At 65.1% G+C, this 115,343-nt stretch carries 88 protein-coding genes and 1 pseudogene (2 of these 89 cut by a window edge); 53 read left to right on the top strand and 36 right to left on the bottom strand.

What is annotated here, in order from left to right:
• The 3 genes in view from recC to HHL14_RS15445 are tightly spaced (each overlapping or abutting the next) and all read left to right on the top strand, a layout consistent with a single transcriptional unit that may run on beyond the window.
• On the top strand, positions 1-2,518 hold the 3' portion of the coding sequence (recC, locus tag HHL14_RS15435) for an exodeoxyribonuclease V subunit gamma (protein WP_169498480.1). Its footprint begins 902 nt before the window's first position; 2,518 of the gene's 3,420 nt are visible here — the last part of the coding sequence; the start codon falls outside the window, past its left edge; the stop codon is at positions 2,516-2,518.
• Complete coding sequence (recB, locus tag HHL14_RS15440; protein ID WP_169498481.1) at positions 2,515-6,225, top strand: exodeoxyribonuclease V subunit beta; 3,711 nt, start codon at positions 2,515-2,517, stop codon at positions 6,223-6,225. Before recC ends, recB begins: the two co-directional genes overlap by 4 nt.
• Complete coding sequence (locus tag HHL14_RS15445; RefSeq protein WP_169498482.1) at positions 6,222-8,378, top strand: AAA family ATPase; 2,157 nt, start codon at positions 6,222-6,224, stop codon at positions 8,376-8,378. The genes recB and HHL14_RS15445 overlap by 4 nt, the downstream gene beginning before the upstream one ends.
• 48 nt (positions 8,379-8,426) lie before the next feature.
• Here HHL14_RS15445 and HHL14_RS15450 read toward each other — a convergent pair whose 3' ends face one another.
• A complete protein-coding gene (locus HHL14_RS15450) occupies positions 8,427-9,068 on the bottom strand; it encodes a VC0807 family protein (protein WP_169498483.1) in 642 nt (213 codons plus the stop codon).
• 243 nt (positions 9,069-9,311) lie between these two features.
• Here HHL14_RS15450 and arfB point away from each other — a divergent pair, with 243 nt between their 5' ends.
• Complete coding sequence (gene arfB / locus HHL14_RS15455) at positions 9,312-9,716, top strand: alternative ribosome rescue aminoacyl-tRNA hydrolase ArfB (RefSeq protein ID WP_169498484.1); 405 nt, start codon at positions 9,312-9,314, stop codon at positions 9,714-9,716.
• 44 nt (positions 9,717-9,760) lie between these two features.
• Here the strand turns inward: arfB and HHL14_RS15460 are convergent, their stop codons facing one another.
• Complete coding sequence (locus HHL14_RS15460) at positions 9,761-11,083, bottom strand: EAL domain-containing protein (RefSeq protein WP_230413055.1); 1,323 nt, start codon at positions 11,081-11,083, stop codon at positions 9,761-9,763.
• A 632-nt stretch (positions 11,084-11,715) separates the two neighbouring features.
• On the opposite strand from HHL14_RS15460, the gene HHL14_RS15465 reads away from it, so the two are divergent.
• The gene (locus tag HHL14_RS15465) at positions 11,716-12,006 is read left to right on the top strand and encodes a putative quinol monooxygenase (protein WP_169498485.1); all 291 of its coding nucleotides are present in this window, start codon (positions 11,716-11,718) and stop codon (positions 12,004-12,006) included.
• A gap of 296 nt (positions 12,007-12,302) precedes the next feature.
• Here the strand turns inward: HHL14_RS15465 and HHL14_RS15470 are convergent, their stop codons facing one another.
• From HHL14_RS15470 to HHL14_RS15480, 3 genes are all read right to left on the bottom strand, one after another.
• Entirely contained in the window at positions 12,303-12,560 is a 258-nt protein-coding gene (locus tag HHL14_RS15470; protein WP_008923870.1) for a hypothetical protein, read from the bottom strand.
• 323 nt (positions 12,561-12,883) lie between these two features.
• Positions 12,884-13,123, bottom strand: a complete 240-nt coding sequence (locus HHL14_RS15475; RefSeq protein WP_169498486.1) for a hypothetical protein — start codon at positions 13,121-13,123, stop codon at positions 12,884-12,886.
• 263 nt (positions 13,124-13,386) lie between these two features.
• Positions 13,387-14,106: a YdcF family protein gene (locus tag HHL14_RS15480; protein WP_230413056.1), complete on the bottom strand. Its 720-nt coding sequence runs from the start codon at positions 14,104-14,106 to the stop codon at positions 13,387-13,389.
• Between the two features lie 265 nt (positions 14,107-14,371).
• Here HHL14_RS15480 and HHL14_RS15485 point away from each other — a divergent pair, with 265 nt between their 5' ends.
• Positions 14,372-14,692: a hypothetical protein gene (locus HHL14_RS15485; RefSeq protein ID WP_169498488.1), complete on the top strand. Its 321-nt coding sequence runs from the start codon at positions 14,372-14,374 to the stop codon at positions 14,690-14,692.
• Between the two features lie 365 nt (positions 14,693-15,057).
• Here HHL14_RS15485 and HHL14_RS15490 read toward each other — a convergent pair whose 3' ends face one another.
• Positions 15,058-15,309, bottom strand: a complete 252-nt coding sequence (locus tag HHL14_RS15490) for a hypothetical protein (RefSeq protein ID WP_169498489.1) — start codon at positions 15,307-15,309, stop codon at positions 15,058-15,060.
• 351 nt (positions 15,310-15,660) lie between these two features.
• Positions 15,661-16,056: pseudogene (locus HHL14_RS15495) on the bottom strand (transposase); the annotation flags it as partial.
• Positions 16,057-16,464: 408 nt separating this feature from the next.
• On the opposite strand from HHL14_RS15495, the gene HHL14_RS15500 reads away from it, so the two are divergent.
• The 4 genes from HHL14_RS15500 to rluB all read left to right on the top strand — a co-directional run bounded on the left by HHL14_RS15500 (position 16,465) and on the right by rluB (position 22,199).
• Positions 16,465-17,367 (top strand): LysR family transcriptional regulator, encoded by a 903-nt coding sequence (locus tag HHL14_RS15500; protein ID WP_169498490.1) that lies wholly within the window; start codon positions 16,465-16,467, stop codon positions 17,365-17,367.
• A 159-nt stretch (positions 17,368-17,526) separates the two neighbouring features.
• On the top strand, positions 17,527-18,735 hold the full coding sequence (locus HHL14_RS15505) for a pyridoxal phosphate-dependent aminotransferase (RefSeq protein WP_169498491.1): 1,209 nt from the start codon (positions 17,527-17,529) through the stop codon (positions 18,733-18,735).
• A 404-nt stretch (positions 18,736-19,139) separates the two neighbouring features.
• The gene (gene scpB, locus HHL14_RS15510) at positions 19,140-20,291 is read left to right on the top strand and encodes an SMC-Scp complex subunit ScpB (RefSeq protein WP_169498492.1); all 1,152 of its coding nucleotides are present in this window, start codon (positions 19,140-19,142) and stop codon (positions 20,289-20,291) included.
• 66 nt (positions 20,292-20,357) lie between these two features.
• Positions 20,358-22,199: a 23S rRNA pseudouridine(2605) synthase RluB gene (gene rluB / locus HHL14_RS15515; protein ID WP_169498493.1), complete on the top strand. Its 1,842-nt coding sequence runs from the start codon at positions 20,358-20,360 to the stop codon at positions 22,197-22,199.
• Here the strand turns inward: rluB and HHL14_RS15520 are convergent.
• On the bottom strand, positions 22,196-22,381 hold the full coding sequence (locus tag HHL14_RS15520) for a hypothetical protein (RefSeq protein WP_169498494.1): 186 nt from the start codon (positions 22,379-22,381) through the stop codon (positions 22,196-22,198). The genes rluB and HHL14_RS15520 overlap by 4 nt on opposite strands.
• A gap of 517 nt (positions 22,382-22,898) precedes the next feature.
• Between HHL14_RS15520 and rimP the strand changes: the two genes are divergently transcribed.
• The 5 genes from rimP to truB all read left to right on the top strand — a co-directional run bounded on the left by rimP (position 22,899) and on the right by truB (position 29,471).
• Positions 22,899-23,357 (top strand): ribosome maturation factor RimP, encoded by a 459-nt coding sequence (gene rimP, locus HHL14_RS15525; protein WP_064269683.1) that lies wholly within the window; start codon positions 22,899-22,901, stop codon positions 23,355-23,357.
• Positions 23,354-24,829, top strand: coding sequence for a transcription termination factor NusA (nusA, locus tag HHL14_RS15530; RefSeq protein ID WP_169498495.1), 1,476 nt, complete (start codon positions 23,354-23,356; stop codon positions 24,827-24,829). The genes rimP and nusA overlap by 4 nt, the downstream gene beginning before the upstream one ends.
• 94 nt (positions 24,830-24,923) lie before the next feature.
• Positions 24,924-27,839, top strand: coding sequence for a translation initiation factor IF-2 (infB, locus tag HHL14_RS15535; RefSeq protein WP_169498496.1), 2,916 nt, complete (start codon positions 24,924-24,926; stop codon positions 27,837-27,839).
• A 236-nt stretch (positions 27,840-28,075) separates the two neighbouring features.
• Positions 28,076-28,441, top strand: coding sequence for a 30S ribosome-binding factor RbfA (rbfA, locus tag HHL14_RS15540; RefSeq protein WP_169498497.1), 366 nt, complete (start codon positions 28,076-28,078; stop codon positions 28,439-28,441).
• A gap of 94 nt (positions 28,442-28,535) precedes the next feature.
• On the top strand, positions 28,536-29,471 hold the full coding sequence (gene truB / locus HHL14_RS15545) for a tRNA pseudouridine(55) synthase TruB (RefSeq protein WP_169498498.1): 936 nt from the start codon (positions 28,536-28,538) through the stop codon (positions 29,469-29,471).
• 138 nt (positions 29,472-29,609) lie between these two features.
• On the opposite strand, the gene HHL14_RS15550 is transcribed toward truB, so the two are convergent.
• The 4 genes from HHL14_RS15550 to HHL14_RS15565 form a co-directional block, all read right to left on the bottom strand.
• A complete protein-coding gene (locus HHL14_RS15550) occupies positions 29,610-31,172 on the bottom strand; it encodes a DHA2 family efflux MFS transporter permease subunit (protein WP_169498499.1) in 1,563 nt (520 codons plus the stop codon).
• A gap of 32 nt (positions 31,173-31,204) precedes the next feature.
• Entirely contained in the window at positions 31,205-32,443 is a 1,239-nt protein-coding gene (locus HHL14_RS15555) for an EmrA/EmrK family multidrug efflux transporter periplasmic adaptor subunit (protein WP_169498500.1), read from the bottom strand.
• 82 nt (positions 32,444-32,525) lie between these two features.
• The gene (locus tag HHL14_RS15560; RefSeq protein ID WP_169498501.1) at positions 32,526-34,064 is read right to left on the bottom strand and encodes an efflux transporter outer membrane subunit; all 1,539 of its coding nucleotides are present in this window, start codon (positions 34,062-34,064) and stop codon (positions 32,526-32,528) included.
• Positions 34,065-34,113: 49 nt separating this feature from the next.
• A complete protein-coding gene (locus tag HHL14_RS15565; protein ID WP_169498502.1) occupies positions 34,114-34,629 on the bottom strand; it encodes a MarR family winged helix-turn-helix transcriptional regulator in 516 nt (171 codons plus the stop codon).
• Positions 34,630-34,977: 348 nt separating this feature from the next.
• On the opposite strand from HHL14_RS15565, the gene typA reads away from it, so the two are divergent.
• The 6 genes from typA (at position 34,978) to HHL14_RS15595 (ending at position 44,885) form a co-directional block, all read left to right on the top strand.
• Complete coding sequence (gene typA / locus HHL14_RS15570) at positions 34,978-36,801, top strand: translational GTPase TypA (RefSeq protein ID WP_169498503.1); 1,824 nt, start codon at positions 34,978-34,980, stop codon at positions 36,799-36,801.
• A 424-nt stretch (positions 36,802-37,225) separates the two neighbouring features.
• Entirely contained in the window at positions 37,226-40,087 is a 2,862-nt protein-coding gene (locus HHL14_RS15575) for a 2-oxoglutarate dehydrogenase E1 component (protein ID WP_169498504.1), read from the top strand.
• A gap of 142 nt (positions 40,088-40,229) precedes the next feature.
• Positions 40,230-41,495 carry a 2-oxoglutarate dehydrogenase complex dihydrolipoyllysine-residue succinyltransferase gene (odhB, locus tag HHL14_RS15580; protein ID WP_169498505.1) on the top strand — a complete coding sequence of 422 codons (1,266 nt, stop codon included), beginning with the start codon at positions 40,230-40,232 and terminating at the stop codon, positions 41,493-41,495.
• A gap of 138 nt (positions 41,496-41,633) precedes the next feature.
• Entirely contained in the window at positions 41,634-43,064 is a 1,431-nt protein-coding gene (gene lpdA, locus HHL14_RS15585) for a dihydrolipoyl dehydrogenase (protein WP_169498506.1), read from the top strand.
• An 88-nt stretch (positions 43,065-43,152) separates the two neighbouring features.
• Positions 43,153-44,250, top strand: coding sequence for a cell division protein ZapE (zapE, locus tag HHL14_RS15590; RefSeq protein ID WP_169498507.1), 1,098 nt, complete (start codon positions 43,153-43,155; stop codon positions 44,248-44,250).
• Between the two features lie 176 nt (positions 44,251-44,426).
• Entirely contained in the window at positions 44,427-44,885 is a 459-nt protein-coding gene (locus tag HHL14_RS15595) for a transposase (RefSeq protein WP_169498508.1), read from the top strand.
• Positions 44,886-45,096: 211 nt separating this feature from the next.
• On the opposite strand, the gene HHL14_RS15600 is transcribed toward HHL14_RS15595, so the two are convergent.
• From HHL14_RS15600 to HHL14_RS15615, 4 genes are all read right to left on the bottom strand, one after another.
• The gene (locus HHL14_RS15600; protein ID WP_169498509.1) at positions 45,097-45,582 is read right to left on the bottom strand and encodes a DUF2147 domain-containing protein; all 486 of its coding nucleotides are present in this window, start codon (positions 45,580-45,582) and stop codon (positions 45,097-45,099) included.
• Positions 45,583-45,790: 208 nt separating this feature from the next.
• On the bottom strand, positions 45,791-47,518 hold the full coding sequence (locus HHL14_RS15605) for a ShlB/FhaC/HecB family hemolysin secretion/activation protein (RefSeq protein ID WP_169498510.1): 1,728 nt from the start codon (positions 47,516-47,518) through the stop codon (positions 45,791-45,793).
• Between the two features lie 377 nt (positions 47,519-47,895).
• Positions 47,896-49,389, bottom strand: a complete 1,494-nt coding sequence (locus HHL14_RS15610; protein WP_169498511.1) for a collagen-like triple helix repeat-containing protein — start codon at positions 49,387-49,389, stop codon at positions 47,896-47,898.
• 255 nt (positions 49,390-49,644) lie between these two features.
• Positions 49,645-51,243 carry a collagen-like triple helix repeat-containing protein gene (locus tag HHL14_RS15615; protein WP_169498512.1) on the bottom strand — a complete coding sequence of 533 codons (1,599 nt, stop codon included), beginning with the start codon at positions 51,241-51,243 and terminating at the stop codon, positions 49,645-49,647.
• 636 nt (positions 51,244-51,879) lie between these two features.
• Between HHL14_RS15615 and HHL14_RS15620 the strand changes: the two genes are divergently transcribed.
• The 14 genes from HHL14_RS15620 to HHL14_RS15685 all read left to right on the top strand — a co-directional run bounded on the left by HHL14_RS15620 (position 51,880) and on the right by HHL14_RS15685 (position 66,176).
• The gene (locus HHL14_RS15620) at positions 51,880-52,074 is read left to right on the top strand and encodes a Flp family type IVb pilin (RefSeq protein ID WP_169498513.1); all 195 of its coding nucleotides are present in this window, start codon (positions 51,880-51,882) and stop codon (positions 52,072-52,074) included.
• 142 nt (positions 52,075-52,216) lie between these two features.
• Entirely contained in the window at positions 52,217-52,717 is a 501-nt protein-coding gene (locus tag HHL14_RS15625; RefSeq protein WP_169498514.1) for an A24 family peptidase, read from the top strand.
• A complete protein-coding gene (locus HHL14_RS15630) occupies positions 52,717-53,208 on the top strand; it encodes a TadE/TadG family type IV pilus assembly protein (protein WP_169498515.1) in 492 nt (163 codons plus the stop codon). Before HHL14_RS15625 ends, HHL14_RS15630 begins: the two co-directional genes overlap by 1 nt.
• A 172-nt stretch (positions 53,209-53,380) precedes the next feature.
• The gene (gene cpaB, locus HHL14_RS15635; protein WP_169498516.1) at positions 53,381-54,322 is read left to right on the top strand and encodes a Flp pilus assembly protein CpaB; all 942 of its coding nucleotides are present in this window, start codon (positions 53,381-53,383) and stop codon (positions 54,320-54,322) included.
• A 170-nt stretch (positions 54,323-54,492) separates the two neighbouring features.
• Positions 54,493-55,791: a type II and III secretion system protein family protein gene (locus tag HHL14_RS15640; RefSeq protein WP_230413066.1), complete on the top strand. Its 1,299-nt coding sequence runs from the start codon at positions 54,493-54,495 to the stop codon at positions 55,789-55,791.
• A 141-nt stretch (positions 55,792-55,932) separates the two neighbouring features.
• Positions 55,933-57,174, top strand: a complete 1,242-nt coding sequence (locus tag HHL14_RS15645; RefSeq protein WP_169498518.1) for a fimbrial protein — start codon at positions 55,933-55,935, stop codon at positions 57,172-57,174.
• Between the two features lie 3 nt (positions 57,175-57,177).
• Positions 57,178-58,593 (top strand): CpaF family protein, encoded by a 1,416-nt coding sequence (locus HHL14_RS15650; protein ID WP_169498519.1) that lies wholly within the window; start codon positions 57,178-57,180, stop codon positions 58,591-58,593.
• The gene (locus HHL14_RS15655) at positions 58,586-59,653 is read left to right on the top strand and encodes a type II secretion system F family protein (RefSeq protein WP_169498520.1); all 1,068 of its coding nucleotides are present in this window, start codon (positions 58,586-58,588) and stop codon (positions 59,651-59,653) included. The genes HHL14_RS15650 and HHL14_RS15655 overlap by 8 nt, the downstream gene beginning before the upstream one ends.
• A 2-nt stretch (positions 59,654-59,655) precedes the next feature.
• Complete coding sequence (locus HHL14_RS15660; RefSeq protein ID WP_169498521.1) at positions 59,656-60,669, top strand: type II secretion system F family protein; 1,014 nt, start codon at positions 59,656-59,658, stop codon at positions 60,667-60,669.
• Between the two features lie 72 nt (positions 60,670-60,741).
• Positions 60,742-61,644 (top strand): pilus assembly protein, encoded by a 903-nt coding sequence (locus HHL14_RS15665; protein ID WP_169498522.1) that lies wholly within the window; start codon positions 60,742-60,744, stop codon positions 61,642-61,644.
• 32 nt (positions 61,645-61,676) lie between these two features.
• Positions 61,677-62,150 carry a DUF3613 domain-containing protein gene (locus HHL14_RS15670; protein ID WP_169498523.1) on the top strand — a complete coding sequence of 158 codons (474 nt, stop codon included), beginning with the start codon at positions 61,677-61,679 and terminating at the stop codon, positions 62,148-62,150.
• A gap of 1 nt (position 62,151) precedes the next feature.
• Positions 62,152-63,993, top strand: a complete 1,842-nt coding sequence (locus tag HHL14_RS15675; protein ID WP_169498524.1) for a TadG family pilus assembly protein — start codon at positions 62,152-62,154, stop codon at positions 63,991-63,993.
• An 18-nt stretch (positions 63,994-64,011) separates the two neighbouring features.
• On the top strand, positions 64,012-65,403 hold the full coding sequence (locus HHL14_RS15680; RefSeq protein WP_169498525.1) for a sigma 54-interacting transcriptional regulator: 1,392 nt from the start codon (positions 64,012-64,014) through the stop codon (positions 65,401-65,403).
• Positions 65,404-65,459: 56 nt separating this feature from the next.
• Positions 65,460-66,176, top strand: a complete 717-nt coding sequence (locus tag HHL14_RS15685; protein ID WP_169498526.1) for a DUF2968 domain-containing protein — start codon at positions 65,460-65,462, stop codon at positions 66,174-66,176.
• A gap of 301 nt (positions 66,177-66,477) precedes the next feature.
• Here the strand turns inward: HHL14_RS15685 and HHL14_RS15690 are convergent, their stop codons facing one another.
• Positions 66,478-66,669, bottom strand: coding sequence for a hypothetical protein (locus tag HHL14_RS15690; RefSeq protein WP_169498527.1), 192 nt, complete (start codon positions 66,667-66,669; stop codon positions 66,478-66,480).
• A 392-nt stretch (positions 66,670-67,061) separates the two neighbouring features.
• Complete coding sequence (hfq, locus tag HHL14_RS15695; protein WP_169498528.1) at positions 67,062-67,550, bottom strand: RNA chaperone Hfq; 489 nt, start codon at positions 67,548-67,550, stop codon at positions 67,062-67,064.
• Between the two features lie 411 nt (positions 67,551-67,961).
• Between hfq and HHL14_RS15700 the strand changes: the two genes are divergently transcribed.
• The 5 genes from HHL14_RS15700 to HHL14_RS15720 all read left to right on the top strand — a co-directional run bounded on the left by HHL14_RS15700 (position 67,962) and on the right by HHL14_RS15720 (position 72,379).
• A complete protein-coding gene (locus tag HHL14_RS15700) occupies positions 67,962-68,105 on the top strand; it encodes a hypothetical protein (protein WP_169498529.1) in 144 nt (47 codons plus the stop codon).
• Between the two features lie 26 nt (positions 68,106-68,131).
• Complete coding sequence (locus tag HHL14_RS15705) at positions 68,132-68,689, top strand: sigma-70 family RNA polymerase sigma factor (RefSeq protein WP_169498530.1); 558 nt, start codon at positions 68,132-68,134, stop codon at positions 68,687-68,689.
• Positions 68,689-69,696 carry an anti-sigma factor family protein gene (locus tag HHL14_RS15710; protein ID WP_169498531.1) on the top strand — a complete coding sequence of 336 codons (1,008 nt, stop codon included), beginning with the start codon at positions 68,689-68,691 and terminating at the stop codon, positions 69,694-69,696. The genes HHL14_RS15705 and HHL14_RS15710 overlap by 1 nt, the downstream gene beginning before the upstream one ends.
• Positions 69,697-70,093: 397 nt before the next feature.
• Positions 70,094-71,671, top strand: coding sequence for an FAD-binding protein (locus tag HHL14_RS15715; protein WP_169498532.1), 1,578 nt, complete (start codon positions 70,094-70,096; stop codon positions 71,669-71,671).
• 234 nt (positions 71,672-71,905) lie between these two features.
• On the top strand, positions 71,906-72,379 hold the full coding sequence (locus HHL14_RS15720) for a hypothetical protein (RefSeq protein ID WP_407945287.1): 474 nt from the start codon (positions 71,906-71,908) through the stop codon (positions 72,377-72,379).
• A gap of 71 nt (positions 72,380-72,450) precedes the next feature.
• On the opposite strand, the gene HHL14_RS15725 is transcribed toward HHL14_RS15720, so the two are convergent.
• The 9 genes from HHL14_RS15725 to HHL14_RS15765 form a co-directional block, all read right to left on the bottom strand.
• On the bottom strand, positions 72,451-73,350 hold the full coding sequence (locus HHL14_RS15725) for a DUF1571 domain-containing protein (protein ID WP_169498631.1): 900 nt from the start codon (positions 73,348-73,350) through the stop codon (positions 72,451-72,453).
• A gap of 296 nt (positions 73,351-73,646) precedes the next feature.
• Positions 73,647-75,461 carry an AMP-binding protein gene (locus HHL14_RS15730; protein ID WP_169498534.1) on the bottom strand — a complete coding sequence of 605 codons (1,815 nt, stop codon included), beginning with the start codon at positions 75,459-75,461 and terminating at the stop codon, positions 73,647-73,649.
• Between the two features lie 118 nt (positions 75,462-75,579).
• Positions 75,580-76,881 carry an acetyl-CoA C-acetyltransferase gene (locus tag HHL14_RS15735; RefSeq protein WP_169498535.1) on the bottom strand — a complete coding sequence of 434 codons (1,302 nt, stop codon included), beginning with the start codon at positions 76,879-76,881 and terminating at the stop codon, positions 75,580-75,582.
• Between the two features lie 229 nt (positions 76,882-77,110).
• Complete coding sequence (locus HHL14_RS15740; RefSeq protein WP_169498536.1) at positions 77,111-78,046, bottom strand: MaoC/PaaZ C-terminal domain-containing protein; 936 nt, start codon at positions 78,044-78,046, stop codon at positions 77,111-77,113.
• A 48-nt stretch (positions 78,047-78,094) separates the two neighbouring features.
• Positions 78,095-79,576: a 3-oxoacyl-ACP reductase gene (locus tag HHL14_RS15745; protein WP_169498537.1), complete on the bottom strand. Its 1,482-nt coding sequence runs from the start codon at positions 79,574-79,576 to the stop codon at positions 78,095-78,097.
• Positions 79,577-79,781: 205 nt separating this feature from the next.
• The gene (locus tag HHL14_RS15750; protein ID WP_169498538.1) at positions 79,782-82,280 is read right to left on the bottom strand and encodes an acyl-CoA dehydrogenase; all 2,499 of its coding nucleotides are present in this window, start codon (positions 82,278-82,280) and stop codon (positions 79,782-79,784) included.
• Positions 82,281-82,534: 254 nt separating this feature from the next.
• On the bottom strand, positions 82,535-83,506 hold the full coding sequence (locus HHL14_RS15755) for a TetR/AcrR family transcriptional regulator (RefSeq protein WP_169498539.1): 972 nt from the start codon (positions 83,504-83,506) through the stop codon (positions 82,535-82,537).
• A 444-nt stretch (positions 83,507-83,950) separates the two neighbouring features.
• The gene (locus HHL14_RS15760) at positions 83,951-85,198 is read right to left on the bottom strand and encodes an MFS transporter (RefSeq protein WP_169498540.1); all 1,248 of its coding nucleotides are present in this window, start codon (positions 85,196-85,198) and stop codon (positions 83,951-83,953) included.
• 295 nt (positions 85,199-85,493) lie between these two features.
• Positions 85,494-86,837 (bottom strand): MFS transporter, encoded by a 1,344-nt coding sequence (locus HHL14_RS15765; protein WP_169498541.1) that lies wholly within the window; start codon positions 86,835-86,837, stop codon positions 85,494-85,496.
• A gap of 771 nt (positions 86,838-87,608) precedes the next feature.
• Between HHL14_RS15765 and HHL14_RS15770 the strand changes: the two genes are divergently transcribed.
• Complete coding sequence (locus HHL14_RS15770; RefSeq protein ID WP_169498542.1) at positions 87,609-89,057, top strand: 3-deoxy-D-arabino-heptulosonate 7-phosphate synthase; 1,449 nt, start codon at positions 87,609-87,611, stop codon at positions 89,055-89,057.
• A gap of 24 nt (positions 89,058-89,081) precedes the next feature.
• Here the strand turns inward: HHL14_RS15770 and HHL14_RS15775 are convergent, their stop codons facing one another.
• Complete coding sequence (locus HHL14_RS15775) at positions 89,082-90,503, bottom strand: aldehyde dehydrogenase family protein (RefSeq protein WP_169498543.1); 1,422 nt, start codon at positions 90,501-90,503, stop codon at positions 89,082-89,084.
• Positions 90,504-90,848: 345 nt separating this feature from the next.
• Here HHL14_RS15775 and HHL14_RS15780 point away from each other — a divergent pair, with 345 nt between their 5' ends.
• The 6 genes from HHL14_RS15780 (at position 90,849) to HHL14_RS15805 (ending at position 100,225) form a co-directional block, all read left to right on the top strand.
• The gene (locus tag HHL14_RS15780) at positions 90,849-92,177 is read left to right on the top strand and encodes an MFS transporter (RefSeq protein ID WP_169498544.1); all 1,329 of its coding nucleotides are present in this window, start codon (positions 90,849-90,851) and stop codon (positions 92,175-92,177) included.
• 100 nt (positions 92,178-92,277) lie between these two features.
• Positions 92,278-93,978, top strand: a complete 1,701-nt coding sequence (locus HHL14_RS33815) for a thiamine pyrophosphate-binding protein (protein ID WP_169498545.1) — start codon at positions 92,278-92,280, stop codon at positions 93,976-93,978.
• A 14-nt stretch (positions 93,979-93,992) separates the two neighbouring features.
• Positions 93,993-94,937, top strand: coding sequence for an HpcH/HpaI aldolase/citrate lyase family protein (locus tag HHL14_RS15790; protein ID WP_169498546.1), 945 nt, complete (start codon positions 93,993-93,995; stop codon positions 94,935-94,937).
• Positions 94,934-96,154, top strand: a complete 1,221-nt coding sequence (locus tag HHL14_RS15795) for a CaiB/BaiF CoA transferase family protein (protein WP_169498547.1) — start codon at positions 94,934-94,936, stop codon at positions 96,152-96,154. Before HHL14_RS15790 ends, HHL14_RS15795 begins: the two co-directional genes overlap by 4 nt.
• Before the next feature lie 10 nt (positions 96,155-96,164).
• Positions 96,165-99,128 (top strand): helix-turn-helix transcriptional regulator, encoded by a 2,964-nt coding sequence (locus tag HHL14_RS15800; protein WP_169498548.1) that lies wholly within the window; start codon positions 96,165-96,167, stop codon positions 99,126-99,128.
• Between the two features lie 80 nt (positions 99,129-99,208).
• A complete protein-coding gene (locus HHL14_RS15805) occupies positions 99,209-100,225 on the top strand; it encodes an alpha/beta hydrolase family protein (RefSeq protein ID WP_329601668.1) in 1,017 nt (338 codons plus the stop codon).
• Positions 100,226-100,286: 61 nt separating this feature from the next.
• Here the strand turns inward: HHL14_RS15805 and HHL14_RS15810 are convergent, their stop codons facing one another.
• From HHL14_RS15810 to leuC, 3 genes are all read right to left on the bottom strand, one after another.
• Positions 100,287-101,186 (bottom strand): LysR family transcriptional regulator, encoded by a 900-nt coding sequence (locus HHL14_RS15810; RefSeq protein WP_169498549.1) that lies wholly within the window; start codon positions 101,184-101,186, stop codon positions 100,287-100,289.
• Between the two features lie 147 nt (positions 101,187-101,333).
• A complete protein-coding gene (gene leuD, locus HHL14_RS15815; protein WP_169498550.1) occupies positions 101,334-101,981 on the bottom strand; it encodes a 3-isopropylmalate dehydratase small subunit in 648 nt (215 codons plus the stop codon).
• A 21-nt stretch (positions 101,982-102,002) separates the two neighbouring features.
• On the bottom strand, positions 102,003-103,403 hold the full coding sequence (leuC, locus tag HHL14_RS15820; protein WP_169498551.1) for a 3-isopropylmalate dehydratase large subunit: 1,401 nt from the start codon (positions 103,401-103,403) through the stop codon (positions 102,003-102,005).
• A 252-nt stretch (positions 103,404-103,655) separates the two neighbouring features.
• On the opposite strand from leuC, the gene HHL14_RS15825 reads away from it, so the two are divergent.
• Positions 103,656-104,741: a porin gene (locus HHL14_RS15825; RefSeq protein ID WP_169498552.1), complete on the top strand. Its 1,086-nt coding sequence runs from the start codon at positions 103,656-103,658 to the stop codon at positions 104,739-104,741.
• A 289-nt stretch (positions 104,742-105,030) separates the two neighbouring features.
• Here the strand turns inward: HHL14_RS15825 and amaB are convergent, their stop codons facing one another.
• The 4 genes from amaB to HHL14_RS15845 all read right to left on the bottom strand — a co-directional run bounded on the left by amaB (position 105,031) and on the right by HHL14_RS15845 (position 110,266).
• Complete coding sequence (gene amaB, locus HHL14_RS15830) at positions 105,031-106,530, bottom strand: L-piperidine-6-carboxylate dehydrogenase (RefSeq protein ID WP_169498553.1); 1,500 nt, start codon at positions 106,528-106,530, stop codon at positions 105,031-105,033.
• A 22-nt stretch (positions 106,531-106,552) separates the two neighbouring features.
• Positions 106,553-107,707, bottom strand: a complete 1,155-nt coding sequence (locus HHL14_RS15835; RefSeq protein ID WP_169498554.1) for a porin — start codon at positions 107,705-107,707, stop codon at positions 106,553-106,555.
• Between the two features lie 306 nt (positions 107,708-108,013).
• Complete coding sequence (locus tag HHL14_RS15840) at positions 108,014-109,108, bottom strand: saccharopine dehydrogenase family protein (protein WP_169498555.1); 1,095 nt, start codon at positions 109,106-109,108, stop codon at positions 108,014-108,016.
• A gap of 252 nt (positions 109,109-109,360) precedes the next feature.
• Positions 109,361-110,266: a LysR family transcriptional regulator gene (locus HHL14_RS15845; protein ID WP_169498556.1), complete on the bottom strand. Its 906-nt coding sequence runs from the start codon at positions 110,264-110,266 to the stop codon at positions 109,361-109,363.
• A 295-nt stretch (positions 110,267-110,561) separates the two neighbouring features.
• On the opposite strand from HHL14_RS15845, the gene HHL14_RS15850 reads away from it, so the two are divergent.
• Positions 110,562-111,686 (top strand): Rid family hydrolase, encoded by a 1,125-nt coding sequence (locus tag HHL14_RS15850; RefSeq protein ID WP_169498557.1) that lies wholly within the window; start codon positions 110,562-110,564, stop codon positions 111,684-111,686.
• Here the strand turns inward: HHL14_RS15850 and HHL14_RS15855 are convergent.
• A complete protein-coding gene (locus HHL14_RS15855; protein WP_169498558.1) occupies positions 111,683-111,862 on the bottom strand; it encodes a hypothetical protein in 180 nt (59 codons plus the stop codon). The genes HHL14_RS15850 and HHL14_RS15855 overlap by 4 nt on opposite strands.
• Here HHL14_RS15855 and HHL14_RS15860 point away from each other — a divergent pair.
• The 4 genes from HHL14_RS15860 to HHL14_RS15875 all read left to right on the top strand — a co-directional run.
• Positions 111,861-112,286: an Lrp/AsnC family transcriptional regulator gene (locus HHL14_RS15860; RefSeq protein ID WP_169498559.1), complete on the top strand. Its 426-nt coding sequence runs from the start codon at positions 111,861-111,863 to the stop codon at positions 112,284-112,286. The two genes, HHL14_RS15855 and HHL14_RS15860, sit on opposite strands and share 2 nt — an antisense overlap.
• 149 nt (positions 112,287-112,435) lie before the next feature.
• Positions 112,436-114,031, top strand: coding sequence for an ABC transporter substrate-binding protein (locus HHL14_RS15865; RefSeq protein WP_169498560.1), 1,596 nt, complete (start codon positions 112,436-112,438; stop codon positions 114,029-114,031).
• Between the two features lie 86 nt (positions 114,032-114,117).
• Positions 114,118-115,200 (top strand): Rid family hydrolase, encoded by a 1,083-nt coding sequence (locus tag HHL14_RS15870; RefSeq protein ID WP_169498561.1) that lies wholly within the window; start codon positions 114,118-114,120, stop codon positions 115,198-115,200.
• A gap of 22 nt (positions 115,201-115,222) precedes the next feature.
• Positions 115,223-115,343: the start of a maleate cis-trans isomerase family protein gene (locus HHL14_RS15875; protein ID WP_169498562.1), read on the top strand. The gene runs 692 nt beyond the window's last position; only the first 121 of its 813 coding nucleotides appear in the window; its start codon is at positions 115,223-115,225; the stop codon falls past the right edge of the window.

Raw genomic sequence — 115,343 nt, forward strand, 5'->3', positions numbered from 1 at the left:
GCTCGCCGAGTGGGGCCGCCAGACCCAGGCGCAACTGCATATGCTGCACGAGCTGACCGAGAGCGCGGCGTCGGCCGAAACCGGCGACTTCACCGAGAACCCCGAGCCGAGCTGGCTCGCCGCCGTGCAGAACGGCATCCTCGAACTGCGCGATGAAACCGATGCCGACGAGTTGCCGATCGAGCGCGGCATCGAAGTGCATGTGTGCCATAGCCTGTCGCGCCAGCTCGAAGTGCTGCACGACCGGCTGCTCGGCTGGTTCGACGAATTCGACGATCTGCAGCCGTCCGACGTGCTGGTGGCCGTGTCCGATCTCGCCGCGGTCGGCCCGTTGATCGACGCGGTGTTCGGCACCACGCCCGCCGGCGACACGCGCCGCATTCCGTATCGGATCACCGGTTTGCCGCCGTCGCAGGCGAATCCGGTCGCGCGTCTGCTGCTCGACTGGCTCGCGTTGCCCGAGCGCAGCGTCGGCGCGCCGGAGCTGATCGAATGGCTGCGCGTCGACGCGATCGCGGTGCGCTACGGCATCGACGCGAATTCGCTCGAAGCCGCGCAGGAATGGCTCGCGGCGGCCGGCGCGCGGCGTGGGCTCGTGCCGCTCGAACCGGTCGGCGAGCACGTGCCGGTCGCGCGTCATACGTTCGCCGATGCGCTCACGCGGCTCTATCTCGGCTACGCGATGCCGGCTGGCGGCGAGCCGGTCGACGCGTGGCTGCCGGTCGAAGGCGCGGACGGTTCGGATGCCGAATTGCTTGGCCGCCTGTCGCGTTTCGTCGACGACATCGACAGCTTCGCGGCGAATTGCGCGATCGAGCGCACGCCGGCCGAGTGGTCGCAACTGCTGCTCGAAACGCTGGGACAGTGCTTCGACGGCGGGGTCGATTTCGCCGATTCGCTCGCGGCCGTGCGCGATGCGCTCGACGCAATGAATGCCGCGATGCAGGCCGGCGCGCAGGACGTGCCGCTGCCCGCATCGGTGGTGCGCAGCGCGCTCACCGAAGCGCTCGACGATCCCGCGCGCGGCGGCGTGCCGTGGGGTAGCGTGACGTTCTCGTCGCTCACCAGCCTGCGCGGCTTGCCGTTCCGGATCGTGTGTCTGATCGGCATGGACGACGGTGTGCTGCCGTCGCTCGCGCGTGCCGACGAGTTCGATCTGATGGCCGCGTTCGGCAAGGCCGGCGACCGCCAGCGTCGCGACGACGAACGCAATCTGTTTCTCGATCTGCTGCTCGCCGCGCGCGAGCGGCTCTTTATCGCGTACACCGGCCGCAGCATTCGCGACAACGCGCCGCTGCCGCCGGCCGCGCTCGTCGATGAACTGCTCGATCATCTCGCGCAGGTGTCGGCGGGCGAGGACGCGAGTCCGGCGGAGGTCGAGTACGCGCGGCGCGAATTTATCGTCGAGCATCCGTTGCAGGCGTTCGCGTCGGACTACTTTGCGGCGCAGCCCGACCTGTTCACGTACGACGCCGATCGCGCCGAGCTGGCCACCTTGCTCGCCGAGCCCCGGCATGCGGGCGCCGCGCCGTTCTTCGATCGACCGCTGCCGCCGGAAGACGCGCGCGAGGTCGAGTTCGACGATTTCGTGCGCTTCTGGCGTCATCCGGCGCGCGCGCTGCTGCGCGACCGCCTCGGCATTGCGTTGACGGATGCGCAGGGCGAGCTGCTCGACACCGAGCCGTTCGATCTCGACTACGCGGGCCGCGACGCGCTCGCCGAGCGTCTGTTGCCGGTGCTACTCGAAGCCGACACCGACGACAACGCGCTGTTCGGCCGCGTGCGGCGCGTCGCCGAGGCGAGCCCTGAGCTGCCCGGCGGCGCGACCGGCGCGGTATGGCGCGCGCGCGAACTGAATGCGTTGCGGCAACTGGCGTTGAGCGTGCGCGACGAAGTGGCGTCGGGCGTCGAGCGTTTGCCGTTCGCGCTTGAGATCGTGCCGCGCTGGCCGGAGCCCGGCGTGAATGCGAATGCCGGAGACACGCACGTACACGCGCACGCGCTGTTTGGCGCTTACGACGCATTCCTGCGCGAAACCGCCGAAACGCCGCTGCAATTGCGCGGCACCCTGAATCTGCTGACGGGAACGGGACAGGTGATTTTTCGTTACGCCAAGGCGACCGCGCGCGACTACCTGTCCGCGTGGCTCGCGCATCTGGTCTATTGCGCGGCGCTGCCTAACGGCCCGCGCCGCACCGTGTGGCATGGCAGCGGCGAGAGCTTCGAGCTTGCGCCGGTCGCCGCGCCGCTCGACGAACTCGCGCCGCTCGCCGCGCTATTCCGCGCGGGGCGCCGGCTGCCGCTGCGGTTCTTTCCGAAGAGCGCATGGACGCGAGTCAGCGAAAGCGATTCGGCCGCGCAGGGCGTGTGGATCAACGACCGCGTGCGCGGCGAATCCGACGACCCGGCCTTGCGTATCGCGCTACGCGGTACGCCGCTCACGCTCGACGAACCGTTCGGCAGTCTCGCCGCGATCGTCTTCAAGCCGTTGATCCAGCATCTGCGGAGCGGCTCATGAGCGACGCGCTGCGCCATCACACACTGGTTGCCGAAGAGCTCGACGTATTCGCGTGTCCGCTCGACGGCGTGAACCAGATCGAAGCGTCGGCGGGCACCGGCAAGACGTGGAACATCTGCGCGTTGTACGTGCGTTTGCTGCTCGAAAAGAACCTGAACGCCGACCAGATTCTGGTCGTCACGTTCACCAAGGCCGCGACCGCCGAGTTGCACGAGCGCATTCGCGGCCGGCTCGCGGAATTGCAGCGCGCGATCAAGATGGACGACGACGGCGGTGATCCGTTTATCCGGCGTCTGTTCGAAACGACGCTGGCGCTGGAGAGCGGCATCGAGCGTGAGGACGCGTTGAAGGTGGTGAGCCGAGCGCTGCGCACCTTCGATCAGGCCGCGATCCACACGATTCACGCGTTCTGTCAGCGCGCGCTGCAGGAAGCGCCGTTCGCCGCCGCGATGCCGTTCGCGTTCGAGATGGAAGCCGACGACGCGGCTCTGCGTTTCGAACTCGCCGCCGATTTCTGGCGCGAGCAGGTCGAGCCGGTCGCGCACGCGCATCCGGCGTTCGCCGCGTGGCTCGTCGCTAAACGCGCGGGTCCGGCGTCGCTCGACGAGCAGCTCGCGCGGCGTCTGAAAAAGCCGCTCGCACAACTGCGCTGGGGCAGTGTGGATGCCGGGGGAGTCGGCACGGATCCGCAAGCCGGCTTCGATGCCGCGTGCGCGCTGTGGCAGGCCGAGCGCACCGCGATCGTCGCGTTGCTCGACGACGCGCAGGAGCGTCTGAGCAAGACCACCCACAAGCCCGACCACATCGGCGCGGCGATCGCCGCATGGAACGATTACTTCGCGCGGGGCGACTGCCATGCGCCGCCGCCGCGTGCCGCATTGAAGCTGACGGTGTCGGCGTTGAAGAAGGCGACCAAGGTCAAGTTCGAACCGCCCGCGCATCCGTTCTTCGAACATGCCGAGGCGCTCGCGGCGGCCGTCGTCGCGGCCGAGGCCGCGCAGCGCGCGCGCTGGCTCGCGCTGGTGCAGACGTGGCTCGACTACGCGCCGGCCGAACTGGTGGCGCGCAAGCGCACGCGCCGCGTCGTGTCGTTCGACGATCTGCTCGCGAATCTGTATCGCGCGCTCGCCGCGCATCCGTGGCTTGCCGATGCGTTGCGCAGCCGCTATCCGGCCGCGCTGATCGACGAGTTCCAGGATACCGATCCGCTGCAGTTCGCGATTTTCAGCCGCATCTTCGCGCCGGCGGGGCCGCTGTTTCTTGTCGGCGATCCGAAGCAGGCGATCTACAGCTTCCGCGCGGCGGATCTGCACACCTATCTGGCGGCGCGCGAGTCCGCGTCCGCGTGCTACACGCTCGCGGTCAACCAGCGCTCGACCGCGCCGATCGTCGATGCATGCAACCGGGTCTTCGAAGCGAACCCGCAGGCCTTCGTGCTCGATGGGCTCGACTATCAGCCGGTGCGCGCGGGCGAGCGGCGTCGCGCGCCGTTTGTCGAGCCCGACGCGGGCGGCGGCGATTTTCGCATCTGGAGCTTGCCGCAAGGCGAGGGCGCCCTGAGCAAACGCGACGCGCAGCGCGCCGCGAGCGAAGCGTGCGCGGCCGAAATCGTGCGGCTGTTGCGCGGCGCGCGCGAGGGTGTGGTGACGATCGGCGACAGGCCGCTCGCACCCGGCGACATCGCGGTGCTGGTGCAGACGCACAAGCAGGGTAGCCTCGTCAAACGCGTGCTCGCGGCCTGGGGTGTCGGCAGCGTGGAGCTGGCGCAGGCGTCGGTGTTCGCGACGCTCGACGCCGAGCAGATCGAGCGCGTGCTCGCCGCGATCGACACGCCCGGCGATCTGCGTCGTCTGCGCGCTGCGCTCGCGACCGACTGGCTCGGACTCGACGCCGCCGCGCTGTGGCATCTCACCCAGGTCGCCGACGCGCCGGTGCCGCTCGACGATCCGACAGAAACCGCCGACGCGATGGGCTGGGTCGAACGTTTTTCGCGTTACCGGATGCTGTGGCACGAACGCGGCTTCGCGGTGATGTGGCGCACGCTGATGCGCGAGCTGCGGGTTGCGCAGCGGCTCGTTGCCGGAGTCGACGGCGAACGGCGTCAGACCAATGTGAGCCATCTCGCCGAACTGGTGCAGGCGCGCGCGGCTACCCAACCCGGCATCGCGCCGACCTTGCGCTGGCTCGCCGCGCAGCGCGAGCAGGGCGGCGGCGAAGAGGCGCAACTGCGGCTCGAGTCGGACCGCAATCTGGTGCAGATCGTCACGGTTCACAAGTCGAAGGGCCTCGAATACGCGGTCGTGTTCTGTCCGTTTCTCGGCGACGGCGGCTTGCGCGAACCGCCATCGTCGGGCTTGCCCGATGCGCGCGAGTATCACGACGACAACGGCGACGCGGTGCTGCACTACGGCTGTGACGACGAAGAAGCCGAGCGCGCGTCGCGTTACGCGGTGCGCGAGCAGGCGGCGGAGCGCGCGCGGCTCGTCTACGTGGCGCTCACGCGCGCGGTGTATCGCTGCTATCTGGTGGCGGGCACGTATCTGTCGTCGCGTTCCACGAAGGAGTCGCGCCGCAGCGTGCTGAACTGGCTGGTGGGCGGCGCGGGCCACACGTTCGACGCGTGGCTCGCCGAGCCGCCCGACGAGACCGCGCTCGCGGCGAGCTGGCAGGCGCTGACTGGCGGCGCTGTCACGTTGCAGCCGTTGCCCGAGGTGACGCGCCGGGTGCCGCTCGAAACGCTGCAGGATCAGGGCGCGCATCTGCAGGCACGGGCGAATCGGCGGCTGTTGCGCGATCAGTGGCGCATGGCGAGTTTCAGCGGTCTGATCGCCGCGGGCGGCAAGAGCGGCGATGCTCATGCGCATGCGCCGCAGGAAGAGGTGCGGCCCGATCACGATGAAATCGCCGACGCACTCGAAGCCGTGCCGCTGCTCGCCGCGGCGCCGGCGGCAACCGCGTCCGTGTATGCCGACGACGACATCCTCGCGTTTCCGCGCGGCGCGGCGGCCGGCGACTGTCTGCACCGGATGTTCGAGCTTGCCGATTTCACCGACGCAAGCACCTGGCCCGACGCGATTCGCGGCGCGCTGCGCGAACGGCCGGCGCCGGCCGCGCCCGAACTGGCGGCGCGTCTGCCCGCGATGATGCATCGGCTGATTGCCGACGTCGTCACGACCGAACTCGTGCCGGGCATGACGCTCGCGCAGTTGAATCCGCGCAAGCGGATGAACGAACTCGAGTTTCTGTTCGCGGCGCCCGCGCTGGATTTTCCGGCGCTGCGCGAACTGCTGATCGAATATGGCTACCCTGATGTCGCGCTGGAACCCGGCGTGTTGCGCGGCTTCGTCAAAGGATTTATCGACATGATCGTCGAGCACGACGGCCGTTTCTGGATCGTCGACTGGAAATCGAATCACCTCGGCGACGGCGTGGCCGACTACGCGGCCGCGCCGCTCGAAGCGGCGATGGCGAGCCATGCGTATCACCTGCAGGCGCTGCTCTATACGGTCGCGCTGCATCGCTATCTGAAGACGCGCGTGCGCGACTATGCGTACGACACGCACATCGGCGGCTACCTGTATCTGTTCGTGCGCGGTGTGCGGCCGGACTGGCGCGATGCCGACGGTACCGCCGGCGTACACGTGCGGCGCGCGCCGTTCGAACTGGTGGCGCTGCTGGATGCGGCGATGATCGGAGGTGGCGCATGAGTATGCCCGACATCCTCGCTCAGAACGCGGCGCCCCCGCTCGGGCTCGAAGACATCGGCGTCAATCTGCCCGCGCCGGCCGACTTCAGCATCGCGCTGGCCGAAGGCTTCGCGCGCCGCATCGGCATGCTGGCGCGGCGCGGCGGCGCATCGATGGACGCGGTGAAGTGGGCCGCGCGCGGCGCATTCGCGGCGAGCCGCGCGACCGCCGAAGGTCACGTGTGCGTGCCGCTGGCGACGCTTGCGCGCCGCTTCGAGGCGCCGAGCGCCGAGGTGCGCGCGGCGCTGCTCGCGAGCGGTATGGCGAGCAGCCTGAGCCACGATGGCGAGCAACACGCGGCGGCACTGCGGCCGCTCGTGATCGATGCGCAGGGGCGGCTGTATCTCGCGCGTTATTACGACTACGAGCGGCGTCTGGCGCGCGGGCTGGTCGCGCATGCGACGGCTGAGGAGTCGGGTGCGGCGGCGGAGGTCGATCGTTATACCGATGGCGATTCCAACGGCGATTCCGACGCGTTGCGCGAGCGTCTGCTGCGCTATTTCGGACCGCCGGGAGACGACGTCGACTGGCAGCGCGTCGCGGCGGTGATGGCGCTGTCGGGGCGGCTCACGATCGTCAGCGGTGGGCCGGGCACCGGCAAGACCACCACGGTGGTCGGTGTGCTTGCCTGTCTGCTCGACGCGCACGCCGAGCTGCGCATCGCGCTCGCGGCACCGACCGGCAAGGCGGCGCAGCGCATGCAGGAGGCGTTGCTCGCGCGCGCCGGCGATTTGCCGCCCGAGTTGGCCGCGCGGTTGCCGCAGACTTCCTACACGCTGCATCGGCTGCTGGGGTCGGGGCCGGGCGGGCGTTTCCGCCATCATCGTGACAATCCGCTGCCGTACGACGTCGTCGTGATCGACGAGGCGTCGATGATCGACGTCGCGATGGCCACGCATCTGCTCGACGCGATCGCGCCGAGCACGCGTCTCGTGATGCTCGGCGACAAGGATCAGCTCGCGGCGGTCGAGGCCGGCGCGGTGTTCGCCGAACTGAGCGCGCGGCCCGCGCTGACGCCGCGTGGCTTGCGGCGCATCGCTCAGGCGTTGGATATCGACGAGGTTCGGCTGGCGCAGGCGCTGCCGCAAGCGTCGGATGATCTCGATGAAATTCAGTCCGACGAATTCTTCGTGCCGCCCGAGGCGCTGCACGGGTTCGACACGCCGCCGCTTTCGTCTGGACCGTCCGGCGATCTGTTCGATGGTGTCGACGACATCGGCGCTATCGACAACATGGCCGCCGACGCAGGCGCGCCCGAGCAATGGTCGGCGCGGCCGGCAAGCGAAGGCAATCCGCTCGCGGATTGCGTCGTCTGGCTCGAGCGTAACTACCGGTTCGGGCTCGAATCGCCGATCGGCCGTCTGTCGCTCGCGATTCGCCACGGCTTGCCGAGCGCCGCGCTCGAGGTGCTGCGGATCGATCCGGCCGAAACCTGCGCGGCCGCATTGCACGAAGACGCTCACACGGCGCTGACCGAGCGCACCGTCGCGCGACTCGCCGCCGGCTTCGCACCGTACGCCGACGCACTTGGCGCGGCGCTCGCCACCGGGACGCCCGATCCGCTGCCGTTGTTCGACGCGCTGAACCGTTTTCGCATCCTGTGCGCGACGCGGCTCGGTCCGCGCGGCGTCGATCAGGTCAACGCCGCGATGGCGGCTCAGGTGCGCCGTGCCGCCGGTGTGACACTCGCGGTCGGCGCGCAATGGTTCGCCGGCCGGCCGGTGATGGTCACGCGCAACGACTATGCGCTCGGGCTGTTCAACGGCGATATCGGGATTGCGCTGCCGGGTGCGGGTGGCGCGCTGCGGGTGTATTTCCGCAGTGGCGACGGCGGGGTGCGCGCGGTCTCGCCGGCCGCGTTGCCGCCGCACGACACCGCGTTCGCGCTGACGGTCCACAAGTCGCAGGGTTCGGAGTTCGAGCACGCGGTGCTGGTGTTGCCGGCGGCGTTCAGCCGGGTGCTGTCGCGCGAGCTCGTGTACACGGCGATTACGCGCGCGCGGGAGCGCGTCGAGGTGATCGGCGCGCGCGCGGTGTTGGCGCAGGCCGTCGCGACGCCGACCCAGCGCGATTCGGGACTAGCCGCGCGGATCGCGGAGGCGTGGCGTCGATAGGCTTGAAGTAGGTCGTTGTGAGAGTTGAAGTGTGGGGCGCAGGGGCGTTCAGCTGACGATTCCGCTCGCCTGCGCGCTTGCTTCGACGCTGCGGCGCATCGTTTTGCGATACCACAGCGTCCACAGCCCGAGGCCCGCGTAGATGCCGTAGCCGATGAACGGCGAGACGACGAGGAAACGCTCGATCGGCCACGTGAGCGCCATCCATGCGCGCAACGCGGTTTCGGCGGTGAGGCCGACGCCCCAGACGAGCGTCATCATCCGCATGGCCGACGCGAGGCCGGGGCGTTCGCGCCACAGCGCCTCGAAGTGAGCGGCGCCGCCCTCCATTTCGCGGGCGACTGTCGCGCGGGCGAGGTAGAAGATCAGCGGGCGGCGCATCGGCAGCGACAGCAGAAACGCCACGCCGACCGCACCCGACACCAGCGACTCGCGCAACAGCAGCATGCGCGGACTGCCGCCGAGCGCCATCGCCCCGATCGACAGCACGATGCCGACGATCACCATCGCGCTGAGCGCATCGACGCGGCGAAAGCGCACCAGCTCGATCGCGCTCCACACGAGCGGCGGGACCGCCGACGCGATCAGCGCGCCGGTTTCGCCAACGTGCGGCCGCGCGAGCCGGTACGCGAGCCATGGCAGCAGGAAGTTGACGACCAGTTCGAGCAGGAAACCCGGACGGATTTTCATATTAATTTACGCTGTAAGCGAAAAGCGCAGTATCGACGAATGAAGTGTGCCGACGCAAATGATTTTTCGTTATGCCGGGCGCGCGATGCTGCGAGCCGGTCACGTTTGCGGTCACGATCGCTGATGGCCGGGCCGGGCCGGGCCCGACGCGCTGCGTGGGTGTCGGCGACGCAGCCACGCGATACAACTCAGTTTGCCGTCACGACGGCTTGTACACTGACGGTTCCCTACCTCATTTCACTCATGACTTCCCGTTATCCGATCCCGCCGAACGAAATCGAATTGACCGCCGTGCGCGCGCAGGGGGCGGGCGGCCAGAACGTCAACAAGGTGTCGAGCGCGATCCATCTGCGGTTCGACGTGCGGGCATCGTCGCTGCCCGAGGTGCTGAAGATGCGTCTGCTCGCGCTGTCCGATCATCGCTTGACGCGCGACGGTGTCGTCGTTATCAAGGCGCAGGAGCATCGGACCCAGGAGATGAACCGCGCGGCGGCGCTCGCGCGGCTCGACGAATTGATCGACAGTGTCAGCGTGACGCGCAAGGCGCGCGTCGCGACCCGACCGACGCGCGCATCGAATCTGCGGCGGCTCGATGGCAAGGCGAAGCGCAGCGAGGTCAAGTCGGGCCGCGGTCGGGTAGACGAGTAGGGGGTGTTCCCGCGCGATGTGATGTCGGCGGCGCGAACCGCCCGCTACCGCTTCCCGCCGCGCCGACCGCTGCGCACTTCCGCGCTGGGCGCGGCCTCCGGCACGAAATCGACGCACAGCACGTGGGTGCCGTCGCGCTCGAACGCGATCGCCGCGGTGTAGCAATCCTGACCATCGGCGAGCGAATAGTGTGGTCCCATCATCGCGACGCGCCCCGGCGCGGCGAGCGCGTGCCGGAAATACGCGCGCCGCGACCAGTTGCTGCGCGTCTCCGCATAGAGCGGCGCGAGGCGCCGCGGCGGGGGCGGTACCGAGACCGCCGTCACGGAGGGCAGGGTCTGCTCGCCCTGGCCGTCGGTGAGAAACACGCGGCGCGCTTCGGGCAGATGCCAGATCTTTTGCGCGGCCTGTTCGAGATCGCCGCTCGTCTTGTAGGTGTCGGCGGCCGCGAGCACCGCTTCCGCGAAGCCCTCGAAGCCGAGTCGCTGATGGCTCGCGTGCGCGCGCTCGTAGTCGGCGAACTTGCTCCAGATCGACGCGACGAGCTCCGGCACCTTCGTGCAGGCGGCCTGCACGCTGCTTTTCGGCTGACCGAACCAGAAGCCCTGCACGAAATCGACGTCGGCCTGCATCAGGATCATCAGTTCCTCGTCGGTTTCGACGCCTTCGGCCAGCACCAGCGTGCCCGACTGATGCAGCATCGCGATCAGATGGCTGATCATCGATTCGTCGCCCTCGCGCTTGCCGGCGCGCTCGACAAGCGAGCGGTCAAGCTTGACGATATCGGGGCGAAAGCGCCACACGCGATCGAAGTTCGAAAAGCCGGTGCCGAAATCGTCGATCGCGATCAGGAAGTCGCGCGGCTGCGACGCCGCGAGCATGCTGGCGACCGCCGATTCGTCGTCGGCGGGCTGCTCGAGCACTTCGATCACGATGCGCTCCTGCGGCAGGCCGAAATGCGCGGACAGCTCATCGATGAACGCGCGCTGCGGCCAGCCGGTCTCGAATACCTGCGGCCGCGTGTTCAGAAACAGCCAGCCGGTGTCGATGCCTTGCTCCATGAAGTTCGCGACATGCAGGCAGCGCGCGATGCGGTCGAGTTCGCGCGCCTCAGCGGCCGAGCGCGTGCCGGAAAACAGCACCTCGGGCGAGACGGGCAGGCCGACCGGATCGAATGCGCGCAGCAGCCCCTCGCAGCCGACCACGCACTGGTGCGTAACCGACAGCACCGGCTGGAACACGCTATGCAGTGTCAGCGCGCGCCACGTCGCGGTCCAGCCGGACTCGCCGCGAACCAGATGCGGGAGCAGGCCGCTCAGACTCAATTCGCTGACGGATGGCATAGAGGCGGGCATGAGAGCGGACATGGGATTTTTGCGGCAAGCAGGTGAAGGGGCACGCAAACCCATTCGGCGCGCAGTGCTCGCTCGTTCGATGCGTCGACGGGACAACGCAGATAGGGCCCGGAAACGCGGAGAACGATGCCAGCCATGCTGGATTTCCGACGAATTGGTCAAAATGAGTCTAGCAGTTCGCGGCGCGCAACAATGTGCGGGTTGTCACAAACACCGAAGCGCGAAAATTGCCCGCGAAGCGGCTGCCCGCGGCCATCCGGCAATGCCTGTCGAATCCCTTGCCGAAGCGTTGCGCGTGCTTGCCGCGCGCAACGGCTGCCCGATGTCGCTGGCTGCTCCTCTCAAGCCGAGGGTAACAGGGCGCGCAGTGCCCGCCCGCCAAATTCCAGGCGCGGATGATGCGCGGGCGCGAACGTCGGCATAGCGGTTTGCGGAGTCGATGGGGCGAGGTCTTGACCGGCTTGGCTGTCGCGGTTTTGCCGGGCGCGCCGGGTTGGCGGCGTGGCGGCCAGAGGCGAGGTTCTTGCGCGATGGTGCTTGCCGGCTGCGTACCGGCTGCGTACCGGCTGCTTGCGGCGCGGCCCGCCGGCAGGTTCGCCGGCCGGCGGTTATGCTGCTGCTTTTCGTAAGAGGAGATGAGGCAAATGGCGGAAATCGCAGTGGTGGCAATTTCGGTGGCGAAGCCTGGTTGTGACGAGCAGTTGCGCGTGACGCTCGAAGGGATCGTCGGGCCGACGCGCAATGAAGCGGGGGTGCTGCAATATGACCTGCATCGCGATGTGCAGGAGCCGCGCCGGTTCGTGTTTGTCGAGCGTTGGGAAAGTCAGGAGGCGCTGGCCGCGCACGCGAAATCCGCGCATATCCAGGCGTACCGGAAAGCGGTGGCGGATTGGGTCGAGCACGCGGAAATTCGCGTCGTGTCGAAGATCGCCTGAGCGTGGGACTGAGATGCGCCTGGTGAGCGGCATTGAGTTGAACGGCGTGAGGGGCTGGCCGGCTGGCTGGGCAATCTGACGCGGCCTCTGGAAGAGGGCGGACGCGTTTGTTGGGCGAGCCGGCTTCAGGCACTGGGCTCCTGGGCGTTCACCACTCGCGAGGCGCCGGCAATCAGGCCGGCCATACGCCGGGTAGCGGGCACGGGGCCCACGGCGGCGCGTCGAGCGGCGGATCACGCGTCGACCCGGGCCGGCGCGGTTCTGCGCCTCGCCAGCCCGCGCGCCGCTGTCGACGTTTAATGCGTCGCTTGCGGCACGTCGAGAATCAGGATGATCGTCCAGTCCGCGTCGCCGTCATGGTGATACTGGCGTTCCGCGACGATGAACGGCTGCTGCTTGCCAGCCGGGCCGAGAAACAGCACGTCGCCTTCCATCGGCAGGCATTCGACGGGCGGCAGCGCGAGGTACGCTTCCTGACCGCCGCGCGGCATCAGTTTTTCAATCTTGCGAGATGCTGCTTCGGTCCATTCGATATCTAGCTGGATGTTGCTCATGCTGTCCTCCGCACCTGGGTGCGCACGGGTTAGGGGATGCCGGCGGGCTGCCGGGCGGTGCGCGACTTTAGCATACCGAAAGCGCGGCGCTGGCGGCCTGTCCCGGCCGATGGGCGTTTGCAGGCGGCGTGCCTGCCGCGGCGCTCATGGACGCTTGGGGTACTCATAGACGCTGGGCGCTCACGTCGGCGCGCTGCTTTACCTCGCGCTTGCCAACTTCGTTCCGCTCTCCGGCTGAATAACAAAAAAGCCGAAACCGGCAATGCCGGCTTCGGCTTTTCCACCTGCACGGCCGGGCCGTGAGGCGAGACCCTCAACTACGCTCAGGAACCCGAAGCGTCGGGGGCCTTCTTGTGATGGTGCGGAGCCATCTTGTGCTGCTTGGCCGGCATGGCAGGCGCGCTGCCCATCGACTGTTGGCGATTTTGCAAATCCTGCGCGCGCTGTTCGATGTCCGCGGCCTTAGCCGGATCGGTGCTGGTCATGATGCCGTTGTCTTGCGCATAAGCCGCGCCCGCTGCGGCACAGAGCGAAACCAGGATCGCCAGGGACACTTTCTTCATCGTTACCTCCGTAGAGTGGTGGTGGACCCGTTATTGCCTGTCCATTGGGAAAGACAATGCATTCTATCGAGCAAACTCTGCTCCAGCCGATGGCTTTGTAACTGTGATAAACATTTGTTACATCTCGTAATTATCAACCGATGCGCAATGGCTGGGCGGCCTATGCAGTGTGTCCGCAGTTCCGGTGCGTCTCAAAATAGCTCGCACGATGAGCGAGTTGGCGGAGCCGGCCGTCATCAGGTGAAGCCCCGCGCCGTGCGCATTCAGAACCAGCCGATCGCGCTATAGACGTGAAATTGCGCGATCCCGATCAGCTCATGCAGCGCGATTTCCGCTGCGACGAGGTTGTCGAAACGCGGCAGCAAGCCGAGCCGCGCGTGGCGTGCGCTCGAAATCTGCGGCTGCGGCTCGACGCCGAAGTGCTGAAAATCGAGCAGCGCGCGTGGCATCTGATACGCGGACGTGACCAGTATCAAGGCGTCGTAATGCGATTGGCCAACAATGGCTGATACGTTGCGTGCGTTTTCGTAGGTCGTGCGGCTTGTTGTCTCGAGCACGATGTCCGAGCGCGCCACCTGCTGGCGCAGCAGATAGGGTAGGTAGGTATCGGCTTCGGTGGCGCTGTGACGCTGCGGATTGCCGCCGCTCACGATCACCTGGCAGTTGGCCGCGGCGCGCTTGCAGGCCGCGTAGTTCTGCGCGCTGACCTCGATGCGCGAGAGCACGTCGCGCGGCGGCACGAGCACGTCGTTGTCGTCGTAGACCGTGCCGCCGCCGAGCAGGATGATCGCGGTGCGTGGTGCGAAAGCGGCGGGTGCGGCGCTATGCCGTTGCGGTTGCGCGAGATCGAGAAGCGGCGCGGTCAACCAGCCGGCCGAAAGCAGCCAGAAGAGCGCGATTGCGCAGATGACGAGGCGGCGGCGGGCGCGTTTCCATAGCACGATTGCTGCAAAAAAAAGCGCTAATAAAGTGAATAGAATCAATTTAAATGGGGTAACGTATGTCTTTCGGGACAAATCTACGGGCTTGCCATCGCGCCGCGGCGGTTGCATCGTCGGTTCGTAGAGAGAACGCTAGCACGACGTTCAGACGGGGGTTCCGAAAACGAGACCAGGCAGCATCTGCCGGAATTCCGCTGTCGGACAGGCGGCGAGCTTCCGGACAGAAGCGGGTGCTACGCGTTTCACCGGTGGCACGGTGAGCCGCGAGCATGGATGTGTCATAGCTGCACTTTAAGAAAGAAGTGAGATGACCACGTATTCCAACGAAGCCGTACTTGAAGCGCTGCGGCGAGCGCAATATCGTCAGGTTCCCTGGGCCAGAAGGCCCGGCGTTTTCCAATATCTTCGCGCGCTGGGTTTGATGGACACGGTTCGGCAGCGCACCGTCGCACCGGCGCCCGGTTTTCACGCTCCGGTCGACATCGCTGTGCTCACCGAGCGCGGCAGAGCCGAATTCGCACGGCTCGAACATGACGAGCGCATGCTCACGTGGACCGCGCAGCGCATGAACGATTATGTTCTCGCCGCCGAACCGCATTCCGCCGCGGCGGCCGAAGTCAGGCCTTAGCTCAGGGTTCATCGCTGTTCAGTTCCTTGTCCGCTCGGGCTTACCACCCCTTGGCGGGCTGTCTGTTCCGCCCGACGGTCGCCGCGCGCGGCTGGGGCGGTTCGCTGCTTTCCCATTCCACAAAGCGGCGGCGCGATTGCGTCGACCGTTGCCTATGGCGTTTTTGCGCCCGTTTTGCGCTTCTTTCGCGCGAAAAAAAGCCCGTATCGCGAAGATACGGGCGTACCGGAATTACTACTGCCACGCTGTGCTAATGGCGTTGAGTCTGACTGGTTCGATGCCGGGTGGTTCCCCGATTATTCACTGGCGATGCGACGATCGCGTTGCGTTTCCCGATGACGCTGCCCGCACCCGTCCCACGACCTTCAACGACGCCGCGACTCTTCGCGTGGCGTATCGGGCCGCGCCCGCACGTTGCTGGCGATATCGCCGCGCAAGTCACCGCGCGGCGCCGGTGGCGTGAAGTCGCGATTACGCGCCTCGCTTTGCTGCCACGCTTCCAGCGTAGCCTGACGATCCGGCCGCCAGTTCCATCCCTGCGGGCGCTGCTGAGCGAGTGCCGGTGCGGCCATCGATGAAATCACAATGCCGCACAACAGCAATGACATTGGTTTCATACCAAGCTCCCCCTTGAGCGCATCGGCTCAAGGCCTGTTTTGCATAACTACAAAGGTATGCCGCGTTGCGAAAGCACGCTGTAATTAATAGTAAATGGATGTTTCACCCGGAGCATTTGCGCATCTGGGATGTCTGAGGCAACGCGGAAGAAGGGTGGCGGGGATTGTGCGGAATGGGTTACGAAGCGAGTTGCCGAAGCGTGGCGTCGGCCGATTGGATAGGGCGTAGCAGGCGGCCGCTCGTCTGAGGCCGACATCCCGACCTGCGCATACACGCGCAAACAGCGCGGCGGCGGCCCGATAAAAAACCGGGCGCCCTGAGGCGCCCGGTAACAAGGCAGTTTCGCGTCAGGCCATCTTGACCGGCGCGCGCCACGATTCCGGATTGGTCCAGAACGCGCCGCGCAGACGGTCGCGGCTCGGGGGTGCCGGCGGTTTCGCCGCCGTCGCGCCAATCCGGCCGCGCAGCGAAATTTCGCGACCGCTCGTGCCAAGCCGCTTCACTATTTCAGCGAGCGTGCCATCGGCCTGCCACTCGTCGAAGCGCCGACGGCACGTCGGCGGCGACGGATAGCGGCCGGGCAGCTTGGACCAGCCTTCGCCCGTCGACAGTACCCAAAGCACAGCATTGACCACCGCGCGCGCTTCCACGCGCGGCCGACCGCGCCGTTCGCTCCGCGCCGGCTCGGCACAGAACAAAGCCTCGACCAGCGCCCACTCGTTGTCTCTCAAATCGTCGAACAGCATCATGTTTCACCTCAGCGAAGCTAACTCCGGTGCGCTGCCCCGCGCCGCGCACTCTTCAAGCACTCGATAGGCGAGTGCCCAAGGGGACGGGCTTGCCACGATTCGCTATTCAGTCAGAAATCATGGCGCCGACCCTGTGCGCCTCATAACGCACGAACTGTGCCAATTTGATTCCGATCGCCTGAAAGCCCGTGGCGGCGGGCCAACGCGGGCGCCAACCAGGGGCGTATGAGAATCCAAAAAACCCATCTCGCAAATCGGGACAATCACCAATCTTGTGCAGGGAGGCCCGACCAGCGTGCGTTCGCGCCTTTTTGCTGCATTGCAACGAATGCACCGGAAAGGGCGAAACAGCGGGGATTTGGCCTTACAATGCGCATCAAATATCGCCATTGATGAGGCCGACAAATGAATGTGACGCTGCGACAACTACGGGTTTTTATCGAGGTCGCGCGCCTGCAAAGCTTCAGCCGGGCCGGCGACGAAATCGGCCTGACGCAGTCGGCGGTCAGCCGCTGCGTGCGCGAACTCGAAAGCGAGATCGGTCTGAAGCTGATCGACCGCACGACCCGCGAGGTGCAATTGACCGACGTCGGCGGCAACCTCGTGTCGAGCGTGTCGCGCCTGTTGTCCGATCTCGACGACGCGTTGCGCGAGATCCGCGAAATCGGCGAGCAGCGCCGCGGTCGGGTGGTGGTGGCGGCCAGTCCGACGGTCGCGTGCCGGCTGATGCCGCGCGTGGTGGCGGCGTGCGTGCAGCAGTTTCCGTACGTGACGCTCGGTTTGCGCGACGACGTGCAAAGCGACGTGGTGCGCAAGGTGAAATCGGGCGAGGTCGATTTCGGCGTGATCATCGGCCCGTTTTCTGACGACGATCTGCTCAGCGAAACGCTGATGACCGACTCGTTCTGCGTCGTCTTGCGCGACGATCATCCGCTCGCCGCGCGCACGCAGGTCGCGTGGCGAGATCTCGACGGCGCGCAGATGGTGATGCTCGATTACGCGTCCGGCAGCCGGCCGATCATCGACGCGGCGTTGCAGGCGCACGGCGTGAACGCCAGCGTGGTGCAGGAACTCGGCCACTCGGCGACCGTGTTCGGGCTCGTCGAGGCGGGCGTCGGCGTCAGCGTGCTGCCGTGGCTCGCGTTGCCGCTGCCGGCGGGGGCGTCGCTGGTCGCGCGCCCGCTCGTGCCGCGCGCGGAGCGGCGCGTCGAACTGGTGCGACGGCGCGACCGCTCGCTGTCGCCGGCGGCCGAAGCGGTGTGGAATCTGATCCGGCAGTTGCCGGGGCGGGCGGAGGAGTTGAACTGAGCTGAGCCGAGCCGGGTTCAACTGGCCGATGCCGTGCCCTCAAGCCAGCCGTTTGTTTCGTCCCGCCTCGGCCGGGCGGCGCGCTACACTACCGCCTTTCCTCGCACGACCATGGCGCGTGCCTCGACCCCTCTTTTTTCCATCCATCTGGAAGCCTTGATGAGCGAATTGGATCTGCCCGTGTCCTCTACCCCGAATGCGCGCGACGCGGTGCGCGCGCTGCGTCCCTCGCAGATCCGTGAAGTGGCCAACGCCGGTTTCGGCGTCGAAGACGTGCTGCCGTTCTGGTTCGGCGAGTCCGATCGCGTGACGCCGGACTTCATCCGCGATGCCGCGAGCGCCGCGCTCGCCGCCGGCGCGACGTTTTACACCCACAACCTCGGCATCGCGCCGTTGCGCGCGGCGCTCGCCGGCTACGTCAGCGATCTGCACGGCGCGACGTCCGCCGAGCACATCGCGGTGACGAGCGCGGGCGTCAATGCGCTGATGCTGGCCGCGCAACTCGTGGTCGGCGCGGGCGACCGGGTGGTCGCGGTGACGCCGCTGTGGCCCAATCTGGTCGAGATTCCGAAGATTCTCGGCGCGCACGTCGAAACCGTCGCGCTCGGCTATGGCGAACGCGGCTGGCAACTCGACGTCGATCAATTGCTGGCCGCGCTGACGCCGGACACGAAGATGCTGATGATCAACTCGCCGAACAACCCGACCGGCTGGGTGATGAGTCGCGACGATCAGCGCACCGTGCTCGAACACTGCCGGGCTCGCGGCATCTGGATCGTCGCGGACGAAGTCTACGAACGGCTTTACTACCCGGACGACGCGAGCGGCGCGCGCACCGCGCCGTCGTTTCTCGATCTGGCGACCCGCGACGAACGCGTGATCTGCGTGAACTCGTTCTCGAAGGCGTGGTTGATGACCGGCTGGCGGCTCGGCTGGATCGTCGCGCCGACCGCGTTGATGGACGATCTGGCGAAGCTGGTCGAGTACAACACCTCGTGCGCGCCGTCGTTCGTTCAGCAGGCGGGCATCGCCGCGCTCGAGCAGGGCGAGCGGTTCACGCAGGAGCTCGTGCGCGATCTGAAGACGTCGCGGGACCATCTGGTGCGGGCGCTGTCGGCGGTGCCGGGCGTCGACGTGAAGGCGCCGTTGGGCGCGATGTATCTGTTCTTTTCGATGCCGGGCGCGGCGAGCAGCCTCGAGTTGTGCAAGGCGATGGTGCGCGAGGTGGGGCTCGGCGTGGCGCCGGGTAGCGCGTTCGGGCCGCAGGGCGAGGGCTTCGTGCGCTGGTGCTATGCGTGCGATACGGCGCGGCTCGATGCGGGCGTCGAGCGTCTGCGGCAGTTCATGGCGCGACATGGGGGCGTTTGAGGCCGCGGCGGGCGTAATTCCGTTCGCGAAGCGGGGTCGATCCGGGAGCGGGGCAAGTCCCGCCTCGGGTCGGCCGAGATAGGCGAAAATCGGACGCCGGCGGATTTTTCGTCGCAAGCCCCGCGTGTTGTCGCTCAGGCGCGCCGGTCGGCTCAGGCGGCGAAAATGCGCGAGGGATTGCGGCTTTACGCCCCGGTCGTTTTTGCGTAATATGGCGCTCAGTCACGCGGTTCCTTTCAGGAATTTCGCCGCTCCGTCCGGCTGGGTCTGGCTCGATAAGTCTGTTCGCCGCCCCCCGGTGCGTGCTCCCATCAATATGACCGATCAGAATCGGGCGAGCGCGTCTTCAGTTCCACATCGTCTGTTTGATCCGGTTCTTTGACCACAGGGTCTGACCTAGCTGCATGAATACCCAAGAGGCGAAGATCGTCCTCGAGACTGCCTTGATCTGCGCGCAGGAGCCGTTAAAGCTCGGCGAATTGCGCAAGCTCTTTGCCGATGGCGTGTCGGCAGACACCGTTCGGACCTTGCTCGAAGACCTTAAGCGGGACTGGTCTGGGCGCGGTGTGGAGTTGGTCGGGCTGGCGTCGGGCTGGCGGTTTCAAAGCAAGCCCGCGATGCGTTCGTATCTGGATCGTTTGCATCCGGAAAAACCGCCGAAATATTCGCGCGCGGTGCTCGAAACGCTCGCGATTATTGCCTACCGGCAACCGGTTACGCGGGGCGATATCGAAGAAATTCGCGGTGTCACGGTGAATACGCAGGTCGTCAAGCAGCTCGAGGATCGTGGCTGGATCGAAGTGATCGGCCATCGCGACGTGCCGGGGCGCCCGGCGCTGTACGCGACCACGCGACAGTTTCTCGATGACCTCGGCCTGACGGCGCTCGACGAATTGCCGCCGCTCGCCGATCCGTCCGCGCAACTGAACGCGGATCTGCTCGGGCAGCACGCGATCGAGTTTGCCGAGGGCGAGGCGCAGAGCGCGTCGCAGGGTGGCGGCCAGAACGCGGAAGGCGATGAGGTTGGTGAGGCCGTTGAGGTGTCGTCGTCGGATGCGCTGGAGCAGGAACAGCCGGTCGAGGCGGAGCAGGCCGCGCACGCCGTAACGGCGGCAGGCACGGCACCGGCAGAAGCGAGCGCCGACACGACCGAAGCGGCCGCTCGCGCGCTTGACGCGCAAGCCGCGTCGGCAATCGAGCCGGAAGCCGAAGCCGAGCCGCAAACGGCCGGGGAGTTGGCCGAGGACTCGGCCGGAACGACCGGCACGACGCATGCTGCCGACGCAGACGCTGCGGCGCATGAAGCACCAGAACAGAACGGACCGGCACACGCGGCGACGCAGACCAGCATCGCCGGTTCGACACAGCATCACGATCCGGTCGCCCAGACCGATCCGGCAATACCCGCGCACGACTCGGGCGTGTCTCGCCATACGGAGCACGCCGCCGAGCCGAACTCGAGCGAAGCGGCGCACGACGATCACGAAGATCGCCGCGATGTCGCGCAGGACGCAGGTTTTCTGACCGACGACGAAACCGAGTCGCGCAGCGCCTGACGTAACCGAACTATTTTTTTGCCGCGCCCGCAACGGGCGCGCGCGACCTGACATTTTGAGGTTGTTTTGACACATACCCACGACACCGATTCGTCCGAATCCGAGCGCGCCGTGCCGTCGACGCGGACCGACGAAACGCGTACCACGCAAGCGTCGGCAGGCGAGGGCGAGCGCCCGGCGCACAACGCGCAAGCCGACGGCGAAGAGCGTCCGCGCCGCGGCCTGCGTCGCGGGCCGCGCAGCCTGATCGCGCGACGCCGCGCCGGCGCGAAGACGAAGGCCGAAGGCGCGGCTGCGCAAGGCGCGCCGGTCGTCACCGAAGCGCCGCCGGACGGCGAAGTCGTCGCGCAGGTGCGGATGCCGCGCAAGGACGCGGGCGCGAAGCAGGGCGGCCGACGCAATGCGGGCAGCGCGAAGCAGGGCGCGCCGCGCGAAGGTCAGCGCGAGCGTCAGCCGCGTGAAGGGCAACGTGACGGTCAGCGCGAGGGGCAACGTGAAGGTCAGCGCGAGGGGCAACGTGAAGGTCAGCGCCAGAATCGCCGTGGCGGCGAGGCGGCAGCAAGCGCCGAAACCAATCAGGACGATCTGTTTTCGTACGTGACGTCGCCGGCGTTTGACGCCGACAACAGCACGACGGGCGGCGTGCGCGCACCGATGCTGCGCCGTGGCAAGGTCGCCGGCCCGAAGCGCGTGCTGTCGCCGGACGACGACGCGCCGAAGCTGCACAAGGTGCTCGCCGAAGCGGGCATGGGCTCGCGCCGCGACATGGAAGAGCTGATCATCGCCGGCCGCGTGTCGGTGAACGGCGAGCCGGCCCACATCGGCCAGCGCATCATGCCGACCGACCAGGTCCGCATCAACGGCAAGCCGGTCAAGCGCAAGCTGGCCAGCAAGCCGCCGCGCGTGCTGCTGTATCACAAGCCGACCGGCGAAATCGTCAGTCACGCGGATCCGGAGGGCCGTCCGTCGGTGTTCGACAAGCTGCCGCCGATGAAAACCGCCAAGTGGCTCGCGGTCGGCCGTCTCGACTTCAACACCGAAGGTCTGCTGATGCTGACCACCTCGGGCGATCTGGCGAACCGCTTCATGCATCCGCGCTACAGCGTCGAGCGTGAATACGCGGTGCGGGTGGTCGGCGAACTCGCCGAGGGGATGCGCCAGAAGCTGCTGCACGGCGTCGAGCTCGACGACGGTCCGGCTAACTTCCTGCGCATCCGTGATGGCGGTGGCGAGGGCACCAATCACTGGTATCACGTCGCGCTGGCCGAAGGGCGTAACCGCGAAGTGCGTCGCATGTTCGAGGCAGCCGGCCTGATGGTCAGCCGTCTGATCCGTACGCGTCATGGCCCGATCTCGCTGCCGAAGGGCCTCAAGCGCGGTCGTTGGGAAGAACTCGAGGACAACCAGGTGCGCGCGCTGATGGCGTCGGTTGGCCTGAAGGCGCCGAGCGAAGAGCGCGGCGGCCGGAATGCGGCGCCGGAGCGCCGGCAGCCGGATCCGATGCAGACGTCGATGGGCTTCATCAACCGCGAGCCGGTGCTGATGTCGCACAGCCGCTTCGAGCAGCAGCCGCGTGGCCAGGGTCAAGGCCAGGGCCGCCGCGGCGCGGCAGGCGGCGGATTCGGCGCGGGGGCGGGTGCCGGTGCCGGCGGGTTCGGCGGTGGTTTTGGCAATCGCGGTGCGGGTGGCCAGCGTGGCCGCGACGTCGACGGCAATCGTGCGCCGGCGCCGAATGGCAACCGTGCGCGTCCGGGCGGCAAGCGCGCCGGGGCGCCGGCTAACGGCGGCAATCGCGCGCCGGGTGGCAATCGTGGCGGTAACAATGCGAATCGCGCGGGCGGCAATGCCGGGTCGGGCGGCGCGAATCGTGGCGGCGGTGCGCCGCGCGGCCGTTCGCGCGGCCGTTAATCGATCGCCGATCGACTCTGGTCCGCCTGATTGATCGCCAGGCGGCCTGATTTGCACTGATGGACGCTCGCCGGGCGAGCGTCTTTGGATGGTCGGTGAATGACTGTCTGGCCATTGCGCCACTGGCGCAGTCTGCGGACCTCGGCCGAAAGCTTGTCAGCCAGCGCAACGATGCCGCTCATGCGGGATGGCGAATCGCCAGGCGTTTTAATCGTTTATGCGATTCGCCATTTATCGCGCTCGAGTCGCGTTTCACTGGTTTATCGAATTACGCCGATCGCATGAACGGGCTGCCGTGAAATAAGGGCCGGGCTGACGAAAGGCGTTTGATCCCTCCCTTCCGCGCTCCTTCATGACCGTATCGGTCAGCTTGCAAAAGCCCGTGATTGCCGCCACATATGCGAAAGATTCCCATGAAATCAAGCGGAAATGGGCGCTGCACGGCGTTCTGCGGATTGCGTTTGGGACGAAAAATGGCTACAATCGCGGAGTCGCTGGGCGTACGGTTTCTTTATGTGCGGCTCAGGTGCGACCACCGGCAATAAGATGATGGGCGTTTAGCCCATTTTTTTTTGCCGCTCAGTTTCGTGGTTCGGCATCTCGGGTTCGCACCAACGTGCGCCAGCTTGGCGCGCGGCCCGCATTGGTTGTTTGCAGAACAGGCGGCTGGCTCGCTGCGCGAACATCTAAGAGGGCACTGTGCAACTGACGGAACTGATTGAAACCACGGTCGTGGGACTCGGCTACGAGCTCGTCGACTTCGAGCGCACCGGGCGCGGCATGATGTGCATCTATATCGACCAGCCGGCCGGCATCGCGATCGAAGACTGCGAGAAGGTCACGCGTCAGCTCCAGCACGTTCTGACGGTCGAAAATATCGATTACGAGCGGCTCGAAGTGTCGTCGCCCGGGCTCGACCGCCCGCTGAAAAAACTGGCGGATTTTGAACGCTTCGCGGGCAGCGAAGTGGTTATCACACTGAAAAAGCCATTGGACGGACGGAAATCGTACCGGGGCATTCTGCATGCCCCGCAGGGCGAGACGATCGGTCTGGAATTTGAAGGAAAAGAAGGCGCCGCGATGCTCGATTTCACGCTCGCGGACATGGACAAGGCGCGCCTTGTTCCGAAAGTTGACTTTAGGAGCCGCAAACAATGAGTCGCGAAGTGTTGATGCTGGTGGATGCGCTGGCACGCGAGAAGAATGTCGATAAGGACGTGGTATTTGCCGCGCTCGAAGCGGCTCTCGCTTCGGCCTCCAAGAAACTCTTCGAAGAAGATGCGGATATCCGCGTCCACATCGACCGTGAAAGCGGCGAACACGAAACGTTTCGCCGCTGGAAGGTCGTGCCGGACGAAGCCGGTCTGCAGGAGCCGGATCAGGAAATCCTGCTGTTCGAGGCGCGTGAGCAGCAGCCCGAAATCCAGCTCGACGAGTACATCGAGGAACCGGTGCCGTCGATCGAATTCGGCCGCATCGGCGCGCAGGCCGCCAAGCAGGTGATCCTGCAGAAGGTGCGCGACGCCGAGCGCGAGCAGATCCTGAACGACTTCCTCGAGCGCGGCGAACACATCATGACCGGCTCGGTGAAGCGCCTCGACAAGGGCAACTTCATCGTCGAATCGGGCCGTGTCGAAGCGCTGCTGCGCCGCGACCAGCTGATTCCGAAGGAAAACCTGCGCGTGGGCGACCGCGTGCGCGCGTACATCGCGAAGGTCGATCGCACCGCGCGTGGTCCGCAGATCGAGCTGTCGCGTACGGCGCCCGAATTCCTGATGAAGCTGTTCGAGATGGAAGTGCCGGAAATCGAGCAGGGTCTGCTCGAGATCAAGGCGGCGGCTCGCGATCCGGGCGTGCGCGCGAAGATCGGTGTGGTCGCTTATGACAAGCGCATCGATCCGATCGGCACCTGCGTCGGTATCCGCGGCTCGCGCGTGCAGGCCGTGCGCAACGAGCTCGGTGGCGAAAACGTCGACATCGTGCTATGGTCGGAAGACCCTGCCCAGTTCGTAATCGGCGCGCTCGCGCCGGCAGCCGTGCAGTCGATCGTCGTCGACGAAGAAAAGCACTCGATGGACGTGGTCGTCGACGAGAACGAGCTGGCGGTCGCGATCGGCCGCAGCGGCCAGAACGTACGACTCGCCAGCGAACTCACCGGCTGGCAGATCAACATCATGACGCCGGATGAATCTGCGCAGAAGCAGAATCAGGAACGTGGCGTCCTGCGCGACCTGTTCATGGCGCGTCTCGATGTCGACGAGGAAGTCGCCGACATCCTGATCGACGAAGGCTTCACGAGTCTCGAAGAGATCGCCTACGTGCCGCTCAACGAAATGCTCGAAATCGAGGCATTCGACGAAGACACCGTTCACGAACTGCGCAACCGCTCGCGCGACGCGCTCTTGACGCTGGCGATCGCGAACGAAGAAAAGGTCGAAAATGTAGCGCTCGACCTGAAGAGCCTGGACGGCATGGACGCCGACCTGCTCGCGAAGCTGGCCGAACACCAGATCCAGACGCGCGACGAGCTCGCCGAGCTGGCTGTGGACGAACTGGTCGAAATGACTGGAGTGGGAGAGGATGCCGCTAAGGCGTTGATCATGAAAGCACGTGAACACTGGTTCCAGTGAGAAATGACCATGGCGCACTAAATTGAACGCGGCCGTTAGGCCGCATGACACGATGCTAACCGCAAGGAATCGGTCCTTGCATTAAGAGGAATGAATGGCGAGTAACAACGTAGCCCAATTTGCCGCGGAACTGAAAATGCCTGCAGGCGTGCTGCTCGAGCAGCTGCAGGCGGCGGGCGTCACAAAGGCGAGCGAAGACGACAACCTGTCCGAGGCGGACAAGGCGCGTCTGCTCGATCACTTGCGCAAGTCTCACGGCTCGACTGACGCGGACAAGCGCAAGATCACGCTGACGAAACGGCATACGTCGGAAATCAAGCAGTCCGATGCGACGGGTAAAGCTCGCACCATTCAGGTCGAGGTGCGCAAGAAGCGCACGTTCGTCCGCCGTGACGAAACCGCCGCGGAAGGCGGCGATGCATCGAATCATGTGGCCGAGAACGCGGACGCGGAAGATCTGGAACTGCAGCGTCGTGAGGAAGAAGCACGTCACGAAGCCGAACTGCTCGAAAAGCAGGCGCAGGAACTGAAGGCGCGCCAGGAACAGCTCGAACGCGAAGAAGCCGAGCGTCAGGCCCGCGAACAGGCGGCTGAAGCCGAGCGTCAGCGCGCGGAAGAAGATGCGAAGAAGCGCGCGGCGGCTGCGGCCGAAGCGGCGGCTCGCGAGAAGGCGCAGCAGGCAGCGGCGCAAGCCGCCGAACCGGCTGCGGCGAAAGACAGCGCGGACGACGAACGCGCAGCCGCGGAGCGCGCAGCGCAACGCGAAGCCGCGAAGAAGGCGGAAGACGCCGCGCGTCAGGCTGCCGAAAAGGCGCGTGCCGAGCAGGAACAGATCGCCAAGCGTCGTGCGGCGGCGGAAGCCGAAGCGCGTGCGATTCGCGAAATGATGAACACGCCGCGTAAGGCGCAGGTGAAGGCGCCGGAACCGGCACCGAAGCCTGCCGAACCGGCCAAGGCGGCGGAAGCCAAGGGCACGCTGCACAAGCCGGCGCGTCCGGCAGGCGAAGCGCCGGCACGTCCGGCCGCGAAGAAGCCGGCCGCGGCAACACCGGCAGCTACCACCTCACCGTCCGCCGGCGACAAGAAGAAGCCGGGCGCCGGCAAGGGCAGCTGGCAGGACGACGCAGCGAAGCGCCGCGGTATCAAGACGCGCGGCGACTCGAGCGGCGGCGTCGACCGTGGCTGGCGCGGCGGTCCGAAGGGGCGCGGCAAGCATCAGGAGCAGGCCACCACGTTCCAGGCGCCGACCGAACCGATCGTGCGTGAAGTGCACGTGCCGGAAACCATCACGGTTGCCGATCTCGCGCACAAGATGGCCGTGAAGGCTTCCGAAGTCATCAAGGTGATGATGAAGCTCGGCCAGATGGTCACGATCAACCAGATGCTGGACCAGGAAACGGCGATGATCATCGTCGAGGAACTGGGCCATCGCGCGGTCGCGGCGAAGCTGGACGATCCGGAAGCGATGCTGGTCGAAGGCGAAGTGAGCGACGCGGAAGCGTTGCCGCGTCCGCCGGTCGTCACCGTGATGGGTCACGTCGACCACGGCAAGACCTCGCTGCTCGACTACATTCGCCGCGCCAAGGTGGCAGCGGGCGAAGCGGGCGGCATTACGCAGCACATCGGCGCTTACCACGTCGAAACGCCGCGTGGCGTGATCACGTTCCTCGACACGCCGGGTCACGAAGCCTTTACGGCAATGCGTGCCCGCGGTGCGAAAGCGACCGACATCGTGATTCTGGTGGTCGCAGCCGACGACGGCGTGATGCCGCAGACGAAGGAAGCGATCTCCCACGCGAAGGCCGGTGGTGTGCCGCTCGTCGTCGCGATCAACAAGATCGACAAGCCGGATGCGAATCCGGAGCGTGTGAAGCAGGAGCTCGTCGCGGAAGGCGTCGTGCCGGAAGAATACGGCGGCGACTCGCCGTTCGTGCCGGTGTCGGCGAAGACCGGCGCGGGCATCGACGATCTGCTCGAAAACGTGCTGCTGCAGGCCGAAGTGCTGGAACTGAAGGCACCGGTCGAAGCGCCGGCCAAGGGCCTCGTGATCGAAGCGAAGCTCGACAAGGGTAAGGGTCCGGTCGCAACGATCCTCGTCCAGTCCGGTACGCTGAACCGCGGTGACGTCGTGCTGGCAGGCAGCGCCTACGGTCGCGTGCGAGCCATGCTCGACGAAACCGGCAAGCCGACCAAGTCGGCGGGTCCGTCGATCCCGGTCGAAATCCAGGGTCTGTCGGAAGTGCCGCAGGCAGGCGAAGAAGTCATCGTGATGCCGGACGACCGCAAGGCACGCGAAGTTGCACTGTTCCGTCAAGGCAAGTTCCGCGACGTCAAGCTCGCGAAGCAGCAGGCCGCGAAGCTCGAAAACATGCTCGAGCAGATGGGCGAAGGCGAAGTGCAGTACATGCCGCTCATCGTCAAGGCTGACGTGCAGGGTTCGCAGGAAGCGCTGGTGCAGTCGCTGCTGAAGCTCTCCACCGACGAAGTGCGCGTGCAGATCGTGCACGGCGCGGTCGGCGGCATCAGCGAGTCGGACGTCAACCTCGCGACGGCTTCGAAGGCGGTCATCATCGGCTTCAACACCCGTGCGGATGCGCAGGCTCGCAAGCTCGCGGAGTCCAACGGCGTCGATATCCGCTACTACAACATCATCTATGACGCAGTGGATGAGGTGAAGGCGGCGATGTCGGGCATGCTGGCGCCGGAGAAGCGCGAAGTCGTGACGGGCACGGTCGAAGTGCGTCAGGTCTTCAAGGTGCCGAAGGTCGGCGCGGTGGCCGGCTGTATGGTCACGGACGGCTTCGTCAAGCGCTCGTCGTCGGTGCGCGTGCTGCGCAACAACGTCGTCATCTTCACGGGCGAACTCGATTCGCTCAAGCGCTTCAAGGACGACGTGAAGGAAGTCCGTCAGGGCTTCGAGTGCGGTATGTCGATCAAGAACTTCAACGACATCGTCGAAGGCGATCAGTTCGAAGTCTTCGAAGTCACCGAAGTCGCGCGTACGCTGTAATTCACGCGACACGGGCACAGCGGGCGGAACGGGCTTGACGCCCGCTCCGCCCGTTGTTTTTGAGCCTGTCGGGTTGAGTTTGTCGCCGGGGCCGTTGTGGCGTTTGTCCTGGTCGAGGCCACTGAGTCGGCAGACCGCCGAGAGGCCGCGACAACGGTGATACCGTCCTGTCGCGGGACAACACACGGCTCGCGCGAATCATTTTTTGCATCCGTCATAGCGGAGCACACAACACCATGCCTAAGAAACGTTCTTCTCCCAATCGCAACGTGCAGATTGCCGATCAGATCCAGCGCGATCTCGCTGAATTGCTGCGCGAGGTCAAGGATCCGCGCATCGGTATCGTCACGTTTCAGAGCGTCGAGCTGACGCCGGACTACGCGCACGCGAAGATCTACTTCACGACGCTGACCGGCGACCCGCAACAGACGCTCGAAGCGCTCACGCACGCGGCCGGCCATCTGCGCAATCTGCTGTTCAAGCGTCTGCACATTCATACGGTGCCGACGCTGCATTTCCACTACGACAAGACGATCGAGCGCGCCGTCGAAATGTCGCGTCTGATCGACGAGGCAAACGCCACGCGCGCGAAAGACGACTGAGTCTCCGTCGGTCACGTCACGTCATGCCGCGCGGCGTGTTGTGCGGCGCGCGGCGCCGTTTTTCGCATTCACCGAAGTTTTTGCCTCACTCGATATGACCGCACCTCAACGCCCCCGCGTGCCGCGTCGCGCGCTCGACGGCGTGCTGCTGCTCGACAAGCCGCTCGGCCTGTCGAGTAACGACGCGCTGATTCGCGCGAAGCGTCTCTATCTGGCGAAAAAGGCGGGCCACACCGGCACGCTCGATCCGCTCGCAACCGGCCTGCTACCGCTGTGTTTCGGCGAAGCCACCAAGTTTTCGCAAGACCTGCTCGAGGCCGACAAGACCTACGAGGCCACGATGCGCCTCGGCATCCGCACGACCACCGGCGACGCGGAAGGCGAGCCGCTCGAGATTCGCACGGTCGATTGCGACGAAGCGGCGGTGCAGGCGGTCCTGCCGCGCTTCATCGGCGAAATCGTGCAGGTGCCCCCGATGTATTCGGCGCTCAAGCGCGACGGCAAGCCGCTCTATGAATACGCGCGGGCCGGCCAGACGGTCGAGCGCGAAGGGCGGCAGGTGACGATCCATGCACTCGAAATGATTGCGTGCGCGTTGCCAGACGTGACGTTTCGCGTGACCTGCAGCAAGGGCACGTATGTACGCACGCTCGCCGAGGACATCGGCGAAGCGCTCGGGTGCGGTGCGCATCTGGTCGCGTTGCGTCGCACCGGCGTGGGCGCGCTGACGCTGGAGCATTCGGTCACGCTCGACGCGCTGTCCGATGCGACCGAGACTGAGCGCGACGCATGGCTGCAACCGGTCGACGCGTTGCTGTCGACGTTCCCGCAGGTCTGTCTGAACGATGACGACACGCGCCGTTTCCTGCACGGCCAGCGCCTGAAACTGTCGACGCTCACGATCACGGCCGATGCCGCGAAAGCAGCGCGCGTCAGAGTGTATTCCGCGCAGGGGCAACTGTTGGGTGTCGCGAAGCCGGGCGAGGGTGTGCTCGCGCCGGAACGGCTGGTGGTGACGACGCAGAGTTAAGCGCAGCTGTTCTGTCGGCGCGAACGCGCGCAATAAAAAAGCGGGATCACTATTGAACGATCCCGCTTTTTTTCATGCCGTTTATCAGCGCGTGGCTGACTTGAGAGTCGACCTGAAAGCCGACCCCGAAGCAACGCTTCAATGCGCCGCGGCGGCTGCCGCACCCGCATCGCCGCCCGCGCGTTCCGGACGCGTAATCCAGATCAACGCGATCAGCGCGACGAAGATGCCGGCCGAGATAAAGAACAGATCGTTCACGCCAAGCTGGGCCGCCTGCTGCGTGACCATGTTGTTGAAGAGGCCGTAGGTCTGTTGCTGATTGAGGCCAGCCGCGCCCATCTGCTGGATCGAATGACCGAACGTCGGGTTATACGCATTCGCCTGCTCGGTCAGCTGCGCGTGATGCATGATCGTGCGGTGATCCCATGCGGTCTGGAAGATCGACGTACCGATACCGCCGCACATGATCCGCACGAAATTCGACAGACCCGATGCCGCCGGAATCCGATGCCCGGGCAAGCCCGACAGCGTGATCGACACGAGCGGAATAAAGAAGCCCGCCATGCCGATGCCCTGGATCAGCGTGGGCAGCGTCAGCGACCACGTATCGACGCCGGTCGTATAACGCGAACGCATCCAGAAACACAGCGCGAAGATCAGGAACGACAGCGTCGCGATATAGCGCGGATCGGTACGCGGCAATATCTTGCCGGTGAGCGGCGACAGCAGGATCGCGAACACACCGACCGGCGCCATCACGAGACCGGCTTCGGTCGCGGTGTAGCCGATATCGGTCTGCAGCCACAGCGGCAGCAGCACCAGATTGCCGAAGTAAAGCCCGTAGCCGATCGACAGCGCGATCGTGCCGCCGGTGAAATTGCGCCGGCTGAACAGCGACAGGTCCACCACCGGATGCTCGGCCGTCAATTCCCACACGATGAAGAACGCCAGCGCGATCACCGCGACGAGCGCGAGCACGACGATCGTCGTCGACGAGAACCAGTCGAGGTCCTTGCCCTTGTCGAGCATGACCTGCAGCGAGCCCACCCAGACGATCAGAAGACCCAGACCGACGCCGTCGATCGGCGCCTTGCGGATGACCGAGTCGCGGTTGCGGAAAATCATCCACGTCGCGATCGCTGCCACCGCGCCGACCGGAATGTTGACGTAGAAGATCCACGGCCACGAGATATTGTCGGAAATCCAGCCGCCGAGAATCGGTCCGGCCACCGGCGCGATCAGCGTGGTCATCGCCCACATCGATAACGCCATCGGCGCCTTCGCGCGTGGATAGCTCGCGAGCAGCAGCGTTTGCGACAGCGGGATCATCGGACCGGCCACCGCGCCTTGCAGCACGCGCGACGCGAGCAGGAACGGCAGATTCGGCGACAGCCCGCACATCCACGACGACAGCACGAAGAGCACGATCGACGCCATGAACAGGCGCACCTGGCCGACGCGGTCGGTGAGCCAGCCGGTCAGCGGCACCGAGATCGCGTTGGCGACTGCGAACGACGTGATCACCCACGTGCCCTGATCGGACGATACGCCGAGATCGCCGGAAATCGACGGGATCGACACGTTCGCGATCGACGTGTCGAGCACGTTCATGAACACGGCGAGCGACACCGCGATGGTGCCGATCACCAGTTGCGCGCCCTCGAGCGGCGGGTGAGGGACTTGCGCCTGAGCCTGAGCCATTAAGAAAGCCTTCTATGAATCGTCCGCGCCGCTCAGCTCTTCGCTGCCGGTTTCGCCGCGGCCGCGCCGCCTTGAGCAGCCGACTTCGGCGCACTGCCGTTTGCATTCTGGCCGGCGTTTTCCGCGATGATGCGTGCGATTTCCGCATCGGCTTCCGCGCCGTACTTGTCGAAGACGTTGGTCTGGTAAGCCGTGTTCGACGCATTGCCGAGCTGGCCGCCGGTGTCGTCCTTGATGTTGACGTCGGCCTGCATCGACAGACCGATGCGCAGCGGGTGCTTCTCGAGTTCCTGCGGATCGAGCGCGATGCGCACCGGCAGACGCTGCACCACCTTGATCCAGTTGCCGGTCGCGTTCTGCGCGGGCAGCAGCGAGAACGCCGAACCCGTGCCCGCCGAGAAGCCGACCACCTTGCCGTGGTACGGCACCGACGAACCGTACACGTCGGCCGTCAGTTCGACCGGCTGGCCGATGCGCATGTGCTTCAGCTGCACTTCCTTGAAGTTCGCGTCGACCCACACGTCATGCAGCGGCACGATCGCCATCAGCGGTGTGCCCGGCGACACGCGCTGGCCGACCTGCACCGAGCGCTTCGCGACATAACCGGTGACCGGCGCCGGCAGCGTATTGCGGGCGTGGTTCAGGTACGCGTCACGCACTTTTGCGGCAGCGGCCTGCACGTTCGGGTGATCGGAGATCGTGGTGTTCGCGGTCAGTGCGTGGTTCGCGGCGAGCTGCTGTTTGGCGGCATCGAGCGCGGCCTGGGCGGTCTTTACCGTATCGCGTGCGTGCGAGATTTCTTCCAGCGACACCGCGCCGCTTTGCGCGACGGCCTCACGGCGCTTCAGGTCGTCCTGGGCGCGCGACAGATCCGCCTGACGGGCGACGACCTGCGCTTCGTACTGGCTGTCGTCGGCGAACAGGCCGCGCACCTGGCGCACCACCTGGGCGAGATTCGCTTCCGCCTGCTGGAGCGCGACGCGCGCGTCGGCCGGATCGAGCACGACGAGCGGATCGCCGGCCTTGACGATCTGCGTGTCGTCCGCGTTCACCGCGATCACGGTGCCCGTGACCTGCGGCGTGATCTGCACGACGTTGCCGCTCACATAGGCGTCGTCGGTGTCTTCATGGAAGCGCGCGACGAGGAAATAGTACAGACCGTACGCGACCGCGGCGATCAGGATCACGATGACGAGCAACGTCATCATGCGCTTGCGTTTGCCGTTATTCGCCGCTTGCGGTGGAGTGGCGGGCTGCTGGGGGGTGCTCATTGATGTGCTCCGGGTTCTTTTGAACGTCGTCGTTTATTCGGGTATTCGTCGGTAGGCGGTTCGTTGGCGCGAGGGCGTCCGCTCAGTTCGCGGCGGTGCTCGTGGCCGCCTTCGCCGCGGTGCTCGTGCTCGCGGCTGCGGCCGATGCCGGGGCATCGGTCGGCACCACGAGACCGCTCTGGGTCGCGTCGAAACCGCCACCCAGCGCCTTGATCAGGCCGATCTGCAGATTGCGGCGGCGCATCTTCAGGCCGGTGACCGTCTGCTCGGCGGCGAGGCGGTTTTCGTCGGCGGTCAGCACCTGCAACTGCGGCGACAGACCCGCCTTGTAGCGGATCACGGCGAGCTGGTAGGCCTTGCTCGACGCCTCGAGCGCACGCTGTGCGTCGCCTTCCTGGCGGTCGATCGAGCGGATCGACGACACCTGCGTCGACACGTCCTGCAGCGCGTTGATCAACGTCTGGTTGTAGTTCGCGACGTCGAGGTCGAAGTCGGCGTAGCGGCCTTTCAACTGTGCGCGCAGCGCGCCGGCGTCGAAGAGCGGCAGGTGGATTGCCGGGCCGAACTGGATCTGGCGGCTCGACGCGGTCAGGAAGCGGCCCCAACCGAACGCGTCGAAGCCGAAGCCGGCCGCGAGGTTGACGTCCGGGAAGAATTCGGCCTTCGCTTCCTTGACGTCGTGCATCGCGGCTTCGACCTGCCAGCGCGCGGCGACGATGTCGGCGCGGCGCGACACGAGGTCGGCCGGAATGTTGTCCGGCAGCGTGACCGCGTTGCCGCCGGTGAGCACCGGCTTGTCGATCTGCAGGCCGCGGTCCGGACCCTTGCCGAGCAGCGCGCCCAGCTGGTAGCGCACCACCGTGATCTGGCCGTCGAGGTCGGTCAGGTTCGACTGGCTCGTCGCGATATTGCCGGTCGCGGTCTGCTTCTCGACGTTGGTGTCGAGGCCGGCCGTGACGCGGTCGTTCGTGATGCGGCCGATGTCCTGGCGGTTGGCGATTTCGCGCTGGGAGATCTCGCGGAACGCGTACAGCTGCGCGAGCTGGTTGTAGGTGCTCGCGACCGATGCCGCGAGCGTCACGCGTGCCTGCTGCATGTCGGCCTCGGCGGCCATTTTCTGCGACACGGCCTGGCCGAGCCGTTGACGGTTCTTGCCCCACAGGTCGAGATCCCACGACGCGCTGGCGAGCACGTTGTTTTCGCTATACCAGGAGCCGCCGTACGGAGGAGGGAACAGCGCATTCTCGGAGTACAGCTCGCGGGTCCACGAATACTTGAGATCGGCCTTCGGGAACAGCGCGGAGCGGGAGCTCTCGATATACGACGAGGCCTTCGCGAGCCGCGCCTGCGCCTGGGCGATCGACGGGCTGCCTTCGAGCGCTTCCTCGATCAGCCTGGGCAGTTGCGGATCGCCGAACTGGTTGGCCCAGTCGAGCGACGGCCACTGGCCGCCTTCGCCCGGCAGGCTCTGCGTCGACTCGTACTGCGTCGGCGCGGCGATCTGCTTGTCGCTTTTCATGCCGAAGTAGTTCGCGCACCCCGTAAGGGCGAGCGCCGTCACCGCGGCGGCGACAGCGGCCCGGCTCGGAAGCGCGGGCGCGGACAGGGAAAGGGATTTCATCGCTCGACTCTTTGAGTGGAATGTAATGATGGACGCAGCAAGTAATTTCTTACGATTTGCTGTCGAAATTGCTTGCGGCATCACGGGATAGTCCCGTTTGTTCGCCGGAATTCACGAGCACGCGGCGCAGCATGCTCTTCAGGAAGCCCACTTCCTCGGGGGTAAAGCCGTTCAGCAGGCTGTCGAGTACGCCGTTGAAAATGCCCGGCATGCGGGCCGCGATCGCGTGACCTTCCGGCGTCAGCGCGAGGCGCACGACGCGCCGGTCTTCGTTGCTGCGCACCCGGGTGAGCAGCCCGCGCTTCTCGAGCCGGTCGATCAGACGCGTGACGGCGCTGGCATCGATGCCGTACTCGCGCGCCAGTTCGGCCGCGAGCAGGCATTTGCCGCTGGCCACCATGAACAGGATGCTGCCTTGCTGGCTGGTGATGCCGAGCTCGGCCATGCTGCGTTGTGTGACGAGGTTGGACAGTGTCGATTTCACCCGCGAGATGAGATAGCCGACGCTTTCTCCGAGCTGGTACTCGCTGAGGTCCGGCGTGGGTTCGTTGGACGGCTCCGTCATGTTTCTCGTGCGAATGCAATGGTTGACTAGGCAGTAGTATAGTCGGCTGTTGATTGACACGACAAGCGTTATTACAGCTTAGGCAACGATTTTTTCGCCCTCAAGTAAGAAACGGGTACGGATTGCCGTAGGACGCAGCGGGGCGGGCGATCGGCGGCGAGCGGCCGAGCCGGGGTGGAAGGCGGTCTATCCGGGAATACCAGAAAGCATCATCTTCCCGTGCTATAATGTTGGGTTCCCAAAAGTGCGCTTTGGGCTAGTCGTGATTGGGCTTGTCGTGGTTTATCTCCCCAACCAGCATCAGCAGGCGGCAGCAAGCGGCGCACTCCAACTGTCTTCAGGTTTCCTATGACCCGCGCCCTACGCAACATCGCCATCATCGCTCACGTCGACCACGGCAAGACCACGCTCGTCGACCAGCTCCTCCGTCAGACCGCCACGTTCCGCGACAACCAGCAGGTTGCCGAACGCGTGATGGACTCGAACGACATCGAAAAGGAGCGTGGCATCACGATCCTGTCGAAGAACTGCGCGGTGGAATACGAAGGCACCCACATCAACATCGTCGATACGCCGGGACACGCGGACTTCGGCGGCGAGGTGGAGCGTGTGCTGTCGATGGTCGACTCGGTGCTGCTGCTCGTCGACGCGGTCGAAGGCCCGATGCCGCAAACGCGTTTCGTGACCAAGAAGGCGCTCGCGCTCGGTCTGAAGCCGATCGTGGTGGTCAACAAGGTCGATCGTCCGGGCGCGCGGGTGGATTGGGTGATCAACCAGACTTTCGACCTGTTCGACAAGCTCGGCGCAAGCGAAGAGCAGCTCGACTTCCCGATCGTCTACGCGTCGGGTCTGAACGGTTACGCCGGCCTCACGCCGGAAGTGCGCGACGGCGACATGCGTCCGCTGTTCGAGGCGATCCTCCAGCACGTGCCGGTCCGCCCGGCCGATCCGGAAGGTCCGCTGCAGCTGCAGATCACGTCGCTCGACTATTCGTCGTACGTCGGCCGTATCGGCATTGGCCGCATCACGCGCGGCCGCATCAAGCCGGGTATGGCCGTCGCGGTGCGTTCGGGTCCGGAAGGCGAAATCCTCAATCGCAAGATCAACCAGGTGCTGTCGTTCAAGGGTCTCGATCGCGTGCAGGTCGACTCGGCTGAAGCGGGCGACATCGTGCTGATCAACGGTATCGAAGAAGTCGGCATCGGCGTGACCATCTGCTCGCCGGAACAACCGGAAGCGCTGCCGATGATCACCGTCGACGAACCTACGCTGACCATGAACTTCCTCGTCAACTCGTCGCCGCTCGCCGGCCGCGAAGGCAAGTTCGTCACGAGCCGCCAGATTCGTGACCGCCTGACGAAGGAACTGAATCACAACGTCGCGCTGCGCGTGCGCGATACCGGCGACGAAACCACGTTCGAAGTGGCGGGCCGCGGTGAGCTGCACCTGACCATTCTGGTCGAAAACATGCGCCGCGAAGGCTACGAGCTGGCCGTGTCGCGTCCGCGCGTGGTGATGCAGGAAGTCGACGGCGTGATGCACGAGCCGTACGAAAACCTGACCGTCGACATGGAAGACACGCACCAGGGCGGCGTGATGGAAGAACTCGGCCGCCGCAAGGGCGAAATGCTCGACATGGCGTCGGACGGCCGTGGCCGTACGCGTCTCGAGTACCGTATTTCGGCGCGCGGTCTGATCGGCTTCCAGTCGGAATTCCTCACGCTCACGCGCGGCACGGGTCTGATGAGCCACACGTTCGACTCGTACCAGCCGGTCAAGGAAGGCGCGGTCGGCGAGCGTCGTAACGGCGTGCTGATCTCGCAGGACGACGGCGCGGCCGTCGCATACGCGCTGTGGAAGCTGCAGGATCGCGGCCGCATGTTCGTGACGCCGGGCGAGGCACTGTATGAAGGCATGATCATCGGCATTCACAGCCGCGACAACGATCTCGTCGTGAACCCGATCAAGGGCAAGCAGCTCACCAACGTGCGCGCGTCGGGTACCGACGAAGCGGTGCGTCTGGTGCCGCCGGTCCAGCTGTCGCTGGAATACGCGGTCGAGTTCATCGACGACGACGAACTGGTCGAAGTCACGCCGAAGTCGATCCGTCTGCGCAAGCGCTATCTGAAGGAACACGAGCGCCGCAGCGCGAGCCGTAACAAGGCAGAGTAAGCAGATCGCGAGCCTGTCTGAATAGCAGCATCGGAAGCCACCTTCGGGTGGCTTCGTCATTTCTGGCGCATCAAAAACGATGACGTTGCAGCGGGACGCGTGGACGCCGGTTTCCCCAGAGGCAATGCCGCGCGTCCGCGGTCAGTCCGCTCATCCTCCGCCCATTCCCCCATTTCCGACAGAACACTGTTGCACGCTGCGAAGAGGTGCTCGATGGCCCCTGAAACGCCCGCCCTTACGGGCATTTGCGCCTATGCTGTTCGCTATCTGGGCTATTCGTTCTGTGCTATGCTCCCGGGTGCAAAGTTTTAGGTCCTTCCAAGCAAGACTTGATTCGCGCAATCCGCTAAACGGTCAGGCCGTGTCGCGGAAGGTTCTGTAACCCGCTATTTCTCGAGAAGCTCGAAGAAAGGTGAGCGTAAAAATGATGAAGCAATTCCAGTCGAACTCTTATCTGTTCGGCGGCAATGCTCCGTACGTTGAAGAAATGTACGAAGCGTACCTCGACAATCCGGCTTCGGTGCCCGATACGTGGCGCAGCTATTTTGATGCGCTGCAAAACGTACCTGCATCGGATGGCAGCAACGCCAACGACGTGGCCCACGGCCCGATCGTCGAATCGTTTGCCCAGCGCGCCAAGGCCAATGCCTTCCTGCCGCGTGCCACGGCCGGCGGCGAGGACCTCGCTACCGCCCGCAAACAGGTCTACGTCCAGTCCCTCATCGGCGCATATCGCTTCCTCGGCTCGCAATGGGCCAATCTCGATCCTCTGAAGCGCCGCGAACGTCCCGCGATCCCCGAACTTGAACCCGCGTTCTACGACTTCACCGAAGCCGACATGGACCAGGAGTTCAGCGCAACGAATCTGTACTTCGGGTTCGAGCGCGGCACGCTGCGCGACATCGTCAAGGCACTGCGCGACACGTACTGCGGCACGATCGGCGCCGAGTACATGTACATCAGCGATCCGGAGCAGAAGCGCTGGTGGAAGGAACGCCTCGAATCGATCCGTTCGACGCCGAACTTCAGCAACGACAAGAAGAAGCACATCCTGAACCGCCTGACGGCCGCCGAAGGCCTCGAGCGTTTCCTGCACACCAAGTACGTCGGTCAGAAGCGCTTCTCGCTGGAAGGCGGCGAGAGCTTCATCGCGTCGATGGACGAAGTGGTGCGTCACGCTGGCGCCAACGGCGTCCAGGAAATCGTCATCGGCATGGCTCACCGTGGCCGTCTGAATGTGCTGGTCAACACGCTCGGCAAGATGCCGGCTGACCTGTTCGCCGAATTCGAAGGCAAGCACGTCGACGATCTGCCGGCTGGCGACGTGAAATACCACAAGGGCTTCTCGTCGGACGTCTCGACGGAAGGCGGCCCGGTTCACCTGTCGCTCGCGTTCAACCCGTCGCACCTCGAAATCGTCAACCCGGTGGTCGAAGGTTCGGCGAAGGCACGTATGGATCGCCGCGGCGACGAAGACGGCCTGCAGGTGCTGCCGGTGCAGATCCACGGCGACGCGGCTTTCGCGGGCCAGGGCGTCGTGATGGAAACGCTGAACCTCGCGCAAACGCGCGGTTACGGCACGCACGGCACGCTGCACATCGTCATCAACAACCAGATCGGCTTCACGACGTCGGACCCGCGCGATTCGCGCTCCACGTTGTACTGCTCGGACGTCGTCAAGATGATCGAAGCGCCGGTGCTGCACGTGAACGGTGACGATCCCGAAGCGGTCGTGCTGGCTACGCAAATGGCTATCGACTTCCGGATGCAGTTCCACAAGGACGTCGTCGTCGACATCGTCTGCTTCCGCAAGCTGGGTCACAACGAGCAGGACACGCCGGCGGTCACGCAGCCGCTGATGTACAAGACCATCGCCAAGCACCCGGGCACGCGCGCGCTGTACGCTGAAAAGCTGGTGCAGCAGGGCGTGATCACGGCGGAAGAAGGCGACGAATTCGTCAAGGCCTACCGCAAGGCGATGGACGAAGGTCACCACACGGTCGATCCGGTGCTCTCGAACTACAAGAGCAAGTACGCGGTCGACTGGGTTCCGTTCCTGAACCGCAAGTGGACCGACGCAGCCGACACGGCTGTGCCGCTCGCCGAACTGAAGCGCCTTGCTGAGCGCATCACGACGGTGCCGGAAAACTTCAAGGTTCACCCGCTCGTCGAGCGTGTGATCAACGACCGTCGCGCGATGGGCCGCGGCGAAGCCAAGCTCGACTGGGGCATGGGCGAACACCTCGCGTTCGCGTCGCTGGTCGCGTCGGGCTACGCGGTGCGCCTGACCGGTCAGGATTCGGGCCGCGGCACGTTCACGCACCGTCACGCGGTGCTGCACGATCAGAACCGCGAACGCTGGAACGACGGCACCTACGTGCCGCTGCAGAACATCGCCGAAGGTCAGGCGAAGTTCACGGTGATCGACTCGGTGCTGTCGGAAGAAGCGGTGCTCGGCTTCGAATACGGCTACTCGACCGCTGAACCGAACACGTTCGTCGCGTGGGAAGCGCAGTTCGGCGACTTCGTGAACGGCGCGCAAGTCGTGATCGACCAGTTCATCTCGTCGGGCGAAGTGAAGTGGGGCCGCGTGTCGGGCCTGACCATGCTGCTGCCGCACGGCTACGAAGGCCAGGGTCCGGAGCACTCGTCGGCGCGTATCGAGCGTTTCCTGCAACTGTGCGCAGACCACAACATGCAGGTCGTTCAGCCGACCACGCCGGCGCAGATCTTCCACCTGCTGCGTCGCCAGATGATCCGCCTGTTCCGCAAGCCGCTGATCGTCGCTACGCCGAAGTCGCTGCTGCGCCACAAGGAAGCGGTGTCGGATCTGTCGGAACTGGCGAAGGGTTCGTTCCAGCCGGTGCTCGGCGAAACCGACGAGTCGATCGACGCGAAGAAGGTCAAGCGCGTGATCGCCTGCTCGGGCCGCGTGTACTACGACCTCGTCGCGCATCGCCGCGAAGCGAAGGCGAACGACGTCGCGATCATCCGTATCGAACAGCTCTATCCGTTCGCGCATAAGCAGTTCGAAGCGGAAATGAAGAAGTACGACAACGCGACCGAAGTGGTGTGGGTTCAGGACGAGCCGCAGAATCAGGGCCCGTGGTTCTACATCGAGCACCATCTGAAGGAAGGCATGAAGGACGGGCAGAAGCTGGCGTACAGCGGCCGTCCGGCTTCGGCCTCGCCGGCAGTCGGCTACTACGCGAAGCACTACGAGCAGCAGAAGGCGCTGGTCGAAGGCGCTTTCGGCCGCCTCAAGAGCGCGTCGATCGCCAAGTAAGGAAAACAGACGAGCCGGGAAAGCGCCGAGCGCTTTCCCGCGCCACGCCTGAGGAGCCAATCAGGGCTCAGGCGCGGCGCGCAGGGTTCGCAGGCGGTCGCAAGGAAGCACCGTCACCCGATACGTATTCAGGATACTCATAATGGCTATTGTTGAAGTCAAGGTTCCCCAGCTCTCCGAGTCGGTCTCGGAAGCGACCATGCTGCAGTGGAAGAAGAAGCCGGGCGAAGCTGTCGCTCAGGACGAAATCCTCATCGAAATCGAGACCGACAAGGTCGTGCTCGAAGTGCCGGCACCGTCAGCAGGCGTGCTCGCGCAAGTCATCTCGAACGACGGCGACACGGTCGTCGCCGATCAGGTGATCGCGAAGATCGACACCGAAGGCAAGGCAGGCGCTGCTGCTGTCGAAGCTGAAGTGAAGCCGGCTCCGGTTGCTGCAGTTGCTGCTGCACCGGCCGCTGCTGCCGCCGCAACGGGTTCGAGCACCGCTGCTTCGCCCGCTGCCGGCAAGCTGATGGCCGAGCAGGGCCTGGGCGCTGGCGACGTCGCCGGCACGGGCCGCGATGGCCGCATCACGAAGGGCGATGTGCTCGCTGCAGGCGCTCCGGCTGCCAAGGCTGCACCGGCTCCGGCTGCCGCACCGAAGGCTGCAAAGCCGTCGCTGCCGGACGTCAAGGCACCGGCATCGGCCGACCAGTGGCTGAAGGACCGTCCGGAACAGCGCGTGCCGATGTCGCGTCTGCGTGCGCGTATCGCCGAGCGTCTGCTCGAGTCGCAGCAAACCAACGCCATCCTCACGACGTTCAACGAAGTGAACATGGCGCCGGTGATGGATCTGCGCAACAAGTACAAGGACAAGTTCGAGAAGGAACATGGCGTGAAGCTCGGCTTCATGTCGTTCTTCGTGAAGGCGGCTGTGCACGCGCTGAAGAAGTTCCCGCTCGTGAACGCGTCGATCGACGGTAACGACATTGTCTATCACGGCTACTTCGACATCGGTATCGCGGTCGGTTCGCCGCGTGGCCTGGTGGTGCCGATCCTGCGCAATGCGGATCAACTGAGCCTCGCCGACATCGAGAAGAAGATCGCCGAATTCGGCCAGAAGGCGAAGGACGGCAAGCTGTCGATCGAAGAAATGACCGGTGGTACGTTCTCGATCTCGAACGGCGGCGTGTTCGGCTCGATGCTGTCGACCCCGATCATCAACCCGCCGCAGTCCGCGATTCTCGGCGTGCACGCCACCAAGGAACGCGCTGTGGTCGAAAACGGCCAGATCGTGATTCGCCCGATGAACTACCTCGCGCTGTCGTACGACCACCGTATCATCGACGGCCGCGAAGCGGTGCTGTCGCTGGTCGCGATGAAGGACGCGCTGGAAGATCCGGCACGCCTGCTGCTCGACCTGTAAGCGCACGTTCCACCGACACCGGCCTGCGTTGTACGCGTGCCGGCGTCATCCGTAGCACGTCTTTAGCATTCCGCAGTACAGGAACGGCGCGCGCCACCCAGAGTGGCCCTGCGCCGTTCCGCCATCAAAGGGATTGTCATGTCCAAAGAATTTGACGTCGTCGTGATCGGCGCAGGCCCCGGCGGTTATATCGCCGCTATCCGCGCAGCGCAGCTCGGCAAGACCGTCGCATGTATCGAAAAGTGGAAGAACCCGGCCGGCGCGCTGAAGCTCGGCGGCACCTGCCTGAACGTCGGCTGCATTCCGTCGAAGGCGCTGCTCGCGTCGTCGGAAGAGTTTGAAAACGCATCGCATCACCTCGCCGACCACGGCATTTCGGTGGGCGACGTGACGGTCGATATCTCGAAGATGATGGCCCGCAAGGACGGCATCGTCGAGAAGATGACCAAGGGCATCGAATTCCTGTTCCGCAAGAACAAGATCACGTGGCTCAAGGGCCATGGCAAGTTCACCGGCAAGACGGACGCCGGCGTGCAGATCGAAGTGAGCGGCGAAGGCGAAACCGAAGTCGTCACGGCAAAGAACGTGATCATCGCGACGGGTTCGAAGGCGCGTCATCTGCCGGGCATGCCGGTCGACAACAAGATCGTCGCCGACAACGAAGGCGCACTGAGCTTCGAATCCGCACCGAAGAAGCTGGCCGTGATCGGCGCCGGCGTGATCGGTCTGGAACTCGGTTCGGTGTGGCGTCGCCTCGGCGCGGAAGTGACCGTGCTCGAAGCGCTGCCGGAATTCCTCGGCGCGGCTGACCAGGCGCTGTCGAAGGAAGCGGCCAAGCAGTTCAAGAAGCAGGGTCTCGACATCCACGTCGGCGTCAAGGTCGGCGAAGTGAAGACGACCGACAACAGCGTGACGATCGCCTACACGGACAAGGACGGCAACGCGCAGACGCTCGAAGCCGACCGCCTGATCGTGTCGGTCGGCCGCGTGCCGAACACCGACAACCTCGGCCTCGAAGCGATTGGCCTGAAGGCCAACGAGCGTGGCTTCATCGACGTGGACGACCACTGCGCGACGGCCGTGCCGAACGTGTACGCGATCGGCGACGTGGTGCGTGGCCCGATGCTTGCGCACAAGGCTGAAGACGAAGGCGTGCTGGTCGCGGAAGTGATCGACGGCCAGAAGCCGCACATCGACTACAACTGCATTCCGTGGGTGATCTACACCGAACCGGAAATCGCATGGGTCGGCAAGACCGAGCAGCAACTGAAGGCCGAAGGCCGCGAGATCAAGACGGGCCAGTTCCCGTTCATGGCGAACGGTCGCGCGCTCGGTATCGCGAAGGCAGACGGTTTCGTCAAGATGATCGCCGACGCGAAGACCGACGAACTGCTCGGCGTGCACATTATCTCGGCCAACGCATCGGACCTGATCGCGGAAGCCGTGGTGGCGATGGAGTTCAAGGCGGCGTCGGAGGACATCGGCCGGATCTGCCATCCGCACCCGTCGCTGTCGGAAGTCATGCGCGAAGCGGCACTCGCCGTCGACAAGCGCGCGCTGAACATGTAATCGCGCACGCCTGACTGAACGCAACCTTGGCATCACCAAAGGCGGGCGGGGTTCAATCCCTCCCGCCTTTCTTTTTTGCAGCAACACGATGAACGTCACCGAATACTACGAAAAAGAATTGCAGACGCGCGGTTATCAATCCGATCCGGCGCAACGCGCGGCGGTCGACCGGCTGCAGCGGTGCTACGAAGAGTGGGTCGAATACAAGTCGCGCCGCTCGAACGCGTTCAAGAAGCTGATCAACCATCCCGATCTGCCGCGCGGCGTCTACATGTGGGGCGGCGTGGGCCGCGGCAAGAGCTTCCTGATGGACAGCTTCTACATGATCGTGCCGGTGCAGCGTAAAACGCGTCTGCATTTCCACGAGTTCATGCGCGAAGTGCATCGCGAGCTGGAAGAGCTCAAAGGCCAGGCCGATCCGCTCGACGAACTCGCGCGCCGCATCGCGAAGCGCTATCGCCTGATCTGTTTCGACGAATTCCACGTGTCGGATATCGCCGACGCGATGATCCTGTACCGCCTGCTCGACAAGCTGTTCGAGAACGGCGTGCAGTTCGTGATGACGTCCAACTACGACCCCGACACGCTGTATCCGGACGGTCTGCATCGCGACCGCATGCTGCCCGCGATCGAGCTGATCAAACAGAAGCTCGACGTGCTCAACGTCGACGCCGGGATCGACTACCGGCAGCGCACGCTCGCGCAGGTCGAGGTCTATCACACGCCGCTGGGCGCGGCGGCCGGCAAGGCGCTGCGCGACGCGTTCGCGCGGCTGGCCGCGGTGCCCGACGAAAGCCCGCTCCTGCACATCGAGAAGCGCGAGCTGAAGGCGCTGCGCCGCGCGGACGGCGTCGTCTGGTTCGACTTCGCGACGCTGTGCGGCGGTCCGCGCTCGCAGAACGACTATCTCGAACTCGCGAGCCGTTTCCACGCGGTGATTCTGTCGGACGTGCCGCAGATGTCGGCGCGCATGGCCTCGGAAGCGCGCCGCTTCACGTGGCTGATCGACGTGTTCTACGACCACAAGGTGAAGCTGCTGATGTCGGCCGCGGTGCGGCCGGAGCAACTGTATGTCGATGGCCCGATGGCCAACGAATTTACCCGCACGGTGTCGCGTATCGTCGAGATGCAGTCGAAGGAATATCTCGATACGCCGCGCCGGATCGTCGATACGTCGTTGACCTGAATCGCATCGTAGCGAGATCCGCCGCGACGCTGTCGTGACGGGGCTCGCTCGTCCGAACGCGTTCAGGTTGCGGGCCTGACCGATCGAGCGATAAGTCGTCACGATTCAGAGTGGTCTTATATTCCGCGCACGGCTGACTGGCTATCTTTTGTTGTCGTTCTAACAAAGGAGGGTCCATGCAGCCGTACAGCGATATCACCGACGAACAATGGCAGCGCGTCGCGCCGCTGTTGCCCGAACTATGGCCGCGCGCCGAATTGCGCGGCCGGCCGCTTGCCAATACCCGCGCGGTGCTCAATGGCGTGCTGTGGGTCATGTATAGCGGCGCGACCTGGTCCTCCATGCCGCGCCGTTACCCGTCGTATCAAACCTGTCATCGTCGCTTCAGGCTCTGGTACGAAACGGGTGCGCTCAAGCGCGTGATCGAACAATTGCTTGGCCCGGCGAGTGAAGAGGTTTGCCAGATGATGGAAGTGCGGATACGCAGGCATGTCGGCGCGCATCCGAAGCGTGCCGAAGCGCCGCGTGCGCCCACGGTGGCCCGTGTTCCATCGCCTGCGTACACGCCCGCAACGCCGCCGCCGCTGCCCGCGTCGCCGTTTGCCTACGGGGCATCGTTCAATGAGCTCGCGTAGCGGGTTCAAAGGTTTAAGCGGGTTTGCGTGTCGCAAATGAAAACGGCCGCGCGATTATCGTCGCCGGCCGTCGTTCATGCTATGCGCTTTCGCTTGTCCACCAGCTTTGCCAGATACTGTCGCAAAAAAAGCACGCGCGGCAGCGCACGTATTTGCGTAGCGTGCAGCGTGCGATGCACACCGCACTACGCATACCGCACGCCATCAAACCTTACTGCTGCCGGATCCACGTTTGCGAACGGCCGAGCAGCGCAACGCCGATATACCCGCGCACCACGAGCTTGTTGCCGCCGTCTTCGAGGTGCATCTTGCATTTATAGATCTTGCCGTTTTCCGGATCCAGAATCTGCCCGTGATCCCACGCGTCGCCGTCTTTCTGCATGCTGTTGATGATGGTCATGCCGAGCATCGGCTGATCCTTGCGGGCGTCGGTGCAGGCGGTGCAGCGGCGATCCGCCTGATCGTTCGGGTTGAGCCCCTTGATGATCTTGCCGCTCAGCTCGCCGCTGCCGTCCTGACTGATCTGCACGAGTGCCTTCGGTTGGCCCGTGTGATCGTCGATCGTTTGCCACGTGCCGACCGGGCTCGTTGCCTGGGCCATCGCGGTGACGGCGCTGGCGAGCAGGGCGCCGGCGAGTGCGGCGTGGCGTGCGGTACGCAGCGCGATTGCGCGGGCGCGTTGAGTGAATTGCGTCATTGCCTTCCTCCTTGATGAGAGACGGCGCGATCGTGGTCGCGCGGCGTTATGGGCATCGCGAGCGAATGTGCGGCACTCGTCTGCGTGATGCGGAACGAGGCCAACGGCGGGCCGTTGCATCGTCAGCGCAGAATACGCGAAAGTCCGCGTGCCGTTTGATAGTGGAACTTCTAATCTGCACGCGGATTTTGATGAAGGTCGATGCCGGTCAATACAGCTGATACGAGAACGTCGCGTTGATGCGCGGACTACGCGACGCGCTTTCGACCGGCGCATCGCCGACGGCCTTCGCGACCGACAGATCGAGGCTGTAGTAGCGCGAATCCGAAATGCGGAAGCCGAACGCGATCGAAGACAGCTTCGACGGCGAGGGCGTGCCCGCATGCAGATAAACGCGCGCCATGTCGAACGACACGTACGGCGTGAGCGATTGCAGATACGTGAAGCCGAGCGCGATCGGCCGGTTGACTTCGAACATCGCGCCCCAGCCCGAATCGCCCGATGCCTCGCCGGGCTGATAGCCCTGCGCGAAACGTTGCGCGCCGAATGAAATCTGCTCGGAAGTCGGCAGCGACACCGCGCTGTACTGGCCGGTCAGCGAAATCGACGTGCCGATCTTCAGCGGCCACTCGTTGGTTTGCGAGAAGCTCGCGCCGGTCCGCACGAAGTTCAGCGACGCCGGGTTCGTGACGACCGTGCCGGGCACGTTGGTGTCGCCGGACTTCGACGCGCCGAGAATGTCGAAAGCCTTCGCGACGTTGAAGCTCGCGCGCCTGACCTGACCCGGATCGACCGCGGTGTAGTCGGCCTGCAACTGCATCACGCGGACCTGCGAACGCAGGCCGATCTGCGCGCCGGTATCCTGGTTGTGATAGCGGTCTTCGTTGTGCGATGCATAGACCGACGCAGTGCCGAACAGGCTGCGCGAATCGCTCAGGATCAGCGGATACGACAGCGAGCCGCCGATCTTGTCGTTGATCACTGTGCGCTGCACGTTGGAGGGCAGGCCGGGATTGTTGGTCGGATTGCCGCGATAGTGCGTTGCGTCGATGTTGCCGGTGAGCCCATTGGTGCCAATCGGCACGCCCGCATGCGCGGCCAGATACGTGACGTTGTCGCGGCCCTTCGGCAGCAGCGCCGAGATGCTCAGCTGTTCGCCGAGCGCGGTGAGCCCGTTGGTGGTCGCGGTCAGCAGGCCTTGCACGCCGGGCTGATTGAAATTGACGCCCGCGCTGAAATTGAACGGCTTGCGCTCGACGGCCAGCTCGAGCGTGGTCGCGCCGTCGGTGTTCTGCGGCGACGGCACGTTGGCCGTGACCTTGATGCCCGGCAGCAGACCGAGCACGTGGATGAAGCGTTCGAACGTCGTGCGCCGCAGCGGCCGGTCGGCAACAATGTGCTCGGAGATCGCGCGGATCTTCTCTTCGACGGGCCCCGGATTACCGGTGATCTTGACCGCCGACACATAGCCTTCCACGACCGTCACGCGTACCACGCCGCCTTCGAACGTTTGCGCGGGAACGAAGGCCATCGACAGCGCATAGCCGCGATCCTGATACAACTTCGTCACGCCGTTGGCCACTTCGATCAGTTGGCCGATCGTGATGTCCTTGCCGACGAGCGGCGTAAAGCGTTGCGCGACTTCGTCGAACGGAATCGACTTCACGCCCTCGACCTGCACGCGCGTGGGCGTCAGATGGCGGGCGAGCAGTTCCTGAAGTTGGGGGGCTTGCGGCGCGACCTGCACGGTCACGTTCGGACCGCGGTCGGGGGCCTTGACCTGCGGCAGCGAATCGAGCGGATTGCCGCCGACTACCGCGCCAGCGGGGCGCGACTGCGCGTGAGCCGGTATCTGCGTGGCGCCTGCCGCGAGTGCGACGAGCGCGAGGGTCCATTTACTCCATCTACTCCGTTTGCTGCCATATCCGGATGTCATCGGATTTTCCTCGTATGCGGTTCTTGTGTTGCGGCGTGCCGCCTGGCCAGGCTGGTCGCGATCGCTTATGTGAGGCTCGACGCATACTGCCACGCTTGCATATATATCGTCACGCGCGCCGTGAGCTTGAGCACGCCTAAGCATGCGTGACGGATACGATGCATTCGACTGTCTGCGCGCGATGCCTGCGTTGCCGCTGCCGCCGCGTTATTACCGCTGTTTGCTGTTATTGATTGCTGCTACTGCCACTGCTGTGTGCGTGTTGCATACGGCTGCGTCGCGAGCCTCGATCGTCCGGCCGGCGCGAACCGTTGCGCTCGGCCGGACGATCGAAACATCACCACGATGCGACGCGCGCATCGGCAAAGACTTACTACTTACTTATGGCTCAGCGGCAACAGGCTGCCGAGCAAGGTCGTCACACCGCTTGCCGCATTGCCCGAGCTGGAGCTGCCCGAAGACGACGAGCTGCTTGAACCGCTCAACGTACCCAGCGTGCCCGTCACGGTCGTCACCGTGGTGGTCAACTGACCGACCAGCGCGGTGACCGGTGCCAGCGCCGAACTGCTGCCGCCCGAGGTGCTGCTCGTGACACCGCTGGTGAGACCGCTCAACGTGCTCGTCAACGTCGACAGCGGATTCGACGTACCAGCCGTGCTGCCCGTCGCGCCGAGCACCGACGTCAGCGAGCCCAGCGAGCCCAGCGGCGTGCTGCTCAACACCGACGTCAGCGAACTCAACGGCGTGCCGTTCAGCGTGGAGGTCAACGAACCGAGTGGCGTGCCGCCCAGCGTCGTGCTGAGCGTCGCGAGCGGCGAGCCGCCGAGCAGGGTCGTCAGCGAGCCGAGCGGATCACTGCCGAGACCGAGACTCGCGAGCGAGCCTTGCAGCGGGCTCAGCGGATTGCTGTTGGCGGGCGGCCCGTTCGCGACGACCCCGTTGGTGCTGCCGACGAGGCTCGTCAGCAGACCGGGAATCGGATTCGCGCCATTCGCGCCGTTCGGATTAACAAGGCCGCCGGCATTCGTCACCGTGTTGCCGAGCGAGCTGACCAGCGTGCCGACGTCGGCGCCGAGCGCGTTATCGGTTGCCGAGCCGACCTTCGAGCCCGTCGTGCTCAACGCGCCGCCGACCTTCGCGAGCACGCCGCTCAACGGCGCGCCGAGGCCGGTCTGCGTGCCGACTTCCTGGGTGGTGAGGCCGACCGTCGTGACGATCGGCGTGATCGCGGTGCTGAGCGGCTGCGTGACCTGCTGGACCGGCGCCGAGTTGAGCACGTTGCCGAGCGTCGCGCCGCCCGCGTTCAGCGCGGTGGCGGCCGTCGACAGCGTGGTCGCGAGCGGCGTCGTGACCGGCGAGAGCGGCGCCAGATTGCCGCTGCCGAGGCCGTCGACCGCGGTGCTCACACCTTGCACGACGCCGCTCGTCGAGCTGACCACCGAGCCGAGTCCGGCCACCGTGGTGCCGACCGGATTGGCGGTCGTGCCGATCTGGCCGAGTCCGTTGGCGACCGCGTCGGCGGTCGCGTTCAGCGTGGTACTGGTGCTCGACACCGCATCGCCGAGGCCTTGGGTGACCTTCGAGCTCAGGCCGGGGATCGTCTGCGCGGAGATCGTCTTGCCGAGGTCGTTGGTGGTTTGCGCGGCGGCGGTCGCAAGGCCGTTGGTGCCTTGCGTCGCGGTAGTCGTGCCGGTCGTGGTCGTGCCCGTGTTGCTGCCGCTACCGGTGCTCGAGGTGGTCGGCGGTGCGCTGACGGTGCTGCCGCCGCAGGCGGCGAGCAGGCTCGCGACGGCAACCGCGACGAGCGGGGCGCGCAACGACGACACGGTCGCGCACGCTGTCTGAAGTGAGAAAAGACCTTGAGTGGACATCGTTGCTCCTCCGTGTTTTTGATGTGTCGTGTGCGACTACTTTCGATCTGTCGTAGGCGGTTGCGATGCGCCGGGCGACGCTGATCCGGGCGGCGAAACCATGCCGCAAACGCGAGGCGGTTCGCGCCACGTTCCGGCTTCGCTGCCTGTCTGCTACCTGTCGATTACGTGAGTGATGCGGCTCGGGCGGAATCTCACGCGAAGCGCGGCGATGTCACGTCTGCGTGAGCCCGCCGCACGTCGCGCGAAAGCCGCTTACTTCTTCGTCAGACCGCCCAGCACGCCGCTGACGAGCGACGTAACCGGCGAGAGCAGCGTGCTCGTCGTGCCCTTGGTCGAGCTCGTCGACAGCGCGCTGGTAGTGGTCGTCGACGCGGTGGTCGCCGCCGCGCTCGTGGTGGTGGCCGCGGTGGTCGTTGCGCCGCTGAGCGTGTTCGTGACGCCCGACAGCAGGCCCGTCACCGGCGCGAGCGGGCTGCTGCTGCCGCCGGTCGCGCTGCTGAGGGTCGTCGTCACGGTCGACAACAGACCGGTGACCGGAGCGAGCGGGCCGCTGGAGCCGCTGGTCGAGCCGGTGCTGCTGGTCGCGCTACCGAGGGCGCCCGTCACGCTCGACAGCAGACCGGTGACCGGGGCGAGCGGGCTGCTCGCGCCGCCGCTCGCGCTCGTCAACGTGCCCGTCACGCTCGACAGCAGGCTCGTCACCGGCGCGAGCGCGCTACCTGCGCCCGAGCTGCCGGTCAAACCCGAGAGCGTGCCGGTCAGGCTCGTCAGCGTGCCGCCGAGCGAGGTCAGCGAGCCGGTGCTGGTGCTACCCGACAGGCCGCTCGTCAGACCGCCGAGCGCGCTCGTCACCGCGCTGAGCGGGTTGCTGCTGGTGCCGGTGACGAGGCCGCCCAGCGACGCGACGACGGTGCCGGTATCGCTGACCGTCTTGCCGAGCGCGGTCGTGATCGGGTTGTTGCCGGTCGACGCGACCGCGCTGCCGGCCTTGTTCAGGCCGCCGCCGAGCGTCGCCAGCAGCGAGTTCACCGGTGCGCCGATGCCCGTGACGTTGCCGACCGTCTGGGTGGTCGACGAGACCACCGAGGTGATCGGCGTGATGGCGGTGCTGAGGGTTTGCGTGACCTGCTCGACCGGACCCGTCGACAGCACGTTGCTGAGCACGCCGCCGCCGCTCGTAACGGCCTGACCGACGGTGCTGACGACGTTGCCGAGCGGCGTCGTGACCGCCGACAGCGGTGCCAGTGCGCCACTGCCGAGGCTCTTCACGAGCGTGCCGGTATCGCTGACCGCGTTGCCGACATTGCCGACCACGCCACCCACGCTCGCGACCGTCGTGCCGACCGCGTTGCTGCCGGTGCCGAGCTGGCCGAGCCCTTGCGATACGCCGTTGCCGAGCGTCGACACCGCGGCGCCGACATCCTCGACGACTTTGCCGGTGGCCTGGGTGGTCTGCGAGCTGACGCCCGGCAGCGTTTGCGAAGCGATCACCGAGCCGACGCTCGAGACCGTGGAGCCGACATCGCTGACCACGCCGCCGCCGTTACCGGCGACCGTGCCCAGCGCATTCGCGACCGTCGAGGTGTTGCTGCCCGTACTCGTGGTGTTCCCCGTGCCCGTGTTCGACGTGCTGCCCGAATTGGTGCTGCTCGTCGAAGCGCCGGAGCCGCCCGCGCCCGTCGAACCGCTGCCGGTCGTCGACAAGGTGCCGCCGGCCGAGCCGCTGCCGCTGCTGCCGGTGCCCGTGCTGAGGCTGCCGGAGCCGCCGCACGCGCCAAGAGAAAGCATCGCGGCGACGCTGGCCGCGATCAGGGTTGCCCGAATAGTCGTGTTGGTCGTTTGAATGTTCATGTCGCCCTCGTATCGCATGAGTTGTTGGGTGTTGCTGCGGGCCTATCTCTGCACGAGCCGTGCCATTTCTCATGAGCAATTCAGGGATTTTTGCGGGCGACTCGCGCAGTGCCTTATGCAGCAAGGCTTTGCGAACGATCGGAATAGCAGGGGCGGGTGCCGGAGGCGGCGAAAAAAAACACTTCGTTATGCGTTTGAGAGGGCGGCGTAACGTAACGAGCCGGGCGCGCCGTTACGGCGCCACGCGTAACGCAGCGCTGGGCCACGTCGTGACCTGCTTGAAACGTTCTGTTGAAACGGTTAATTAGTGCGGCGAATCTAACTTATGGTTAATCCTATGTGCTGTAACGTACGGACTGCCGTTAACCTGAATAGAGGCCAAAAACATACAGAGCCTCGGATTGATGGCATCGGACAATTGCTTAAATATCTTTGTTCGGCTATAAAACCCGCAAGCATCATCAATTGATGTGGGAGGTGCGTTATCGAACAGACAGCTCTGGTACGTCCGTTTTAGTCAAGGCGGCTGCAGGGTGGAGCGACGTCGAGGCAGCAGACACGACCGGAAATGAGAGAAACACGGTTGGTCGCATCGATGGTCTTCGATCGTACAGGCAGCACGAAACAAACGAATAAATGAAGTTCCGAGGGTACAAAATGAAAAAGTTCACACAACGCTTCCTGAGAGATGAGAAGGGCGTTACGGCCATCGAATACGGGCTGATCGCAGGGTTGATCGTGCTGGTCATCGCCGCGGCGGTAGGCGGGATCGGTCAGCAACTTCTTACCGTGTTCCAGAATATCGCCGCGCAGCTTCCGGCGGCTGCATAACGAAAATCGACTGCAAGCGTTTTGTAAAGCATTCGGCGTAATTCGCGCCGAATGCTTTGTTTACGCGTTGCCGAATAGCTTATTGGCAAATGCGAATTGAATTTCTAATTCGCATGGCATTGCTTCGCCTGTCGAGTTCGAAATGAGCGTCTCTCTGGGAATGGGGTTATTTATCGCCTGGTCTGCGGTGGTTGCAATAAGCGACTGCCGCGCGAGGCGTATTTCCAATTCAATTGTCATTGCGGGTTTAGTCGCGGCATTCGGCTGCGCGTTATTCGCATGCGGCCCATTCCACATTTCGTTCACCCATGCGTTGCTCGGCGCGTTGGTCGGTCTGTTCGCGCTGCTGCCGTTTTTCGCGTTCGGCTTGATGGGCGCCGCGGACGTCAAGGTCTTCGCGGTGCTCGGCGCATGGTGCGGCGTGCATGCGTTGCTCGGACTGTGGATGGCCGCGAGTCTTGCGGCCGGCGTGCACGCGTTGTGGCTGCTGATCGTCATGCGTACGCGGCTCGGCAGTCTCGGTCGCGCGAGAGGAGGCGCCACCTTCGAACTGGCAGGGCGGGCATCGACGCCGTATGCTGCCTGTCTGACGGTCGCTGCGACGCTCAGGCTCGTGTTGCGCGTAACGGGCGGGGGGCTGTGATGAACGCAAGCAACAGGCCGTACGCACGCATGCCGCGCGCCAATCCCGCTCGCGCCCGAGCGCAGCGTGGCATCGCGGCGATGGAATTCGCGCTCGTGTTCCCGCTGTTCTTCCTGATCCTGTACGCGATCGTCACGTACAGCCTGATTCTCGTCGCCCAGCAGAACCTGACGCTCGCCGCCTCCGAAGGCGCGCGCGCGGCGTTGAACTGGCAGAGCAATTCGTCGATGAGCGATGCACTCAGCAAGCGCGCCACCGCCGCATGCAATGCAGCGAATCTGGTCGCGGTGACGCTCGTGCAGTCGATGCAATGCACGACCACCACGACGGCTTGCGGGCCGGGTAACGCGATGCAATGCATCAACGTCTCGCTGAGCTTCAACTACCGTGCGCATCCGCTCGTGCCGACCTTGCCGCTGCTCGGCCTGACCGTGCCGAACACGTTGTCCGGCAACGCCACCGTCCAGCTCAACCCGGAGAACATCCAGTGATGCACGCGCCGGCTCTTTTCATCGCGACCGAACGCGAGCGCGCCTGCGCAAGGCCCACCCGGCCCACCCGGCTCTCCCGGCTCTCCCGGCTCTCCCGGCTCTCCCGGCTCTCCCGGTCCAGCGCTTCACACCGGGTTCCATTTAACCGACGCAGTTCATTGCACGTCCTGTCATGCCGAATCTGACCAAAATTCTTGCCGGTGTTCTGATCGCGCTCGCGGTCGTGCTCGGCCTGTTCGCGTGGTCGCTGTCGCGCCGTCCGGTGCCGGTCGCTGTCGCGCCCACCGCGCAGGCGAGCTTCCCGGTGGTCGTCGCGACCCGCACGCTGCCGGGCGGCAAGCCGATCACCGTCGACGCGCTGCGCGTGCAGTCGCTGCCGATCAACCCGAACGGTGCCTTCACCGATCCGTCGCAACTGGTCGGCCGCGTGCCGAACGCGGACATCGGTCCGGAATCGCCGGTGCTGGAAGCGCAGTTGTCGTCGGGACTGGCCGAGCGTATCGAGCCGGGCGAGCGCGCGTTGTCGGTGCGCGTCGACGAAGGCAATGCGGTCGGCAATCGTCTGCGGCCGGGCAATTTCGTCGACGTGTTCTTCACGCTCAAGCGCGACGGCAACGCTGGTGTCGGCGCCGGCGCTGAGATCGACCGTACTCAGGCGCGTCTGCTGCTGTCGAAAGTGCGCGTGCTCGCCTTCGGCAGCGCGACCACCACTAACGACACCGGCGGCGATCCGAACGGTCTGGTGCGCACCGCGGTGCTCGCGGTGCCGCTCGCCGACGTCGATCGTCTGACGCTCGCCGAGAGTTCGGGCCGTCTGATCTTCGCGTTGCGCAATCCGAAGGATGCCGAAGTATTGGATCAGGGCGATCTGCCGCCTTATCCGTCGGTGCTGAAAACGTCCACGCAAGCGGGCGCTGCGCCGTTGCAGGACTCGACGCGCGCGGCGGCCGGCGTCGCGCTCGACACCTTGTCGGGCAGCGGCAACGGCGCCGTGCGGCCGGCGGCGCCGCGCGCGCCCGCACCGATGGCGCCGACGCGCGTTGCGGGCAATAGCGGTTCGAAGAGCGGTATCGAAGTGATACGGGGTGGGCGGGCCGAAACGGTCGCCTGGTAAGCGGTTTCAGGGAGCGGGCGGCCAGTCGCGTCCATAACTACATGACAAAACGGAATTTTGCTTTGAGGAAGACGGCGTGGCTTGGACTGGCGTTGCTGGCCGTATCGGCCGCGACCGATGCGGCCGGGCCGGTGCAGCAGGCCGCGGCCGCGCGCGCGTCGCGGGGCCAGATGCTGACCATCGAGCCCACGCAGACGGCTTATACGGGCACGCAGACCGTCGATCTGACGGTCGGCGCGCAGCGCCAGCTCGCGACCGGTCATGCGCTGCAGCGCGTCGCGATCGGCGATCCGAACGTTGCCGACGTGCTGATCGTGAAGGGCGACAAGCGCGGCGGCGTGCTGCTGGTCGGCAAGGCCGCGGGCACCACGAGCCTGATGGTGTGGACGCGCGATCGCGACACGCCGCTCAACTACACGGTCAACGTGACCACACCGGCGGCCGCGTCGCTGCTCGGCACCGATACGCCGGGCGTCAAGGTGCTCGGCAGCACCGCGCTCGTGTCCGGTTCATCGGCGACGATGGAATCGCACCAGCGCGCGGTGGTTGCCGCGCAGGGCGCGCTCGGCAAGGACGGCACCGTGTTCGACACATCGACGGTCGCCAATCGCGCGGTCGTGCAGGTCGACGTGAGGGTGGTCGAGTTCAGCCGCTCGGTGCTGAAGGAAGTCGGCTTCAACTTCTCGAAGCAGAACAACGGCTTCACGTTCGGCTCGTTCTCGCCGTCGTCGCTGACCTCGGCGACGGGCGGCGGCAGTTCGTCGCTCGACCTGGCGAGCACGACGCCGATCTCGTCCGCGTTCAACCTGGTGTTCAACTCGGCGTCGCGCGGACTGTTCGCGAATCTGAGCCTGCTCGAAGGCAACAACCTCGCGCGCGTACTGGCCGAACCGACGCTCGTCGCGCTGTCCGGGCAGAGCGCGAGCTTCCTCGCCGGCGGCGAAGTGCCGGTGCCGGTGCCGCAGTCGCTCGGCGAGACGTCGATCGAATACAAGCCGTACGGTATCGGCCTGACGCTGACGCCGACCGTGCTGAGCCCGCAGCGCATCGCGCTGAAGGTGGCGCCGGAGGCGAGCCAGCTCGACTTCGCGCACGCGGTCACGATCAGCAGCGTGTCGGTGCCCGCGTTCATCACGCGGCGCGCCGATACGACGGTCGAGCTCGGCGACGGCGAGAGCTTCGTGATCGGTGGGTTGATCGATCGCGAGACGGCGTCGAACGTGTCGAAGGTGCCGTTGCTCGGCGATCTGCCGGTGCTCGGCGCGTTCTTCAAGCAACTGAGCTATCAGCAGAACGAGCGCGAGCTGGTGATCATCGTGACGCCGCATCTGGTCTCGCCGCTCGCGAAGGGCGCGACCTTGCCGTCGACGCCGGGCGAGCTGTCCGAGCAGCGCGACGGGCCGGTATGGCGTTCGCTGATCGGCGGCTTCGCGGCGCCGCGCGATACCGTGCCGGGCTTTTCCAAATGAGCAGGGTCCACGCGAGTGCGGGAGGTCGCGCCGCGCTGGAACAGGGTTTGTCGAGCCGAGGTGCGCGCGATCCGCGCGCGTGCCGTGGCTGGCAGTACGACGCGGCGGCTTCACGGCCGATACCGCAAGAGGATGTCCAACATGAACGCGAGAACGCAATCGTTGACTGAACGGGCGATCACCGATCATTTCGTGTTCGCGTCGCTCGCCGACGAACACGTGAACTGGCTCGCCCAGACGCTCGTCACCGCGGGCATAGTCGAAGTGTCGACGCTCGATCCGACGCTGCTGATGCAGCGCATCGCGATGCTCAATCCGTCGCTGGTGTTCGTCGACTTTTCGTGCGGTCGCGGTGCGGCGGCGAGCGCGGCCGCGAGCGCCGTGCGCGCCGCGCATCCGGCGCTGCAGATCGTCGCGCTTGGATCGCTGGCCGAGCCCGAGAGCGCGCTTGCCGCATTGCGTGCCGGCGTGCGCGACTTCATCGACCTGTCGGGGCCGCCCGAGGACGCGCTGCGGATCACGCGTCAGGTACTCGACAATCTGGGCGAACCGGTGAGCCGGCATGGTCACGTGACGGCGCTGCTCGGCGCGCGTGTCGGTATGGGCGTGAGTACGCTAGCCGCCAATCTCGGGGTGCTGCTGCAGCGGCGCGATGTCGCCCAGGGCCGTCAGGCCGCGTTGCTCGATCTCGGCCTGCCGGCCGCGGACGGCTCGCTGCTGCTGAATACGCGCAGCGAATTCAATTTCGTCGAGGCGGTGCGCAATCTGCGCCGCTTCGATCAGACCTTCGTGCACACCGCGCTGTCGCATCACGCGAGCGGTCTCGCATTGACCACGCTGCCGCCGAATCTGGCCGACATGCGCGAGGTGTCGTACTCGTCGTCGATCGGATTGCTGAGCCGGCTGCGCGCGTTTTTCGACCAGCAGATCATCGACCTCGGCGGCTTCAGCAACAGCGAATTCATCGCACACGTCGTGCAGGCCGCCGACGAAACCTGGCTGCTGTGCGACCAGGGCGTCGCGTCGATCGTGTCGGCGGTCAGCGTGCTCGACGCGCTGCGCGAAGAGGGTGTCGATACCTCGCAGGTGCAACTGATCGTCAACAAGTTCGATGCCGACCTCGGCCTCGCCGCCGCGCAGATCGCGCAGCGCCTCGAAGTGCAGTTGCTCGCGACGCTGCCCGAACGGCGCGTCGTGCTCGGCCAGTCGGTCAACCAGGGACAGCTGCTGGTCGACGTCGCGCCGCGCGACCCGTACGTGCGCGCGCTCGAACCGCTGATCGAGCGGCTCGGCGGCGCGCAGCAGAGTGCCGGCCACGCCCGCGGCAAGTCGCCGCTCGACGCGTTGCGCCGCCTCATTCCCACTTCTCAAAAGCGGTCATAAACGATGGCAAAAGAGATCCAGTTTGCCGACGACGCGCCTTCGTTCGCGCATAGCCAGCAGTTTCAGGACATCAAGAACGCGGCGCACGAACATCTGCTCACGCGTATCGAAGAGCTCGGCTCCGAGTTCGGCCGCTGGTCGCGCAACGCGATCAACCAGTTCGTCGATCTGGAGATGGACAGCTTCGTCAGGCTGCGCCGCATTCCGATCAACGAAAGCGAAGTGCGGTTGATCGCCGAGGCGCTGACCAAGGAACTCGCGGGCTTCGGGCCGATCGAGGATCTCCTCGCCGATCCAGCCGTCGAGGATATTCTGATCAACGGCTACAACGACGTGTACGTGTCGCGCCACGGCATTCTCACGCGCATCCAGGTGCGCTTTGCCGACAACGCGCACCTGCTGCGTATCGTGCGACGCATTCTCGCGCCGATCGGCCGGCGCCTCGACGAATCGAACCCGATGGTCGACGCGCGTTTGCCGAACGGCGGCCGCGTGAACGTGGTGATCGAGCCGCTGTCGATCGACGGGCCGATCGTGTCGATCCGCAAGTTCCGCAAGGACCCGATGCGGCCCGACGATCTGCTCGCCAACGGCACCTATAACGCCGAGATCGGCGCGCTGCTCGAAGCCGCGGTCGCGGCGCGCTGCAACGTGCTGGTCGCGGGCGGCACGAGCTCGGGCAAGACCTCGCTGCTCAACGCGCTGGCGTTCCACATTCCCGACGGCGAGCGCGTGGTGACGATCGAAGATACGGCCGAGCTGTCGCTGAATCACCCGCACGTGGTGCGGCTCGAAAGCCGTCCGGGCGGTTTCGACGGCGCGGGCGTGGTGACGATTCGCGACCTGTTGCGCAATACGCTGCGGATGCGCCCGGACCGCATCATTGTCGGCGAAGTGCGCGGCGGCGAAGTGCTCGAAATGCTGCAGGCGATGAACACCGGCCACGACGGTTCGATGGGCACCGTGCACGCGAGCTCGCCGCGCGAATGTCTGTATCGGCTCGAAATGCTGGCGGGCTTCGCGGGCTTCCAGGGCACCGAGTCGAGCCTGCGCCGCCAGATCGCCAACGCGATCGACTTCATCGTGCAGATCGGCCGGCTGTCGAACGGTCGCCGCCGCATCCTGTCGGTCACCGAAGTCACGGGGCTGTCGGACAACATCATCGCGACGCAGGAGCTGTATCGCTACGAGCCGATCGTGACCGCCGAGGGCGAAGAGCTCGACAACTGGGTGTCGCTCGGCATTCATCCGCATTCGCCGAAACTCGCGCGCTTCCGCCAGACGCTGGGCGGCGGCGAGCCGAACCATGGCTTCGGCAATGCGGGCTTCGGTGGCAGTAGCGGTGGCGGCTTTGGCGGCGGGTTCGGCGGCAGCGGCAGCGGTGGCGGTGGTGGTTTCGGCGGAGGCTTCAATGTCTAGCGCGATCCTGGTCTGCGTGGCGCTCGCGCTCGTGTGCGCGGCGCTGGCGCTGCTGCTGTGGCAGCGCAGCGCGCAACGCACGGGCCAGGCCAGTGTCGAGCGCTATATCGATAGCCGCATGGCGTCGACGCTGCCGGCCGGTGCGGCGGCGGGCGTTGCGGGTGGGCTGGGCGGCATGACAGGCGGCGCGCAGGCCGCGCAACGTAATGCGGCAGCAGCGGCAGCAGCGGCGGCGCGCGCATCGGCGGCGACCCTGGTCGCGCCGCAGGCGCCCGGCGCGAACGCGGACTGGCGCGCGCATGGGCAGTACCTGTACGCGCGTGCGCGCTTCATGCTGCAGTACGCGCTGACGCGCGCCGGTATCGCCGACGCGAAGGGTCCGCTCACGCTCTGCGCGCTGCTGGTGCTCGCGCTGTGCGCGTGGGCCGGTCTCGCGGGCGGCCTGCTGGCGGTCTGCGCGACGCTGCTCGCGAGCGCGGTGTTCTTCTATTTCCTGCTGACGACGCGCGCGAACAAGCGCCGTCAGCAGATCGTGCGGCAACTGCCGCTCTTTCTCGACGGCATCGTGCGGCTCATCACGCTCGGCAACAGCGTGCCCGCCGCGTTTCAGGCCGCGTTGCAGGGCACCGACGCGCCGCTGCGCGAATGCCTCGACTACGTATCGCGGATGCTGCGCACCGGCGTCGAAATCGATCGCGCGCTGTCGCAGGTCGCGGTGATCTACGGCGTGCGTGAACTCGAACTGGTCGGCGCGGTGCTGCGGCTGTCGGTCAAATACGGCGGCCGCGCGGACGTGATGCTCGACCGCATGGCGTCGTTCATGCGCGACCTCGAACAGGCCGAGCGCGAACTCGTCGCGATGTCGGCGGAAACGCGGCTGTCGTCGTGGGTGCTGGGCATGCTGCCGGTCGGCATCGGCGGTTTCCTGATCCTTTCCAATCCGAAGTATTTCGCGTCGATGTGGTACGACCCGACCGGGCGCCAGCTCGTTTACCTCGCGTTCGGCCTGCAACTGGTCGGCGCGTATCTGCTGTACCGCCTCGCACGGCTGGGAGACTGACGATGCAAGCCCGACACCTCGTCGTTCTCGCGCTGCTGCTGGCCGCGCTCGGTCTGTTGCTGCTCGCCGGCCTCGTGCTGGCGCGCGTCGCCGCCGCGCGGCGCAGCGAACGCACGCTGCGTCAGGCGCTCGACGAACGCGCGTTGCAAAGCGCGGCAGCCGCCGCCGCGCGCGGCGCGGATGGACAAGGCGCCGCGCAGGTCGGCAACAAGGCGCCCGCGCGTGCGGTCCAGCCTAAGGGCCTTAAGGGTTGGCTCGAGCGTTTCGCGCACGCCGGCGTGCGCTGGCTCGACACGCCGTTCGGCCGTCAGATCGTCGCCGAGGAAGAGCGGCGTCTGCTCGAACAATGCGGCTTCGTCGATACGCGCAGCCGCGGTCTGTTTTTGATGGCGCGACTCGTGGGTGCGATCGTGCTGCCGGTCGTGATCGGCGTGCTCGCGAGCGGGCACGTCGAAGGCACGCGTTACTTCGCGTTGGTCATCGTCGTCGCGATGGTGGGCTTCATGGCGCCGAAGTTCGTGCTGGCTCGACGCGCCGGCAAGCGCCGCAACGGCGTGGTCAACGAACTGCCGCTGCTGGTCGATCTGCTGCGGCTGTTGCAGGGCGTCGGTCTGTCGCTCGATCAGGCCTTGCAGGTCGTCGTCAACGATTTTCGCGGCATGCTGCCGGTGCTCTCGAGCGAACTCGAAATCGCGCAGCGCCAGTTCGCGACCGGCCGCACCCGCGAGCAGTCGTTCAACCGGCTCTCGGCGAGCTACGACAACGAGGATTTGCGCGCGGTCGTGCGCCTGCTGGTGCAGGTGGACCGTCACGGCGGCGCGGTGCAGGAGCCGCTCAAGCAGTTCGGCGACCGCCTGCGCGAAGCGCGCCGCGCGATGCTGCGCGAACGCATCGGCCGTCTTGCCGTGAAGATGACCGGCGTGATGATCGTCACGCTGCTGCCGGCGTTGATGATCGTCACCGCCGGGCCGGGCGTGCTGGCGGTTCAGCATTCGTTTCACACGGCGAAGCATTAAGGATTCGCGATGACTCACCATTTCAGCTCCGATCTCCGCGCGGGTTGCAGCCCCAGTCGCCGCCGGCCTCTCATGCGGTTTGTGCGTGTTGCGCATGTTGCCGCGACTGGCGCCACGTTCGCCGCGCTGGCGCTGCTCGGCGCGTGCGCGTCGAAAACGCCGCTCGGCTACGGCGTCGGCGTGCAGGCCGAGCGCGAGATGATGTCGCAGCAGGCCGACAAGGCGGCCGCGCCGAATACGCCGGGGATGTATCTCGGGCTGATCGACCAGATGCAGTCGCAGGGGCTGTATTTCGCGTCGCTCGCGCATATCGACGCGTATGACAAGCAGTACGGCACGAGTCCCGACTCGATCCTGCTGCGCGCCGACGCGCTGCGGATGACCGGGCAGTCGAGCGCCGCCGCGGGCGCGTACGGCGAGTTGCTGAAGACGCCGCTGGCGGCGCGCGGCTATCGCGGCCTCGGGCTGCTCGCGGGCGCGGCCGGCGACTTCGGGCATGCCGCGCAGCAATTGCAGCAGGCGGTGCAGCTCGCGCCGACCGACGCGGCGACGCTGTCGGACCTTGGCTATGCGCGGCTGCGTGACGGCGACGTCGACGGCGCGCGCGTGCCGTTGATGAAGGCGGCCGAACTCGATCAGAAAAGCCCGAAGATCGTCGCGAACGTGGTGCTGTATCTGCTCGCCAATGGCGGTGATGTGCAGGCGCTCGCGGTGATGAACCAGCAGCAGTTCGCGCCGGATGTGCGCGCGGCGATCAGCAGCGATGCGGCGAAGATCGCCGCGGCCGAGCGCGCGCGGGCGCGGGCGGCGCAGGGGACGGTGCAGGGCTCGATACAGGGCGCCCCGCAGGGGCAAGGCGCCGCGCAAGGGCAAGCAAAAGAACAGGGGCAGACGCAGCCGGCCGCGGATGCGCGCACGGTCGCGAGCATGGGCATCGAACCCGCGCCGCGTCTGTTGCAGCGTTTCGCGCAGTGAGCGCGCGCTCGTCAGGGATTCAGGGAGTGGACATGACAAACAGAACAGGGATTCGGGGTTGGCGCGTATCGATGCGAGGCGTGCGGACAGTCGCGGGCTGCGTCGCGATCGCGGCGCTGGGTGTGGCGCTTGATGTGACGCCGGCGGCGGCGCAGACGGCTGGCGACGCATCCGCGCAGGCCGGCGCTCCCGCCGCGCAGACGGCCGACGCAACCCAGCCGCAACCGGTGCAGAACACGCGGCCGGCGGTACGCAAGAGCGAAATCGGTCATTCGACCATCGCGTGGCTAGAACTGCAGCGCAGCGGCGCGCAGGCCGCGCCGGCGCAGCCGATGCTCGGCGCGGAAGCCGGGCTTGCGTACAAGCGTTACATGGACTCGTTCAAGAACAAGATTCCCGATCAGTACGGTTCGACACTCGGCATCAGCGGTGGGTCGGGTGGCTCGGGCGGGTCCGGCGGTTCGGGCGGTCAGGGCGGCGGCTCGGGATCGGGCGGCTGGAACTGACATGCACGGCGAATCACCGTTTCCGACTCCCGGCGCAACCGTGACAGGCGCGCCGCGCGATGTCGCCGTGCGTCGGCTGCGCGCGTGGTCGCGCGAATGGCCGACCGCGCGCGCGACGCGCGTTGTCGGCACGCGTCGGCAACGCGGCTCGATCATGATGCTGGCGGCGCTGTGGCTCGGCATCGCGGTCGTCGCGCTCGGTGCGATCGACATCGGCAACGTGTACTTCGTGCGCCGCGAGTTGCAGCGCACCGCCGACATGTCGGCGATGGCGGCCGTGCAGGTGATCAGCACGCCGTCCGGCTGCACAGGCGCGCAGAACGCCGCGCAACTGAACGCGCAGGCGAACGGCTTCGCCGTCGACGGCAGCACCTATGTGATCAAGACGAGCTGCGGACGCTGGGACACGAGCAGCAAGACCTACTTCGGCACGAGCGGCAATCCGCTCAACGCGGCGCAGGTGAAGGTGACGCAGCAGGTGCCGATGTTCTTTCTCGTCGGGCCGCCGCGCAGCGTAAGCGCGACGGCGACCGCGGTCGCGTCGAATATCGATGCGTTTTCGTTGGGCACGGCGATCGCGTCGTTGAATACGCAGCAGTCGGCGCTGCTCAATGCGATTCTCGGCGGCCTGCTGAAGACCAGCATTTCGCTGAGCGTCGGCGATACGCAGAGTCTCGCGAACGCGCAGATCTCGCTCGACAAGCTGCGTGTCGCGCTCGGCGCGGCGTCGATGCAGGGGCTGCTGGCGACCACGGTCTCTTATCAGAAATTTGCGCTGGCGCTGGTGTCGGCGTTGCAGGCGGGCGGCGACACCATCGACGCAGCGATCTTGCAGACGTTGGCGGTGGCGGTGCCGGGCGGCCAGAACATCACGATCGGCGATAACGGCACGTCGTCGCCGGGCTTGCTCTCGCTGGGGCTGTCGAATCCGAATTCGGCGGCGACCGCGACCATCAACGCGCTCGACGCGGTGATGGTCGCGGCGCAGATTGCGCAGAGCAATCCGAACGGGACCGCGCCGGTGATCAATGTGTCGGCGGCACTCGCGGGGGTCGCGGGACTGTCGTTGCAGGTGATCAATCCGCCGGTGCTGGCGGTCGGTGAAGGCGGCACGAATAGCGACGGAACGCCCCGGACCGTGGCGCGTACGGCCTCCGTCAAGCTGAGTCTCACGCTTGCCGCGTTGCAGCCGGTGGATCTGCTGGACCTCGTGACGGTGTCGGTGCTCAGTACACCGGTGATGGTGACCTTGTACGTCGCACCGGGAACGGCGTCGCTCACGTCGATCGATTGCGAAGCCACCAAGGCGGCGACGCAGGCCAGCTTGCAGGTGACGCCCGGTATCGCGTCGCTGTGCCTCGGCGGGAGCAGCGCCTGTACCGGCAGCTCCACTGTGCCGGCCGTCAATGTGGCGTCGATTACCTTGCTGGGCGGCACGGTGCCGGTCGCGGCCGTAGCGCTGCCTGGTCTCGGGCCGCTGAATGCGTCGCCGGGACCGATGACGGTGACGATCAACGGTTCCTCCGGCAGCTTCAATGTCACTCAGACCGTGAATTCCAACGCGCTCGGCAGCGATCTGTCCTCGTTGACCACGAAGCTGCTCGCGCAGGTCGCGGCGCCCGGCGCGTTGTCCATTCAACTGCTCGGCAGCAATCTGCTGGGCGCGGTCCTTTCACCGGCGCTGTCGCTCGTTACGACGCTGCTGACGCCGGTGCTGCAAGCCGTCTTCAGTCTGCTGAACACGGTGATCGTCCCCGTCCTCTCACTGCTCGGCGTCCAGATCGGCACTGCCACCGTTCACAACATGTCGCTGACGTGCGGTGTCCCGCAACTGGTCCAATAGCCTATCCAAGATTCCAAGATGAGAACCGCCACCAAAATCGAGGAACTCGATATCTACGTCTGGGAGGGCAAGGCCGATATCGTCGACCGCGTCGCGCGCTGCATGGCGAGCTTCGATGTCGAGGTGATCCGCGCGGACGATATCGCCATCTCTCCCGAGCGCACCGCGCTGCGGCCGTCGCTGGCGATCATCAGCGTGTCGGTGATCGACAGCGGCGCGCTGATTCTGCGCGACTGGCAGGCCGCGCACGGCATTCCGGTGGTGTGGGTCGGCGCCGCGCCGCGCGAGCACGATCCGGCCACCTATCCGTCCGAGTACTCGCACATCCTGCCGCTCGACTTCACCTGCGCCGAGTTGCGCGGGATGGTCACCAAGCTCGTGCTGCAGATGCGCGCGCATAGCGCGAAGACGCACGAATCCGACGCGATGATCGCGAACTCCGAGTGCATGCAGGCGCTGCTGCACGAGGTCGACACCTTCGCCGACTGCGACACCAGCGTGCTCGTGCACGGCGAGACAGGCGTCGGCAAGGAGCGCATCGCGCAACTGCTGCACGAAAAACACGGCCGTTATGGCCAGGGGCCGTTTATCCCGGTGAACTGCGGCGCGATTCCGGACGGTCTGTTCGAGTCGCTGTTCTTCGGTCACTCGAAAGGGTCGTTCACTGGCGCGGTGGTCGCGCATAAAGGCTACTTCGAGCAGGCCGACGGCGGCACGCTGTTTCTCGACGAAATCGGCGATCTGCCGCTCTATCAGCAGGTCAAGCTGCTGCGCGTGCTGGAAGACAGCGCGGTCACGCGCATCGGTTCGGCGACGCCCGTGAAGCTCGATTTCCGGCTGGTCGCGGCGACCAACAAGAATCTGCCGCAACTGGTCAAGGAGGGCACGTTCCGCGCGGATCTCTACTACCGGCTCGCGGTGATCGAGCTGAAGATCCCGTCGCTGGAAGAGCGCGGCGCGGTCGACAAGATCGCGATCTTCAAGGCCTTCATCGCGCAGGTGGTCGGCGCCGAGCGTCTGTCCGCGCTGCCGGATCTGCCGTACTGGCTCGCCGACGCGGTCGCCGACACGTATTTCCCCGGCAACGTGCGCGAGCTGCGCAATCTCGCCGAGCGGATCGGCGTGACGGTGCGTCAGATCGGCGCGTGGGATGCGGCGCGTTTGCAGCGCCTGCTCGCGCTCGCGCGCACCAGCCAGCCGGTGCCGGCGGAGAGCGCGGCCGAGGTGCTGGTCGATCGCAGCAAATGGGACATGGCGGAACGCAACCGCGTGCTGGCCGCGCTCGATGCGAACGGCTGGCGGCGTCAGGACACCGCGCTTTATCTCGGCATCAGCCGCAAGGTGCTGTGGGAGAAAATGCGCAAATACCAAATTTTTGACGAAGAGCCCGAAACTCGCGAAAGTGAGTAATAATCGGCCGTTTGCACTACAACACAACAAGAGAAGAACTGTTCAGCAGGAATTACATGGACCGAAAGTCAAAGCTACGAGAGATCGCTCTGGCCGCATGCATCGTATTGGGGGCCGTACAGGGCGCGCATGCACAGGCGTTGCAGAACAGTGGCGCGAGCGGCGCGGTCGTGTCCCAGCCGGGCACCACGACGGCGTTGCCGGACACCTCGCAGGCCGGACAGGCGGAGACGACTGCACTGACGCCGGATGAAAGCCGGCAATCCGCGGCAGGCAATGTTGCGGAACTGCAGCAGATGATCCGCGGCTCGGATCTGAGCGAACTGCGCACCACGTACAACGGCACCTACGGCGCGAGCCTGCTGTTCTACGGCAAGGAGATGACCTATTACGTCGCGCTGTTCCAGCAGAAAAACTTCTGGCGCGTGATCAAGACCCAGGACGTCGCGCGCGCGGAAATGATCTACAAGGATTTCGTGCGGCAGACAGTGCAACTGTCGGACGTCGAAATCCGTCGTACCCAGCTCGAAGCGCAGAAGGCCTTCACACAGCGCATGATCGCGTTGTCGCAGGATCGCGCGAGCCGGCTGCAGGCCGACCTCGACGTCGCGCGTCAGCAGCAGAGCATCGTCGCGAGCCAGCAGCAGCAGAAGCGTGCGGAAGCGACCGCGCTGGCGCAGCAGAAGGTGGCCGCGCAGGATCAACTGCGTGCCGCGCAGCGTCAGGTGCGCGAACTGCAGCGCGAACTCGAAAGCGGTTTGCCGCCGCACTGAGCGTAAGCGTGTGAAACCGGCGGATGGGTGGGGCGGTGCGGCAATCGAAGCGCCGCCCGGTTTATCCGCCGGTGGAGTGAGGTCCGATGGACTGGCCTGCGCGGGGGGCGTGCGGGTTGGGTCCGCGGATCGGCCGTTGGGGCAGGCGCAAGGCCTGCCTGTCGTTATCGCGGTGATCTCAATTCTCTTCCAGGTCTCGATCGGGCTGCTTGAGCAGCACGTCGATCGCGCTTCCTCTGCCATCTCGTTATTTATGCCGCATGCGTGTAGGCATGCGCGCTGGCGGATTCTTTTTCCTGCTTCAATGCCGCTTGCGCGTATCGGTCGGGATTTTGCGCGCGCGCTCGCGAGACGGACTGGATACGTCGACGGCGATCGGATCGCTGGCGGGGAAGCTTTCCATTAACGCTTCATCGAGCCGGCTCTCGGCGGACGGCTGCGGCGCGCGGCGCGTACGCGAAGGCTGGGCTGCATGCTGGTTTTTGCTGGTCATGATGTGCTCCATTGGTAGAGAGAGTTCATCGATTCAGCATAGTCCATCGAGGCTATCGACGAGTACCGGCCGCACCGCGTAGCAGCGGGTTTTAAGGGCGTGATGAGAACGCGGCCCACGGTCGTGGATACCGAGCTAAAACAGATAGGGCAGCGAAGCAGACTGCGCGAGCGAGCAGCGGTTCGACAGCCGCTATCGGTGTCGTCGTGTGCTTACGGGCAAGGGGAGATTCGAGCTGACGATCGCGGGAACGATCGGTTTGACGGAGACTGAAACTGAGGCTGAGACCGAAACTGAGCGGCAAATCGGCAACCAACGTAGCGGGAGAGAATCCCGCAGCGCCGTAGTCTGTCCGCGGACTGGCCAGGCGCTGCCGTTACTGCATCGCGCGCTTATTGGTGATTGCCGCCGGAGCTGCCGCCGCCATGGTTACCACCATGATTGCCGCCGTGGTTGCCACCTTCGCCGCCGGTGCCGAACAGACGGCGGCGGCGCGTGACGACCACCGGGCCGTCGGAATTGCCGCTGCGCTCGTTCGACGACGAACGCTCCGACGACGGCGCGCCATACGATTCGCGCGGTTCGCGCGGCTCACGATGTTCGCGCGAGCCGTGCGGGCCGCGCGCGCTATGTTCGCCATGCGACGGCCGGCTTGTGCGCGGCGCCGGACGCGTGCCGGTGTCGAGCTGGATCGTGGAGATCGCGCGCTTGTAGATGCCTTGCAGGCCGACCGGCGTGCGCAGCATCACCAGGTACTGATCGAACGACTCGATGCAGCCGGTCAGACGGATGCCGTTGACCAGATAGATCTCGACGCGCTTTCGTTCCTTGCGCGCGGCGTTCATGAAGTCGTTTTGCGGATGCGATTCTGCGGAAGCCATGGACAGTTCGAGTTAGATAGACGGTGGTTCGCCGCGATTTTACCCTGTGTGGGGGCAGAACGCGTCGAGGGGGCGAACTTTGTCCACTATAACGGCTTGTGAGCACATAAGCATCCGATAACGGCGCAATGTAACGTTGAGTTACGAATCTGCTGATCAATGGCGCGTTCTTCCGGTGTCTCCAGGCGTTGCCGGCGCGGCTGGCGGAAAAGGCGGAGGAGAGGCGCCGTGAGCCGGCTTCACGGCGCGGCATAGCGGGCGCCTCGTGGCGGCATCGAGCGAAAAATACGCTGGAATAAATCGCGCCGCGCTGGCGTTAAATACGGTATGGGCAGCGTCGCATTTCGCGGCCTGCCGCGCGCCCGGTACGATCGACGGATCGTGCGCCGGGCATCCGTCAGGAGGCTCACCATGAAAGCATCGCGCATTCTGTCTGCCGTTTTCGTGCTGCTCGCGCTCGCGTGCGGCACCCTCGCGCACGCCGCCGATACCACCGCCGACAACGCCGCGTCCGGCACGAGCGGCAACAGTAACAGCAGTGGCGGCGGCTACTAGCGTCGCGAGCGGCCGGTTCGCGCCGGGTGACATTCGAAGCGGAAGTGATCGCGTGGCTCCCGCAGTTGCGCCGCTATGCGCGCGCACTGACGGGCGACCACGCCTGGGCCGACGACCTCGTGCAGGATACGGCGGAGCGCGCGCTTGCGCGCTGGTCGGCGTTCCGGCCGAACAGCAACTTGCGCGCGTGGCTGCTGACGATTCTGCGGCATCTGTATATCGACCAGTTGCGCGGCCGCCGCGAACTGGCCGTCGACGACGAAAGCGCGCCATGGCGCAACCTCGAGGCGCCGCATGGCGAGGTCGACGGTCTGGTGCTGCGCGACGTGCAGCGCGCGCTGTACTGCCTGCCGCTGGAGCAGCGTGAAGTGCTGCTGCTGGTGTGCGTCGAGGAGCTGACGTATCAGGAGGCATCGAGTGCGCTGGGGGTGCCGATCGGCACGGTGATGTCGCGGCTGTCGCGGGCGCGCGAACATCTGCGCGCGCTGCTCGGCGAGGAGCCGCGCGGGCCGGTGCGGGGTACGCACGACGGGCCCGCGCAGCCCCACAAGGTCGCGCCGCTGAAAGTGGTGAGAAACCGATAATGAATAACGACGACTTCGCTTCCGGTTTGCCCGAAGGGCTCGATCTGCGCACGCTGTCGGCATACGTCGATGGCGAGTTGCCCGATGCTGAGCGCGCGGCCATCGCCGCGCAACTCGGCGAGCATCCGCAGGCCGCCGCGCGGGTGGCCGCATGGCGTGCGCAGAAGGCGGCGCTGCGCGCGTTGTGCGGCGCGCGGCGGCGCGATGAGGGGCGAGGGTGGGAGGCGGCGGGGGCGTGGGAAGGGCGAGAAGGACGAGAAGGGTACGCAGGGCACGACGACGGACAGGCGTCACGCGAAGGGCCGCCGACGCGTGCCGAGCGGGAAACTGACGCCAACGCCAACGCTGCGTTTCGCGAACGCGCCACAAGTGCCGAGCCCCAACCGCCACTCGACGAACCGACCTTCGTCCTCGTGCGCCGCCCCCGGCCGGGCTGGCAACGCGTAGGCCTCGCCGCCTGCTGGCTCGCCGTCGGCGCCGGGCTCACGCTGGCGCTCGGGCCACTCGCGCCGCGCCTGACAGGCGGCGCGTGGAATGGCGCATGGGGCAATTTCGGCGCGCAGCCGGCCGGCTTCGCGCAGCGCGCGGATGTCGCGTATGCGGTGTATTCGCCGGAGCGGCGTCATCCGGTGGAAGTCGCGGCGAGTGAAGAGGCGCATCTGATCACCTGGTTGTCGAAGCGGCTGAACCGGCCGCTGTCGGTGCCGTCGTTGCAGGAGTATGGTTATTCGCTGGTGGGTGGCCGGCTGCTGCCCGGCGAGGCGGGGCCGGCCGCGCAGTTCATGTACGAGAACCAGACAGGCGCGCGCCTGACGCTCTACGTGACCGGCAGCGCCCGCGATGCCACCGCGTTCCGGTTGTTCCGCGACGGCAACCGCCGCACCTTCTACTGGGTCAGCGACGGCATGGGTTATGCGCTGTCCGGCGCGATCGCGGAAGGTGAATTGCGCACGATCGCCATCGACGTATGCAGCGAGCTCGGCGGCAAGCCGGAGACGTGGCAGTAGTGGAGGGCGGCGTGTCGTAGGCGAGTGGTGAGGGTGGCGTGGGTGCGCGAGGTGTTGCCCGCGTGTTCTTCATGCACTCGCTGTGCGTTTGCCGCTTGTTTGGCATGTGCCCGTTGCGTTTTCGCTGTGCGCTTTAGCGTGTTCAGCGTGCCTACCACGCCTTCGCTGTACGTATGCTGGGTGTTAGGCGCGTGCCCGTCACTTCCTCGCTGTGCGTTTGCGGGTGTTCAGTGTTTGCCTGTTACGCCTTCGCTGTGCGTTTGCCGCTTGTTCGGCGCGTGCCCGTTACGCCTTCGCTTTGCGTTTGCGTCGTGTTCCGCACGTGCCCGCTACACCGTCCCAGCGCCTGCGCGACGCGTCCAACGACGTACCCGCCGTCCTCCCCGAAGGAGCCCCTTTGCCCCCAACCCTGCCGCCCAACCTGTCCGCCGCGCAGTTCGACCGCGCGCTCGCCGACTGGCGCGCGATCGTCGGTGATGCGCAGGTTCTCACGTCCGACGCCAGCCTCGCCGCCTATCTCGATCCGTTCGCGCCTGGCGAGCCCGGCGCGTTCGCGGCCGGCGCCGCGCTGCTGCCCGCGTCGGTCGATGAAATCCGCGCGCTGCTGCGCGTCGCCAATCAGTACCGCATTCCGCTGTGGACCGTGTCGACCGGCCGCAACTTCGCGTACGGCGGCGCGGCGCCGCGACTCGCCGGCTCGGTCGTGCTCGATCTGCAACGGCTGAACCGCATCCTCGCGGTCGACGAAACGCTCGCCTACGCGCTCGTCGAGCCGGGCGTCAGCTACTTCGATCTGTACGCGCATCTGCGCGAGCACGGCTACAAGCTGTGGGTCGATCCGCCGGCGGCCGGCTGGGGCAGCGTGGTCGGCAACACGCTCGAGCGCGGTTTCGGCTACACCGACTACGGCGATCACGCGGCCGCGCAATGCGGGATGGAGGTGGTGCTCGCGAACGGCGACGTGCTGCGCACCGGCATGGGCGGCATCGAGATCGGCAGCGCGTGGCAGCTGTATCGGCCGGGCTACGGGCCGTCGTTCGATGCGATGTTCATGCAGTCGAATTACGGCATCGTCACCAAGCTCGGCGTGTGGCTGATGCCCGCGCCGCCCGCGTATCTGCTCGGCGAAATCCAGTTTCAGCACGAGGACGATCTAGCGACGATCGTCGATCGGCTGCGCCCGCTCAGGCTCGACGGCACGATCTCCAGTCACGCGGTGATCGAGGGCGGGCTGCGTCGCGCGGCGGGCCTGTCCGCGCGTCGGCAGTGGTACGACGGCGCGGGCGCGATGCCGGAGAGCGCGGTGGCGGCGATGCTGGAGAAGCTCGGCGTCGGCCGCTGGAATCTGCATTTCGCGCTGTACGGCACGCCCGAGCTGATCGACGCGCGTTATGCGCTGATCGAGCGTGCGTTCTCGACGGTGCCGCAGGCGCGACTCTCGGCGGCGCGCTATACGGACGATGCCGAGCCGCGCGGCGGCGGCGACCGCAACATGGCCGGCATCCCGACCATGAGCGCGTTCCGGATGCTCGACTGGCGCGGCGGCGCGGGCGCGCACGTCGATTTCGCGCCGATCTGTCCGGCGAGCGGGCGCGACGCGCAGCGCCAGTACACGATGGTGAAAACGCGCGCGGCCGAATACGGCTTCGATTACTACGGCGGCTTCACGGCCGGCGCGCGGCATCTGCATCACATCTTCGCGGCGATTTTCGATCGCGACGACGCGCAGCAGGTCGAGCAGGCCGGCGCGCTGCTGCGCTCGCTGATGAGCGATGCGCGCGCGGCCGGCTACGGCGAATATCGCGCGCATCTCGCGTATATGGATTTTGCCGCCGCGCAATACAGCTTCAACGACGGCGCGTTGTTGCGGCTGGCGGAGACGATCAAGGACGCGCTCGATCCGAACGGCGTGCTCGCGCCGGGCAAGCAGGGGATCTGGCCGGCGGCGTGGCGTGATCGGCGTGGTTATACGTGAGTGGCGGGGTGGGAGTTGACGTGGGCGATGTCGGCGCGAGCGGTTGGGGTGTGGGCCGGCATGAGGGACTCACATGGAGGACTACATGAGTGGCCTGTATGAGCGGCCTCCGTGAATCGCCCACATGAGCGACCAGCAGGAGCAGCATCGCGTGAACGACACCGCGCGTGTAACTTCGTATGAGCAACAGCCCATGAACCCCTTCGCGTGAACCACATGAACCGACGCACCTTCATGCTCACCAGTGCAGCGCTGGCGACGGCCGCGGGCAGCGCATGGCCATGGCTCGCGCAAGCCGCTCAGGGCGGACGCGTCGCGCGCGCGTTCGCGATCGTCGATTCGACGCTTGCATGCGGCGCGTCGTTCGCGCGCTATGCCGGGCACCTGCAACTGCCGGTTTTCGACATCGGTGATGATGCCGGCGCGCTGTGGTTCACCACGCTCGCGCCGCTTCTCGATGACGCGCGATCCGATCGTGCAACGGCGGGAGCAGTAGGAGCAACCGGAGCCGTACACGCGACGCCGTCGCTGATCGGCTTCACCCGCGCGTCCGATTACTTCATCCTGCGCCACCTCGCGTTACGCGGCGGGCGCTTCGTCGAGCACAGTCACGAGCAGCGGGTTGGACCGCACGCGCTTCCAGTCTACGTGGCGTTTGCATTGACGCCTGGCACCGCACGCGTCGCGCAATCCGCGCAATCCGGGTAAAACACCCGCAACCCAAAAAGCAAGAATCAACAAAGCGGACACCAGCCACAACCGCTAGAACCACTAGAACACTAGAACCGATAAGCCTTGTTCTTCGGGTCGAAGGTCGAATCGTCGAAACTCTTCGGCGTGATGTTCTCGAACACGATCCGCTCGAACAGCTTGCCGTCGTTATCGTAAGACTCGACACTGCGAAAGAACGGATGCCGCAGATCGAGCCCGAGCGTTTCCTTCTTCGCGTAGAACTGCGGCTGGCCGGTCGGCGTCTCGAACGTGAAGGCGACCACGCGCACGCCGTCGATCGTCTTCACTTCGACCTGCATCGAGCGCGGCAGGCCGGCTTCGGCGTACTTCTTCCCTTCGCTCAGGTACTGATCCGCGATGTACTCGGTGCCGAGGTCGCGCACCTGGTGATTCGACTGCGCACGCGCGAGCGCACCGGTCAGCGAGGTCCACATCGGCATCACGTTCATGATGCCGCCGAGGTGGCCGTACATTTCGTCGTTGCGTTTCGACTCGTCGTAGATGATCTCCTGGCCCGCGTGCGCGCCGTCCGGTAGCCATTTCGCGTAGATCCGCAGCGGGTCGCGCGCGAGGCGCACCAGCATGTGATCGGGTTTGTCGGGCCACTGGCCGTGGATGCGTTCCGAGCGCGACATCGTGAACTCGTACGACGGATAACCGTTCGGCCCTTCCTTGATGTAGCGGGGCAATGCCAGCGGATCGAGCGACTGGAACAACGCGACCAGTTGCGCGTCGTCGAGCTGTTCGAGCGTGCCGCTTTGTTGCGCGGCGCGCAGCCATTTGACCTGCCGGTCGAGCGTGAGCTTGCCGACCTGCGCGGGCGGCGTGGTGGGCGGCTTGACGGCGCTTGCGGTATCGAGCGGGGGCGGCCGGTCGTCGTTTTGCGCGAAAGCCGCGGGTGGGGCGATGAGGGCGGCAACGGTGGCGAGGGCGGCGACGGCGCTCATCGACGCCCGCCGCCAGCGCTCCCCCGACCGCTTCCGTTCCGGCGCGGACGCATCGCGCGCTAACCTGCCCACCGGCACGCCACGCGCGAGCGCGCCGTTGCGCGGCGAGCCGCCGGCGGCATGCGTCGACAACCACGAACGGGGCGGGCAAACGGACAGGCGGTGCTTCATGCATTCCTCCAGAAAGTAACGCGGGCCATCACGGCGCGACGCCATCGCGCCATCAAGCGATCGATGACTGAAGCCAAAGCCGACCCGGCAATGACTTAACGTTGCGCCCGCAAGCCTTATTCCAGTCAGGTCGACTTCTGTTTCGCGAGTTCCTCGTCGCGCAGCGCGCGGCGCAGAATCTTGCCGACATTGGTTTGCGGCAGCTCGTCGCGGAACTCGACCAGTTTCGGCACCTTGTAGCCGGTCAGGTTCTTGCGGCAATACGCGATCACCTGCTCGGCGGTCAAGGTCGGCGTGCGCCGCACGATGAACACCTTCACGCGCTCGCCCTGGGCCGGATCGGGCACGCCGATCGCCGCGACTTCGCGTACGTCCGGATGCGCGGCGATCACGTCCTCGATTTCGTTCGGATACACGTTGAAGCCCGACACGAGGATCATGTCCTTCTTGCGGTCGATCAGCCGGATAAAGCCGCGTGAATCCATCACGCCGATGTCGCCGGTCGCGAGCCAGCCGTCGGCGTCGAGCACCCTGGCGGTTTCGTCGGGACGGTTCCAGTAGCCCTTCATCACCTGCGGGCCCTTCACGCACAGCTCGCCCGCTTCGCCGATGTTGGCCCAACTGCCGTCGTCCCTTCTGAAGCGCACCTGGGTGGACGGCGCGGGCAGGCCGATCGAGCCTTCGAAGTCGCGCAGGTTGGTCAGATCGACCGGATTCATCGACACGATCGGCGAGCACTCGGTGAGCCCGTAGCCTTCGACGATCGGCTTGCCGGTCACCGCCTTGAAGCGCTCGGCGACCGCCTTTTGCGTGGCCATGCCGCCGGCCATCGCGAGCTTCAGGTCGGAGAAGTCGCGTTTGCAGAATTCCTCGTTGTCGAGGAACGCGTTGTAGAGCGTATTCACCGCGGTCATGCCGGTGAATTTCTCGTGACGGATGATCATCATCACGCGCTTCATGTCGCGCGGATTCGCGATCAGGATGTTGCGCCCGCCGAGCCCCATGAAGATCAGCGCGTTCACGGTCAGCGAGTAGATGTGATAAAGCGGCAGCGGCGTGAGCACCGTCTCGACTTCGCCGGACAGTTGCCCCGCGGACCACGCCTTCGCCTGCAGCAGATTCGCGATGATGTTGCGATGCGTGAGCATCGCGCCTTTCGCGATGCCGGTGGTGCCGCCGGTGTACTGCAGGAACGCGATGTCATCATGCGTTGCGCGGACCGGCGCGAGCGGCCGCGCGTAGCCGATCGACAGCGCCTTGAGCAGCGGCACCGCCTGCGGAAGCCGGTAGGCCGGCACCATTTTCTTCACGTGACGCAGCACGAAATTGAGCAGACGTCCTTTCAGATTCAGGCCGTCGGCGAGCAGATCGCCGAGCCCGGTCACGATCACGTTGCACACCGCCGTGCCCGGCAGCGCGTCCTCGACCGTCTTCGCGAAGTTCTCGAACACGACGATCGTCTGCGCGCCGCTGTCCTTCAACTGATGCGCGAGCTCGCGCACCGTGTAGAGCGGATTCACGTTGACCACCACGGCGCCGGCCTTGATCGTGCCGAATAGCGCGACCGGATACTGGAACGTGTTCGGCAGCATGATCGCGACGCGCTCGCCCGGCTGCACGCCGATGCTTTGCAGGTAGGCGGCGAACGCGCTCGCCTTGCGGCCCAGCTCGCCATACGTGAGGTTCGCGCCGACGCTCACATACGCGACGCGCTCGCGGAACTGCGCGATGCATTCGTCGAAGAACTGACCGATCGACTCGTACTGCATCACGTCGATGTCGCGCGGTACGTCGTCGGGATACGACGCGTACCAGATGCCGTCGGTGTTCGGCGCGGCCTGCGCGGCCTGCGCGGTTTGCGCCGGCCCGGCGGGTCCGGCGGCGGCCGGTTGTGAGGCAGGTTGCGGGGCCGGTTGTGGGACTTGAGTGGGCTGGGTCATCGGTCGTCGTCTCCTGAAGCCGTGGCTTCCTCGGTTGCTATCCGTTGTGATTCATCGCTAGCCGTTCGTGTGCGGACCTGATCTGCGGCGCCGCACTTTTTCGCGAGGCCTCGGCGCGCTAGCGCTCCAGAATCGCGACCACCCCCTGGCCGCCCGCCGCGCAGATCGAGATCAGCCCGCGCGCGCTGCCGGCCGGCTTGTCGAGCTGCGCGAGCATTTTCGCGAGTCCCGCGACGATGCGCCCGCCCGTCGCCGCGAACGGATGACCGGTCGCGAGCGAGCTGCCGTTCACGTTGAGCTTCGCGCGATCGATCGCGCCGAGCGCGCCGGGCAGTCCGAGCTGGGTGCGGCAATATTCGTCATCCTGCCACGCCGCGAGCGTGCACAACACCTGGGCCGCGAACGCCTCGTGGATTTCGTAGAAGTCGAAGTCCTGCAACGTGAGTCCGGCGCGCGCGAGCATGCGCGGCACCGCGTAGGCGGGCGCCATCAGCAGGCCTTCCTGTTTGTCGAAGAAGTCGACCGCCGCGGTTTCCGACCAGCTCAGATACGCGAGCACCGGCAGTCCGCGCTCGGCCGCCCAGGCTTCGCTCGCGAGCAGCACCGCCGACGCGCCGTCGGTGAGCGGCGTCGAATTGCCGGCGGTCAGCGTGCCGGCGTCGCGATCGAATACCGGCTTCAGGCTTGCGAGTTTTTCGAGCGAGAGGTCGGCGCGCAGGTTGTTGTCGCGCGCGAGGCCTTTGTACGGCGTCATCAGATCGTTGACGAAGCCGCGCGCGTACGCATCGGCGAGCTTGCGATGGCTCTCGTACGCGAGCACGTCCTGCGCCTCGCGTGAAATTTTCCAGCGCTTGGCCATCAGCTCGCAGTGCTCGCCCATCGACAGCCCCGTGCGCGGCTCGCCGTTGCGCGGCAACAGCGGTTTGAAGAACATGCCGGGACGCAGCCGGCTGAGCGCGCCGAGCTTCTGGCCGGTGCTTCTGCCGCGATTCGCTTCGAGCAGAATCTTGCGCATCCGTTCGTTGACGCCGATCGGCGCGTCGGAGGTCGTATCGACGCCGCCCGCGATGCCCGCTTCGATTTGCCCGAGCGCGATCTTGTTGGCGACGAGGATCGCCGCTTCGAGGCCGGTGCCGCAGGCCTGCTGCACGTCGTAGGCGGGGGTTTCCTTCGCGAGCGTGGTCGATAGCACGGATTCGCGGGTCAGGTTGAAGTCGCGCGAGTGCTTGATGACCGCGCCCGCCGCGACTTCGCCGAGCCGCAGGCCGTGCAGATCGTAGCGGTCGATCAGGCCTTGCAGCGTGAACGTCAGCATGTCCTGGTTCGAGGCGGTCGCGTACGCGGTATTCGAGCGGGCAAACGGAATCCGGTTGCCCCCGACGATGGCGACGCGGCGCACGGCGGGTTGCGGGTGGGACATGAATCGGCTCCTTGGGACGTGCGGGGTTAGCGGGTGAGGTCTGGGTTGCTAGTGGTGGGCTGCATGGGCTTCGTGCAGGGCGAGTGCATCGCGTGCTTCGTGTGGTTCATGTGCTTCGTGTTCATGTGCGTCATGGGCTCTTCGTAGGCGTTATGGGCCTCATAGGCTTCGTACGTGCCACGCGCGGAGCGGGCCGCTTCAGCATCACAACGCGCCATCGACCGCGCACTCATTGCAGCCTCCACTGCAGCCGGCCGCGCAAATGCGGCTTTTCGCCGGCGATGTCGCGCACCTCGATATCGCGCTCGATCAGCGATGGCGACGCGCTCCACAGCGACACCTCGCCCGGCAGCAGCATCGGCACCTTGAATTCGGCGGCGAGCGTCGCTTCGGCGAGCGGCTTCGGCGGCTGCAGCGACGACGCGGCGCGCGCGAGCGTCCACATCCCGTGCGCAATCGCGCGCGGAAAGCCGAACGCCTTCGCCGACAGCGCGCTCATGTGGATCGGGTTGTAGTCGCCGGACACGCCCGCGTAGTCGCGGCCGAGTTGCGGCGCGAGCTGCCAGCGCGCGAGCCGTTGCAGCGGTTCGGGGCCGAGCGCGAGCGCTTCGAGCGGCGTGCCGATGGCCGGCACCGCGCGCTTCAGATAGACGCTGTCGCCATCCCAGACCGCTTCGCCGCGCCGATAAATGCGCGTATGCACGACGAACGCCTGACCCTTGTCGTGCCGCAGCAGCGCGCCGAACTCGACCTCGACGCGCAGCGGGTCCTTGTACGCGAGCGGCCGGCGCAGCCGGATGTGATTCGCGAGATGCACGAGCCCGAGCGCGGACCATGGGAACGCCGGATCGGTCAGCATCAGTAGATGCAGCGGAAACGCCAGCAGATGCGGGTAGGTGAGCGGCACGCCGTGCTCGGGGATAAAGCCGCACACGCGTGCATAACGCCAGACCGGGCCGGGGTCGAGCGTGACCGCCGGGCGCACCAGCCGCAGCGGCGGCAACGCTGTCTCGCGGCCGCGCTTGACGACGCCCGACAGCGCGCGTGCATAGAGCTTCGTTGGCGCGGGCAGCGTCTCGACGACGACGGTTTTCGGCCGCGCGCCGGCGCCGCCCGGCGTGGGGGCACCCCGACGGCTGCCGAACGGATCACCCGGTTCATCCATGTTCATGCTCCCGTTGCGGCATCGCTGATGTCTCCGCTCATGTACCCCTCACGCACCGATCAGACTTTGACCGCACACCCGCACCACCTGGCCCGTCACGCCGGCCGAGCCCGGATGGGCGAGCCACGCGATCGCCTGCGCGACGTCGACCGGCTGGCCGCCCTGGCTCATCGAGTTCATGCGGCGGCCGGCCTCGCGGATCACGAGCGGAATCTTCGCGGTCATCTGCGTTTCGATGAAGCCCGGCGCGACCGCGTTGATCGTGATGCCGCGCGCGCGAAGCTGCGGCGCCATGCTCTGCACGCGGCCGATCACGCCGGCCTTCGAGGTCGCGTAATTGGTCTGGCCGAGATTGCCGGCGATGCCGCTGATCGACGACACCGCGACGATGCGTCCGCCGTCGCGCAGGATGCCGCCGGCGAGCAGCGCATCGTCGATGCGCTCCTGCGCGCTCAGGTTGATGTCGATCACGCTTTGCCACGCGGCGCCGGTCATCTTCGCGATGGTCTTGTCTTTCGTGATGCCGGCGTTGTGCACGACGATGTCGACGCCGAGTTCGTCGAGCGCGGCGGCGAGTTGCGCGGGCGCTTCGGGCGCGGCGATGTCGAAGGCGAGGGCGGTGCCGTGCAACTGGCGGATCGTCGCGTCGAGCGCATCGCGCGCGCTGGGGATGTCGAGGCCGATCACGTGCGCGCCCTGGGCCGCGAGCACGTCGGCGATCGCCGCGCCGATGCCGCGCGCGGCGCCGGTCACGAGCGCGCGCCGGCCGGCGAGCGGCTGACGCCAGTCGAACGCGGCGGCTTCGTGGCTGCCTGCCGTGCCTGAGGCGCCTGAGGCGCTCGCCGCTGTGCCCACCTTACCGACCGCGCCGGTCATGCCCGTGGCGCTAGCCGCGATCCGTACCACCTGACCCGACACATAAGCCGAGCGCGGCGACAGGAAAAAGCGCAGCGTCGCCTCAACTTCGTGTTCCGCACCTTCGGCGACGTACACCAGATTCGCGGTGATGCCGCGTCGCGCCTCCTTGCCGAGCGAGCGCGTGAGGCCTTCGAGCGCGCGCTGCGCGGTCCATTGGCGCGGCGTCGCGCAGGCCTCCGGCGGCCGGCCCAGCACGACGATCCGCCCGCATTTGCCGAGCGAGCGCAGCGTGTCGTGAAAGAAGCCGTGCAGTGCTTCGAGCTGGCTGCTGTCCTCGATGCCGCTCGCGTCGAACAGCAGCGCGGCGAGTTTGCCCGCCGAGCCGGCTTCGGCCGGCTCGAAGCGCCCGGTCATCAGACCATGGCGATTGGCGAGCGGCACCCACAGGCCGGCGCTTTCGTGCGCGACGCTCGTCATGCCGATGCTCGCGACCAGATTCGCGAGCGCATCGAACAGGCGCGGCGCGGGGCCCGCGCCGATCGCGATCAGGCCGTCGAATTCCGGCCGGTCCGCGCGATAGCGCCGCAGCACCTCGGGCTTCGGCAGGCCGAGCGAGCGCGCGAGGCGCGCGCCGAACGGCGAATTGACGAACTTCAGGTAGGAGTCGTTCATGGGCGTGTCTGCTCCGCTGGACGCGTCGGCGGGGATGCCCCGCAGGGCGCCGCATGCGTGTCGGTGTGCGTGGAATCTGCCGTGAGTGTGCCTTGCCTTGGGCGCGCACGGTGGGCTTCACCGTGCCGCGCGGGGGCTTTTTTTGTCAGCGAACGGTTAATGGTTATCGGGCGGCGTTATCGGGCCGGGCTTTCAAGCCAGCTCATCAGGCCGCCAGCTCCAGCGCTTTGTCGAGCGCGTCCTTGCGTTGCTGCAGGCTGGCCAGCATGTCGAAGTCGGCCGGGAAGTCGTCGACCTTCACGACCTCGGCGCCGAAGCGCGCGTAGTCGTCGAGCACGCGCCGCTCGTCCGCGTCGATCAGACCTTGCCGCTGCGCGGTGTCGGTCCACGCGGCGAGTTGCGGCAGGCTTTGCGGCATCGGAGCGAGCAGGCCCTGGCGGACCGCGTCGCGCAGTTTCTGGTCGATCTGCGTGAAGCGCGGATTCAGCTCGAACACCAGCTCGCCGTAGCCGAGCGCATCGACGTCCGGATGCGGCACGTACGAATCGGACACCAGCCTCTCGCGCGCCGCGCCCGGCGTTTGCATCAGTTCGGCGATCTCGCTGCCGAGCCGGTCCGACGGCTCGCGATGCGGCAGGCCGAACGGGAACGCGAGCCCGCGCACGAGCGTCGCGGCGAGCCGGTTCGGATAGTTCGCGAGCACGCCGTCGAGCGCGTGCTGGGCCTTGTACAGCGAGTCTTCGGCGCCCCAGCGCACGAGCGGCAGGTCGGCTTCCTGGCGGCCTTCGTCCTCGAAGCGCTTGAGCGTCGCCGAGATCAGGTAGAGCTGCGAGAGCACGTCGCCGAGGCGCCCCGAGATGCGCTCGCGGCGCTTCAGATCGCCGCCGAGCACGAACATCGACACGTCGGCGAGCAGCGCGAACACCGTCGCCAGACGCGTCGCCGCGCGGTAGTACGGATGGAGCGGCGCGTACGCGCGACGCGGCTTCGGAATCAGCACGCTGCCGCCGAGCCCGTACACGAGGCTTCGCACCGCGTTCGACAGCGTGAAGCTGACGTGCCCGAAGAATGCCGCGTCGAACTCGCGCAGCGCCTTCGCGCGATCCGGCTCGCGCGTCGCGCTCATTTCCTTCAGCACGTACGGATGACAGCGGATCGCGCCCTGGCCGAAGATGATCAGGCAGCGCGTCAGGATGTTCGCGCCTTCGACGGTGATCGCGATCGGCACCTGCTGATACGCGCGCGCCAGAAAGTTCGACGGCCCCATGCAGATGCCCTTGCCGGCGGCGACGTCCATGCCGTCGTTGATGACCATGCGCGCGCGTTCGGTGATGTGGTACTTGGCGATCGCCGAGATCACCGACGGCTTCTCGCCGAGGTCGACCGCGTGCGCGGACAGGCGGCGCGCGGCGTCCATCACGTAGAGGTTGCCGCCCATGCGGCCGAGCGCTTCCTGCACGCCCTCGAACTTGCCGACGGCGGTGCGGAACTGGCGGCGAATCGCGGCATACGCGCCGGTGCCGCGCACCGCGATCTTCGCCATCCCGACGTTCGACGACGGCAGCGAGATCGCGCGGCCGGCGGCCAGGCACTCCATCAGCATGCGCCAGCCGTTGCCCACTTGCGCGCGTCCGCCGATCACCCAGTCGAGCGGAATGAACACGTCCTTGCCCGAGTTCGGGCCGTTCTGGAACACCGCGTTGAGCGGCCAGTGACGACGGCCGATGTTCACGCCCGGATGATCGGTCGGAATCAGCGCGCAGGTGATGCCGGGTTCGTCGTTCGAGCCGAGCAGATGGTCGGGGTCGAGCGCGCGGAACGCGAGGCCGAGCACCGTCGCGATCGGCCCGAGCGTGATGTAGCGCTTGTCCCAGGTGACGCGAAAACCGAGCGTCTCGCGGCCTTCGAACATCCCCTTGCAGACGATGCCGACGTCCGGAATCGCGGCGGCGTCGGAACCCGCGTACGGGCTCGTCAGCGCGAAGCAGGGGATGTCCTCGCCACGCGCGAGACGCGGCAGATAGTGGTTTTTCTGCGCGTCGGTGCCGTAGTGCATCAGCAGCTCGGCGGGCCCGAGCGAATTCGGCACCATCACCGAGACGGCCGCGGCCGAGCAGCGCGTCGCGAGCTTCATGATGACCTGCGAATGCGCGTACGCGGAGAACTGCTTACCGCCGTACTGCTTCGGAATGATCATGCCGAGAAAGCCGTGCTCCTTGACGAACTGCCACGCGCGCGGCGACAGGTCCTGCCAGACCATGGTGGTCTCCCAGTCGTTCGCGAGATCGCACAGCTGCTCGCATTCGACGTCGAGAAACGACTGCTCTTCGGCGCTCAGCGTGGCGGGGCCGTAGCCGAGCAGCGTGTCCCAGTGCGGGCGGCCCGAGAACAGCTGCGCGTCCCACCAGACGGTGCCGGCTTCGATCGCGTCGCGCTCGGTCGGCGACATCTCCGGCAGGATCTTGCGGAACAGGTCGAGCACCGGCTTCGTCAGCCACGCGCGACGCAGTGGTTTGAGCGCGAGCACGAGCGCGGGGAGCACGAAGACGATCGCGAGGAAGGTCGTGAGGATCGGGCCTGCCGCGCCGCTGACGTACGCGGCCGCGACCCAGACGATCAGCGCGGCGAGCCACCAGGATGCGCGGGCCTGAACGTAGACGAGTGCGAGCGCGGCGATGACGAGCGCGAGGATGAACCACGGCATGACGTTTCCTCCTGTAGCGGGTGGCGTCGGGGTTTGAGTCGCGACGTCGGTCCGATGAAAAAGGGTTGCTGCGGGCGAACGCATCCACGCAGCGCGGATGGCTCGCGTTCTATTGATCGGTTACGGGTGGTGATGCAATTGCCGCGCCAACTGGGTCGACGGCAACCAGGTCGGCGGGCCGCGGTGCGGGTGGGTCGGCGGGACGGCTCCGGTGCGGAGCCATCCCTCGAGCCGTCCCTCGCGCGACGCCGCCGTCAGGCGGTGCCGTGCAGCACGTGCTGGAACGTGGCCGACGCCGCTTCGATTGCGCCGCCGCGCGGTTCGTCGCCGCTCGTGCCACTATCGGTCGGGCGGGCCGCTTGTGCTGGTGGTGCTGCTGGTGCCGATGATGCCGCTTGCGCGGGTTGCCCCGGCTCGTTCGAGCCGCCGTGCTGTGCGCCGGATTGAGCGTCGGATGGCGTGCCTGGCGAGTTCGGCGTGCCTTCGTGGCCGCCCGCCGACGTACCGTCCGCGCCTTCCGAACCGTCGGCCGCATCGCCGAGCACCGCGGCGAACGCGGCCAGTTGCGAGCCGTCCGGCAGCGGCGCTTTCAGCGCGGCGACCATCAGCGAAGCCAGACGCGCGATCAGTTGCAGATCGTTCATCGACTTGCCCTGCGAGAACTCCGAAATCAGGCTGTCGGTATCGGTGCCGGCCAGCACGCCCGAGAGCGCGCCAATCGCGAAGTGCAGCCGCCAGCCGAGTTCTTCGCGCGGCAGATGCGGCAGCGCGCGCTGGAACGCATCGAAGAAGCGCATCGCGACCGACTCGTAATGCGCGTTCAGAAAGTCGCGGATGAACGACGACGGATCGGTGTACGCGCGCCCGAGCAGACGCAGAAACGCCTTGCCGCCGACGCGCGGATCGCGCGAGAGCCGCAGCGCCGGAATGAACATCGCGCCGAGCACGTGCTCGCAGGTGAGCCGCGCGCCGAGCATCGTGTCGAAACGATCGAGCAGTTTGAGCCGCTCCTGATTGAGCTGGTCCAGACGGCGCGACAGCATCGAGTGAATCAGCGACTCCTTGCTGCCGAAGTGATAGTTGACCGCCGCGAGATTGACTTCGGCGCGCGAAGTGATCTGCCGCAGCGACATTGCCTCATAGCCGCATTCGATGAACAGCGTCTCGGCTGCGTCGAGAATGCGGGACTTGGTATCGCCGGCATGCCGGCCTGTGCGAACTGCCATGGTTGCGTCTCCCAGTTGCCGGGTTGCCGGCTCGCAAACAAGCGATTCAAATTGATATTTGAAACAAGCGTTTTTTTAGGATAAAGAAAACAGGTGTAGGCGATCAAGGGGTCGGGCTTGACTAACTCCTCTAGAAGACCTGACGAAGGTCGTCTTTCCGGGACGCGCGGTGCGTCAGGCCGCGCGGAAAATAAAAAAGGCCGTTCCGACGAATCGGAACGGCCTCGTATAGCTAGCAGTGTGATCTGGCCTTGCGCTCGGATCGGGTTCAACCCGTTGGGTTTAGCCGCTGCGGTTACCCGCCGTGGTTACCCGTGATCTTGCGCGTGTCTGACGCAGGTTCGCGTCGTGGCGGTTCGAACCGCCTTTGCGGCTATTGTGCCCTGGAACACGCCGGCGCAATAGCCGTTTAGTTCGAACGCTTGAATCTCCGTGGCCGGTTCGTCAGGCGCGTCCGCCCACTACGCTGCCTGTCGGCTGCGAACCGACTTCGCGCGCGGACTGCGTCATGTCGATACCGCGCCGCTCGCGGCTGAACGGAATCAGCGCACAGATCACGATCGCGACGATGCCGATCACGACCGCCATCACGAGCGCGTAGTTGTTGCCGTGAAGCTCGGCGATTTTCGATTGCAGCGGACCGTTGACCGACGCGATCAGATTGCCGAGTTGATACACGAGACCGGGGAAGGTCGCGCGGATTTCATCGGGCGAGATTTCGTTCAGATGCACCGGGATCACGCCCCATGCGCCTTGCACCGAGATCTGCATCAGGAACGCGCCGAGCGCGAGCAGCATCGGCGTAGTCGAGAACGCCCATACCGGCAGCACCGGCAGCGCGATCAACGCGGCGATGAAGATCGCGCGCTTGCGGCCAATCTTCTCCGAGGCCCAGCCGAAGAAGAGCCCGCCGCAGATTGCGCCGATGTTCAGCGTGATCGTGATCAACGATACCGTGTGCGCGTCGAACTGATGCTGCACGCGCAGGAAGGTCGGATACAGATCCTGCGAGCCGTGCGAGAAGAAGTTGAACGCGGTCATCAGGATGATCGCGTAGATCGACAGGCCGAGGTTCTGCTTGAGCGTCGTGACGAGGCCCGGTCGCTCTTTCTTTTCGAGCGTCCGGAAAGCCGGCGATTCCGGCACGTGCGCGCGGATGTACAGCACCAGCAGCGCGGGCAGCACGCCGATGAAGAACATGCCGCGCCAGCCGATGTATTGATAGAACAGGCCGAACACGATCGACGCGAGCAGGTAGCCGCTCGGATAGCCGGCCTGCAACAGACCCGAGACGATGCCGCGCGATTTCGGCGGCACGGTTTCCATTGTCAGCGCACCGCCGACGCCCCATTCGCCGCCCATCGCGATGCCGAACAGCGCGCGCAGCACGAGCAGGGTCATCAGATTTGGCGACAGACCGGACAGCAACTCCAGCAGCGAGAAACACGCGATGTTGACCATCAGCGTCGGACGGCGGCCGTATTTGTCGGCGAGCCAGCCGAAAATCAATGCGCCGAGCGGGCGCATCATCAGCGTCAACATGATCGCGAATGCGACCGCCGGAATGTCGGTATTGAATTCCTGCGCGATATCTTTAAGGACGAACACCATCAGAAAGAAATCGAATGCGTCGAGTGTCCAGCCCAGATAGGCGGCAATCGTTACGTTTCTCTGTTCCCGAGTCCAGCTCATCGATTGATCTCCTCAGTCTCCACAAACCCGCGTTTGACACGGGTGGCACGATTGCCCCTTGCGCCCTATGGCAGGCGCTTTCCGGCGAGTGTACGCCGAGCGTTAAGCGTCTGCATGGTTGAACCGGCTTTTCTCCGTGTTAATCCGGAGAGCAAATTTCGTGCTGAATCCGCAACGCATGAATAATGTCGGTTAATCGTAATTATTGTATTGATTGTGTTTGTATTTATGTTTGTTATTTGTAATTTTTAATCCGATTCTGAGGATATTTCGACCTAAAGCGAATAACGGTTTGCTAGCGTATGTCGTCGGAGGGCATAGGCATCGCGCGTTCCGACAGACCGTCGCATGCATTGCGCAGCGTGCCGGCGAAGCTGAGCCACAGCACCAGCGAGCCGAGCGATACCGCGCCCAGCGCGACGAACGCACCGGCGTAGCCGAAGTGCTGCGCGAGCAGGCCGCCGACGAGCGGGCTGAGCGCAGCGCCCACGCCCTGCGCGGTCGCGGTTGCACCTTGCGCGACGTTGACGCGGCCGGTGCCTTCCATCAGTCGCACCACGAGCGCGGGCACCGCGACGCTTTGCAGCCCCGCGCCGATGCCGTCGAGAAACTGTACCGGCCATACGCCGACGGCGTCCATCATCAGCGCGGCGAGCAAGCCGCGTACCGGCAGCGCGAGCCATGAGACCAGTAGCACCCACCAGTAGCCATACGCACGCAGCAGGCGCGGCGCGAGCCATGCGGCGCCGACCATCACCAGTTGCGCGACCACGATGGTCTGCGCGGTGAACGCGCTGGGGTCGCCGCGATGCGCGGCCACCACGCCCATCCCGTAGAGCGGCAGCATCGCGGCATTGCCGAGGTGAAAAAAGGCCAGCGACGCGCCGAGCAGTGCGAGTGGGCGATTGCGTAGTAGCGTGCGTAGTGCGCCGGGGTGGGGCTCGGTGCGGGAGGCGAAATCGTTTTCTGATGCGGTGCTTGAGCGGTGAGCGGAGCGGCCGATGTGGCCGGTTTGGTCGGTTTGGTCGGTTTGGTCGGAGGCTTCGCGGTCCTCGGATGGAGCCGCTTCGAGGCCGCGTGCGCTCGCATAGTCGATCGAGCGCGCCGGAATCAGCCCGATGCTCGCGATTGCCAGCGCCGCGAAAATCGCGCACAGCGCGAACACGGCGCCGAAGCCGTAATGCCAGCCGAACCAGCCCGCGAGCGCGGCGCCGACCACGTTGCCGGCGTGGTTCGCCATCTGGTTGCGCCCGAACTGCCGGTCGAAGCCGGCCGCGCGCACCATGCCGAGTGTCACGCCGGCGACGGCGGGCATCAGCACCGACGCGCCGAGCGCGGCCAGCACCTGCGAAGCCAACACCGCCGCGTAAGTGCGCGAAGGCAGCAGCGCAAGCGACGCGAGCGTGGTCGCGACGATCCCCACAACCATCAGCGCGCGTTTGCTGCGCGTCGCATCGACGAGCGCACCGGCAAACGGCGTGGCGGCCATCGCGGCGAGCCCGGCGAGCGTCATCACGGAGCCGATTTCGTCGGCTTGCCAGCCGCGCGCGAGCAACAGCACGCCGATGAACGGACCGACGCCGGCCTGCACGTCGGCGAGAAAGAAGTTGAGCGCTTCGAGCGCGCGCAGCGGTTTCATCGGTGCGGGCGCTGGGGGCGAACGTGTGGTGGGTGAGGCGGGCGCAGCGCCGGTTGTGGGCGCGGCGGCGAAATGGGCTTCCGCAGGTTGCGCGGGTTGTGCGGGATTTGCTGGCCATATCCGAGTTCGATGCTTCGAAGCGCGGACCGTGACATCTGCTGGCGTGGGCTCGTCGTCAAAACGTCGATCTCCTGAGCAGGGTTGAGCAGCGAATCGGTCGGAACGGGCAAGGGCTTCGCGAGTCGCGGTGGAGCGGGTGGTTCGGTGCCCGAGGTCGATGCTGGTGCTCGTGCTGACGCACTCGTTCGCTTGTCGGTGACAGGTTGGAGAGGCTGCCGTTCGCGACAGTTCCATCCGTTGTCCTGACGATATCAGTCGCCGAGGCCTGTCGTCATGCGCCGCGGGTCGGTGGGCGGCGCGAATGCGAGCGCGTCGATCGGTGAACAGGGGAGAAGCGCTGCCGCAGCGGCGCACCTGTTGCTCATCGTCGCTTCGTGATCTTGTGTGCGGCGGACGGTCACGCAGTCGTCGCGCGCGCTCGACTGTCGGGCACATTTCGAGGAACTTCGATCGCGACGTGATGCACGCTGATTCGAGCGTGGCGAGGGCCACGGCGTGCCGTTGTTGGGTGACGTGTTCAGCGACGTGATGCAGGCCCCATCGGTTCGATCGCGCGTGCCGTTCAGGTACAGTTGTCCGCATCGTCCGCATTGATCTGCGTATAACCGGGCGTCGTCCTTCGTACTCTTCGCCAACCCATCGACTATCGTAATGTTCTTGCCACCGTCGTCTTCATTGCTCGCCGCGCTGCTCGACGGCGTCGCGCGTCGTTACCGGCTGCCGGCGCTCGCGGGGAGTTCCGAGTCGACGCAACCCGCCAGCCCCGCGACGATGCTCGCACTCGCGATCGAGCAGGCGTGCGAGGCGAAGTCACGCGGTGAAGCGCCCGACGCGGCCAACGCCCAGCATTTCACCGACGCGCTCGCGCAAGTGATCCGCGAAGCGCTGCGCCACAAAGCCGGCGACCCGGCGTTTCAGGCGCTGCTGATGCGGCATCGCTCGGACGTGGTGCGCGAATACGCGTCGCTGTCCGCACAGGCGAGCCACGACCGTCGGCAGATTCACGCGACCGTCAATACGATCGCTCATCCGGCCAAACAGGAGCGGCTGGGCGCGGGCCCGCAACGCGATGCGCTCGCGCGGCTGCACGCATCGGCGTTTGCCGACGCATGGGCGCAACTCGACACCGCCGTGCAAGCCTGCCTCGACACAACCGCGATCACTCACGACGCGACGTTGCGGCGCGGCCTCGCGCAGCTGCGCGACAGCGCCGAGTTGCAGCGCCTGCAGCGTCTTCACACGCTGGCATCGGATCAACGCGTGCGGGACTATCAGTCACTATGTGAGCGACAGGGACCGCGCCCCGGCAGTGCGAGCGCGATCGCGCGAGGCGCGAGTTCGAAACAGCGCGGCGCCGAAGTCGAGGCGCTGGCGAGCGAGTCGCTCGAACGACTCGCGCAGCGGCTGAATGAAGTCGAGCGCGAGGTGAAGAGAGCAGGGCGCGCGGACGACCCATACGTGTCGTATCGCGTGGTGAATTCGATGCGCGTGCCCGCGACGATTCCCGCGAGCCACGAGCGCGCGAAGACCGAATGGGATGTGGTGCTGCTGCGGCAGACCCGGCGGCAACCATCAACATCCGCCGACTCCGCCGCATGGGATCTATGCCTGCTGATCGAAGCCAAGGCTTCCGTCGATGCGGCCACCACCGATCTGCCGCGACTCCTGCGCGGTCTCACGCTGCTCGCGCAGGCCGACCCGACTCTCGTGTACGAGTTTCGGACCGAGCAAGGTACGGTGCGCGTGAACGGTGCATCGCTTGCCGCGTTGCAAACCGATGCCGTCGCGCTCGCGCGAACCGTGCTCTATTGCTGCGATGCATCCGCCGACGCGACGCCGCGCGTGCTGAGTCCCGCTAGCCGGATGCAATTGCTGTCGGCGCCGGCCAGTCTGGAATTCGCGAGCGCACTGGCGGACGGCCACAACCCGGCTTGCACGGAACTCGAACCGGTCTGGCGCGAGTTGATCGAAGCGCCGCGCTGGCGAGCAGTGCTCGGCCAATATTCGACGTTGCGGCAGGTTCGCGAGTTGATGGTGCATACGCTGGATCTGCGCGAAGCGGTCGACAATCTCGACAACCTCGGCAACGGGCACGGCTAAAACGAACGACGCGCGCTCGTCACTTCACAACTGCAGCGCCTTGTATTCCAGAAACTCCTCCAGCCCATACTTGCCGCCTTCGCGTCCGCGGCCGGACATCCTGAACCCGCCAAACGGCGCATCGGGATTGAACGGTGCGCCATTCACGTCGACCTGTCCCGCGCGAATGCGCTTCGCGACCTGGCGCGCGCGGAGCGGATCGGACGACCAGACCGCGCCGGCCAGTCCATAGCGGCTGTCGTTCGCGAGCGCGATCGCGTGTTCGTCGTCGTCGTACGGAATGATGCAGAGGACCGGCCCGAAGATTTCTTCCTGCGCGATCGTCATCCGGTTGTCGACGTTCGCAAAGACGGTCGGCTGAACATAGAAGCCACCAGCGGGAACCCCTTGCGGAAAATCCGTGCCGCCCGTCACGAGGGTGGCGCCTTCGGCGACGCCCGTTGCGATATGGGCGCGGACTCTCGCCGCCTGTGCCGCGGACGTGAGCGGGCCGAGCTTCGTGTCCGGCGCAAGCGGATCGCCTGGCGTCAGACGTTCGCTGGCGGCTTGAGCAAGCCGCGCGGCTTCGTCGTGCAACGCGCGCGGCACCAGCATGCGCGTCAACGCGGTGCAGGTCTGCCCGGAGTTCAGAAAGCAGCGGTTGACGCTCGCGCGGACCGCGAGCGCGAGATCGGCGTCGTCGAGAATGAGCGACGCGCTTTTGCCGCCGAGTTCGAGCGCCACGCGTTTCATCGCGGGCGCGGCAAGCTCGGCGATGCGCTGGCCGGCCTGGGTCGAACCGGTGAATGAAATCATGTCGACGTCGGGGTGCGCGACCAGCGGTTCGCCGACGCAAGCCGCCGTGCCGCTCACCAGATTGAAGACGCCGGCAGGCAACTGCGCCTGATCGACGATCTCGGTCAGCACGAACGCATTGCACGGCGCGACTTCAGACGGCTTGAGCACGACGGTGCAGCCGGCCGCGAGCGCCGCGGCCACCTTCAGCGCGATCTGATGGAGCGGATAGTTCCATGGCGTGATCGCCGCCACCACGCCGACCGGTTCGCGCAGCACCAGCGAATGACCGACCTGTTCCTCGAACGCAAACTCGGCGGCCAATTGCGCATAGTGCGCGAAGTTGCGGACGGGCAATTCCACCTGGATCGCTCTGGCGAGCTTCAACGGCATGCCGACTTCCCGCGCGATGAGGTGGGCGAGACGATCGGCGTGCGCGTTCAACGCGGCGGCAATACGCGCAAGAAACGTCGCCCGCTGAGCCGGTGGCGTGCCCGACCAGCCGGCCAGTGCCGCCCGTGCGTGAGCGACCGCGAGATCGACTTCACGCGCGCTCGCGTTGGGAATCCGGCCCATCACGCTGCCATGGCCCGCATCGAAAACATCTAACGAATCGGCATGCGCGGGCTTCAGCCACTTTCCGCCGATGTACACCTGATCGTAAGTCAGCATGAGTCCTCCTTTGCGTTCGTTTGCGACGCGCATCTTACGGCTCGCGTGCGTGCCTGTTCGGGGAGCCAGCGTGTCGTGTTGCTCACCGATTCCGGGTATCGCCGCGTGACTTGCGCGCCAGGCCGCGCGACTCACCGATCGATCCGTTCGCGCTACCTGCTTTCGGGGATAGACGTCATTTGTCGCGCGCCTATCCTTTCACTCACGCAGCAACAACGACGAACGGCGAACACGCGACATGCAGGTATCGCCGGAAAGACAAAACAGGAGGAGACAGTGGCGGCAAGTCCAGGTGATACCCCGTTGGACGACTCACGGGTCTACAGACGAATCGGCTTCAGGATCATGCCGTTTCTATTCGTGGTGTTCATGCTGTCGTATCTGGACCGCGTGAACATCGGCTACGCGAAGCTGCAATTCAGCAGCGAACTGCATCTGTCTGATACGGTGTTCGGGCTCGGCGCGGGGATTTTCTTCGTCGGCTATTTTCTGTTCGAAGTGCCAAGCAATCTGCTGCTCAAACGCTTCGGCGCGCGTCTGACGATTAGCCGGATCATGATTTTGTGGGGCATCGCGTCGACCGCGATGATGTTCGTGCGGACGGAAACGCAGTTCTACGTACTGCGTTTTCTGCTCGGCGTCGCGGAGGCGGGCATGGTGCCGGGCGTCATCCTGTATCTGACGTTCTGGTTTCCGGCCAATCGCCGCGCCCGCATGGTGGCGATCTTTCTCGCGGCCATTCCCGCATCAGGGATGCTCGGCGCGCCGTTGTCGGGCTTCCTGATGCATACGATGCACGAGGTCCACGGGCTGCGCGGCTGGCAGTGGATGTTCCTGATCGAAGGCCTGCCGTCGATCGCGCTTGGCATCGTCGCGTATTTCTATCTCGACGACAGCCCCGCCGACGCGCGCTGGCTGAGCGCCGGGGAAAAGCGCGCGATCGAACAGCGGCTCGCTCACGAGGCGGCCGTCGACAGCCACGCCGGCGGCTTTGCCAACCTGTGGCACGCGTTGCTGTCGGCACGCTTCTGGGCGCTCACCTTTATCTACTTCTGCAGCGTGGTCGGCGTGACCAGTCTCGCGTTCTGGCTGCCGCAGATCATCCGCGATCTCGGCGTGCTGAATTTCGTTTCGATCGGCCAACTCACGGCGATTCCGTACGTCGCGGCAGCGGTGGGGATGTTGCTGGTCGGCTGGTCTTCGGACCGTAGCGGCGAGCGTCGCTGGCACTTCGCGCTGAGTTGCGTGGCCGGTGCGGTGGGCCTCGTCGCGAGCGGCATGACCACGCTGACGCCGGCGCTGGCGATCGCCGGTCTCGCGCTGGCGGCGGCCGGCATCTATTCGACGCTGGCGATCTTCTGGTCGATGTCGGCGAGCTTTCTGCAGGGCATGGCGGCGGTCGCGGGGATCGCGGCGATCAACTCTATTTCGAATCTCGGCGGCTACGTCGGACCGGCGATGCTCGGCATGGTGCGCGACGCGACCGGCAAGACCGAGGCGGGTCTGTATCTGATCGCGGCGGGACTCGCGGTGTCGGGGCTGATCACGCTGACCTTGCCGAGGCCGCACGTGAGTCCGACCGATGCGAATGTCGATGCCGACACCGAAGCCGGCGCACCGTTCGCGGACGGCATGCAGCCGATCCCGGAACGTGTCACGACGAAACGCCATTGAGGTCCGCGCAACAGGCGCATAACGGGCGCGCAACCGCGCAACGACAGTATCGGCAGCAATCAACTGGAATCGATCTGAATCAACGGAAGGGGACTAGCGAGTGGAACAATCAGCTCAAAACGCGGCTCAGGCGGGTATCGGAGCCCTTCGAAAGGCGGGCGTCACGGCCGTGTTCGGCAATCCCGGCACGACGGAATTGCCGCTCATGCAGGCGCTCAGCGGGCAGCCGGAGATGCATTACTACCTCGGCTTGCAGGAGGGTGTATCGGTCGGGATGGCGGCGGGCTATGCGGCGGCGTCGGGCAAGCCCGGCGTGGTGATGCTGCATGCGGTGCCGGGCGTGTCGAACGGCTTGAGCCACTACTACAACGCGTTTCGCAACGGCCTGCCTGTGCTGATGATTTCGGGGCAATCGGATCGCGCGCATCAGTATCTGTCGCCGATGCTCTACGGCAATCTGGAAACCGCGACCGCCGCGTATTCGAAATGGACGTGGGAGGCGCGCACCGCCGAGGAAATTCCGGTCGTGATGGTCCGCGCGTTCAGCGAAGCAGCGGCGGCGCCGAGTGGCCCCACGTTTCTGAGCCTGCCGCTCGATCTGCAACTGCAGCCGGTCGAATCGTCCGACGGTCACGTTTTTGCGCAACCGCGTCTCGGCGCGGCGGCCGCGAGCGACATCGCCGAGTGCGCGCATCTGCTCCGACGCGCGACCAACCCCGCGATCGTCGCCGGCGATCTGATCGGCCGCAATCGTTGCGAAGCGGATCTGGTGCAACTCGCGACCAACGCGGGCTGCGCGGTCTACTGGGAACCGATGTCGCTGTTCGCCAATTTCCCCGCCGACAACCCCGCCTTCCAGGGCGTGCTGTTTCCGAGCGGAGAAGACTTCCGGCGCGTGTTCCGCGACCACGACGTGGTGCTCTGGTGCGGCAGCGATCTGCGCGCGCCGTTGCTGTACGACGGCACCTTGTGGCATGACGCCAGCACTGACGTGATCGTGCTGAGCGATCGTACCGCCGGCATCAGCGACGGTTTCGCGCCCGCGTTGCTGCTGGTGGGCGACCCCGCGGCGACGCTCCAGGAGATCGGCGGCGAGCTCGGCCTGGCCGGTTTCGACGCCGACGCGGCCCACGTGCGCGAGCGCCGCGAACGGCTCGCGAACGCGGCCGCCGCGCGTCGCGCGAAGATCACCGCGGCGGCGCAAAAGCGCGCGGCCCAGGTGCCGCTCGCGCCGGTCAGCGTGATCGACGAGATCCTGACGGCGCTGCCGCGCAATGCGATCGTCGTCGACGACGCCGTTTCCAACTCCGGCTGGGTCTCGATGTGCGGTCAGTACGGCGACGCTATTTCCTATCTCGGGCCATCGAAGGGCGGCGGCATCGGCTTCGGTCTGCCGGTCGCGCTCGGCGCCAAGGTCGCGCAGCCCGAACGTCCGGTCGTCGCGTTTCTCGGCGACGGCGCCGCGATGTATTCGATTCAGGGACTCTGGAGCGCGGCGCACCACGACCTGCCGGTTGTGTTCGTGATCCTGAACAATTCGAGCTATCGGATTCTGAAGGGCGGCATCCTGACGATGTTCGGCGATACGCACGATGCCGACGCGCTGGCCACCGTACCCGGTTTCGACCTGAATACGCCCGCGATCGATTTCGTCGCGCTCGCGCGCAGTTGCGGCGTGGCGGCGCGGCGCATCGACAGTCCGGGGCAGTGCGCCGACGCGATGCGCGAGGCGCTCGCTTCCGGCAAACCTTATCTGCTCGACATCGGCGTCGAGCGCGATGTGCGAAAAGTGCTGCGCTAATCAAGGAGTCAATCATGCTGGACCTGCAAACCACATCGGCCCCGTCGATCGGCTCGGCCACGGAAGTGAAACCGCGCCGCTGCATGCTGCTCGTGCCCGCGACCAGCGTCGCGCTGATTGCGAAGGCGGCGGCGACCGACGCGGACATCGTGATGATCGACTGCGACGACGCGGTCGTGTATGAGGATGCCGCCAAACGCCTCGCGCGCCGCGTGCTGATCGACGCGATGCGCTCGGTCGATTTTCGCGGCAAGGAAGTGGCGGTGCGCATCAACGCGACGGATACGCCGTGGTGGCGCGGCGATATCGAAGCCTGCGTCGAAGCGGGCATCGAAATCATCATGCCGCCGAAAGCGGACACGGCCGACGATCTGCTGGTGGTGACGAATTTCGTCGACACGCTGGCGGGCGCGGAGCGTCTGAAGATGTGGCCGATGATCGAAACGGTCGGCGCGGTGCTGAACTGCGAGGACATCGCGCGGCGCGTGCCGCGTCTGTCGGGGCTGTGTTTCGGCATCGGCGACTACACGGTATCGGTCGGCTCGCACTTCGTCGATACGCCCGACCGCGTGCTGTATCCGCTGTCGAAGCTGGTGTGCGTCGCGCGTTATCACGGCCTCGTGCCGCTCGCGCCGGCGGTCGCATTCTCGAACATGGGGCGCGATTCGATCACCGAGGAGTGGGGCACCTTCCTCAAGCGGCTCGGTTTCGAAGGCGCGCTCGTCGTGCATCCGCGTCACGTGCCGATCATCAACGCGATCTTCTCGCCGTCGCGCGAGGAGATCGACCTCGCGCTGGAGATGCAGCAGGCGATTACCGAAGCGCGCGCGCAAAACCGCGCGGCGGTGGTGATCGGCGGCAAGCTGATCGAGAAGGTCAATATCGACATCGCGGCGCGGACTCTCGCGATCGCCGCGAAGCTCGGTCTGGTCGATACATTGACGGGTGCCTGCGAATGAGCGGACAGGACATAACGCAGGGCGCTACACAGCGCGGACCGCTCCACGGCGTGCGGGTGATCGATTGTTCGACGGTGTTCGCGGGGCCGGCGGCCGCCGCGTATCTGGCCGACTTCGGCGCCGAGGTGCTGAAGATCGAGCATCCGAATGGCGACCACGCGCGCTTTTTCGAGCCGGTTCATCACGATGTGTCGCTGTGGTCGAAGCTGGTCAACCGCAATAAAGCGTCGATCACGCTGAATTTGAGCACCGACGAAGGGCAGGCGCTGTTTCGCCTGCTCGCCGCCGACGCCGACGTGGTGGTCGAAAACTTTCGGCCCGGCACGCTGGAGCGCTGGAACATCGGCTACGAACGACTCGCGGCCGCGAATCCGCGCCTCGTGATGCTGCGCGTCACCGCGTTCGGCCAGACCGGACCCTACGCGGCGCGGCCAGGTTACGGAACGCTCGCCGAGGCGATGAGCGGCATGGCGCAATTGATCGGCTATCCGGACCGGCCGCCGCTGCTGCCGCCGCTTGCGCTCGGCGACAACATCGGTGCGATCACGGGCGCGTTCGCGGTGACGGCCGCTTTGCTGAATCGCGAGCGCACCGGCGCGGGTCAGGCGATCGACCTGTCGCTCGTCGAACCGCTGCTCGCGGTGCTCGGTATCCAGACGCTGGTCAAGGACGCGACCGGGCAGACGCTCGAGCGCCAGGGCAACCGCGTGCAGCATCTCGCGCCGCGCGGCGCGTGGAAGACTCGCGACGAGCGCTGGATCTCGGTGACGGTCGGCAACGACAACACCTTCCGCAGCCTTGCCAACGCGATCGGCCAGCCGGACCTCGTCGACGATCCGCGCTTCTGCAGCAATCGCGCGCGGCTTGCTCATGTCGACGAGATCGAGGATATTCTGGCTGAATGGTTCGGCGCGCAGAGCCATCGCGACGCGATCGAAACGCTCGAACGCCACAACGTGTCCTGCGCGCCGCTTTACGACGCGGAGCAATTGCTCGACGACCCGCAATTTCGTAGCCGCGAAGCGTTCGTGCGGCTCGCCGACGACGAGCTGGGCGAGGTGCTGCTGCCAAACGTGATCGCGCGTTTTTCGGCGACCCAGGGCAGCATCCGTTTCGCCGGCAAACCGAAGGGCGCCGACAACCGTCGGGTGTTTGTCGAGCAGTTGGGTCTCACGTCGGACGAACTTCAAGCCCTCACGGAACGGGGCGTGGTCTAGGGACGAACAGATGGCAGAGAGTCAATTCGCGGGTCCGTTCCTCGAGCGGCAGCGTGAGCTCGAGCAACTGCTGCACGGTCTGCGCGAGGTATGCGGCGGCGCGGGACGATTCGTGGCGGTGTCGGGCGAGGCGGGCATCGGCAAGAGCCGCCTCGCCGACGAGTTCTGCATGCTCAGCGCAGCTCACGCGCGCATGCTGAGCGGCCGCGCGTATTCGGCGACCAGCACGACACCGTACGCCGTCTGGATCGACGCGCTCGACGCGCATCTGCGCGCGTTGAGCCGGCGCGACCTGTTGAACGTGATCGGCGAAAGCCACGATCTGCTGCGGCTTTTTCCGGCGGTCGCGGGCGATCTGCCGATCCCTGCTGCACCGCCGCGTTCCGGCGACATCGACATGGAGCAGACGCGCATCGTCGGACAGATGCGTTTTCTGCTCGCGCGTCTGAGTCAACTGCAACCGATTGTGCTCGTGCTCGACAATCTGCAGTGGGCCGACCGCACCTCGATCGAACTCCTGCATCACGTGGTGCGCGATCTGCGCGAGCAGCGCGTGTTGCTGCTCGGTCTGTTCCGGCGCGATGCGCTGACGCGCGGCGCGCAACTGAGCGGCTGCATCGAATCGCTCGAACGGCTCGGCCTTGCCGCGCGCATCGAGTTGGGGTCGCTCGGTGTCGAAGCGACCGGCGCGCTGATCGAGGCGGCGACGCACCACGCGTGGCCGGCCGATCTGGTTGCGCGTCTGCATGCGAAAAGTCAAGGCAATCCGTTTTTTATCGGCGAATTCGTCAAGCACGAGCTTGCGCAGAACCGTACAGGAGTGGCGCATCGCTATCCGCAGATCGATGCGCTGCCGGCGTCGATTGGCGAATTCATCAGCGAGCGTTTTCGCGGTCTGGTTGAGGATTCGCGGCGCACGCTCGCAGTCGCCGCGGTGATCGAAACGAAGATCGCCTATCCGTTGCTGCGCGCGGTGACGGGTTTCAGCGAGGAGCGCCTGCTCACCGCGCTCGACGAACTACTGGACCTGCGCCTGCTCGACGAACACGTCGACGACGGCGGCATCTACTACGAGTTTCATCAGCCGCTCGTACAGACCACCGTGTACGAAAGCCTCGGCGCGGCGCGTCGGCAGTTCCTGCATCGGATCATCGCGAAGGAGTTGATGGACAGCGCGGCGCCTGCCGAACAGGCGTCGCGGATCGCCCGGCATCTGCTTAGAGGCACGGCCGAAGGGCGCCAGGAAGACGCGTTGCCTTACCTGTTGCAGGCCGCGAACGATGCGGTGGCCTGCTTTGCGAACAACGAGGCGGTCGCGCTGCTGAATTCGGCGCTGCGGATTCTCGAACGCTCGAAGCCGGGCGCCGTGTCGCGCACCGAACTGGAATTGCTGCTCGGCGAGTCGTACAAACGGCTGGGGGATTTTCTGCACGCGGTCGACACGTGGCGCTCGGCGCTCGGCCACACGCTCGACGCACGCCAACGCGCGACGCTGCGCCGCTGCATCGGCCGGGCCTTGTGGCAGGCCGGCGCGGAAGCCGAAGGAATGCGCGAGCTACAGGCGGGCATGGACGAACTGGGCGAGGCGGCGCACAGCGTGGAAGGCGCGTTCCTGCGCCAGGAATTCGCGCAGGCGCGTTTGCGGCAGGGCGATATTCCGGGCGCGCTGCAGCAGGCCGCGATGGTCCTCGAACAGATCGACGAACACGAGGCGCCCGAACTGGTTTCGCGGGTCTACATCATCCAGTGCCTCGCATACGGACTGCGCGGCGATGGGCGACGCGCATCGCAGGCCGGCAATCGGGCGATCGGTCTCGCGGAAACGATCGCCTATCCGGGCGCCGCGTTTCTGGCCCACTACACGATGGCGGCGCTGCTGCGCTACGACGGCGAGCAGCGGCAGTTCGATGCGCACACGGCAGCCTGCACGCGGATTGCCGAGCGCATGCAGTCGCCGGCGCTCGCGACGTGGCCGTTATCGCTCAGCATCGAACGACAGACGATGTTCGGGCGGCTCGCCGACGCGGTGTCGATCGGCGAGCGGGCGGTCGATATCGATCGCGCAATCGATCAGGGCACGATGTTGCCGCGCTCGCTGGCGTTTCTCGCGGTGGCGGTGCGGCTCTCCGGCGATCCGGAGCGTGCCGCGCAGTACCTCGACGAAGCGCGGCGGCTCGTCGGTCTGCTGCACAAGACCGAATTGCGCACTGTCGTCGTGGTGAAAGGCGCGCAAGCGTATCTGGCCTTCCTGAATGGTCAGTTCGATGCCGCGCTGGAGCAGGCGAAGGCGTTGCTCGCGACGATCGCCACGCCGGAGCCGCTGAAGTTCTATCTACTGCATCCGCACGTGTTGCCCCTTGCCGCCGAAGCCGCCGTGCGCAGCGGCGAGGACGAACAGGCCAGCGACTATGTCGCGGCTATTCGAGCGTTGCAGGGCGGTGGTTTTCATCCGGCGCTGGCCGCTGCGCGCTATGTCGACGGTCTGCTGTCGATGCGGCGGCGCGACGATGCGCAGGCGCTCGTGGAACTGCGCGAAGCCTGCGCGATGTTCGAACGCGACAATCGCGTCTTCGATGCGGCGCGCGTGCGTGTCGACCTCGCGCGCGCGTACGGGCAGGGCGATGAGCGGGACGCCGCCGTGACGGAGCTGCTGGGTGCCGGCGAAAGATTCGCGGCCATCGGCGCGCTGCGCGAAGCGGCGGCTGCGGCGCGCGAGTTGCGGCGCTTCGGTCTGCGGCCTACGTTCGGCGTGCCGCGTCGTGCGAGCGGCCAATCGGTCAGCGCGCGCGAAAAGGAGGTTATCGCGCATATCGCCAAGGGTTTGTCCAACAAGGAAATCGCCGCGCGGCTCGCGCTGAGCGAACTGACGATCGAAACGCACGTGAAGAACATTCTGCGCAAGCTCGGCTTGCGTTCGCGAACCCAGGTCGCGGCGTACGCGATGCAGGAAGCGTCCGCCGCGAAAGCGTTGTAGTCGTGCGTGGTGGTGGGGCGAGTTGCGCCATTGCTGCCCGCATTCCATTCCGACATAGAACCAACAAGGAGACCCGACCCGTGGGAGTACGCGCCATTCTGATTGCGATGATCGGGGCTGCGGCGTTATGCGCGCAGCCGGCATCGGCACAATATCTCGTCAAGGAAGTGGGGAGTTTTCATATCGGCGGGCGCACGGTGACGCTCGATGGATTGCCGGCGCGCACGATCGTATTTTCTCCCGGCTCGCCGCCGGTGAAGGTCGATCCGAACGGCGAGTTCGACGCGTATCAGATGTACGTGCAATACGTGAAGCTCGAGCGGCCCGCGGCGAAGTATCCGTTGTTGCTGTGGCACGGCGGCGGGTTGACCGGCGTCACGTTCGAAACCAAACCGGACGGCCGTCCGGGCTGGCAGCAATACTTTCTCAACGCGGGCTACGACACGTACGTGTCGGACGCGGTGGAGCGAGGTAGGGCGTCGTTCGCGCAGTATCCGGAGATTTATTCGAGCGCGCCGTTTTTTCGCTCGAAACGGGAAGCCTGGGTTTTATTCCGCATCGGGCCGAGCTATGGCAACGATGGGCAACGGGTGGCTTATCCGGACTCGCGTTTTCCTGCCGCCAGTTTCGATCAGTTCACCAAACAGTTTGTGCCGCGCTGGTCGTCGAACGACGACGCGACGCAGCAGGCGTACAACGCCGAGGTCGACAAGGTGTGCCCGTGCATCGTGCTGATGCATAGTCAGGGGGCGAATTTCGGCTTCAATGCCGAACTGGCCACGCCGCAGAAGATCAAGGCCATCGTCGCGATCGAGCCGTCCGGATTTCCCGATCTGCACCACGTCGATTTACAGAAGCTCAAGGGCATTCCGCATCTGTTTATTTTTGGCGACCATCTGGTCGGACCGTTCTGGGAAAAGGTACACGCGAACGCGCATCGCTATGCGCAGGCACTGAGCGAGGCCAGCGCTCCCGTCACGTTTATCGATCTGCCTGCGCGCGGCATCCACGGTAACTCGCACATGCTGATGATGGACGACAATTCCGACCAGGTGGCTGCGATCGTCGATGGCTGGCTGCGTGCGAATACGCGTTGATGAGTGAACCGCAGCGCCGGTAGGGCGTTCGCGCTCTGCCTGCCGCCCGCGCCATTTCCGCTCAACGCTGCGTCAGATAATCGAGCAACGCCGCCGCGGCCGCCGCCAGTCTTTCGCGCTGCCGGAAGATCACGACCAGCTCGCGCATTGCCCAGCTTTCGTTGATCGGCAGAAGCCGCACGTTCAGCGTCTTGATGTACAGTTCGCCGATCTGCTGCGGGACCACGGCAAGGCCGAGGCCGACGTGGACCATCCGGCACAGCGCGTCCAGACTGCCGACGCGCACCTTCACGCGCAGCGTCGCGCCCAGCGCTTCGGCCTCGCGTTCGAGCAGTTGCGTGAGCGCCGCTTCGCTGCCGAGACCCACCAGACTCTCGCCGGCAAAATCGGCGAGTCCAACCACCGTCTTGCGCGCGAGCGGATGACCGTTGGGCACCATCAGCACGAGACGGTCGGTGCGATACGGAATGTGCTCGAACTTCTCGACGCCCGGCACGAGATTGCAGATGCCGAGATCGACGTTCAGTTCCTGCACGCTGCTCATCACCTGGCTCGTGGTCAGTTCCTCGATCTCGATCTCGACATCGGGAAACGCGCGCTGAAACGCGGCGATATCCTCAGGCAGAAACTGCACGATCGACGACATGTTGCCGACGATACGTATCGTGCCTTTCGCGCCGGTCGCATAGCGCGACACGTCGGCGCTCAGATATTCGATCTGCTCGATTACCGCGAGCGCGTGCCGATAGATCATCTCGCCGACCGGCGTCACCGAAATACCGCGCGACTCGCGATGAATCACCGGCAAGCCGATCGCCGCTTCGATTTCGGTGATGCGCCGGCTGACGGCCGACGGCGCAATGCATTCGCGCTCTGCCGCGCGGCCGATATTCTGTTCCTGACAAACCGCAACGAACAAACGCAGCGAGGTGAGATCGAGTTTTCTGATCAGGTTGTGCATGGTGGGGGCCCGCTTGAATTCCCATCAGCATAGCGGGGAATCGGCAAGGCAAGAAGCGGGCGGGTGATGATGTACCGCGGGGAGGTGCCGCAGGAGGCGCAGTGGGAGGTATTACGGCGCGCGGAGGACTGAACCGTGCGCCGTGATTTAGCGGACTTCAGCGAGCCACGGGAAGCGCTGCAGATGCGTCGCTTCGAAGCCGCGGATCTCGTCGGCTTTACGCAGCGTCAGCGCTATGTCGTCGAGGCCGTTCAGCAGGCAATATTTGCGGAACGGGTCGAGCTCGAAGGGCAGTTGAATCGCGCCGTCCGCGGTGCGGATGGTTTGCGCGTCGACGTCGATATGCAGACGAAACGCCGGCGTCGCATACAGCGCGTCGAATAACGTGTCGACGTTTTTCTCGTCGAGCGTGATCGGCAGCAGCCCGTTCTTGAACGAGTTCTGGAAGAAGATGTCGGCGAAACTCGGCGCGATCAGCACGCGAAAGCCGTATTGATCGAGCGCCCACGGCGCGTGTTCGCGCGACGAACCGCAACCGAAGTTCTTGCGCGTGAGCAGGATCGACGCGCCCTGGTATTGCGGCTGGTTCAGTTCGAACGTCGGGTTCAGCGGACGCGTGCTGCAATCCTGCCCGGGCTCGCCGTGGTCGAGATAACGCCATTCATCGAACAGGTTCTGACCGAAGCCGGTGCGTTTGATCGACTTCAGGAACTGCTTCGGGATGATCGCATCGGTGTCGACGTTCGCGCGGTCGAGCGGCGCGACCAGACCTTCGTGCTGGACTATCTGTCTCATGTCGGGGACTTCCTTGAATGGTTACCAGTGGCGCACGTCGACGAAATGTCCGGCCACCGCGGCGGCCGCAGCCATCGCAGGGCTGACCAGATGCGTGCGGCCGCCCGCGCCTTGCCGGCCCTCGAAATTGCGATTCGACGTCGATGCGCAGCGCTCGCCGGGTTCGAGCCGGTCGGCGTTCATCGCCATGCACATCGAGCAGCCGGGCTCGCGCCACTCGAAGCCCGCGGCGATAAAGATCCGGTCGAGACCCTCGCGTTCCGCCTGGGCTTTCACGAGTCCCGAGCCGGGCACGACCATCGCGAGCTTGATGGTGTCGGCCTTGCGCTTGCCGTTCAGCACGGCCGCGGCGGCGCGCAGATCTTCGATGCGCGAGTTGGTGCACGAGCCGATGAAGATCTTGTCGAGACGGATCGCGGTGATCGCGGTGCCCGCTTCGAGCCCCATGTAGGCGAGCGCCTTGCGCATGCCGTCGCGGCGCGTCTCGTCGTGTTCGGCGGCGGGGTCGGGGATGCGGGCGTCGATCGGCACCACCATTTCCGGCGACGTGCCCCACGTCACCTGCGGCACGATCGCGCTCGCATCGATCTCCACCACCGCGTCGAATGCGGCGTCGTCGTCCGAGCGCAGCGTGCGCCAATACGCTTCGGCCTGTTCCCACATGGCGCCTTGCGGTGCGTAGGGACGGCCGCGCACGTAGTCGATCGTGATGTCGTCGACCGCGATCATGCCCGCGCGCGCGCCGGCTTCGATCGACATATTGCAGATCGTCATGCGACCGTCCATCGACAACGCGCGAATGGTCGAGCCCGCGTATTCGATCGCGTAGCCGGTGCCGCCCGCCGTGCCGATCTTGCCGATCACCGCGAGAATGATGTCCTTCGGCGTGACGCCCGGACCCAGTTCGCCTTCGACGTTGACGAGCATCGATTTCATCTTGCGCGTGACGAGCGTCTGCGTAACGAGTACATGCTCGACTTCCGAGGTGCCGATGCCGTGCGCGAGGCAGGCGAGCGCGCCGTGCGTCGAGGTGTGCGAATCGCCGCAGACGAGCGTCATGCCCGGCAAGGTCACGCCCTGTTCGGGGCCGACCACGTGCTCGATGCCCTGGCGCGGGTCCGACATGCCGAAAAACGTGATGCCGTGTTCGTTCGCGTGTTTTTCGAGCGTGTCCACCTGCAGGCGCGCGATGGGGTCGCTGATGCCGGCCGCGCGCGCGGTCGTCGGTACGTTGTGATCGGCGACCGCGAAGTTCGCGAGCGGTCGCCACGGCTTGCGCCCGGCCAGCTCGAGACCTTCGAAGGCCTGCGGGCTCGATACTTCGTTGATGATATGGCGGTCGATGTAGAGCAGGGACGTGCCGTCCGCATCGGTGGCGAACGCGTGAGCGTCCCACAGTTTGTCGTAGAGCGTTTTTCGCATGGTTATGGGGAAAAAGAATCGTGGGGGTGGACCGGCTGCCCGAGGGTTCTATGCTAAAACCGCGCCGCGTGGACGGTCGTGATGATTTGCGATGGCTGGCTTCGCGATCTGACAGGCTTCTTTTCGATGCATTTCGAATCGAAAAGACACGACGCGGGTAGTCGTGACCGGTGCGCTGCAGCGGCTCATCCAAACCTCCACAGTATAATTAAACACTACTATATAAATACGGAGGAAGCGGTGGAGACCAGAATGAGGAAACTAACGATTGCGGCGAGCGTCGCCATGGCGGGCGCCGAAGAGGTTCAAGCGCAAAACAACGTTACATTGTATGGAATCCTATCTAATGGCATTACCTTCATCAGCAACCAGGGCGGCCAGAGCAATGTGCGGCTCGACAGCGGCATCAATCAGGCAAACCGCTTCGGGTTGCGCGGCACCGAAGAACTGGGCGGCGGACTGCGCGCGATCTTCAACCTCGAGAGCGTTTTTAATCTGAGTACGGGCGTGGCCGGCAACGGCGGTGCGCTATTCGGACGGCGCGCTTATGCGGGTATCGCGAGCGAGCGGTTCGGCACGGTGACGTTAGGTCGCGATTTCGATTTCATCTCCGACTTCATTTCGCTCTACACCAACGTCGTGCAGTTCGCGCCGTCCTATTCATTTCACCTCGCGTACGACGTTGACCGGCTTGCCGGCGAACCGGTCAACAACATGATCAAGTATCGGTCGCCTTCGAAGGGCGGACTCGTGATCGGCGGCATGTACGGCTTCAGCAACGTGGCTGGCTCGTTCGGCGGTGCGCCGGGCAAGCCGCGCGTCCTCAGCGCCGGCTTCAAGTTCCAGCCGCGTCAGGACGCGCCGTATTCGTTCGCCGGTGCGTACACGAAGGTCGATGGCGCGCGCGGGTCGTTCGCGCTGAGCGCGCTGGACGCGAATTCGATCGCAACCGCGGCAGTGGGCGGGCGTGTGAGCCTCGGCTCGGTATCGCTCAACGGCGTCTATACCTATACGAACGCGACCTCGGTCACTGGCGCCGCGCTGGTGACGCAGGTTTATGAGACGGGGCTGTCGTACGAGTTCTCGCCGTTCCTGAACACGGGCACGGGCTACGCCTATATCGACCAGCGCACCGGCAAGTTCCGGATCGTCAGCGCGGCGCTCGGCTATCGGCTGACCAAACGCACCGATGTCTATCTGTTCGGCACCTGGCAGCACGCGCTTGCGGGCGCGGGCCCGGTCGGCAATTTCCTCGTCGTCACGCCGGGCACCGCGAACGGCTATTCATCGTCGGGGAATCAGTTGGCGGTTCAGGCCGGCATTCGCCAGGTGTTCTGAAAAGGCGTCGACTGCATCGATGCGGGATTGGAGCGAGCTCGACAGGCGCGGTGATACATCGCGAGTCAGCGCTGTTCGCGTTTCCCTGACGGTCGATCGGTGAGTGCCGCGTGACGGGCCATCAGCCGGTTGGAGGCGGCGCCGTCAGGCATGGTCCGCTGCGGCGGGGCGAGCGGGCCGGCATTCCGCTGCGTATCGTACGTCGAAGAGTGAGCACATGTGCGCCATAGCGAGTCCGCGGCGTCGGTGGCTTGTCCACGACAGGCGACCGCCGGCCGCTCGTCCGTATTCAGTCGATCGAGAAGTCGATTCCCTGTGCCAGAGGAAGCGCCATCGAATAGTTCACCGTATTGGTTGCGCGACGCATATACGCTTTCCACGCGTCCGATCCCGATTCGCGGCCGCCGCCGGTCTCTTTCTCGCCGCCGAATGCACCACCGATTTCCGCGCCGCTCGGCCCGATGTTGACGTTCGCGATACCGCAATCGCTGCCGGAAGCGGACAGGAACCGTTCGGCTTCGCGAATATCGGCGGTGAACACACAGGACGATAGTCCGTGGTGTGCCGCGTTATTCATCTCGACGGCATCATCGAAATCGCGATATTTGATGACGTAGAGAATCGGCGCGAAGGTCTCTTTCAAAACAACCGGCGTTTGCGAAGGCATCTCGACAAGTGCCGGGCGAACATAGAATCCCTTTTCGTGGCCTGCCACGTGCTGACGTTCCCCGCCATATACGTCGCCGCCCTCGGTTCTGGCCTGTTCAAGTGCCGCCTGCATGCGCTCGAATGCCGGTTCGTCGATAAGCGGTCCCATCAGAATGCCGGGCTCGAGCGGGTTCCCGATTGCGATCCTGCGATACAGGTCCTTGAGTTTGGCGATCGTTTCCTCGTAGATGTCTTCATGGACGAACAGACGGCGCAGTGTCGTGCAGCGCTGCCCGGCCGTACCGACCGCCGAGAAAACGATGGAACGCAGTGCCAGCTCCCTATTTGCCGCGCTGGACACGATGCCGGCGTTGTTGCCACCCAGTTCGAGAATCGAACGTCCAAATCGACGTGCGACGTCGATGCCGATTGCGCGGCCCATCTCCGTGCTACCCGTCGCACTGACAATGTTCGAGCGCGGATCTGACACCAGCATCGCTCCAACATCGCGGCCGCCGATCAACAGACTCGCAAGGCCAGTAGGCGCATCGCCGAATTCGCTCAGCGTGTGCTGCATGATCCGATCGATGGCGAGCGCGGTAAGCGGGGTCTTCTCGGACGGTTTCCAGACGAGCGCATTGCCGCAGACCAGAGCAAGCGTGGCATTCCACGACCACACTGCAGCCGGAAAATTGAATGCGGAGATGACTGTGCAAACGCCCATCGGGTGCCACGTTTCGGCCATCCGATGGCCCGGTCGTTCGGATGCGATGCTCAGACCATATAGCTGGCGGGAAAGACCGACTGCGAAGTCGCAGATATCGATCATTTCCTGAACTTCACCTAGCCCTTCCTGGAGGATCTTGCCTGTTTCCAGCGTGATAAGGCTTCCCAGTGCGTGCTTCTGCTCGCGAAGCCTGTTGCCCAGCAGGCGAGTCAGTTCTCCACGGCGCGGCGGCGGCACGTTGCGCCATGCAGCGTGGGCATCCTGTGCCCGAGTCAGAACTTCATCGACGTCCGCAGCACTGTGGCTCGTAACCCGCCCGATCGGGCTACCGTCGATTGGTGAATAAACGGCGATATCACCGGCTTCCGCCATGTGCGAGATGCCAAGTCTGGAGAGAATGGCTGTTGTGTCCATAGTCAGGTCCTTAAGTGGCAACTCAGAATTTGTGAACCAGGCCGATACGCGTGGCAAGCTGTTTGTTCGTCGACGAAGCGTCTCCAATGGCTCCATCCAGAATGGCGGCATGGATCGCGGAACCTGCTGCCCGCTGGAATGCGCCCATCAGATAGGCCTCAGTTCTCTTCGACAGCTTGTAGTCCAGAAGCAGCCCGATCTGGTGGTACTTCGGCGTGGCGCCGTTGTAGTTGACTTTCCCGTCCGTGAACGTGTAACCACCGCCTACGGTTGCCGCGGGCGTGATCGCGTATTGTCCCCAGACCTCGTAGTTGTCGAAACGGACCGACTGGGTCGTGCCGTTTGCGTCGTCGAACTTCACATTGGTGTAGTCGGCCCCGACGGTCACGTGACCCATCACGTACGTTGCTCCAGCACCGATAACCTGTTGATTCCTGGGCTGACCCACGTAGCTGAAGGGGCCAGTCGCACCAATTGCGGCGCCAGTTGTATTGGGTACAAAGTTGCCGTCGGCGAAGAGTTGGCCTGGATTTCTGGCAAAGAGATACCCGACCGCCAGCGTCAAACCGGAAGCGGAATAATTTGCGCCGGCACTCCACATGCCGGTGGTTGCCGCATCCGCGGTATTGGAGTTCGTGAATGCGTAGACACCGCCAAAACTGAATCCGCCGAGATTAGGGCTTGCGTACTTGACCGAATTGTTCACGCGAAAGGAATTCGACGTATTGTCGATGTCGCCGGCATGCACGAACATTCCGCCCAGATTGCCAGGCAGTGTCGTTGGGGCAATATAGTCGACGATCGAATCATATTGACGGCCGAAGGTCACGGTACCCAAACGATCGTTGCTCAAACCAACGTACGCCTGACGGCCGAACCCGAGCCCCCCTTGCCGGAGTTGGCCATTTTCCAGACTGAAGCCGTTCTCGATCCTGAAGAGGGTGGCCCAGCCGCCGCCGAGGTCTTCGTTACCCTTGAGCCCCCAGCGGCTTCCGTAAATGCCCGCGTAGGTTCCATCGCGCATTTGCCAGAGGTGCGAACCGCCGCTGTTGTTGACGAAATCGATGCCGGTGTCGATGATGCCGTAAAGCGTCACCGAGTTATCGGCATGTGCGATTTGCGTAAAGGTTGCCATTGCCGCGAAGGCCGCAATATGGATTCCAGATGCTCGCCTCATTCCTGTCTCCTTTGAAGGTCAATGACCCCGTATCTTTCTTGTCATGAAAAATCCATCTACTGATATGAGGAATGCTAAGTATTGAAGATGGCTTCCAGGGTGGTGTCAGGATCCCGTCGTCCCTCCGCGCGTCCTGGCAGACTAAAAAGATCTGCCGGATGCCGGGGATCGCACCTTGCCTGCAGGGAAAAAGGAACGGTTCGGGATCAGGCAACTCGACGCGCGGAAGGCCCTTATACCGGCAGGCGCGTCGCGCTAGCGACAGCCGGCCGATCGGGAACGGGACAATGCCCGTTCGACTCCACCTTACAAACGTTGCGCCGCGGATCCGTCGAAGACCTTGCCGAAGCGATTGTCGAGAAAGGCGTCCAGCGGAATGTCTTCCTGCCTGATGAAGCCGCGGTCCGGCAGCTTGCCGTCTTTCAGCATGTCGAGCACCGCGCAGATGCCCGATGCAGTCGTGACCTGAATGGCGCTGCGGGTTTCCGCGCCGATCGCCTTGCTGTAAACCTTGTTGGCGTAAGTTTCCTGATGGAGCTTTCCCTGCTTTTTGCCGACGACCGTAACGAAGATGATGACGACATCCTGATGCGTCGACGGGACGGCACTTTCCAATACGCTTTTAAGCACATCTCGACGATCGCGAAGGCCCAGATCCATCAACAACGTCTTCATGATCTGCGCGTGTCCCGGATACCGGATCGTCCGGTAGTTGAGTGAACGGACTTTGCCACGGAGAGTTTCACACAGGGTTCCCAGGCCGCCGGAGGTGTTGAACGCTTCGTAAACGACGCCGTCGAGCGAGAATTGTTCGAGCTCCTCCAGCGGCGGAACCTGAACCAGATTGCCGTTGGAAATCGCTTCGCAGGGTTCGCAGTATTCGTTGATGACGCCGTCCGTACTCCACGTCAAATTGTAGTTGAGCGAGTTCGACGGGTATTCGGGGAGGGCGCCTACGCGCATGCGCACGCTTTCCAGCGAGTCGAAGTTTTTCGCCAGATCGTTGGCAACGATGGAGATGAAGCCGGGCGCGAGGCCGCATTGCGGAATCAGGGCCGTGCGCGCCGTTGCCGCCAGTTTGCGCACCGCCTTGGTACTTGCCACGTCTTCCGTCAAGTCCAGATAGTGCACGTCTTCACTGACGGCCGCTTCGGCAATTCGCGTCGTCAAATGAAACGGAGCCGCGCTGAGGACGGCAAACGCGCCGCGGATTTCCGCTTCCAGCGTGTTTGCCTCGGCGATGTCTATCGATTTCCGTGAAAGAAACTCAGATTCGCCAATAGCCTCCAGTTGCTTGATGGATTGATCGAGAACCTTGACCCGATATTCCCCCGTAGACGCCAGCATCTTCGCAATCGTGGCTCCGATCTTCCCTGCACCGACAATAACGACCTGCTTCATTCGAAACTCCGCTAAAAGGACGAGATGAAGACTGAATCGTAGAGGTGCGATTATTCGATCTGTAGCAGGAAAAAAACGGAAACGCGATTTTTTTTGGGCAAAGTGCCGAACCGATAGGCAGATTGACGATTGGCCGTGCTTCTCGCGCTGAAGTGCGTCGGATACGTTGACGGTAGTCCATCCCGTTGGCAGTCAAAAGTGCGAGGGATGTCCGGGGGGAAATGTCGACGCCCCCCATGTCACGTCGGAAGATCAGGGCGTCATGCCGATATGGCTGAACCGGCGACAGGTTGTCTCCGCGTAAGCCCTGATCCATTCGGCAGTTCGTTTGACCGCGGGCACATTGGCGCGTTGCCGGTTAACGACGAGATACTCCTTGAACCGGCTGGTCTTTTTCATAGGGAGAACGACTCGCAGGTCGCCCCGTTCGAGCGCCTCGGCAACATAGTATTTCCAGCCTAACGCGACCCCATGGCCGTATATCGCCGCGTCAAGCAACGTCGAATAGGTCGAGTAGGTGCGGATAATGGGCTTTTGCGAGCCGTCGAGTTCCCGAGGCGGCAGCCATCGAAGCCAGTCCATCAGCGGGCTCTGATAGAGGGTAAGCTGAAGTAGGGCAACATTCAGCAGATCGTCCTGACTCGAGATCGGATACTTCTCGAGGAATTCCGGACTTGCGACGGGAAAGATCACTTCATCGAGCAGCGGGTAGCAGATTCCGTCCTGCCATTTCCCGTTTCCAAATCGCACTTCCAGGTCGAACGCCGGGGCACTGGACGGTGCCGGTTCGTCGACGCATATCAACTGGAGAAGAATGTCGGGATTGGCCGCGTAAAACTCTTCCGATACGGGTAGCAACCATTGCGAAGCCGCGACACTCATCCGCAAACGGACGATCGAATTCTCCGAGGGACTTCGAAGCGATTGGGCGGTATGTTCGATGTCGTTGAAGGCGTTTGTAACGGAAGCGAGCAGTTTCGCGCCGGCATCGTTCAACTCGAGTCTCGTGCCGAATCTTACAAACAGCGACAGACCCAGTGTCTGTTCCAGTTCTTTGATCTGACGACTCACCGCAGGCTGGGAGATGCACAACTCTTCGGCTGCCCGGGTGAAATTGCAATGCCGGGCGGCCGATTCGAAGGCGATCAGTCGATTCAACGAGCCTACGGTTTTCCGGAGCAGAGTCATAAGGAAAGGGCGGGATCGTTATGCGCGTCGTCTTTCGTGCGGGGCCGCACGGGTGCAAATTACGGGTAAGCCCTCAGGTTTCGTCATAACATGAAGTTATCAAAAGCATAACATGATTTGCCCTTCCGTCCGGATTTTCCTCTGTCTACCATTCATTCCATGCAGTCTAGCCTTCACACAATTTTCATCACGACGCAATGCGGATGATGCGTCGGATGCGGCGGCCGGCGATAACCATTCATAACCCTTGAGCGAAGCAGAAAACATGAACGTCGATTTTGAAAAAGTTCGGATTCCTTTTGATTCGACATGGAGCATGAGGATAGATACGCCCTATTCGCTGCTGGTACGTGAAGGCGAGTTCGCATGGACCTGCGGACAGTGTCCGCTGGATGTGGACGGTAACGTGCTCGCCCCCGGCGATCTTGGCCAGCAAACGAAACACGTCGTGCAGATCATTCTGCGATTGATCGAGACCGCCGGTCTTGATCCGGCGTCGCTCGGCAAGCTGGTGGTGTACTACGTCGACTCCGGTCCGGAGAGCGTGAAGACGCTGCTGAACATCCTGACAACGGCGTTCGGGGATCAGGTCAGCGTGCTACCGGTGGCGGTGCCGCATTTCTATTATGAAGGTATGCAGGTTGAAATCGACGTCTACGCATTCCGGCAGCGGCCGGAAGCGAAGAACATCATCCGCACGGAATCGGGCCTGGAAATCGAGGTCGTCGAGTCGGGCAGGGTCGTGTCCACCAAAGTGACGGCGAAAGAGGTTCATGGCGTACGCGCCGCCGCGCGCGGCAGTGCACTTGAAGAGGCATTCGGCCGGATTGGACTTCAGGCCACCGAGCTTCTGAGCGACCACTGGTTCGTCGGAATGACGGCGGATAAAAGCGTGCTATCGAGTCTCGGAAACAGTGGCTTTGTCACCGACAGCGGCGCCGCGGTGAAAACGTTATTGGAGAACGATGTGTCGTTCGTCGGAGAGCTGACGTTCGTCAGAATGCATGCGCCGCAACCGGCTTCGATTACTACCACCATGCTACTCAATGGAATTTCGCTAACGCTTCGACGGCGCGGCGCCTTTTTCTGGGCTAGCGCCCGAATGGGGAGTGCCACCGCGCCGCTGGTCGAGCAGACAAGGCGCGCGATGATTGCCATCAACAATGCGCTCGTCAGTCATGGTCTGAATTTCGACGAAGTGTGCAAATCGACGACATATTACGCGGGAAGTTGTGCGGAGAGCGATCTGCACGACAACATGTCCGTGCGCAATTCGTACTATTCGAAGCCCGGACCGGCCTCGACGGGTATTCCTGTGGCGGGATTCCTCTCGGCGGACAGTCACATTTCGATTGGTATTACGGGAGTCGAGTCCGGATGGCGTCGTTAGGCGTTTGCTTGTCGAACGAGGTGACCGACGCCGGCGTTGCCATATCGTTCGGCGCGGCGCAACCGTAGAAGTTTGTCATCCCGGATCGGACTTTGCATCGCTTCGGTCACTGCGTCGGCGATCGACAGCGCCCCAGGGGGCGGCATTCTGATAGAGCAGGTGGGATCGTTGAACATGGACTGCATCGACCACAAGCTGGTCGCCCTGTTAAGGGAGGACGGCAGGGCCTCGACGGTAATGCTGGCACGCGCGTTGGATCTGTCCCGCACAACCGTGCAGAGTCGCATCGAGCGTCTTGAACGACGAGGCGTCATTGTTGGTTACAGTGCCCGGCTCTCCGGGGAGTACGAGCACGACCTGGTCAAGGCCCACGTGCTGATCACGGCCGCTCCAAAACTTTCCGGCCTTGTTCAGGCCGGTCTGCTGAAGATACCGGAGGTTCGGACGATTCATTCTGTGAGCGGGCAGCTCGACCTGATTGTGCTCGTGGTTTCGCAATCCGTGGAAAAGCTCAGCGCGTTGATAGACGGTATAGGCGCGCTCGAAGGTGTCGAACGCACGATGACGGCGATAGTACTGTCGACGATCGCAGAGCGTTAGCGGCAACCCGCGTGCTGCCATAACCGATGTCGGAGCTGTTTTATGGCATCGGTCACGGGCCCATCAAAACTTTTTGCATCGCAATCCAAAATTTATAAAAGGCGCCTGTTCGTGTTTCGGACAAATCGCGCCTAAGACCTGGAGGAAACATGGAACAAGAGAAGATGTCGCCGGACATGTTATCCGGCCGCTGCATTTCTCGGCGCGATTTCCTGGCCGCGGCAGCGAAAATCGGCGTCGGCATGGCTGCCGCGTCGATGATGTGGGATGCGCGTGCCGATACGAGTTCGCCGAAGAAGGGCGGACATATGATTGCCGCGCTGCAAGGCGGCAGTACGAACGACAGCATGGACCAGCAAACCTGGATCGGCTCGGTCATGATCGCGGTCGGCCGCGCGACCCGCGACAGTCTGGTCGAACATGGACCCGACAATAAACTCATGCCCGCGCTGGCCGAGAGTTGGGAGCCGAATGCCAACGCTGCCGAATGGCGCTTCAAGTTGCGTCGAGGCGTTGAATTTTCGAACGGCAAATCGCTAAAGACGGAGGACGTGATCGCATCGATCAACCTCCATCGCGGCGCGCAAAGCAAATCGGCGGCGAAGGGCGTTTTCGAAGCGATCCAGTCCGTGACGGCCGACGGCGACGCGGTGGTCATCAAGCTGAGCGGACCGAACGCGGACTTCCCGTTTCTGTTGACTGACTATCACATGAACGTCGTGCCGGCGCCCGGCGGCAAGCCCGACCTGTCGGGCGGAACCGGTACCGGTCTCTACAAGGTCGTGCAGTTCGAGCCGGGCGTCAAGGTCACTGTCGAGCGTCATAAAAACGCCTGGCAGGCCGATCGGTACGGGTTCGTCGATTCCGCCGAAGTTCTTTCGGTAGCCGATCCGACGGCGCGCCAGAATGCGCTGATAGCGGGCGCCGTCCACGTGATCAATCGCCCCGATCTGCGCACGGCCAAACTGCTGGAAAGACGGGCGGGCATCAAGCTCGTCGACGTACCCAGCAACTTCTTCTTTGCGTCGCCGATGCTGACCAACGTCAAGCCCTTCGACTCGGCGGATTTTCGGCGCGCCCTGAAGTACGGAATCAACCGGGACCAGTTCGTCAAGAAGATCCTCAACGGGTTCGGAGCGATAGGCAATGATCAGCCGATCGGCCCGGGATATCGGTACCACGCAAGCGACATCCCGCAGACCGTCTACGATCTCGACAAGGCCCGCTATTACCTGAAGAAATCCGGGCTTACCGGTGCCCGTATCGACTACTACGCGAGCGACGAGGCCTATAACGGCGCCGTGGATTACGGACTGATCATGAAGGAGAACCTCGCGCCGCTCGGCATCGACCTGAATGTCGTCCGGGCGCCGAACGACGGCTACTGGTCGAACATCTGGAACGTCAAGCCGTTCGTCGCGAGCTATTGGGGATCACGCCCGGTGGAAGACATGATCCTGTCGATCAACTGGGTTTCCAGGGGACCGTGGAACGACACCCGATGGGGGAGCCCCAAGGTAGACGAACTCGTCGTCTCCGCACGCGGCGAGCTTGATACCAGGAAGCGCGCCGAGATGTATCGCGAGATCCAGTTACTCCTCAACCAGGACGGCGCGACGATCGTACCGGCATTCGGGCACGACGTTGCCGCCATTTCGAGCAAGGTCGGAACGACGGGGCAGTACGGCGGCGGATGGGAACTCGATGGCGGACATTTCCTCAAGCGCTGGTGGCTCAATGCATAACTGCAACGCCCGATCGTCCACTGTATGGCTGGCGAGATGATCTGCCGGCACTGTCGGACTGCGTGTCACACTAATCCGGATTGACAATGCGCTCGTTCATACCTTTTGGCACGCTGTGGCGGCTGTCTATCACGGTGCCTTATTCGTTCCTCGTCAGGGATCGGGATTTTGCGTGGACCTGCGGACAGGTTCCGCTGGATAAAGAAGCCAACGTCGTCGCCCCGAACGATCTGGCCGCCCAGACCGACGCTGTATGCGACTACATCGAGGACATTCTCCGGCGCGCCGGAATGCGGCCCGAGTCGCTCGGCAAACTTGTCCTCTACTTTGTCAGGCGAACACCGGATGACGAGGAGCAAATGATCGCTCGCTGTCGCGTCCGGTTCGGAGAACATCCCGTTCTCGTTCCTGTCGCGGTGCCTCACTTCTATTTCGATGGGCTACTACTGGAAGTCGACGCGTTCGCGAGCGCCGACATCACGTCGACCATGGTGTTATCCGCCGATGGCGCGAAGATATCGATCGCGGACGGCGGCGAACTTGCATGGGCGGCAATCACCGTCGAACCGGGACAACTGGCTGCCGCTCGTGATCTGCTCGCGTCCGCGCTGTCCAGATTCGGCCTGAGCACGGATCAACGCCTTGCTGAGCGCTGGATCGTGCCTGCCGAACGAAGCGGCGACCCGTCCACTATCCGCCACGCGGCGGCACTGCACCGGGCTGGCCTTCTGACGGACGAAGGTGCCGTTGTCGAAAGCTCGGATCCTGCCGCGGATCTGGTCGGAGAACTGACATTCGCCAGGACGCCGGTCACCGGGGAGCGTAGGCGAGTCGATGGAGTCGAGGTCATCTCGCGTCGTGCGGGTCGTTTCGCGTGGCTCAGCGCACGTGTATCCGACGGCGAGCGCGGACTGATATCGCAGACATCGCGAACAATGAGCGCGCTGGCCGATGCGCTCGGCGCGCAGGGCATGACTTTCGCCAACGTCGTCAAATCGACGAGCCACTATGTCGGCGGCCATTCGGCGGAAGAACTTTACGAAAACATGGTGATTCGTAATGCCTGTTATCGCACGCCAGGGCCTGCTTCGACCGGACTCCCTGTACGCGGGTTTGCCGATCGCGGTTGTCTGATCGCGGTGGACCTCGTTGCGATCCACGCCGATTGAACTATAAATCAGGAGACAGCATATGAACACGAAGCATCCGGATGTACCGGAATCAATTTCCGGCTTCATCGACTGGCCGGTTGCCAAAACTTCCGTGCCGGTAGCAGGCAAGACGCATCGTCCCGCGATTGGCCTTCTCGAGC

Origin of the sequence: Paraburkholderia antibiotica, assembly GCF_012927125.1 — a bacterium.
GTDB classification, from domain to species: Bacteria; Pseudomonadota; Gammaproteobacteria; order Burkholderiales; family Burkholderiaceae; genus Paraburkholderia; species Paraburkholderia antibiotica.

Excerpts from the sequence above, each read along its gene's own strand:
- recB (WP_169498481.1), top strand. The coding sequence starts at position 2,515 with ATGAGCGACGCGCTGCGCCATCACACACTGGTTGCCGAAGAGCTCGAC.
- HHL14_RS15445 (WP_169498482.1), top strand. The coding sequence starts at position 6,222 with ATGAGTATGCCCGACATCCTCGCTCAGAACGCGGCGCCCCCGCTCGGG.
- HHL14_RS15450 (WP_169498483.1), bottom strand. The coding sequence starts at position 9,068 with ATGAAAATCCGTCCGGGTTTCCTGCTCGAACTGGTCGTCAACTTCCTG.
- arfB (WP_169498484.1), top strand. The coding sequence starts at position 9,312 with ATGACTTCCCGTTATCCGATCCCGCCGAACGAAATCGAATTGACCGCC.
- HHL14_RS15460 (WP_230413055.1), bottom strand. The coding sequence starts at position 11,083 with ATGTCCGCTCTCATGCCCGCCTCTATGCCATCCGTCAGCGAATTGAGT.
- HHL14_RS15465 (WP_169498485.1), top strand. The coding sequence starts at position 11,716 with ATGGCGGAAATCGCAGTGGTGGCAATTTCGGTGGCGAAGCCTGGTTGT.
- HHL14_RS15470 (WP_008923870.1), bottom strand. The coding sequence starts at position 12,560 with ATGAGCAACATCCAGCTAGATATCGAATGGACCGAAGCAGCATCTCGC.
- HHL14_RS15475 (WP_169498486.1), bottom strand. The coding sequence starts at position 13,123 with ATGAAGAAAGTGTCCCTGGCGATCCTGGTTTCGCTCTGTGCCGCAGCG.
- HHL14_RS15485 (WP_169498488.1), top strand. The coding sequence starts at position 14,372 with ATGACCACGTATTCCAACGAAGCCGTACTTGAAGCGCTGCGGCGAGCG.
- HHL14_RS15490 (WP_169498489.1), bottom strand. The coding sequence starts at position 15,309 with ATGAAACCAATGTCATTGCTGTTGTGCGGCATTGTGATTTCATCGATG.
- HHL14_RS15500 (WP_169498490.1), top strand. The coding sequence starts at position 16,465 with ATGAATGTGACGCTGCGACAACTACGGGTTTTTATCGAGGTCGCGCGC.
- HHL14_RS15505 (WP_169498491.1), top strand. The coding sequence starts at position 17,527 with ATGAGCGAATTGGATCTGCCCGTGTCCTCTACCCCGAATGCGCGCGAC.
- scpB (WP_169498492.1), top strand. The coding sequence starts at position 19,140 with ATGAATACCCAAGAGGCGAAGATCGTCCTCGAGACTGCCTTGATCTGC.
- HHL14_RS15520 (WP_169498494.1), bottom strand. The coding sequence starts at position 22,381 with ATGAGCGGCATCGTTGCGCTGGCTGACAAGCTTTCGGCCGAGGTCCGC.
- nusA (WP_169498495.1), top strand. The coding sequence starts at position 23,354 with ATGAGTCGCGAAGTGTTGATGCTGGTGGATGCGCTGGCACGCGAGAAG.
- infB (WP_169498496.1), top strand. The coding sequence starts at position 24,924 with ATGGCGAGTAACAACGTAGCCCAATTTGCCGCGGAACTGAAAATGCCT.
- rbfA (WP_169498497.1), top strand. The coding sequence starts at position 28,076 with ATGCCTAAGAAACGTTCTTCTCCCAATCGCAACGTGCAGATTGCCGAT.
- truB (WP_169498498.1), top strand. The coding sequence starts at position 28,536 with ATGACCGCACCTCAACGCCCCCGCGTGCCGCGTCGCGCGCTCGACGGC.
- HHL14_RS15550 (WP_169498499.1), bottom strand. The coding sequence starts at position 31,172 with ATGGCTCAGGCTCAGGCGCAAGTCCCTCACCCGCCGCTCGAGGGCGCG.
- HHL14_RS15555 (WP_169498500.1), bottom strand. The coding sequence starts at position 32,443 with ATGAGCACCCCCCAGCAGCCCGCCACTCCACCGCAAGCGGCGAATAAC.
- HHL14_RS15560 (WP_169498501.1), bottom strand. The coding sequence starts at position 34,064 with ATGAAATCCCTTTCCCTGTCCGCGCCCGCGCTTCCGAGCCGGGCCGCT.
- HHL14_RS15565 (WP_169498502.1), bottom strand. The coding sequence starts at position 34,629 with ATGACGGAGCCGTCCAACGAACCCACGCCGGACCTCAGCGAGTACCAG.
- typA (WP_169498503.1), top strand. The coding sequence starts at position 34,978 with ATGACCCGCGCCCTACGCAACATCGCCATCATCGCTCACGTCGACCAC.
- HHL14_RS15575 (WP_169498504.1), top strand. The coding sequence starts at position 37,226 with ATGATGAAGCAATTCCAGTCGAACTCTTATCTGTTCGGCGGCAATGCT.
- odhB (WP_169498505.1), top strand. The coding sequence starts at position 40,230 with ATGGCTATTGTTGAAGTCAAGGTTCCCCAGCTCTCCGAGTCGGTCTCG.
- lpdA (WP_169498506.1), top strand. The coding sequence starts at position 41,634 with ATGTCCAAAGAATTTGACGTCGTCGTGATCGGCGCAGGCCCCGGCGGT.
- zapE (WP_169498507.1), top strand. The coding sequence starts at position 43,153 with ATGAACGTCACCGAATACTACGAAAAAGAATTGCAGACGCGCGGTTAT.
- HHL14_RS15595 (WP_169498508.1), top strand. The coding sequence starts at position 44,427 with ATGCAGCCGTACAGCGATATCACCGACGAACAATGGCAGCGCGTCGCG.
- HHL14_RS15600 (WP_169498509.1), bottom strand. The coding sequence starts at position 45,582 with ATGACGCAATTCACTCAACGCGCCCGCGCAATCGCGCTGCGTACCGCA.
- HHL14_RS15605 (WP_169498510.1), bottom strand. The coding sequence starts at position 47,518 with ATGACATCCGGATATGGCAGCAAACGGAGTAGATGGAGTAAATGGACC.
- HHL14_RS15610 (WP_169498511.1), bottom strand. The coding sequence starts at position 49,389 with ATGTCCACTCAAGGTCTTTTCTCACTTCAGACAGCGTGCGCGACCGTG.
- HHL14_RS15615 (WP_169498512.1), bottom strand. The coding sequence starts at position 51,243 with ATGAACATTCAAACGACCAACACGACTATTCGGGCAACCCTGATCGCG.
- HHL14_RS15620 (WP_169498513.1), top strand. The coding sequence starts at position 51,880 with ATGAAGTTCCGAGGGTACAAAATGAAAAAGTTCACACAACGCTTCCTG.
- HHL14_RS15625 (WP_169498514.1), top strand. The coding sequence starts at position 52,217 with ATGAGCGTCTCTCTGGGAATGGGGTTATTTATCGCCTGGTCTGCGGTG.
- HHL14_RS15630 (WP_169498515.1), top strand. The coding sequence starts at position 52,717 with ATGAACGCAAGCAACAGGCCGTACGCACGCATGCCGCGCGCCAATCCC.
- cpaB (WP_169498516.1), top strand. The coding sequence starts at position 53,381 with ATGCCGAATCTGACCAAAATTCTTGCCGGTGTTCTGATCGCGCTCGCG.
- HHL14_RS15640 (WP_230413066.1), top strand. The coding sequence starts at position 54,493 with ATGCTGACCATCGAGCCCACGCAGACGGCTTATACGGGCACGCAGACC.
- HHL14_RS15645 (WP_169498518.1), top strand. The coding sequence starts at position 55,933 with ATGAACGCGAGAACGCAATCGTTGACTGAACGGGCGATCACCGATCAT.
- HHL14_RS15650 (WP_169498519.1), top strand. The coding sequence starts at position 57,178 with ATGGCAAAAGAGATCCAGTTTGCCGACGACGCGCCTTCGTTCGCGCAT.
- HHL14_RS15655 (WP_169498520.1), top strand. The coding sequence starts at position 58,586 with ATGTCTAGCGCGATCCTGGTCTGCGTGGCGCTCGCGCTCGTGTGCGCG.
- HHL14_RS15660 (WP_169498521.1), top strand. The coding sequence starts at position 59,656 with ATGCAAGCCCGACACCTCGTCGTTCTCGCGCTGCTGCTGGCCGCGCTC.
- HHL14_RS15665 (WP_169498522.1), top strand. The coding sequence starts at position 60,742 with ATGCGGTTTGTGCGTGTTGCGCATGTTGCCGCGACTGGCGCCACGTTC.
- HHL14_RS15670 (WP_169498523.1), top strand. The coding sequence starts at position 61,677 with ATGACAAACAGAACAGGGATTCGGGGTTGGCGCGTATCGATGCGAGGC.
- HHL14_RS15675 (WP_169498524.1), top strand. The coding sequence starts at position 62,152 with ATGCACGGCGAATCACCGTTTCCGACTCCCGGCGCAACCGTGACAGGC.
- HHL14_RS15680 (WP_169498525.1), top strand. The coding sequence starts at position 64,012 with ATGAGAACCGCCACCAAAATCGAGGAACTCGATATCTACGTCTGGGAG.
- HHL14_RS15685 (WP_169498526.1), top strand. The coding sequence starts at position 65,460 with ATGGACCGAAAGTCAAAGCTACGAGAGATCGCTCTGGCCGCATGCATC.
- HHL14_RS15690 (WP_169498527.1), bottom strand. The coding sequence starts at position 66,669 with ATGACCAGCAAAAACCAGCATGCAGCCCAGCCTTCGCGTACGCGCCGC.
- hfq (WP_169498528.1), bottom strand. The coding sequence starts at position 67,550 with ATGGCTTCCGCAGAATCGCATCCGCAAAACGACTTCATGAACGCCGCG.
- HHL14_RS15700 (WP_169498529.1), top strand. The coding sequence starts at position 67,962 with ATGAAAGCATCGCGCATTCTGTCTGCCGTTTTCGTGCTGCTCGCGCTC.
- HHL14_RS15710 (WP_169498531.1), top strand. The coding sequence starts at position 68,689 with ATGAATAACGACGACTTCGCTTCCGGTTTGCCCGAAGGGCTCGATCTG.
- HHL14_RS15720 (WP_407945287.1), top strand. The coding sequence starts at position 71,906 with ATGCTCACCAGTGCAGCGCTGGCGACGGCCGCGGGCAGCGCATGGCCA.
- HHL14_RS15725 (WP_169498631.1), bottom strand. The coding sequence starts at position 73,350 with ATGAGCGCCGTCGCCGCCCTCGCCACCGTTGCCGCCCTCATCGCCCCA.
- HHL14_RS15730 (WP_169498534.1), bottom strand. The coding sequence starts at position 75,461 with ATGACCCAGCCCACTCAAGTCCCACAACCGGCCCCGCAACCTGCCTCA.
- HHL14_RS15735 (WP_169498535.1), bottom strand. The coding sequence starts at position 76,881 with ATGTCCCACCCGCAACCCGCCGTGCGCCGCGTCGCCATCGTCGGGGGC.
- HHL14_RS15740 (WP_169498536.1), bottom strand. The coding sequence starts at position 78,046 with ATGGATGAACCGGGTGATCCGTTCGGCAGCCGTCGGGGTGCCCCCACG.
- HHL14_RS15745 (WP_169498537.1), bottom strand. The coding sequence starts at position 79,576 with ATGAACGACTCCTACCTGAAGTTCGTCAATTCGCCGTTCGGCGCGCGC.
- HHL14_RS15750 (WP_169498538.1), bottom strand. The coding sequence starts at position 82,280 with ATGCCGTGGTTCATCCTCGCGCTCGTCATCGCCGCGCTCGCACTCGTC.
- HHL14_RS15755 (WP_169498539.1), bottom strand. The coding sequence starts at position 83,506 with ATGGCAGTTCGCACAGGCCGGCATGCCGGCGATACCAAGTCCCGCATT.
- HHL14_RS15760 (WP_169498540.1), bottom strand. The coding sequence starts at position 85,198 with ATGAGCTGGACTCGGGAACAGAGAAACGTAACGATTGCCGCCTATCTG.
- HHL14_RS15765 (WP_169498541.1), bottom strand. The coding sequence starts at position 86,837 with ATGAAACCGCTGCGCGCGCTCGAAGCGCTCAACTTCTTTCTCGCCGAC.
- HHL14_RS15770 (WP_169498542.1), top strand. The coding sequence starts at position 87,609 with ATGTTCTTGCCACCGTCGTCTTCATTGCTCGCCGCGCTGCTCGACGGC.
- HHL14_RS15775 (WP_169498543.1), bottom strand. The coding sequence starts at position 90,503 with ATGCTGACTTACGATCAGGTGTACATCGGCGGAAAGTGGCTGAAGCCC.
- HHL14_RS15780 (WP_169498544.1), top strand. The coding sequence starts at position 90,849 with ATGCCGTTTCTATTCGTGGTGTTCATGCTGTCGTATCTGGACCGCGTG.
- HHL14_RS15790 (WP_169498546.1), top strand. The coding sequence starts at position 93,993 with ATGCTGGACCTGCAAACCACATCGGCCCCGTCGATCGGCTCGGCCACG.
- HHL14_RS15795 (WP_169498547.1), top strand. The coding sequence starts at position 94,934 with ATGAGCGGACAGGACATAACGCAGGGCGCTACACAGCGCGGACCGCTC.
- HHL14_RS15800 (WP_169498548.1), top strand. The coding sequence starts at position 96,165 with ATGGCAGAGAGTCAATTCGCGGGTCCGTTCCTCGAGCGGCAGCGTGAG.
- HHL14_RS15810 (WP_169498549.1), bottom strand. The coding sequence starts at position 101,186 with ATGCACAACCTGATCAGAAAACTCGATCTCACCTCGCTGCGTTTGTTC.
- leuD (WP_169498550.1), bottom strand. The coding sequence starts at position 101,981 with ATGAGACAGATAGTCCAGCACGAAGGTCTGGTCGCGCCGCTCGACCGC.
- leuC (WP_169498551.1), bottom strand. The coding sequence starts at position 103,403 with ATGCGAAAAACGCTCTACGACAAACTGTGGGACGCTCACGCGTTCGCC.
- HHL14_RS15825 (WP_169498552.1), top strand. The coding sequence starts at position 103,656 with ATGAGGAAACTAACGATTGCGGCGAGCGTCGCCATGGCGGGCGCCGAA.
- amaB (WP_169498553.1), bottom strand. The coding sequence starts at position 106,530 with ATGGACACAACAGCCATTCTCTCCAGACTTGGCATCTCGCACATGGCG.
- HHL14_RS15835 (WP_169498554.1), bottom strand. The coding sequence starts at position 107,707 with ATGAGGCGAGCATCTGGAATCCATATTGCGGCCTTCGCGGCAATGGCA.
- HHL14_RS15840 (WP_169498555.1), bottom strand. The coding sequence starts at position 109,108 with ATGAAGCAGGTCGTTATTGTCGGTGCAGGGAAGATCGGAGCCACGATT.
- HHL14_RS15850 (WP_169498557.1), top strand. The coding sequence starts at position 110,562 with ATGAACGTCGATTTTGAAAAAGTTCGGATTCCTTTTGATTCGACATGG.
- HHL14_RS15860 (WP_169498559.1), top strand. The coding sequence starts at position 111,861 with ATGGACTGCATCGACCACAAGCTGGTCGCCCTGTTAAGGGAGGACGGC.
- HHL14_RS15855 (WP_169498558.1), bottom strand. The coding sequence starts at position 111,862 with ATGTTCAACGATCCCACCTGCTCTATCAGAATGCCGCCCCCTGGGGCG.
- HHL14_RS15865 (WP_169498560.1), top strand. The coding sequence starts at position 112,436 with ATGGAACAAGAGAAGATGTCGCCGGACATGTTATCCGGCCGCTGCATT.
- HHL14_RS15870 (WP_169498561.1), top strand. The coding sequence starts at position 114,118 with ATGCGCTCGTTCATACCTTTTGGCACGCTGTGGCGGCTGTCTATCACG.